Genomic DNA, 114,290 nt, shown 5'->3' with positions numbered 1-114,290 from the left:
TAGCATCCCGGTTCGCCGGGACGGCTAGAATTTGGCCTAGACACCCCCTTTCTCCGGAAGGCACCACCATGAGCAGATTCGGTATGGACTGGACCCTCCACGGAGACGGCAAAACCATCCGGCCGGGCAGCTACGTTGCTCCCGAGGAACGCCTGAGCTGGCCGCGGACCATCAGCATCGGCTCCCAGCACGTGGTGGCCATGTTCGGCGCCACCTTCCTGGTGCCGCTCCTGACCGGCTTTCCGCCGGCCACCACCCTGCTGTTCTCCGGCATCGGAACCATCCTGTTCCTGATCATCACCGCCGGACGGGTCCCCAGCTATCTGGGCTCCAGTTTTGCCTTCATTGCTCCGATCGGAGCTGCCACCAACCAGCACGGTCCCGGCGGAGCCCTGGGCGGCATCATCATGGCGGGCTTTGCCCTGTTCCTGGTCGGACTCGCCGCGCAGCTTGCCGGCACCCGCTGGATCCAGGTCCTGATGCCGCCGGTGGTCACCGGCACCATAGTGGCCCTGATCGGCCTCAACCTGGCCGGTTCGGCGCGGGACAACTTCGAGCGAGGGCCGCTCACGGCCACCGTCACCGTGGTGGTAATCCTGCTGACCACGGTCCTGTTCAAGGGATTCCTGGGCCGGCTGTCGATCCTGGTTGGCGTGGTGGCCGGCTACGTCACGGCCATGCTGCAGGGCGAGGTGGATTTCCAGGCCATCGGCGATGCCGCCTGGATCGGGCTGCCCGAATTCACCGCCCCCACCTTCCACTTCTCGGTTATCGGCCTTTTTGTTCCGGTGGTCCTGGTACTGGTGGCCGAAAACATTGGACACGTGAAATCCGTGGCCGCCATGACCGGCCGCGACCTTGACCCGTACGCGGGCCGGGCACTGATGGCCGACGGCCTGGCCACCATGCTGGCCGGTTCCGGCGGCGGTTCCGCCACCACCACCTACGCAGAGAACATCGGCGTGATGGCGGCCTCCCGCGTGTACTCCACGGCGGCGTACTGGGTGGCCGGCATCGTGGCCATCCTGCTCAGCCTGTTCCCGAAATTCGGGGCCATGATCGCCACGGTGCCCGGCGGTGTGCTGGGCGGTGCCGGCGTCGTCCTCTACGGCATGATCGGCATCCTCGGCGTGCGTATCTGGGTGGACAACCGGGTCAACTTCTCCAACCCGATCAACCTTTCCACCGCCGGCCTGGGCCTGATCATTGCGATCGCGAACTTCACCTGGATAGTGGCAGGGCTGGAATTCGGCGGCATTGCCCTCGGCACCGGCGCCACCCTGATTGCCTACCACGGCATGCAGGCGATCGCCCGCTGGCGGGGGACGGATCCGGACGAGCCGCAGGAGGACGCGGGAGCCAGGCCCAGCCGGCTCGGCTAGGCCGCCGGCCGGCCCCGGATCAGGCTCCTTCCAGTGCCTGGCGCGTAGCCCACGCCACGTACTTTGCCGCCTGCTCCATGGCATCCTGCGGCCGCTGGACCACATCCAGCAGGCTGACGGCCGCAACAATTCCGTACTCCTGCAACTGGTCCGGGGTCAGGGTGATCCGGCCGGCCACGGCCACCACGGGAATGCCGGCATCCCGGGCCCGGGCCGCCACTTCCAGGGGCGCCTTGCCGTAGCGGGACTGTTCATCCAGCGAGCCTTCGCCGGTGAGCACCAGGTCGCAGCGTGTGAGTGCCAGGTCCAGCCCGGTGAACGCGCTGAGCAGTTCGAACCCGGGATTCAGCGACGCCTCGGTGAACGCCAGGAACCCGGACGGGAAGCCGCCCGCCGCACCGGCGCCGGGAATGTCGACGTCGACGCCGGTCGTGAACTTCAGCAGTCCGGCCCAGTTACCCAGGGCATCCTCGAGGACCGCCTGCGCTGCGGAGTCGGCACCCTTCTGGCCGCTGAACACGGCCACCGTACCTTCCGGGCCGAGCAGCGGGTTGGTTACGTCGGCGGCGATCTTCAAGTCCACGCCGGCCAGCCGGGGGTCCAGGCCGGCGGCGTCCAGGGACACGGCCCGCGCCAGGGCCGCTCCCCCGGGCGGCACCGGCGCACCGGCGTCGTCAAGGATCTTCAGGCCCAGGGCCGTCAAGGCGCCGGAGCCTCCGTCCGTCATGGCGGAGCCGCCGATTCCCAGGATGATGGTGCGCGCACCTGCATCCAGTGCCTCCATGATCAGCTGCCCGCTGCCATAGCTGGTGGCCGCTAGTGCGGTCTCGGGGGTGGGGTCCAGCAGGGTCAATCCGCTGGCCCGCGCGGTTTCGATCAGGGCAGTATCTCCGGTGAGTGCCCAGACAGCGGTGATTTCCCGTCCCAGCGGTCCACGGACCCTGGCGGTGCGGGCCTCGGCCCCTGCTATCAGGGCAGCGTCAAGGGTGCCCTCGCCGCCGTCCGCCACCGGCACAGCGGTGACCTCGGCATCCGGGTAGACCGCCAATACGCCTTCACCCATGGCTGCCGCGGCCTCCCCGGCGCTGAGTGATCCTTTGAATTTGTCCGGAGCAATAACTACACGCATGCCCTCATCCTGCCAGTAGGGACGGACAAGACCGTCCAAGTAGTCGTTATCGCCACTGCCCGCGGTCTTTGAGGACGTCCACGAGGATGTCCGAACGGTCCGTAACGATGCCGTCCACGCCGAGGTCCAACAGCCGGTTCATGGTGGGCGCGTCGTTCACGGTCCAGACGTGGACCTGGATTCCGGCGCGGTGGCAGCTGCGGACAAAACCCGGCGTGACCACGGGCACGGGGCCGAAGCGCAGCGGAACCTGGACGCACTGGAAACGGCCCAGCCGGGCGAGGAACGCGGCGGCGCCCAGCGGGCCGAGCAGAAGCAGCGCCGCGGTCAGGGCGCTTCCGGCGGAGCTGGCAGCCGGCCGGCCCAACCGGCGCAGGGCGCGAAGCCGGCGGACGTCGGAGAAGGATGCCACCAGGACCCGGTCATGGGCGGAGTGTTTTTCGATCAGGGCCGCGAGCAGTGCTGCCCCGGCGGCGTCCTTGACGTCTACATTGAGCCGCATCCGGGGCCACTCGGTCAGGAGTTCTTCGAAGGTGGGGATCCGTTCCGCCCCGCCCACCAGCACGTCGTCGAGTTCCTTTCGGGTGAGCTGGCTGATTTTGCCCACCACGCCGCCGGAAATGCGGTCCACGGTTTCGTCGTGGAAGGCCATCAGGATGCCGTCGCGGCTGGTGCGCACATCCGTTTCCAGGTAGCTCATCCCCAGGTCCGCGGCCGCGCGGAACGCCAAGAGCGTGTTTTCGTAGCCGTCGGGGGAAAAGCCGCGGTGCGCCAGCGCGATGGGTGCCGGCGATGATTCCGGGGGCGCCGTCGCCTGGTCGCGGGGGGCCCGGAAATATGGATAAGTTGCCAACACATTCGTACCTTACCAAGCGCCGGACTGTGCCCGGACGGGCCACGCCCGGCCGCACGCGCCTAGACTGGCAGCACCGCGACCGGCAGCAGTTTCTTTCGCCGGCTAGTTCCGTGGAGGTCAGTACCGTGCCTGACAAACGTCCCGTGGGGTCCCGCTTCGGAGCACGCTGGCCGCTCCGGCGCCTGCTGAGAAGTGCCGGCAGCGCTCCCGCCACCCTCACCTTTATTGCCTTGTTCTGGATCCTGGGGGCGTCCACATCCTCCCTCCGCAGCGGCCCGGAAGGGCCGTGGCTGGACTGGGCTGCCGCTTCCGTGAACACCGTGGCCGGTAATCCGGCACCCCTGCTTTTCTGCTGTTTTTGGGCGGGCGGCCCGGCCGGCTACCTCGGCGGCACCCTGTTGGCACTGCTGGCCGGGTTGCCCACCGAGCGACTGCTGGGAACCGGACGGTTCCTGCTGGCCGGGTTCGGCGGTCAAATCGCCGGACTGCTGCTGACCACCGGCTTCGCCTACCTGACCAGCGCCTCCATCGGCGACTGGTCCCGTGCCCTCGTCTCCGAGTCCTTCGTGGGTCCGGTGGCCTTCCTGGCTGCCGCGGGGGCTGCTGCCAGTGCCCGGCTCGGGACCCTGTGGCGACGCCGCCTGCGGGTTCCCCTGTTTGCGTTGCTGATACTGCTGGCACTCTATGGCGGAAGCTTCTCCACCCTGACGGTCCTGGGCGCGGCCGCGGCCGGCGCACTGGCCGGCCCCTATCTGGCGGGCCGCCGGCCGTCGATTCCGCGCAGGCTGGTCAGCAGCCGCCGGGAGGCGCGGGTGCTGGTGGCCCTGGCTGTACTGGCTTCCGCTGTCGGGCCGGTTATCAGCGCACTCAGCAGCCAGGCGGTGGGACCGCTTTCGGTGCTGCAGTATCTCTTTACGGACGTGGAGGTGAGGACCCCGGCCGAGCTGGCCCAGGTGTGCGGTGAAGCAGCGGATTCGGCGCAGTGCATCGCGGCGCGGATCCAACTGCGTGCCGGTCCGGCGGCGTTCTTCCTGGCCATCCTGCCCCTGGTGCTGCTGGCTGTTTTTTCCGACGGCCTGCGGCGCGGGCGCCGGTTCGCGTGGGCCGCCGCGCTGCTGCTGCAGGGCGCCATGACAGTTCTGGCCGCGGTACGGATCGGCCGGCTTTTGGCCGGGAATGAACCGGGCACCCTGGCTCCCGGCACCGGAAATGCGGTTGCACTGGTGCTGCCCATGGCCGTTCCGCTGGCGGTGCTGGTGCTGCTGATCCTCGCCCGCGGGCTCTTCTCCGTAACCGCTCCTGCCGGAACCTACCGGCGGTTAGCGGGCACTTCCGCCCTGGCGGCGGTTTTGCTCGCCGCGCTTTACCTGGGTGCCGGTCTGTTAAACCGGAACGGTTTCTCGCCGGCCGCGACGCCGGCGCTGCTCGCCGCGGATCTCCCCGGACGTTTCCTCCCGGTCCTCGAAGTGACCAGCCGGGCTCCGGGCATTGTGCCGGAGAGCCTGCCGGCGGTCCTGCTGTACGAAGGAGTAGGGGTGGCCTTCTGGGTTCTGGTGTGTGTGCTGCTGCTGCGCTCCTTCCTGGTTCCGCCCTACAGTCCGGCGACCGCTGATGCGGACCGCGCCCGTGTGCTGCTTCGGACCCACGGCGGCAGCACCATGGCCTGGATGACGCTCTGGGCGGGCAACAGCTACTGGTTTTCCCCCAGCGGGAATTCCTATGTGGCCTACCGGATGGATCTGGGGGTGGCGCTGAGCGTCGGAGAACCTGTGGGACCGAGGGATGAGCTGCACAGCTCCGTGGAGGGATTCTCGGCTTTCTGCGCCGCGAACGGCACCACCGCGTGCTTCTACTCCGTGGGCACCCAGGTGCGCGACCTCAGCAGCGGGTTGGGATTTTCCTCGCTGCAGGTGGCTGAGGAAACCGTCCTCCGGCTGGGCTCGCTGGCGTTCAAGGGCAAGAGATTCCAGGACATCCGCACCGCCATGAACCAGGCCCGCAAGCTGGGCATCCGGGCCGAGTGGACCCGCTATCCCACGGCACCGCTGGCCGTGAAGGACCAGGTGTACGCCATTTCGGAGGAGTGGGTGGCGGATAAGGACATGCCGGAGATGGGCTTCACGCTGGGCGGACTGGAAGAAGTGGATGATCCGGAGGTGCGCTGCCTGCTGGCCATCGACGAAGACGGCACCGTGCACGCGGTAACGTCCTGGCTTCCGGTGTACCGCAACGGAGCGGTGGCGGGCTGGACCCTGGATTTTATGCGCCGACGCAGCAACGGCTTCCGGCTGGGGATGGACTTCCTCATCGCTTCCGCTGCACTGTCGCTCCAGGACGAGGGGTTTTCCTTCCTCAGCCTTTCCGGCGCGCCGTTGGCGCGTGCCGACGGGGAGACAGAGGACGACGCCGACGGTCCGCCCGTGATGGACCGGCTCCTGGACCGGCTGGGGGAAACCCTGGAGCCGGTATACGGTTTCCGCTCCCTGCTGGCCTTCAAGGCCAAGTTCGCCCCGGAGTACCGGCCGTTGTTCATGACCTATCGGGACCCGGCGTCCCTGCCCGCCATCGCCAACGCGCTGGCGCGGGCCTACGTTCCGGATCTGTCCCTGGGGCAGGGCCTGTCACTGGCCCGCCGGATCGTGACCCGTACCGCATGAGGACACCCCGGCCGTGATGGGCCTGTCCCTGATTGACGGGATCCTCCCCGCCCTCGCCCTGGCCCTGGGCGCGGCTGCGCTTCTTTGGCTAGGGATTGCCGGGAGGCGGCTGGGCCTGCGCAGGATCCTGGTCTATTTGGTGGTTGCGGCCGCCTGCACGGCACTGCTGTATGTGCTCGCAGAACTTATATTCCATTGGTGGAATGCTTCTCTTCCACGGATGCTCTACCTCTACACCGCCCTGGCCATCCTGGGGCTTCAGCTGGCGGCCGGACTGCTGGCAGTTCCAGGCACCTCGTGGTCCCGCCGGACCGCGGGCGCTGCGGCGGCGTTCGGAATACTGCTGGCGTTGGCCTGCACCGCGAACCTTGCCTACGCCCAATACCCCACCCTCCGTTCCCTCCTGGACCCGCCCTCGGCCACGAATGACCCGCTGCCCCGTCCCGCGGAAACCGGGACCAACCGTCCCGCAGCCTCCGAACGGGACTGGTCGCCGCCGTCGAACCTGCCCGGCGAAGGCCGGGTCTACCGGGCAGAGATCCCCGCGGCAGCCTCGGGATACGCCTCCCACCCTGCACTGATCTACCTCCCGCCCGCCTATCTGGCCGATCCAGGCGCGGTCAGCCTGCCGGTGCTGGTCCTGATCCACGGCCAGCCGGGCTCCCCGAATGACTGGCTGGTCAGCGGCCGCATAGCCGAAATGATGGACGGCTTCGCTGCCCGCCATGCCGGCCTGGCTCCGATTGTCGTCATGCCCGACGCCAGCAATGACTCCAACCCCGACTGGCCGCTGTGCCTGGACACGACCGTAAGCGACTCGGCAACGTACCTGGCCCGGGACCTTCCCGCCTGGGTGCAGCAGAATCTGGGGGCCGGAACGGCCGGAGCACGGCAATGGGCCATCGCGGGGTATTCGTTCGGCGGCACCTGCGCAGTGCAGTTGGCGGCGAACCACCCCGAGTCCTATCCGACATTCCTGGACATCGCCGGCGAAAACGAGCCCACCGACGCCGATGGGCAGCAGGCCCTGCTGGACACGTATTTCGACGGCGACCAGGCCGCCTTCGCAGAACAGAACGCCGTGGACCGGTTTCACCGGATGTCATTTCCCGAACTTGCCGGGATCGTCGTCGTCGGCAGCGAGGACAAGGTGTACGCCCCGGAAGGCAGGCAGGTGTATGAAGCAGCCCGGGCGGCCGGCGCGGACGTGCAGTTCCAGGAGCTTCCGGGCGGACACTCCTGGCAGGTCTGGCGGGCCGGACTGGAGAACAACCTGGACTGGCTCTGCAGGCGGCTTGGCATACTTGATCCATGAGCCCCGTGCCCGCACCTCACCCCTCCCCGGCCGCGAATCGGCTCAGGCAGCTGCTGCATGGAATCAGCCGCGCAACCTCGCCGCATGTGGCCCTGTTGGTGATCCTGGCCGTCGGCCTCCTGCCGGCACTGGCCCTGACCCTGGTGTCCGCAGAGGTCTATGAATCGGTCACCGACGCGGACGGCATTGCCGGCCTGGACCGGCCGGTGCTGGAAACGGCACTGGGACTGCGCACTCCCGCGCTGGATTCCGCAGTCACCGGCTTCACCAACCTTGCCGGGACCATCGGCATGCCCGTCATCGCCGGGCTCGTGGTGCTCGTTATGGGCCTGCGCTGGCGTTCCTGGACACCGCTGATCCTCACCGCGGCCGCAGCCGCCGGTTCACTGCTCATGACGGTCACGGGAAAGGCCTTGATCGGCCGGACCCGGCCCGACCTGGCGGATGCCGTCCCGCCGTACGAATCCTCCGCCTCGTTTCCGAGCGGACACACCCTGAACTCAATCGTCATCGCGGGGATCCTGGCCTACCTGGTGATCCTGCACGTGCACAACCGCTGGGCGAAGGCCTCCGCGCTGCTCGCGGCAGCGGTCTTTACGTTTGCCGTGGGCCTGAGCCGGGTCTACCTCGGCCACCACTGGCTGACGGATGTGCTGGTGGCCTGGACGCTCGGAGCGGCCTGGCTCGCGGTGGTAATTACCGCGCACCAGCTTCTGCGGAGGCTTCCTGAACATCGAGCAGCCGTTCAAGGATCACCGCCACGCCGTCGTCCGTGAAGCCCGGTGCCGTGAAGTCCGCCGCCTCGCGGGCAGCCGGGTGACCACTTGCCATGGCGTAGCCCCGGCCCGCCCAATCCAGCATGGAGATGTCGTTGGGCATGTCGCCGAAAGCTATGGTTTCCTCCGGGTTTATACCCTTCCCCTTGGCGTAGCCGGCCAGCGTAACGGCCTTGTTCAGGCCCGGCAGGGACATTTCCAGCAGCGGCATCCGCGGTGCCGAATGGGTGGTCTCCACCAGTTCGGACACCGCCGGCGCCACCCGGCGCAGGAACTCGTCCGGGGAGATGTCGGCGCCCCGGGCGAGGAATTTTGCCACGCCCGGTGAGCCTGCAAGGGATTCGTGCAGCGGGCCGGGAACTATGCCGCCGAGGAGTTCGACGGATCCGGTGTCCACGAAGCCGTCCTCAAGATGGAGGCCGTCCACCGTCTCCGCCGCGAAACGTGCCCTCGGGAAGAGGTCCCTGATGACCTCCGCGGCGGCGAGCATCTGTTCCAGCGGGAGGAGCCGGGTGGCGAGGACCCGCTCGGCGGCCAGGTCATAGGTGATGGCCCCGTTGGAACAGATCACGGTCCCTGCGTGCCCGATCCGCTCGCGCAGGGGGTCCAGCCAGCGGGGCGGGCGCCCGGTCACGAAGACGACGTCGATGCCCGCAGCCATGCAGGCGCGGAAAGCGTTCACGGTCCGGTCGCTGATGCTGTTGTCCGCACCCACGATGGTGCCGTCCATGTCGCTTGCTATCAGCCGTACCGGCCCCCGCTGTTCCTGCATGCCATCAAGCTTACTTCCGGCCGCGGCGGGTGCCGGAACGGTGCGAATCCTCCCCAACGGGTCTGCCCCGGGGACCCTAGTCCTCCCGGATTTCCGCGGTGCCGATCATCGTGGCCCGCGCCAAGGTGTGGGTGAAGAGCGCAAAGCCGAGGGCAGCCGGGGTGGCCTCCGGCGGGACGTCCAGTTCCTCCGTATCCACGGCGTGGACCACCACGAAGTAGCGGTGCCGTCCGTGTCCTGCGGGCGGGGCGGCGCCCACAAAGCCCGCAAATCCGGCGTCGTTGGCCAGCTGTACGGTGCCGGCGGGCATCTGCCCCGTATTGGCCGCATCGGCGGCGAGGCCCGTGACCGACGCCGGGATATTGAAGGCCGCCCAGTGCCAATAGCCGCTGGCGGTGGGTGCATCGGGGTCGTACATCGTCACGGCAAAGCTGCGGGTCTGCTCAGGGAAGCCGGACCAGGTCAGCTGCGGCGAGGCATCGCCGCCGTCGGCTACGCCCATCTTGCCGCTGTACTGGGCCGGTGCGAACGTGCCTCCGTTCGCGAATTCTTCACTCTCGACGGTGAACTCAGGTACCTGCGGCAGTGCCTCATACGGGTCTCGGCTTTCCACGGACTTCCTTTCGGGTAGTTTGCATTGGTGCCGCGGCGGGCGGCTGGATCAGGGGACTTCGCGGCGGTAGGGCGGATTGGCTCCGGCGCGGGAAACGGTGACGGCTGCTGCGCGTGCGGCGAAGGAGAGCAGCTCCTGCAGTTCGCCGACGCCGATCCGGGCCAGGTCGCTGCGGCGGGCACCGCCGTCGAGCTCCCGGTCCATCAGCCCCACCAGGAGGGCGGACATAAACGAATCCCCGGCGCCCACGGTGTCCACCACGCTGACGGTGGGTGCGGCCACTTCGCATTCTCCCGCCGCGGCCACGGCCCACGGTCCCTTAGATCCCCGGGTGACCACTACCAGCGACGGTCCCGCAGCGAGCCAGCGCCGGGCGGATTCCTCCACGGGTTCGTCCGGGTAGAGCCACTGCAGGTCTTCGTCGGAGGCCTTGACGACGTCGGCCAGTGCCACGAAATTCTCCGCCTGTTCGCGGGCGTAGGAGGCGTCGGTGATGATGGTCGGCCGGCAGTTCGGATCGTAGGTGACAGTGCAGCCGGGACGTGCCTGTTCCACGGCGCGCAGCACGTGGTCCGCGCCGGGCGAGAGCATGGAGGCGATGGAACCGGTGTGCAGCATGGTGGTTCCGTCCAGCAGGGCCGGAAGATCCTCCGCAAGGCCCGGCAGCTGCCACTCCAGGTCAAAGGTGTACCGGGCGCCGCCCGCCGGATCCAGCACGGCCGTGGCCACGCTGGTCGGCCGGTCATCGGCTTCGAAGGCGGTCAGCACGGAGTTTGCCCGAAGATGCTCGGCGATCATGGCACCGTAGGTATCCGAGCCGAAGCGGCCCACGAACTGGACGGGACGGCCCAGCCGCGCCACGCCCACAGCTACGTTCAGCGGGCTGCCGCCGGGGTGTGTTCGCCGCGGCGCCGTATCGCTGACTACTTCATCAACAAGGGCTTCCCCAATAACTGTAAGCACACTGCCAACCTAACAGAGCGGCCTTTGGGTTTCCTTAAACAACAGGTATTCCGGCGGCCTCGCGGACCGCCTTGACGACGGCGTCCCAGGCCGGCGTGCCGGGGGTGATCATCGCGAAGTGGTCACCGGGAATGAGGCGCAGCTGCGCCGCCGTGCCGCTTGCCCGGGCAGCGTCCACCCAGCTGCTGGAGGAACTGAGCGGCACGGTGCTGTCTTCCTCGCCGTGCAGCGCCCAGACCGGAACCTGCAGCGGCAGCGCGCACATGGGGTCCGCCTCCCGGAAACGCCGTGGATTGGAAACAGGCGTGCAGCCAAGGAAGTTCCGCACCGCGCCGTTGCTCAGGCCCAGTGCGTGGGCCTCGGCCAGGTTCAGGACTCCGGAGCAGCTGACGACGCCGGCAGGCAGGACGCGCGGATCAGTCCGCCCCGCGGCGAGCACGGCCAGGTGGCCGCCCGCGGAGTGGCCCAGGAAGACCACGCGGGACAGGTCGACGTCGTGTTCCCGTGCCGCCGGGACCAGCGCGTCGATCCCGGCGCAGATGTCCTCGAACGTTTCCGGCCAGCCGCCGCCCTTGCCGGCCCGCCGGTATTCCAGGTTCCAGGCGGCAAACCCGCGGGCGGCCAGGTCCGCCGCCAGCGGCCGGCCCAGTTCCGCGTCATAGGCTGCGCGCCAGTAGCCGCCGTGGACGATGACCACCACGGCCTGCGCCGCACCGCTTTCCGGAAGGGTCAGTTCGGCGTACTGGTCCGCGTCCGGACCGTAGGAGAGACGCAGTGCAGGCGCTGGCATGACGATCCTTCTGCTCGCGGGGCTTAATCTGATAGGGAGCCTATCGCCGGTGTCGGAGAAACACCGTGCCATAGGCTGGGGGCAGGCAGGGGAAAGGGAAACAGCTTTGAGCGCGTGGGACACACTGGATGAGCGGCTGCGGCCCATAGTCCAGGCCAGTACCGATGAGTACGCCCGGGTCCGGCCCGGATTGGAAGCGGTCACCGCGGAGATGGAAGCGAATCTTCGGGCTGTCTTTGCCGACAGCCCGGTAAAGCCGCTGTTCGTAGCCTCGCGCACCAAGACCGTTGAGTCCTTCCGGGACAAGGCTTCCCGGATGCTGCCCCCGGAGCACCCCGGCGAACTGCCTTCCCTGCTGTTCCCGGATCCGCTGCGCAACCTCACCGACCTCGTGGGCCTGCGCATCATCATGACGCTGCCGCATGAAGTGGATGAAGCGGCCAACCTGATCAAGCGGCAGCGGGCGGAGTTCGACTGCCGCGGCGACCGCGAGAAGGACATTGGCTCCATCGAATCCGGTACGTACGGCTACTCCAGCCGGCACCTGATCCTGCGGACCATCCAGAATGAGACGGTGCGGAAGTACCACAAGCTGCTGGAACCGGACCAGCGGCCCAACGGCAGCTACCTGTTCGAAGTGCAGATCCGTACCGTGCTGGCCCATGCCTGGTCCGAGATAGAGCACGACATCCGGTTCAAGGCCGGCGATCCGCGGGCCTGGAGCCCGTATTTCGACCGGCAGTTCACGGCAACCGCTGCCATGCTGGAGACGGTGGAAACCGCCTTCGCCGAGCTGCACGAACGCTACGAAACCGTCACCGGCTTCTGGGACGAAGAGGGCCAGGGCAGTGCGCCGCTGACTCCGAACCGGATCCGGGACATCTGGATGACCCTGCTCCCGCACGTCAACCGCAAGTCCGGTGACGACTGGGGCTGGGCCGCGGAAATGCTGGCTGCGCACGGCATGAAGACCACCATGGACCTGGCCGGACTACTGCAGGCAGACGCCATCACCAAGGTCCGCGCGGCCCTGGACCACCGCTACTCCCCCGGACCGGACCGGCTGCTCGATGACCTGCTGCTCTGGCGTTTCGGCAAGGAACACATCGACCTCACGGCCGAACCGGAGGACGCACCGGTCAAACCCCGCCGGGAGTCCCTGGGCCGCCGCTACCGGTTGATGCAGCTTTACCGGGCGCGGGAGGCGGAACAGGGGCAGTAGCCTGCCCCCTGGAACCTTGCCCCGGCAGCGCTGCGCCACATAGCTTTGCCTCGTGGTCACTTCTCTTTCCGGGCAGGATGCACGGCGGATCCGGCGCTCCTCGCAGCTGCTGGGCGGTTCGGACCTGTCCCCGGCCGACGTCGTGCGGCGGGCCGTCGCGCTGCAGGGCCAGGACCTGCCCGCGGTGCTGCGGGCCATTGCCGTCCGCTCCCGCCCCGGAACCACTGTCCAGGACGTCCGGAACGCGTTCGACCGCGGCGAATTGGTGCGCGGCTGGCCGATGCGCGGCACCCTGTTCGCCACCACGCCGGAGCATCTGGCGACACTGCTGTCCTTCACCGCGGAACGGATCCGCAGCATGGCTGCCCGGCGCCGGGCCGAGCTGGGGCTTGAGGAGACGGTACTGGCCCGGGGCCGGGACACCCTGCGCGAAGCCCTGGACGATCGGCCGCTGCGACGCTCCGAAGCGCTGGAACTTTGGGAAGCAGCCGGGATCGACACCTCCGACGGCCGCGGCTACCACCTGCTGATGCACCTTTGCGTGGAAGGCCTGGCGCACTGGGGACGGTTTTTCGAGACCGGCACCGAGCAGCTCCTCACCCTCACGGCACCGCGCGCCGTCGACCCCGGCGCGCCGAACGACGGCGACCTGTCCGCGGTGGTCCGCGGCTTCGTGCTCGCCCGGGGTCCGGTCACGGAGAACGATGCGGCGTGGTGGACCAAGCTGCCCAAAACCATGGTGCGTAAGGCTGCAGCCGGAGTGGCGGACCTGGTCCAGGTTGAAGTGGACGGCCGGCCGGCGTGGATCATCGGTGAGCCGGAGATTCCGGAACCTTCCGGCGTGTCACTGGTGCCGGCGTTCGATGAGTGGATCCTCGGTTACGCGGACCGTTCCCTGGTTGCCAGCCCGGCGATGCTGGCGGCAATTGTCCCGGGCGGCAACGGGGTCTTCCGTCCTGCGGTGCTCGACGACGGCGTGGCGGTGGGCACTTGGCGGCTGCCCCGCACCTCCCGGGCCACCCCGGAACCGGTCATCGACCTGGTGGAACGGGTCTCGGCAGCCAAGCGGCGGGCCATTGAGCAGGCGGTCGCAGACTGGCCGCACGGCTGACCTCCGAACCGCCTCAGGCTCAGGCCGACACGCGCCGCACCAGCCGCACCGGCGGCAGGTCAGCTTCCGCCGGCTGCCCGGAACCGTCTGCTCCGCTTCCCCGCAGCTCCTGTGCCGCATCCAGGGAGGCCACCGCCATCCGCGCAAACCGCTCCCCCAAGGACCGGGCATCGACCGACACGGTGGTCAACGGCGGCACTGCCAGCGACGCCAGCGGAATGTCCTCGGCGCCGATCACCGCCAAATCCTTCGGTGCGCTCAGGCCGTGCGCGGCCAGCCCGGCCAGCAGGGCGAAGGCGTGCTCGTCGTCGAACGCGCAGGCCGCGGTCACCGGCTCCGGTCCTGCCCGCCAACGGTCGACGACGCCCGCCGCCTCCCCGGCGTCCAGGGCCAGACGGGCGACGGCGGGCGGCGGAAGCTCAAGCCGGCGGCAGGCGTCCGCAATGGCCGCCAGCCGGACGTCCACCCGCCAGGCATAACCGGACTCCGGGGGCACCGCCACACCGATCCGCCGGTGTCCGGCCGCGGCCAGATGCTGCACCTGGCATGCCCCGATGCCGAGGTCCGGGCCCAGCGGGTCTTCCAGCGCCTGGTGCAGGGAGGCCACCCGGATGCCGATGGCCGCCAGGGCTGCCAGTTCCGGTTCCGGGAGCGGGGTGGTGAGGATCAGCGCTGCCGGAGCCAGCGACTGCACCAGGGACGGCGCTCCGCCCTGTGCCGGCAGCCGGTGCGCCACCAGGCGCAGCCCCTGCCGTTCCACTTCCTCGGAGGCGGCATCGATCAGGATGGCCAGGGCGCGGCCCAGCGGCTCGGGCGGCAGCAGCATCAGCACCAGGTCGCTGCGGCCGCGGCGCAGGGTGCGGGCGGCGGTCGACGGCGCGTAGCCCAGGTCCCGGGCTGCGGCCAGCACGCGTTCCCTTGTCCCGGAGGAGATGCTCTGCCCGGCACGGCCGTTGAGCACGTAGCTAACGGTGGCACGGGAAACGCCGGCCGCCTGCGCAACGTCGTTGGACGTGACCCTGCGGTTCATCCCGTCCCTCTTTCGTCTCGGCTTCACCGACCCGCCGGCAACACCGCGGAAATCAGCCCCTTATCCTCCGGAGATTTCTCCGGTAGTCTGACGATACAGGCAACTTACACGTGTAACCATCGTGGCGAGCTGCCGATACCGGCGGCCGCAGATTACGGCCGCTCCTCCGATCGAAAGGACCGGTTCGTGGCCAATTTGCCCATCACCGCCCAGAACACCGTCCAGCAGTGGCTCGACCACCCCGCCGGCGGTCCCGCCATCCGCGGCATGCTCGCGCAGGCCGGAAGCGACGAGAAGACCCTCGGCCCCGCCCTGACCATGAAGCTGCAGCAGCTGGTTGACCTCAGCCAGGGCAAGTTCCCGCAGGCTGCCGTGGATGAACTCGTGAAGCAGGCCAACGGCGGCGTGATGCCCGAGATCGCCGAAACCGTCCTGCCGACCGTTGAAGGCCGATTCGAAGGCCGCACCATCATCGTCACCGGCGCCGGCTCCGGCATCGGCCGCGCCACCGCCGCCCGCATTGCCCGCGAAGGCGGCCGCGTGATTGCCGTCGACATCGCCGAGGCGAAGATCAAGGAACTCGCCGGAGAACTGGGCGAGGCCATTGTTCCGGTTGCCGGCGACCTGACCGATGCCGCCGCCATCGACCGCATCATGGCCGCTTCCGGCACCAGGATTGACGGCCTGGCCAACGTGGCCGGCATCAATGACGACTTCTCCCCGCTGCACGAGGTCTCCGATGCCATGTGGCAGAAGATCTTCGCGGTCAACGTGGAGGGCCTGATGCGCCTGACCCGCGCCGTGCTGCCGACCATGCTCGAAGCCCGCAAGGGGTCGATTGTGAACATCACCTCCGAAGCCGGGCTGCGCGGCTCCGCTTCGGGCGTGGCGTACACCGCCTCCAAGCATGCCGTCGTAGGCATCACCCGCAGCACCGCGTTTATGTATGCCCGTGAAGGCATACGCGTGAACGCCGTTGCTCCGGGCGGCGTAGCCACCGGCATTCCGATGGGCGGCAAGACCAGCGAGTACGGCGAGGCGCGCCTGTCCCCGGCACGCGTCAACATTCCGGGCCTGGCCTCGGCGGAGGACCTCGCTGCGTCCATCACGTTCCTGCTCAGCGATGACGGCGTGAACATCAACGGCGCCATCCTGCCCTCCGACGGCGGCTGGTCCGCGGTCTAACCTCCGCACGCAGTACGACGGCGGCCGGCACCTTCCCTACGGAAGGTGCCGGCCGCCGTCGTGCGTCCTAAAAAACCCTAGGCGCCGGAGACCGCTGCGGCGAGCTTGTTCAGGGATTCCTCGAGGTCGTCCTTGGACACCATCGGGAAGGAGACCTTCTTCAGGGTCTCCTTGTCCGTGACATGGGACCAGTCATAGGTCAGGGTGACCTCGGTGGAGTCGGCGCCGTCGGCCTGGAGTTCCCAGACCCACTGCCAACCCTTGGGTTCGGTGCCGGCCGGAGCAGTCTGCCAGGCCAGCAGCTTGTTGTGGTCGTACCCGGTGACGTGGTTTTCCGTCTGGTAGTCGCCCATTTTTTCGTTGTGCATGTTCATGGTGAAGACCTGGCCGGAAGCCGTAATGCGGTCGGTCTTCTCGTCCGAAACCACCATGCCGGAGCCGTCCAGCTCGTGGTGGCGCTCGGGGTTGGACAACAGATTGAAGATGTCCGCGGCCGAGGCATCGATGACCCGGGAAACTACAACGCTCGTCTGATCAGTGGTCAATGAACTCTCCTTCGATGGATGGATCGTACTTTTCCACGGCGTGCTGCCCTTTAGGGGCGCCGCCGAAGCCTGTGCGTACCGCGCCTGGCCGGTGGTGCTCAGCCGGGCGTGTCCTGCTCTGCTTCCTGCAGGTTCCAGCCGGTGATGTACGACGGATCCTGCCCTTCGTCGCGGGTGTACTGCCGGGCACGTGCCCGTTCGTCCTGCAAATACTGCCGGAAGGACGCCTGCGTCGATCCCAGCGACGCTACCCGGTCCAGCACGTCGATGGCCAATTGGAACCTGTCGATCTGGTTCAGCATGGCCATGTCGAACGGCGTGGTGGTGGTGCCTTCCTCCTTGTAGCCGCGCACGTGCAGGTTGTCGTGGTTGGTGCGCCGGTAGGTCAGCCGGTGGATGAGCCAGGGATAGCCGTGATAGGCGAAAATCACCGGTTTATCCTGCGTGAACAGGGTGTCGAAATCCCGGTCCGGAAGCCCGTTCGGATGTTCGCGCGGATCCTGCAGCACCATCAGGTCCACCACGTTGACTACCCGGATCCTCAGGTCCGGCAACTGGTCCTTCAGCAGCGCCGCCGCAGCCACGGTTTCCAGCGTGGGTACGTCGCCCGCGCAGGCCATCACGACGTCGGGATCGGTCCGGGTGCCCGGGCCGGCGCCCTCGCTGCCGGCAAAGTCCCAGATCCCGACGCCGCGCTCCACATGCAGCAGCGCCTGTTCCGGATCCAGCCAGACCGGAGCCGGCTGCTTGCCGGAGACCACCACGTTGACCCGGTCCCTGCTGTCCAGGATGTTCCCGGCCACGGCCAGCAGGGTGTTGGCGTCCGGCGGCAGGTAGACCCGGATGACGTCTGCCTTCTTGTTCACCACATGGTCAATGAAGCCGGGGTCCTGGTGCGAGAACCCGTTGTGGTCCTGCTGCCAGACGTGGCTGGAGAGCAGGTAGTTGAGCGAGGCGACCGGTTGGCGCCAGCTTAGCCCGCGGCTGACCTTCAGCCACTTGGCGTGCTGGTTGAACATGGAATCCACAATGTGCACGAAGGCCTCGTAGCAGTTGAACACGCCGTGCCGGCCGGTCAGCAGGTATCCCTCCAGCCACCCTTCGCACAGGTGCTCGCTGAGCACCTCGGCCACGCGTCCGCTGCGGGCCAGGTGTTCGTCGAGCTCGTCAATGCGCTGCTGCCAGGCCTTGTCCGTGACGTCGTAGACGGCCTGCAGCCGGTTGGACGCGGTTTCATCCGGCCCGAAAATCCGGAAGTTAGACGGGTTCTTCCGGATCACTTCGCGCAGGTAGCCACCCAGGTTGTACATCGGGCTTACCCGTTCGGAGCCCGGATGATCGATCTTCACCGCATGGTCCGCGTACTCCGGCAGGTGCAGGTCCTGGAGCAGGCGCCCGCCGTTGGCGTACGGCGTCGCGCTCATCCGCAGGTCCCCTTCCGGAGCCAGCGCGGCAATCCCTGCGGCAAGCCGGCCGTCGGCGTCAAACAGCTCCCCGGGCCGGTAGGACTGCAGCCATTCCTGCAGCTGGGCCAGATGCTCCGGGTTGTCGTGGATCTCGGACAGCGGCACCTGGTGGGCCCGCCAGGTGCCCTCGACCTGGAGTCCGTCGACGACGGCCGGCCCGGTCCAGCCCTTGGGCGAGCGGAAGACAATCATCGGCCAGCGCGGAGCGTGCTGTTCCATCGTGCCGGCACCGGGGATGTCCGGGGTCACCGCAGTCTTTTCGCCGGTCCGGTACGGCGCCTGGATCGCGGTGATTTCCGCCAGGCAGGTCTCCAGTACGGCAGCGAAGTCCTCGTGGGCCTGTCGGACGGCGGCGGGGTCCTCGACCGTCACCACGTAGGGGCGGTAGCCATAGCCCTCGAGCAGTTTCAGCAGCTGTTCCTCGGGCATCCGGGACAGGATGGTGGGGTTGGCGATCTTGTAGCCGTTCAGGTGCAGGATGGGCAGCACCGCTCCGTCCACCGCCGGGTCGAGGAAGCTGTTGGAATGCCAGCTGGCGGCCAGCGGACCGGTTTCGGCCTCGCCGTCGCCGATCACCGTGGCGGCCACCAGGTCCGGGTTGTCGAACACCGCCCCGTAGGCATGGGCCAGGGAATAGCCCAGTTCACCGCCCTCGTGGATGGACCCGGGAGTCTCCGGCGGCGCATGGCTGGGGATTCCACCGGGGTAGGAGAACTGCCGGAACAGGGTGCGCAGCCCTTCCTCGTCCCGGCCCACATGGCTGTAGATCTCCGAGTAGGTGCCCTCCAGCCAGGCATTCGCAACATTGGCAGGGCCGCCGTGCCCGGGCCCGGTAATGAACAGGACGTTGCGTTTCTGCTCGCGGATCAGCCGGTTCAGGTGGGCATAGATGAAGTTCAGTCCGGGTGTGGTCCCCCAGTGCCCCAGCAGCCGCGCCTTGACGTCCGATGTTTCCAGCGGTCGGCGCAGCAGCGGGTTGTCGCGCAGGTAGATCTGGCCGGCAGAGAGATAGTTCGCGGCCCGCCACCACGCGTCCACACCGTCCAGGGCGCTGTCGGGATGCGGTTCGGTGCCGGGAATGCGGGCCGTGGAGGCAGCATTGGTCTCGGTCATCTTGGGGGTCCTTTCCGGTCAGGTATCGGCATGGTGCGCCTAAAGGGTCTCCACCACGACGTCGGACGGTTTCTTATCCGGGCGCAGGCCGCGCCAGACGGGATGGCGCAGTTTTCCGGTGCCGGTGCGTTCGGAGAAGGTCACTTCGCCCACCAGCGCCGGCCGCACCCACTGCGCGTCGGAGGCATCGGCAGAAGGCACATCGTCCAGCGGCGCCGTTTTGCGGGACATTTTCTTCAGGCGCGGACCGATGGTCGCGAGGTCCTTCTCGCTCAGGCCGGACCCCACCCGTCCGATGTATTTCAGGTCCACCCCGTCCGGAATGGCAACCAGGAGGGAACCGACCTTGTTCTGCCGGTTTCCCTGCCCCGGCCGCCAGCCCACCACCACTACCTCCTGGGTCAGCTGGTTCTTCAGCTTCACCCAGTTCTTGGAACGACGGCCGGGGGAATAGGTGCTGCTGCGGCGTTTGGCCATCACGCCTTCCAGCCCCAGTTCCTTGCTGGCTGCCACCGCCTCGTCCATGGACATGTCCAGTGCGGGCGGAACCTGGAGGTGCCCGTCGGGGACGGGCTCCACGGCCTGCTCGAGGATTTCCCGGCGCTGTTCGTAGCTGAGGTCCGCCAGCGAGTTCCCGTCCAGCCAGAGCAGGTCAAAGACCATCAGGTGCACCGGCGTCCGTGCGGCGGCCGCGGCGATTTCCCGCGGCTTGGTCAGGTGCATGCGCGGCTGCAGCAGGCCGAAGTCCGGCCGGCCGGCCTTGTTCAGCGCGACGATTTCGGCGTCCAGTACGGCCCGTTCCCCGTTGAGGTGCGCACTGAGGTCCTGCAGTTCCGGATAAGCGGCGGTCATGTCATTGCCGTTGCGGGAGATCAGCCGGGTGCCTGCCGGCGTCACGGTGACGACGGCGCGCACGCCGTCCCATTTCATCTCGAAGGCCCACTCGTCGTCGTCGTTGATCTCCGCCCGGCTGCCGAGCGTCGCCAGCATCGGCTCGACGGCGGGCACCGAGGCGTCTTCCGCGTCGCGGGCCGCCTTCCCGACGTCGACGGACGAGGTTTTTGCCGGGGCGGCGGCCGTGGCCGGCCGTGTCCGGGCGGCAGCGGCCACGGACTCCGCGGGCGATTCCGGGGCGTCCGCGGGAGCGGCGGCGGACCCGGCCGGCGGAGCTTCCGGCTGTCCCTTTTCGCCCGGCTTCGGCTGGTTCTTCATCAGGTGGATCAGCCAGTTGTTGTTGGCCTTGTCGCCGCCCGAGCCGGTGTGGATCAGTGCGTAGCGCCGGTCGGCTGCCCCTTCCCGAGCCAGGCCGCCGTCGGGCTGGCCGTGCAGCACCGCGATGACTTCCTTGCCGTCCCGCCATTTTTCGCGTTCATATGTGCCGTGATCCCAGATGGTGACGTCCCCGCCGCCATATTCCCCTTTGGGAATATGTCCCTCGAATTTGCCGTATTCCAGCGGATGATCCTCGGTCTGCACGGCCAGGTTGTTCTTTCCGGACGTGGACGGCGGTCCCTTCGGCAGCGCCCAGGACACCAGCACGCCGTCGTGCTCGAGGCGGAAGTCCCAGTGCAGCCGGCGGGCGTGGTGCTCCTGGATGACGAAGCTGTTGCCCTCCGAGGGAGTGGACGCTTCCTCCGGGACGGGTTCCGGCGTCTTCGCGGCGTCCCGCATGCTCCGGTACTTGGTCAGCCGGTCCGCGCCGCCGCCCGCGGACCGGACCCCATCCGATGCCCCGCCGGAGTCCTCCGTGGCCTGCTCCAGCGACTCCTCCTCGAAGGCACCGCTCTCCATTCCAGCCAGCGGATCGGATCCGCGGTGGACGCGGTCCATCACCTGCAGATAATCCAGCTGGGCCAGGTCCGGATCCTCGAGTTCTTTCCAGGTCCGCGGGGCGGCCACCGTGGGGGTGAACCGTCCGCGCAGCGAGTAGGGGCAGATGGTGGTCTTGTTGCCGTTGTTCTGGCTCCAGTCCACCAACACCTTGCCCACGCGCCGTGTCTTTTTCATGTCGCTGACCACCAGATCCGGATGGTCAGCCTCCAGGGCGCGTGCCAGCTCGTGGGCCACCGCATTGATGTCGTCGGAACTCTGGCTGCTGTCCAGGGCCGCGTAGAGGTGGATGCCCTTGGAGCCGCTGGTCACGGGCCGGGCATCCAGGCCCATGTCCGAGAGGATGGCCCGGGCCAGGCGGGCCACTTCGGCGCATTCGGCCAGCCCCGCCCCTTCTCCGGGGTCCAGGTCCAGCACCATCCGGTCCGCATTGCCGATCTTGCCGCGCGGCCCGAACTGCCACTGGGGCACATGGATTTCGAGGGCTGCGGACTGGGCCAGCCAGGTCAGCGTGGCCAGGTCATTCACCAGCGGGTAGGTATTGGTGGAGGTTTTGTGCTCGATCGAGAACCGCTTCACCCAGGAAGGAGCGGAGTCCTCGATGTTCTTCTGGAAGAACACCTGGCCGGGGTGCTCGGGCGTCCCCACTCCGTGCACCCAGCGTTTGCGGGTGGCCGCGCGGTTGCGCGAGTGCGGCAGCATGTACTCGGCCACGGCAGCGTAGTAGGCAATCACATCCGCCTTGGTGGTCTCCGTTTCCGGGTAAAGCACCTTGTCCAGGTTGGTCAGGCGGAGCCGGTGCCCCTCCACACTGACGGTCTCCTGGTTTTTCCCTCCGCCTGTCGCCATGCCCCCTAGTCTTACCGGGATACCGGGCAAATACCAGTATTTCATCAGGGGGCTTATCAATCCCGGGGTATCCGCCGCAGCGAACCGGAAGAGTCTTCGGAGGGTTTCGCCCAGAGCGTCCGGCCGCCCTGACCATCGGCGGCGGCGCGTGTGTATGTTGGGAAAATGACAGAAAGCCAGCACATCCTGGTCACGGGGGCCACCGGCTACATCGGCGGACGGCTTGTCCCGCTGCTGCTTGAAGACGGCCACCGGGTGCGGGTCCTGGCGCGCTCCCCCGAAAAGCTCTCCGATGTGCCCTGGGCGTCCGAGGTCGAAATTGTCCAGGGTGACCTATCGGACCGGGAATCCGCCGCGGCGGCCTTCGCCGGCATCGACACCCTGTACTTCCTCGTGCACTCGATGGCGTCCGGGAAGGGTTTTGGCAGCCAGGAGTCGGAGATTGCCCATTTGGTGGCCGACGCCGCCGCGGAGGCCGGCGTGCAGCGGATCGTGTATCTCGGCGGGCTTCACCCGGAGGAAGGCGAGTTGTCGCCGCACATGAAATCCAGGACCGAGGTGGGCCGGATCCTGCTCGAAGGCGAGGTGCCCGCCATTGTGTACCAGGCCGGCGTCGTCATCGGTTCCGGATCCGCCTCCTTCGAGATGATCCGGCACCTGACGGAAACCCTGCCCGTGATGCCGGCGCCGAGCTGGGTACGGCGAAGCATCGAACCGATTGCGGTGCGGGACGTCCTGCACTACCTGGTGCGGGCCGTAGACATCCCCGCCGGCATGAACCGCACGTTCGACATCGGATCACGGGAGGTCCTGACCTACGCGGAAATCATGAACGGATATGCGGAGGAAGCCGGATTGCCCCGGCGCCGTATCTACGCCCTGCCGCTGCCGGCGCCGCGGCTGGCCGGACACTGGGTGTCCCTGGTGACCCCGATCCCGCGTTCCATGGCGCTGCCGCTGGTGGAATCCCTGCAGCACGACGCCGTCGCCAAGGAACACGACATTGACCAATACCTGCCGCAGCCCGACGGCGGGCTCACGGACTACCACGACGCCGTGAAGCGGGCGCTGGGCAAGGAGAAACGCGGCGAGGTGGAAACCACCTGGGCCAACGCCTCGGCGTCGTCCGATCTGGCCTCCGACCCCCTGCCCAGCGACCCGGACTGGGCGGGCCAGACAGTGTACGTGGACTCGCGGCAGCGCCGCGCGGCCGTGGACCCGGCCGCGGTCTGGCAGGTCATCGAGGGAGTGGGCGGCCGGAACGGCTGGTATTCGCTTCCCATGGCCTGGGCCATCCGCGGGGTCCTCGATAAAACCGTCGGCGGGGCGGGCCTCACCCGCGGCCGGCGGAACCCCACCACACTGTTTACCGGCGACGTGGTGGACTGGTGGCGGGTGGAACTGCTGGAACGCGGCACCCTGCTGCGGCTGCGTGCGGAGATGCGGGTGCCCGGCAAGGCCTGGCTGGAGATGCGTGTGGACCCGGACGGCGAGGGCGGCAGCCTGTACCGGCAGCGGGCCATTTATTTCCCGAAGGGACTGGGCGGCAAGCTCTACTGGTGGCTCATTGCCCCTTTCCACGGCCTGATCTTTCCCTCCATGGCGAAGAACATCACGCGGCAGGCAGCGCGGCTGACAACACCGGCCGCACCCTGAACAGCCGTTTAGGCGGCAATTGGGTAACAGCGTTCGGGAAATCCAAAGAAGCTAATATCATCGGTAGGACAATACGCGCCGGTCGAGCCGGCCCAGCTGCAACTATGCCGGTTCCGTCGTCGTGACGGCTCCCGGCTTGTACTTGAGGGGACTTGGCTGTGCAGGACAAGAAAAGCCGTAAATGGCCAATAGCCGCGGCGGTTGCCGCGGTGCTCGTCATCGGCGGAAGTCTCGGCGCAGCCTTCGCCACCGGCCGGCTGGGCCCTTCGGAAACCGGCTCGTCCCCCGCAGCAGGCGCCTCCGCATCGGCGTCGCCCTCCGTGCAGGCCGCCCCGGTATCCATCACCACCACGCCGGCTGACGGCGCCGTAGGCGTCAACCCCGCCGAGGTTCCCTCCGTCACCGCCACCAATGCAGTGATCAACAAGGTCATCCTGAAGCCCGAAGCGGGCGGTGAGCCCGTGCCCGGCGTGATGTCCGGCGACGGTGCCGTCTGGACCGCTGATGCACCCCTGGCTTTCAACACCAGGTACGGCATGGAAGTGGTGCTCACGGATTCGGCCGGCAAGGAGACCACGCGCAAGCAGGGCTTCGAAACCGTGCTTCCGGCGAATGAAGCCAATGCATTCATGTATCCGCAGAACGCCGCCAGCGTGGGCGTGGGCCAGCCCATCGATATCACCTTCAGTGAACCGGTCACCAACAAAGACGCGGTGGAACAGGCCATCAAGGTCACCAGCACCTCGGGCCAGACCGGCGCCTTTTACTGGATCACGGACAACCGGGTCCGCTACCGGCCGGAAGCCTTCTGGGCCCCCAACAGTGCCATCACCGTGGACATGCAGCTGTTCGGCGTCGACTTCGGCAACGGAATGATCGGCAACTTCAACGAAACCCGGACTTTCAACACGCACAACACCCGCTTGGCCGTGGTGGACAACAACACTAAGACCATGCAGGTGTTCCTGGACGGGCAGCTGGTCCGGACCTTCCCCGTCACCCTCGGCGAACCCACCTGGCCTTCGCCCAGCGGCTACCAGGTTGTCGTCAGCCAGCACGAGAAGCTGCCCTTCCGCGCCGAGAGCATCGGTCTCTCGCCCGGAGACCCGGACTATTACGAGCCGTTCGACGCCTCCTGGGCCAGCCGCCTGACCAACAGCGGTGTCTTTGTCCACCAGGCCCTCGACGGCGCCGTGGGTGCCCTGGGCCGCATCAATGTTTCGCACGGCTGCGTTGGGATGTCCGCCGAGGGCGCCAAGTACTTCTATGACACCTTCGACGCCGGGGACGTGGTGCAGGTGCTGAACACCGAAGCCGGGCCGGTTTCCATCGACGACGGCTACGGCGACTGGAACATCCCCTGGGACCAGTACGCCGGGCAGCCCTAGGCTTCCACGCGCAGGCCCAGCTGGGCCGCGAGCAGCGGAGCCAGCAGCAGGAGCTGTTCTTCGTCCACGGTGAACCCCTTCAGTCCGGCTAATCCGGTGATGCTCCGGAACGCGGATCCGCGCAGGTCTGCATCCACGGCCGTACCGCCGCTTCCCAGCAGCAGGGAGTCGATCCGGCAGTCGCGGAACGCCACCCGGTTCAGCCGCGCGCCGTCCAGGTCCAGTTCCCCGATGATGCAGTTGGAGAACAGCACGTTGGTCAGCGTGCAGCCGCGCAGGTTGAGGAAATCGATCTTGCCGCCCTCCACCCGGACGGAATTCCAGCTTCCGCCGTAAAGCTCAGCGGAACCCAGGCGCGGGTTGGAGATCTCCACGTCCCGGAAGGTGGTCCTGGCCGCCCGGAACACCGGGGCATACAGGTTTTCCAGGGTCGATTCCAGAAACCGTGCAGCGGTGAGGTCGGCGTTGTCCAGGGACACTCCGGTGAGGCTGCATTCGGAGAACACTGCCCCGCGCAGTTCCAAACCGGCGAAGGATTCTCCGGCATAGGCCACCGCTTCCTGGGTGCTGCCTACCGGAACATCGGCACCGTCACTCAGGTCCTGCAGGCGAACCGGCTCGAGGACCGGCGGTTTGGTTCCAGTGCTGCGGGAACGCACCATGCCTAGGCGGAGCGCCGGCCGAAGAGGAAGTAGGCGATGGGGCCGGCGAAGTTGATGCCGCACGCGGCCATCCACCATCCGCGGCTGCCGCGGATCTGCTCCTTCGGTCGCTTCTTCAAATCCCGAAGCGCAGCTCCGGCGAGCAGGAACTGGAGTCCGGTCAGGGCTCCGAGGCCCTTTTTCTGTCCGCTGCTCAGGTCCTTGAGTTTTTTCTTTGCCATCGCCGTGCCTTCCGGTGGGTCGTTCCCGACGACGGTCGCCGTACGGGTCTGAACCCGATTATCCGCTACTGGCCGCTTCCGGGAGCAACCGAGCCGGCCTGGCCAAGCACGGAGTGCCCGCCCAGGCGGTGATAAGTCCGGTTGTGGTAGACCAGCGGTTCCTGCTCCGTGCTGCCGGGGAGGATTTCCAGGACGGTGGCCGCAATCAGGATGGAGCTGCCCACCGGGATCCTGCCGTCGATCCGGCAGCGAAGTGCCACGGGGGCTTCTTCCAGGAGGGGTTCGCCGCCGGGCAGCGTGCGGGTGCGCGTCGAGCCGAACCGGTCCGCGCCCTGCCGGGCGAAAAGTGCGGCGAGTCCGGCATTTTCGGAGCCAAGCAGGTGGACGACGACGGTCTCCGACGCGGCTATTAGACCGGCTGTCCCGTGGGTTGAGGCCAGGGAGAAGGACAGGATCGGCGGCTCCGCCGAAACCGAGGAAACCGAGGAGGCGGTCAGGCCCACGGGGCCGCTGCCGCCGTCGGCCGTAATGATCGCCACGCCCGCCGGATGAGCCCGAAAGGCGTCCTTGAATGCATCCGTTACATTCCGCTCGCACAGAGCCGTATTCCGCGTCATCTCAAGTCCTTCCGCAGACCAACCCATCGAGGGCATCCCTCAACGCTAAAACCTCAACCATAGTTGAGGTCAAATCGGAGGGACTCAGACGTCGAATGCCCGGGCGCCGGTGCCGGTGCCCGAATCGTCGGGATTCACGAACCGGCACTGGGCCAGGGAGAGGCAGCCGCAGCCGATGCAGCCGCCGAGCCGGTCACGAAGTGCCTGGAGGTGGCGGATGCGGGTATTGAGTTCCTGCTGCCAGGCGGCAGAAAGCCGCTGCCAGTCGGCCTGGTCCGGGACCCCGTCCGGAGGCAGTTCGGCGAAAGCCCGGTTGATCACGGCCAACGGAATGCCTGCCTGCTGCGCCGCGCGGATCACGGCCACCCGCCGCAGCACCGACCGGTCATAGCGCCGCTGGTTACCCTGTGTCCGCCGGCTGGAGAGCAGGCCCTGGCGCTCGTAAAAGTGCAGCGCCGATACGCTGACGCCGCTGCGCTCGGCCACCTGCCCCACGGACAGTTCCACCCGCGCGGGCCCGGATCCGGATGTATTCGCTTCCACGGCCTCGCCTTCCCTCACAGCACCCATTATCCGCCCGCTGCCGCCGCCGACTTGCCGGAGGCAAATGTGCGGGCGCGCCGGTCCATGGAACCCCGCACTTAGGATCAAGGCAGTTATATTCGCAGCGCAGGCCACTGAATCCCATATTTTTTATAAAGAGGTAATTGTGAAAGTAGAAATCCGCCACAGCCCGGCATACGCAGTAGCCCGCTGCTTCCTTGAACCCCACGAGGCAATAAAAGTGCAGCCGGGAGCAATGATGGCGCATTCCTTCGGCGTAACGCTCGTGGCAAAGGCTGACGGCGGCTTTATGAAAGGCCTGGGGAAAATGATCGGCGGGGAAAGCTTCCACACCACCGTTTTCACCGCCCCCGCCGAGGGCGGCTGGGTCGATGTCATTTCCGAGTCCGTCGGAGACGTAGTTTCCGTCGGGGTGGATAATGCAACGGGCTTCCGCTTGACGAAGGGAGCGTGGCTGGCGAACGACGGGAACCTCGACGTCGGCCCGGACGCCTCCCTGAACGGCATGTTTGCCGGTTCGGGCCTGGTGGTGCTGAAGGTCAGCGGCCAGGGCAACCTCCTGGTTTCCTCCTACGGCGCATTGGACGTTGTATCCCTGAAAGCAGGGGAAGGCTTCACCCTGGACACGGGGCACCTCGTGGGCTGGGAGTCGAGTATCCAGATGAGGACGCGCAAGGCGGCCGGCATCTTCAACTCGCTGAAGAGCGGCGAAGGCCTGGTGGTTGATCTGCAGGGGCCCGGCGACGTGATTATGCAGACCCGCGTTTTCAGTCCCGTGGCTGCCGTTCCCCGCTGACGCTCCTGCACAGCCTCCCGGGCCGTGCCAAGCCACCCGGATTCCGTCCTTCCCTCCCCTTCGCTGGCGGCCGGGACTGCGGCATGTGAAAGTGTCCCTATCGGGCCGAAACCGCTGCCTTGCGCGGTCGGTGAAGGTGCCGCCGCAACGAAGGAGGCAGCCATGGATCCCGCACCCCTCGGACCACCGGAGAAACCCGGAACGCTGGTTTTCCTGCCGGGCACCGGCCAGCCCAATCCGCAGCTCGCGGACCGGATCCGGGAGCAGATGGCAGCGGTGCCGGGATTGTCCGATTACCGGGTGCTGGCGGTCGACTGGGCCGCCGCCGCACCCGACAATGTCAGCTTTGTCCCGGCATTGCCCCCGCGGTATGTCGCCGACGATCCGCCCGGAGTGACCGATACGTCCTTGGCCCTGGCCCTTTTCGGCATGGACCTGGGAGCGGCTGATCCGCTGAAACAGGCCTCCAGCACCGGTGCCCCGCCGGCGCGCCCTGACGCGGCATTCCTGGGCGAGACGCTGCAGGATCTGGTCCTGGGTGTGCTCACGGAGGCGGGGATCCGGCACCGGATCCGCCTCACCGACGCCGCGGGCAGCTTCTTCGGCAAGGTTGCCTTCTATCTGCGCCACGGTCCGGCTGCCTGTGCCCGCATTGCGGACACCCTGCGCAGCACGGACCAGGACGCACCTGTCGTATTGTTCGGCCACAGCCTCGGCTCCGTGGCAGCTGTCGACCTGCTCAGTTCCCCCGAAGCGGACGGCATCCGCGTGGATTTGCTGGTGACCGTGGGCTCGCAGGCGCCGTGGTTCTACCTCCTCGATGCCCTCGCCTATCTCGGTCCAGTCCGCGGCGGTTCAGGGCCCGCAGTCCCCTGGTTGAATTTCTGGGACGAGCGCGACCTGATCTCCTTCTGCGCCGAACGCGTGTTTGCCGGCCGGGAGGTGAACGTGACCGACAGCGAAGTGGACTCCGGCAAACCCTTTCCCGAATCCCATACCGCCTATTTTTCCGATCCGCGTGTGTACCGGCAGCTGTGGGAGCATCTGCGGGAGGCACGCGCAGACAAACCCGGCTCTGGCAACGGAACCGGAATCTAGTGTTCACTGGACTACATGAGAGCGATCTGGAAAGGCGCCATTGCGTTTGGGCTGGTCAACGTGCCGGTCAAGGTTTATGCCGCCACCGAGGACCACGACGTCAGCCTTCACCAGGTGCATGGCAAAGACGGCGGGCGCATCCGCTACCAGCGCCGCTGCGAGATCTGCGGCGAGGTGGTGGAATACAAGGACATCGCAAAGGCGTACGACGACGGCGAGCAGACGGTGGTCCTTACCGACGAGGATCTGGCCTCCCTTCCCGTGGAGAAAAGCCGGGAAATCGACGTCGTGGAATTCGTGCCCAGCGAGCAGGTGGATCCCATCCTGTTTGACCGGACGTACTATCTGGAGCCGGACTCCAAATCGACGAAGTCCTACGTGCTGCTGCGCCGCACCCTTGAGGACACCGACCGCACGGCTATCGTCCAGTTCTCGCTCCGGCAGAAGAGCCGGCTGGGTGCCCTGCGCGTACGCGGTGACGTGCTGACCCTCCAGACCCTGCTGTGGGAGGACGAGGTCCGGGAGGCCACCTTCCCCTCCCTCGACGAAAAGGTGCGGATTTCCGCCAAGGAGCTGGAGATGTCCTCGGCCCTCGTGGATTCCTTCAGCGGGGACTTCGATCCTTCCGAATTCACCGACGATTACCAAGAGCAGCTCAAAACCCTGATCGATGCCAAGCTCGAACAGGGAGAATCGCTCGACACGGAGGAGACCTTCGGCGGAGAATCCGAGGAGGACGAGGGCGGCAAGGTCCTGGACCTCATGGAGGCGCTGCGGCGGAGCGTAGAGAAGAACCGCGATAAAAAGAGCGGCACCGACAGTAAAAGCACCAAAGAGGACGGCACCAAGAAGGCTCCCGCCAAAACCGCGAACTCCAAAGGCACCAAAAGCACAGCCAAAACCCGGAAAGGCGCCTGACCGCTATGGCATCTCGCAATTTCTTCACGGACCGGTTCGGCCGGCAGACTGTTTTCAAGGTGCCCAACGGGCCGCTCATCGGCTGGGGCCTGTTTGGCGTGGCGTCCATGATGGCACTGACGCCCAGGAACGCCGGGCTGCTTAAGACCCTCAGCAAAGGCTGCCTGATGGTCTGGGCCCTTGGGGAGACCTTCCGAGGTGACAGCGGCTTCCGGCGCAGCATCGGTGCCGCCACCCTGCTGCACCAGGTCGCCGGCCCGGCAGACCGGGAAGCTGAAGCCGGCACGCCGAAAATGTCCGTCAGCAGCCGGCAGCAGCACTAGTCCGCTCGGGGCCGGCCGTACGGGATGGTCCCTACTGGCGGTATCCCTCGACTTCACCCACGGGCCGTTCCTGCGCCTCATCCGGGTTCTGCCCGGCGTCGGCCTTGGCCCGCCGCTGGCGGAGAAGGTCCCAGTACTGGTCCAGCTGTTCCTCCACCCGCCTGAGTTCCGCGGCGTGTTTCTCGGGTTCCGCACCCGGATCCGTCTCCCGCAGGGACTGCTCCTGCGCTACGAGTTCCTGGATCCGGTGCTGGATTTCCTGTTCGTCCATGGCTCCAACGCTAACCGGGGCGGGCGGCGGATTCCAGCATCGGACGCGGCAGCCCGGCTAGTTGGGAACTGATCCTTCACCGGGGTTCGGGTTGCTGCGGTACGAGCTCGGTTCGCTCTCACGTCCCAGGAAGATACCCAGCAGGATCATCACCACTGCCAGCACTGCGTGCAGCCAATTGTCCGCCGTGTTGAAGGGAACGAAGTTGGCGTCCGACTCCAGCGGGATGAGCAGCCCGTAAATGAAGAGCAGGGCGTAGAGGATGCCTCCTCCCAGCAAATAGAGCTTGGCCGAGGAGTGCTTTCGCGCCAGGGCCAGCCCGGCGAAGCCCAGCAGCATGTGGACCACGTTGTGGAGCACCGAGACCTGGAATATGCCCAGAAGTGCGGCTTCGGATGCGTAACCCGAGAAGTAAAGCTGGCTGTAATTGATGGTGGCCCCGGGAATGAACCCCAGGACTCCGATAAGCAGGAAAACAATCCCGAATGCAATTGCGGCTTTCTGCGCATTGGTCCTGCGCGCCGAGAGACCGCCGCTGGAACCGTAGCTGGGGTATGCCATGATGACTCCTCTGCTCCGCAGCACCGGAGAACCGGACCGGGAGGATTCGGTGATCAGGGCTTTAAACTGTTGCACAATTGGGGCAAGGTGGGAAGCATGCTGACTTTCCAGGACCATGAGGGGGTACCAGATGGGGTTTGCGCCTAAAACGGCAATAGTCACGGGGTCTGATTCCGGCATAGGACGCGCCGCCGCCGTAGCACTGGCCAAGGCGGGAATGGATGTGGGCATCACCTGGCATTCGGATGAACAGGGTGCCATGGACACTGCTGAGGAGGTCCGTTCGCACGGCCGCACCGCCGTCGTGGCCCATCTGGACACCACCGATCTCCCAGGGTGCGCGGACGTGGTGGATTCCCTGGCGGAGAAGCTGGGCGGCCTGGACGTGTTCGTCAACAACTCGGGGACCGGGGACGGGCAGAAGTTCCTGGAGCTGGGCCATGACGCCTGGCGCACCACCCTGGACACCAACCTCAGCGGGGCTTTTGTCTGCCTGCAGCGGGCAGCTCAGCGCATGGTCGCGGCCGGCAACGGCGGCCGGCTGATCGCCGTCACCAGCGTCCACGAACTCCAGCCGCGAGTGGGCGCCGCGGCGTACACCGCCTCCAAGCACGGGCTCGGCGGGCTGATCAAGACCATCGCCCTGGAGCTGGGCAGCTACGGGATCACGGCCAATTCGGTGGCGCCCGGGGAAATCGCCACACCCATGACGGGGCAGACGGACTCCGACCCGCAGGCCGAGGACCGCCCCGGCATTCCGCTGGGCCGGCCCGGCTATGCCACCGAGATTGCCGACGTCGTGGCCTTCCTGGCTTCACCGGCGTCGTCCTACGTCACGGGGGCCTCCTGGGCCGTCGACGGCGGCATGCTCCAGATGGGACCGCAGGGCGGCTCCCACATCACTTCGTCAGCTTGGCGGGAAGGATAACTTGAAATCTCTATGGCTCGATACCGCGCCCGTTATACCCTCTGATCCCTTCGACCCCGGGGCGTCCTACGACACCGTGGTGGTCGGCGCCGGACTCACCGGCCTCACCACGGCAGCCCTGCTGGCACGCAGCGGACAGCGCGTGGCCATCCTGGAAGCACGCACGGTAGGTGCGGTCGCTACCGGCAACACCACGGCCAAGGTTTCCCTCCTGCAGGGAACACAGCTGTCCAGCATCACGTCGCATCATAACGCGGAGACTGCCCGCCAGTATGTGGAAGCCAACCGGCAGGGACAAAGCTGGCTGCTGCGATTCTGCGACGAAAACGGGATTGGCTACGAGGTCCGGGACGCGTACACCTACGCCACCACCGAGCAGGGACTCAAGAGCCTGCGGAAGGAACACGAGGCAGCCAAGGAGGCAGGGCTCGACGTCGAGTTCACCACGGAGACCGAGCTTCCCTTTGAAACCACGGGCGCCCTGCGGCTTCGCGACCAGGCGCAGATCCAGCCGATGACTGTGCTTGCCGGCCTGGCCAAGGATTACCGCGCCCACGGCGGCACCCTGATCGAGGGCGTCCGGGTGACCGGCGCGCGCCACGAGGAGGGTGCCGGCATCAAGGTCGGAACCAGCCAGGGCGAGGTCACGGCGCGGCACCTGGTGCTGGCCACCGGCATCCCGATCCTTGACCGCGGCGGCTACTTTGCCGTCCTGAAACCCGAGCGTTCCTACGCAGTGGCCCTGCCGGTGACGGGAACGGTTCCGCAGGGCATGTACCTCTCCGTCGATTCGCCCACCCGCTCCCTGCGGACCGCGGAGGCAGACGGTATTTCCTACCTGCTCGCCGGGGGCAACGGGCACACGGTCGGGCGGAAAAAGCACACCCAGGAACTGGTGGACGATCTGGTGGACTGGACCGAGGAGAACTTCGCGGTGGGAAGCGCGGCCAGCTATGCCTGGTCGGCGCAGGATTACTCGCCGGCACGCAGCCTGCCCTACGTCGGGCAGTTGCCGCTGATGGGATCCAACATCTATGTAGCCACCGGTTACAACAAGTGGGGCATGACCAATGCCGTCGCGGCGTCTCTGGCCCTGAGCGCGGAGATTCTCGGCGGAGAGAACCCGTGGGCGCGCGAGCTGTACAAGCCCCGGGTGGCCCCGCTGGATGCCGCGTCCACCCTGCGTGACAACGCCGAGGTGGGGCTCTCCATGCTCACCGGCTGGGCCGCCGGACTGGTCAACAGCACCGACACGGCCCCGCCGGAGGGGCAGGGTGTGGTGTCCCGGGAGAACGGCAAGCCGGTGGGTACCTGCACCGTCGCCGGCGAGACCAGCCGGGTGTCGGCCGTGTGCCCGCACCTCAAGGGGGTCTTGAACTGGAACGACGCCGAACAGTCCTGGGATTGTCCGCTGCACGGCTCCCGGTTCACGGCCAAGGGAACGCTGCTGGAAGGTCCCGCGGTTAAGAACCTCGATCCCGCCTGATCTCCGGACCCGGTTTTAACCAAAGACTGCGGATGCCTTGCAGGCATCCGCAGTCTTTGCTTAACCAGCCGGGCGGCTAGAGGCCGGCCCGGGGTCCGCCGGATTCCGGGTCATCCATCGCCGGATCCGCGTCCGGGGCTGCCGCCAGCCGCGATGTGTCGGTGGAGGTAGGTCCTACGGGAGCCGTGCCGGCCGCGCCGGTGGCGGCATTACCGGGAGCGTCAACATTTCCCCGCCACGAACCCGTTTCCGATCCGCGGCTTTCAATGAATTCCTTGAAACGAGCGAGGTCGGCCTTGACCTGCCGGTCATCGGCGCCGACCACGGACCCCAGCTTCTCAACGATGTTTTCGGGATCCCAGTCCAGTTGGACGGTCACCCGGGTCTCGGCGTCGCCCAGGCGGTGGAACGTTACGACGCCGGCATGGGACTTTCCGTCCGTACTCTTCCAGGCGACCCGCTCATCCGGGTGCTGCTCGGTGATTTCCGTGTCGAATTCCCGCTCGACGCCGGCCACCTTGGTCACCCAGTGTGTGGTGGTGTCCGAAAGCTGGGTAATGGAGAGAACGCCGCCCATGAAGTGGGGGAAGGACTCGAACTGGGTCCACTGGTTGTAAGCGGTGGTAACCGGTACTGATACGTCGATTGACTCTTCTACGGTGGTCATGCTGTCCCTCCGGTAGTACGAATCCTGCCTTGGCCGGGCCGTTTCTCACAGGCCCCGTTTTCCTCACCGTACACAGGACGACAAGTCACTTCAACTGGAAGTAAGGTTGCTTATATTAGCTGTCCCGGGAACCGGTCCATTCTGTTCCGAGCTGCGTCCCGGGGTTAGGCTGGGGAACAATCCACCTGCCGGCGGCGCTGTGCACTGCAGTGTCCGGACTTTTTCCGGCAGGTGAGTCCAGTACTCATTTTTCGTCAATATCTGGAGGAAACATGAAGGCATCTGAAGAGCTGACCACCAACCTGCAGGCCGTCCTGGTGGACATGATCGAACTGCACCTGCAGGGCAAGCAGGCCCACTGGAACGTAGTAGGTAAGAACTTCCGGGACCTGCACCTGCAGCTTGACGAGATCATTGACGACGCGCGCATCTTCGCGGATGAACTGGCCGAGCGCATGCGTGCCCTCCGCGCCGTTCCGGACGGCCGAAGCGTGGCAGTGGCCAACGGCACCAGCCTGCCGCCGTTCCCCGCCGGACTGGTTGACACCAGCGATACCGTGACGCACGTGGTCGCCATGCTCGAGGCCGTCGTCAAGACCATGCGCGACGTGCACGACCAGGTGGACGAAGAGGATCCGACCACTGCGGACATCCTGCACGGCTTTATTGCCAAGCTGGAGCAGTACGCCTGGATGGTGGATGCCGAGAACATTTCCGCCACGGCAGAGGTAGTCACACCCGAAGACAGCAACCTGAAACCGACCCGCTAGGACTCCGGCTTCCGGGCCGGCGTATCCCTTTTCCAGGGGTGCGCCGGCCTTTGCCGTCCCCCGCACTGCCGGCATTCAGCTGCGCCCAGTGGCTCGGCTAACCCGCGATCGCCTGCCGTACTTCTTCCAGTAGATCCATCATGTGCGCCAGCGCGGCAGCGCCGTCGCCGGCGGCGACGGCGTCCGCCACCAGCACATGCCCCCGGAGGGCAGCCTCGCTCGGGTTCGCCGGCATCATGCCCTGCCGGGTGCGGCCGGTAAGCACTTCGGCAACCACGTCCTGAAGCGAGGCGAACATGTCGTTGCCGCTGGAACGCAGCAGCAACGTATGGAATTCAATATCGGCCTGCAGGAACTCATCCAGCTCCCCCGCTTCGCCGAGCCTTCGAAGCTCCGCGGCCAGCTCCACCATCCGGTCCCGCTCAGCTGGTGCCGCGTGACTGGCTGCGGCCGCCGCGGCTACCGGCTCCACCCCCACCCGCAGTTCGGTCAGGGTGCGGAACTGCTCCGCCCGGCCCGGCCCGGCCAGGCGCCACTTGATGATCCGCGGATCGAACACATTCCACAGCTGGGGTTCCTGCACCACAATGCCGACCCGGCGCTTGGAATACACCAGGTTCATGGACTCGAGGATCCGCATGCAGTCGCGGACCACGGTTCGAGAAACTCCGAACTCCTGCTGCAGCCCGTCAAGCGTGAGCCGGTCCCCCGGGGCAAGCACACCGGAGGTTATGTCCTGGCCCAGGACCTCGATGATCCGGGCGTTCAGGACCGCGGCCGGCGGGCCGGCATGTTCGTTCATATCCGCATCTTTCCAGCTACGTTCCTTTGTATATTCCCTAGAATGCATATGAGTGGGGGCGCCTAATCGGCGGGGATACCGCTGAGACCGGCCACCCGCCCCCTGCTTCAGCCTAGCCTCCGAGGCCCGCCTTTGATCAGCCGCCAACGGTGCCCCGATTCATCCGGTCCCGCTCCATCAGTTGGTGATACCTTTGTGCTCAGAAGTTCGGGTCAGCAAACCGGTCCGAACCCGCGACAACGGCGTCCCAAGGAGATTTCAATGTCCCAAACTGCACAGCACCTCGTCATCATGGGTGTTGCCGGATCGGGCAAAACCACCATCGCCAACCTGCTTTCCAAACGGCTCGGATGGATCGCCGCAGAGGCTGATGAGTTCCATCCGGCCGTTAATATTGCCAAGATGTCCGCCGGCGTCCCCCTGGACGACGACGACCGTTGGCCGTGGCTCTACGCCATCCGCGACTGGATGGGTGTCCAGGCGGAAAACGGCCGGTGCACCATCGTCACTTGTTCCGCGTTGAAACGCACGTACCGGAACGTCCTTGCGCAGGCAACCGGGGACGTTACGTTCGTCCACCTGGACGGGAGCAGCGAGGTGCTTGCCGAACGCATGAAAACCCGAAGCGGACATTTCATGCCGCCGTCCCTGCTTCCCTCGCAGTTGAGCACGTTGGAGCCGCTTTCACTGGACGAGGCCGGTATCCGGATTGAAATAACGGATTCTCCTGCGGAAATCGTGGAGGCCATTCTTAGGCACCTGGGATTCACAGTTGCCTAAGCACCTGCGCCCTCGGCCCAAGGTGAACGAAGGCCCGAAGAAACCGTGGAAAAATAGGTAGCTTCAATAAACTCTTTTGGCGCCTGCACCGCCCTCTGGAAGGACTTTTCAACCATGATGGGTGGCCACCATGCCGCTAGCGGCGCTGCGGCCTGGGTTGCCGTCGCCTCCACCGCTCCCCACGCCTTCGGCTGGTATCCGGTGACGCCGCTCGGCGTCGTCACCGGTGCCCTGTTGACCGCCGGCGCTGCCCTGCTGCCCGATCTCGACCATCACAGCGGGACCATTGCCCATTCCCTTCCCCCGCTCACCAAAATCCTTGCCCGCTTTACGGAGGCCGTCAGCGGCGGCCACCGGCGCGGCACGCATTCCCTGCTCGGGCTGGCGGTCTTCGTGGCGCTGGCGACAGCACTGGGCAAAGTGACCACCGAGGTGCCGGTCTTCGGATCAGTGGCGGTGGGCGCGGGGATCCTGTCCGTCCTGCTGATGGGATTTGCCTTCAAGGCGCTGAAAATCGCCGGCGGACCGGTTCGCAGCTGGTTCCTCGCCCTGGTTTTCTCGGGGTTCATTGCCGTCTATGCCCCGGAAAACAATGACTGGCTGCCGGTGGCGGTGGGCCTGGGCGTGGCAGTGCATATTGTCGGCGACCTCCTCACCCACCAGGGCGTAATGATCCTGTGGCCGCTGCGGATCAAACGCCCGCGGTCCCTGGTCCGATTCCCTGTTGTCAGTAAGCTCTGGCGGAGCAGCGGCTGCTTCTCGCTGCCCCTGATCGGCGCGGCCGGCTCATGGCGGGAATGGGCCCTGATGGTGCCCGTGACCATTTACGCGATTTACGGCGTCACCGTGGACGGCATGACGGCGCTGACCGGCTGGTCCCCCTATACCTAGCCCTTCCGGGGACGGGAGCACACCCGGGCGGGACTAAAGTTGAAGTGTGGAACTGGCTCTTTTTGCTGTAGTGGGTGTTGCCGTCATTGTGACGGTTGCTGCCTTTTCCAAACGCCTCGGGATAGCTGCACCGCTGATCCTGGTGGTGGTGGGGCTGGCGCTTTCCTACACGCCGGGCGTGCCGGAGTTCTCCGTTCCGCACGAATGGATCCTGATGGGGGTGCTGCCCCCATTGCTCTATGCCGCCGCGGTGAACGTCCCCGTGGTGGACTTCCGGCGCAACATCGGTGCCATTTCCTCGTTGTCCGTCTTCCTCGTCCTGTTTTCGGCTTTTGCCACGGGGCTCCTCCTTTACCTGCTGCTGCCGGACCTGAACTTCGCCGCCGCGGTGGCACTGGGCGCCGTCGTCAGTCCGCCCGACGCCGTCGCTGCCACTTCGATCGGAAAGAAGCTGGGTCTGCCGCCGCGCCTGGTCACGGTGCTCGAAGGCGAGGGGCTGGTCAATGATGCCACCGCCCTGGTGCTGCTGCGCTCCGCCGTCGCCGCCTCCGCCGGGGGCCTGTCGAGCATCTGGGCCGGCATCGGTGACTTCGGTTTCGCGGTCGTCGTTGCCGTTCTTGTCGGCCTGCTGGTAGGCGCGGCCACGGTCTATGTCCGATCGAAACTCTCCGATCCGGTCCTGGATACGGCAATCTCCTTTGTGGTTCCCTTTATTGCCTTCATTCCGGCGGAGGAAGCCGGGGCCTCGGGGGTCCTCGCCGTGGTCGTGGCCGGGCTGTACACCGGGCACCGCAGTGCCTCAGCGCTGACGGCGCAGGCCCGGATCAATGACAGCATCAACTGGCGGACCATCCAGTTCCTATTGGAAAACGGCGTTTTCCTCCTAATGGGACTCGAACTGCGGCATCTGGTGGAGAACATCGACGCCAGCCTCCTTCCGGTCCTCGATGCCGTACTGATCGGCCTGGCAACCACCGTGCTGCTGATCCTGCTGCGCTTCGCCTGGGTTACTCCGCTGATCTACCTGCTGCGGCTGAAGGTCCGTCACCAGGAACGGCGGACCAAGCGGTTCCGGCTGGGCCTGGACCGGATCAAGGCTGGCGGGCTGAACGACGATCGGCAGCGCAGGCGGCATCGGCGGGCCGAGCTGCTCTACCTCCGCCGCCGGGCCGACGTCGAGCAACTCGGCCGCGAGGGTTTGGGCTGGCGCGGCGGCATGGTGATCTCCTGGTCCGGTATGCGGGGCGTGGTGACCCTGGCCGCGGCCCAGTCCCTGCCGGAGCAGACCCCGTACCACGAGCAGCTGGTGCTGATCGCTTTCACGGTGGCCGTGGCAACCCTGCTGCTGCAGGGCGTCACCCTGCCGTGGCTGATCCGCCTCCTGGGGGTTCAGGGCCGGGATGTGGCATCGGACCAGAGGGAGCTGGCCAAGCTGCTGGACGAGCTCAGCGGTGCCGGGCTCAGCGTTCTGGAGCAGCCTGCGCAATGCCCGGGCGTACGCCGGGAGGTGGACCCGGATGTCGTCGAAAGGGTCCGCCAGAGCACCTTCCTCCGCAGCGAACTGGCCTGGGAACGGGTACGTGCACTCGGGGAAAATGAGGATCCGACGCCGCAGCTCCAATACCGCGTACTGCGCCGCGCCGTCGTCGAGGCCGAACGGGACCAGTTGCTGCTGGCCCGCCGTGAGGGACGCTATGCGTCCCGAACCCTTTCGGAGGCGCAGCGGCTGCTGGACCTGGAGGAATCCCGCCTCCGCCCGCGGCTGGGGGAACGCTAGCGGCGGTGTTCCCAGGCGCTGGACGGCGGTCTGGGCACCGCCGCCTCCGCGTTAGTCCTGGTGAAGCTGGAGGTAGTTGCCGCAGCCGTCGTCGAAAACCGCCTGGGCGCCCGTCGAATCAAGGGTGGGTTCACCGAGGAACTGGACGCCGAGCCCCGATAACCGCTCATACTCCGCCTGCACATCCGGTACGCCAAGCACCAGCACGGGCAGCTGCTCCCGGTACAGCCCCGTCCGGTACGCTTCGGCAACCGGGTTGTCGCTGGGTTCGAGCAGCAGCCCCGGACCACCCGGATCTTCAGGCGAACAGACAATGAACAGGTTGTACTCCGGCATGGCCATCAAGGGTTCCAGGCCAAGGGTACCCGTGTAGAACTCGTAGGCACGTTCCGGGTCGACCACATGGATGCCGCTCATTTTGATCCGCATCTGCGAAAGGGTACCTCCGGCCCCGGCCGGTGTCAGCAGTGCCGGATCAGCTGTGGAATCAACGGTGCTTCAACGGCTGCGGCGCGGTTTGCCGTTCTTGCCTGCGCCTTTTCCCTTGCCTGCGGGACGCCCGCCGGATTTTGCCGCGGACTTTGCCGCGGGCTTGGCCGCGCTCCGGGCCTGGCGCTCCTTGGTCCGCTTCTTGGCCGAGGACTTCTGTTCAGCCTGGATGGAGGGCTGGCGGGAGCTGTTCGCGGTCCGTCCCCGCACCACCCCGATGAACTCTTCGATGTCCGGCTCGTCCCGGTCCTGCAACCAGGCAATTCCGATCCGTGTTGCCGGAACACCGTTCACGGGCCGCGCTGCAACGTCCTTCCGGGAGTGCAGGCGGGCTACGGACATGGGGAGGATCACAACACCGCTGCCGGCGGCAGCCACCTCAAGGGCGACGGCGGCCCCGCCCATCTCGTCAATGTCCAGGATCGTCTCGCCGTCGAGATCGGCGAGGTCGACGGCGTCGAAGGCCGCCAGCGGGTGCTCCTTTGAGGCAGCGGCCACCGGCTGCTCTTCGTACAGCGGAATCACGTTCACGCCGTCCGGGCGCGCGAAACCTTCGGCGGGAATACGGATAAACGCCAGGTCCGCCCGGTTGGAGGCAAGTTCCTCCAGCGCTGCGGGCTCCTCACACTGGAACGTCCTCAGTTCCTGGTCCTGCCGTTCACGCCAGCGGGTGATCCATTTGCCCGGCGTCACGCCCGGTACATAGGCCACGGTCAGCGGCCGCGACGTCGCCCCCTGCAGGGATGCTGATGTGTCTGTGGGCATCAAAACACCTTAGCCCACCGGGAGGTGGCGCGGCGGGCGGATACCCTTGGAATATGACCACCGAGAAATCTCCCCAATCCATGAAGCCTGCCACGGCAGCCAAGAAGCTGGGCATCTATCTGCCCGCAGCGCCGCAGGATTTCCAGGACGGTCCTATTTCGCGGGCCCAATTCGACGAACTGCAGTCCAATCCGCCTGAGTGGCTCACCGAGCTGCGCCGCACCGGCCCGCATCCGCGCCCCGTCGTGGCGCAGAAGCTCAACGTCTCGATCGGCGGTTTGACCCGCGCCGGCGTGACCGAGGCCCTGACCACCGAGGAAATCAAGGCGCTGCTTGCCGAGCCTCCGGCCTGGCTGGTTGAGGAACGTGCGAGCTTTGCTGCCGTCCGTGCGGAAGCCCAGCGGGTAAAGGAAGCCGAAGCCAAGAAGGCGGAACGCGCCTAGGAGCTTCGGCTCGCCGGATTCGCAATACGCACATAAGGGAGGGGCTGCGCAGCTGCTGCGCGGCCCCTCCCTTTGTCCGTCTCCCCTGCTCCGGGGGATGACCACCCGGGACGCAAAAAAGAATGACCCCGGCCGTTTGGCCGGGGTCATTCTTTTCTATGTGCGCGAGGGGGGATTTGAACCCCCACGCCCTTTCGGACACTGGCACCTGAAGCCAGCGCGTCTGCCGTTCCGCCACTCGCGCATAAATGGTTTCCCGCGGCAACGCTGTGCGGACAATCTCACACGATCCAAGCGGATCCTGTCTGTGATCATTCGTTGCGTTTCCTCGGGAACAGCAGAATCAAGCATACCGGCATTTTGGCCAAACACCTAAACGGCCGCCGAGGCAACCAGAAAACCGCGCTGTTGCAAGGAATCGACGGCTGTTCCCCCGGCCGCTCAGGGGACCGGTGTGAAGCGGCAACCGGCTTGGCACATCGGCCGCGCCGGAACGCGGGGCGCCGGGACGGCGGTAAGACAATTATCTGCCGTCACCAGTACTATCGAAGTGGACGTATGTACCTGTGCCCTGCCGGAACCGGTCCCGAACCAGTCCCGGCGGACGATTCCGCCCGCACCCCGGTGCCCGGGCAGGTACTGCAGACGAGGCAATTCACTGGACAGGACACGGAAGGAGACGAACTTGGGCATACTCGACAATGTCGAACGCGGCATCGAAAAGATTGTTCGTGGTGCTTTCGCGTCCGGTTCGTCCGGCCGTGTTGAACCGCTGGAGCTTGCCATCGCACTCCGCAAGGAACTGGATCAGCATTCCATGGTCCTGGGCCAGGGCCGGACGCTGGCACCGAATGTCTTTACTGTGCGGCTATCCACCTCGGACTTCACCCAGGCACAGAAGTGGGGCGCACCCCTGGCTGAAGAGCTCTGCGACGTGGTTATTAAGCATGCACGCAGCCAGTCCTACACACTTCAGGGCCCGGTACGGGTTTCGTTTACCCGCGATTCCTCCCTTAAGGCAGGGGTACTTGAAGTGGATTCATCCACTGAAAAGTCCCCCTCGGCCCAAGCCCGGATGCCCTCTCCTCCTGCACCCCGGCAGGGACCATCGGCTCGTATGCAGCCCGTCCTGGACGTTGACGGCCAGCGCTACACCCTCAACGCCCCCTCAGTGGTTCTGGGACGCTCCTCCGAAGCCGACATCCTCGTGGACGACACCGGTGTTTCACGCCGCCATCTGGAGATCCGTACCGAGAACGGTGCCAGCCGTGCCATCGATCTGGGGTCCACCAACGGCAGCTTCGTCAACGGCCAGAAAGTTCAAGGTGAAGCAGTGCTTACCGACGGATCCACAATCACCATGGGACGCACCCGAATCGTCTTTCGGCTGCTGCCTGTCCGGACCGGGGGACGTTAGTGCTCAGCGAATTAACTGAAACACTCCTGCGCTACGGCTTCCTGATCCTGCTGTGGATCATGGTGGTCAGCGTAGTCGGCGCCATCCGGCGCGACCTCGCCGTGGGCAGCCGCAACCGGACCGGCACCCCGACGGCCCGCCAGATCCGTAAAGACCCAAACCTTGAACAGCGTGCGCCGGCCCCCGGCAAGGTCACGCCCAGGGAACTCGTAGTGACGGAAGGCCCGCTGCGCGGCACCACACTCGACCTTGCCGCCAGCCCCATCCTGCTTGGAAGGGCACAGGAAGCAACCCTCGTCCTGGAGGACGACTACGCCTCCGGCCGCCATGCCCGCCTCTTCCCCCAGGGCAGCCGCTGGTTCGTTGAGGACCTTGGTTCAACCAACGGAACCTATCTCGGCGGAAGCCAACTTACCCGGGCGTTGCCCGTCGAACCCGGTGTGCCGATTCGCATCGGTAAGACGGTCATCGAATTGAGGCCCTGACAGTGGCCCTGGTCCTCAGATATGCAGCACGCTCCGACGTTGGAATGGTTCGTTTCAAGAATGACGATTCCGCCTACGTCGGCCGCTACCTCGCCGTCGTCGCCGACGGCATGGGCGGTCATGCCGGCGGCAACGTCGCCTCGGCCTCCACCGTGCTCGATCTGGTCCACTTGGACAGCAGCGTCCACGAGGATGAACCCCTGACCGTCCTTGCCGATGAAATCCAAGCGGCGAATTCGCTTCTGTCCGAGTTGGTGACCACCAGCCCCCAGCTCTCCGGCATGGGAACCACCGTCACTGCGCTGCTGCTGCATGAGCAGCGCCTGGCACTTGCGCATATCGGCGACTCCCGCGCCTACCGGCTCAAAGACGGCCGGTTCGAACAGATCAGCATCGACCACACCTTCGTGCAGCGGCTTATCGATGAAGGGCGCCTGCAACCCGAAGAAGCCGAAGTACATCCGCATAAGAACGTCCTCATGCGCGTGCTCGGTGACGTTGATGCCAGCCCCGAACTGGACCTGGCCACTTTCGACGTCGAGCCCGGCGAACGCTGGCTGCTGTGTTCGGACGGCCTTACTGCCGTCCTGCGCGACTCCGATATCGAGGGCGTTCTCCGCAGCACCTCGGACCTGCAGGAGTGCGTGGATACCCTGGTTGAACTCACCCTGGCCGGCGGTTCTCCGGACAACGTGACAGTGGCAGTCATCGAAATAGACGAGGACCCCGACGCCGGCTCCGCACCGGCAACCGCTCCGCTCTCCGAATTGACCGCCCGGGACAATGCGTACCGCCCGACGGCTGCGGTAGCCGCGGCGCCGCCCGTGACCGAGGACGAGACTGGACCCCGCACGGAGAATACCGCTGCCCGCGACGACGCCGACGACGCCGAAAGTGAGCGCGAACGCGCCCAGCTGATCCGCCAGGATCTGGCCTCCCGGCCGCACGTATTGGTCGGCGCGGCTTCCCTTGCCACCGAGACCGGTGAAATTCCGATCGTCACGAAGCGGTCCGCCGAGCGGCGCGCTGCCCGCATGCTGACCCACAAGGCGGAATCCGAGCAGCAGGGAGAGCAGGAGACCGGGGATTCGCCCCGTACCGGTTGGAAGCGCTGGCTGCTGCCGGCATTCCTGACCGTGGTTGCGCTGCTGCTCGCCGTCGTCGTGTGGCTCGGCTACACCTGGACGCAGACCCGCTACTACGTGGGCTCCTATGAAAACCGGGTCGCCATCTACAACGGTGTCTCCCAGACCATCGGACCTATCCAGCTCTCGCATGTCACCGACGTCTCCGACATTCCGGTGGACAGCCTCTCCGAATATCACCGGAACCGGGTGGAGGACACCCTTCCTGCCCGGGATCTTGAGCATGCCGGAGAGATAGTCAGCGAATTGCGGGACACCGCCAAGGCGGTCCTGTGTCCGCCGGTAAACACCGATTCCCCGACTGCTGCGCCTTCACCGGGTGCGACTGCTGCGCCCGAAACCGACCAGAACAGTGCCTGCGGAGGTGAGCAGTAATGTCGGATGTCCTCACCGTGCCTAAACCGCGCCGGAACATCGAAGCCCTCCTCCTCCTCGTTGCGCTCCTGGTCGGAGTGGGAGCCAACATGATTGTCGGCCTCGACGAAGACCGTGCCTTCGACTCCGATTTCTGGGTCCAGGGCGGGACGCTCATGGCCCTGGTAATCATCTTCCACCTCGTGCTGCGCTTCCGTGCCAAATATGCCGATCCGGTAATACTTCCCATTGTGACTGCCCTTAACGGCATCGGGCTGGCCATGATCCACCGCCTGGATATCACCAACGGCGATGATGCAGCTGACCGGCAGCTGTTGTGGAGCACAGTGGCCGTGGCGGCCGGAATCGCCGTGCTGTTCATCATCAAGGACCACCGGATCCTGCGCCGCTACACCTATATCTCGTTGATCGTCAGCGCGATTCTGTTGCTCCTTCCGCTGATGCCGGCACCCGTGGGCCGCGAGATCAACGGCGCCCGGATCTGGATCAACGTTGGCATCGGAACCTTCCAGCCCGGCGAGATCGCCAAGATCACCCTGGCCATATTCTTCGCCGGGTATCTATCCACCAACCGTGACCTCATCCTGCTCGCGGGACGGAAGGTCGGGCCGCTGCAGTTCCCGCGCATGCGGGACCTGGGCCCCATGCTCGTGGCTTGGCTCGTCAGCATCGGCGTGCTGGTCTTCCAGCGGGACCTTGGCTCGTCCATCCTCTTCTTCGGCCTGTTCATGGCCATGATCTATGTCGCCACCAGCCGCGTGAGCTGGGTACTGATCGGCGTGGGCCTGCTCGCGGCGGGCGGATTCGTCGCCCTCCAATTGTTCAGCCACCTGCAGGCGCGCATCCACGGCTGGCTCAACGCCTTTGATCCCGAGGTCTACAACGGGGCCGGCGGCAGCTACCAGGTAGTGCAAGGGCTCTTCGGCCTGGCCAGCGGTGGGCTTGTCGGTACCGGTTTGGGACAGGGCCGCCCGGATCTGGTGACCTTTGCGAACAGCGATATGATTATTGCCGCCCTCGGCGAGGAACTGGGCCTGATCGGCATCTTCGCGATCGTGCTGATGTTTGTGCTGCTGGTATCCCGCGGATTCCGTGCCGCCCTGGGTACCAAGGACGGTTTCGGGAAGCTCCTGGCATGCGGGTTGTCCTTCATCATTGCCTTGCAGTGCTTCGTGGTGATCGGAGGCGTTACGCGCCTGATCCCGTTGACCGGATTGACCACCCCGTTCATGTCGGCAGGCGGATCATCGTTGCTGGCCAACTGGATCATCGTGGCGCTCCTGCTCATGATTTCCGACGCTGCCCGCCGGCCCACGCCTACCGGCCCGCTGGCCACCGATATGGTCCCCGCCATGTCCGATTCCCGGTCCGGCGCTCCTGCCCGTACCCGGCGTTCCCCTAAGGGAGGAGACGAATGAACCAGGCTATCCGTAACAGCTGGGTAGTGGCCCTGGCAATGTTCGTGCTCATTCTCGGTTCGCTGACCTACGTGCAGTTCTTCGCCGCTGAGAAGCTCAACACCAACCCGAACAACAATCGGGCCCTTTACCGTGATTTCGGCGAACCCCGCGGCTCCATCCTTGTGGACGGCAAGGCGATCGCCGAGTCCGTTCCCTCGGACGACCAGTTCAATTACCAGCGGGTCTACAACAGCCCGGAGCTGTATTCGCATCTGACCGGGTATTTCAACCTGAACAACACCACGCAGCTGGAAATGACCATGAACGACGAGCTGTCCGGCAACAGCTCCCAACAGTTCAACGACAAGCTGGTCCAGCTCTTCTCCGGTGCCCAGAGCCAGGGTGCTTCGGTGGAACTGACCATCGATCCGGAACTCCAGCAGCTGGCCTACGACCTTATTCCCGACGGTCAGAAGGGATCCATCGTCGTGATGGACCCGAAGACGGGCGATATCCTCGCCATGGTCTCCAAGCCCACATATGACACCAATCTCCTGGCCGGCCATGACACTGCGGTGCTGGGTGCCAACATGGAGGCCCTGACCTCCCAGCCGGGACTGTCGCCCTATACAAATCCGGCCACGCAGTCCCTGCTGGCCCCCGGGTCCGTCTTCAAACTCGTGGACACGGCAGCAGCCTTGGAGTCTGGAAAATACGACGCCGAATCCGTGATCCCGAATCCGCCGGAACTCCCGCTGCCCGGAACCAACATCTCCCTTCCGAACTTCACCACGGGCGCCTGCTCGGCCCGGTCCGAGGCAGACTTCGCCTTTGCCCTCGCCTGGTCCTGCAATACCGTCTTCGCCCAGGTGGCACTGGATCTGGGGCAGGACAACATCGCAGCGCAGGCCAAGAAGTTCGGTTTCGATACCTCCCTCCAGATCCCCAACGAGGTTGTGGCCAGCCATTTCCCCGAGAACGAGGACGAGGCGCAACTGGCCCTCGCCTCGATCGGACAGGGAAGCGTGACCGCCACCCCGCTGGAGGTCGCCATGATTTCCGCAGCCATCGCCAACGACGGCGTGCAGATGACCCCCAACCTGATCCGCAGCGTCCGCGCTCCCGATTTGTCCGTGATCGATGAACCGAAGCCCACTGAATTGAATACTTCCGTCAGCCCCGACACAGCCCGCCAGCTCACCGAGTGGATGGTCGGCGTCGTAGACAACGGCTCGGCCAAATCTGCCCAGGTCCCCGGATTCAAGGTGGCCGGCAAGACCGGCACGGCCCAGGTGGACGGCCGGGGAGACAATGCCTGGTTCACCGGCTTCGCGCCGGCCGACGATCCGCAGGTGGCCATTTCCGTTGTTATGGAAGACGTGGACCTGGCCACCGGTGCCCAATTGACCACTCCAAGCGCGCAGAAACTCCTAGAGGCGGTGTTGAATAAGTGAGGCCTACATCGGGTATCACCTTAGGCGGCAGGTTCCAGCTGACCGACCGTATTGCCATTGGCGGTATGGGCGAGGTCTGGAAGGCACGGGACCTTGTCCTGGGCCGCATTGTTGCCATCAAAATCCTCAAGGAGGAGTACACCGGGGATCCGGGCTTCCTTAACCGTTTCCGGGCGGAGGCCCGGCACACCGCACTGCTCAACCATCCCGGCATTGCCAATGTCTTCGACTACGGCGAAGAGGACGGTTCGGCGTACCTGGTCATGGAACTTGTTCCGGGCCAGCCGCTGTCCAGCATCATCGAGCGCGACAAGGTGCTCTCGCCCGACCGGACGCTGTCCATCATCGGCCAGGTCGCCACTGCGCTTGCCGTAGCCCACAACCAGGGCCTGGTGCACCGCGACGTGAAGCCGGGCAACCTGCTCATCATGCCCGACGGCAAGGTCAAGATCACCGACTTCGGGATCGCCCGACTGGCCGACCAGGTGCCGTTGACCGCCACCGGTCAGGTCATGGGCACTGCCCAGTATCTGGCTCCGGAGCAGGCCACCGGACAGCAGGCGACGGGTTCCAGCGACATCTACGCGCTTGGTGTCATTGGCTACGAACTCCTTGCCGGCCGCCGTCCCTTCTCCGGTGAATCCCAAATCGCGATTGCCCTGGCACAGGTCAACGACACGCCTCCGCCGCTGCCGGAAACCATTCCGGAACCGGTGCGTGCCCTGATTATGTCCATGCTGGCGAAGGACCCGGCGGACCGTCCGGCCGACGCCGAGTCGCTTGCCCTTGCTGTCGCCGCCATCCGCCGCGGAGACATCCATGCAGCGCAGGAAGCCGTCCCCGGCATGCTGCTCTTCGGATCCTCCACCGGCGCGGTTACGGCCCCGGTGCCCACCACCGGTACGTCAGCCACCCGCGTGGTGGACACCGCACCTTCGACGTCGGCACTGCCCACGGTCGCCGGCGCGTCCGTGGCCGATGCCCGCACGGGTGAGCTTGCCGCGTCCCGTGATTGGACCGACGAAGACGATGTCGATTACGACGACGGCGCCCCGGGGGACGTCGAAGAGGAAAAGCGCCGCAGCCCCTGGACGATCCCGCTGATCGCCTTGCTCGTGCTCATTCTGGCCGGCGTCGTGGCGTTCTTCGTGCTCACCGGCTCCGAGGGAGACGAGGACCCGGCCCCCGCCGCGAGTTCGTCAGCCACCAGCTCGCGCAGCCCCTCGCCTTCCAAGACCACAGCGAGTGCAACCCCGTCCGAAACGCCCGACGAAATCCGCATCGATTCGGCCACCTACGAGGGCCGGCCCGTAAACGATGTCTACTCCGAGCTGATTGCCCTGGGCCTTCAGGTGGAACGCCTGCCGGTCTCGGACGCGACCATCCCGGAAGGTTCCGTCATTGAGGTCAATCCCTCCGGAACGTTGAGCCGCGGGGATGCCGTGACCATTATCTACTCCTCGGGCCCGGAACTTGTTTCCGTCCCTGCCCTGACAGGACAGCCTGAGGCGGCGGCACGCCAGCGCATCGTCGATGCCGGCCTGATGCCGGTCAACGGCGGCACCCAGCAGTCCGATGCCACCCCGGGCACCGTCGTGGGGGTCAATCCCACCGAAGGCGCTACCGTGGCGCGGGGCTCTTCCGTCACCTACTACATCGCAGAAGCCGCCCCTTCAGCTCCGGCACCGGCTCCGCCCACCTCGACTCCTTCCGCCCCGGCGGCTGGGAACGGCGCCGGGACTGGATCCAATCCGGATACCGGTACCAGCCTGAATCAGCCCGGCGGCGCCAGCATGACCGGCCCTACAGGCAGCAGCTAAGAGACCATGAGCGCAGAATTCCTTCGAGGGCAGCCCACCCTCAACACTGATAACGTCCTGAACGGGCGGTACGAGGTGGGTGAACTGATCGGACGCGGCGGAATGGCCGACGTCTACCTTGGGCGGGATATACGCCTGGGCCGGACCGTGGCTATCAAGGTGCTGCGGCCGGACCTGGCCCGTGATCCGCTGTTCCAGTCACGCTTCCGGCGCGAAGCACGAGCCGTGGCGGGGCTGAACCACCCCTCCGTTGTGTCCGTATATGACACGGGCGACCAGGAGTCCGCCTCGCCGCGGGACGACGTGCGGCTGCCCTACATCGTGATGGAATACGTTCCGGGCCGGACCCTGCGCGACCTGCTCAAGGCAGACGAGCTCACCATCGAGAAGTCCATTGACTATTCCCTCGGAGTCCTCGCCGCCCTGGATTACAGCCACCGCTCCGGGATCGTCCACCGCGACATCAAGCCGGCCAACGTTATGGTGACCGCCGACGGCGGGGTAAAGGTCATGGACTTCGGCATCGCACGTGCCATGGCGGATTCAGCCGCAACCATGACGCAGACCCAGGCCGTAGTCGGTACCGCACAGTATCTGTCCCCCGAGCAGGCCCGCGGCGAAACCGTGGATGCCCGCAGCGACCTCTACTCCACGGCATGCCTGCTGTTCGAGCTGCTTACCGGCCGGCCTCCGTTCATCGGTGAAAGCCCCGTCTCCGTGGCCTACCAGCACGTCCGCGAACAGCCCGTCACGGCCAGCAGCCTGAACCCCGAAATTCCAGCCGCCCTCGATGACGTCTTGAAGCGCGGGCTGGCCAAGGACCGCGACCACCGTTATCAGACCGCCCGGGATTTCCGGGAAGCACTGCTTTCGGCGCGCGACGGCGGACCCGTCACCGCTGCAACGCAGGCAATCTCCGTGGCACGGCCGGCGGACCCCGCCACCGTTGCCATGACCCCTGCTCCCGAGGACGAACCCCGGACACGGGCCATGGCCAAAGTGCTCGCCGGCGGATCTCTCCTTTCGGACGATGACCATCCCCGGACGGAAGACCACCCGGTCCTTCCCATCGGATCCACCGGCGACCGCGACCCCCAGCAAAAGGCCCGCCGGCGGGCCTGGATCACAGTCTTCAGCATTCTTGTGGTCCTGGTCCTCGCCGTCGGCGGATTTGTCGGATGGAACATGATCAATGCCAAACCCGCCGCACCCGTAACGGCAGCCGTACCCCAGGTCGAGGGCAAATCCCAGACCGATGCCATGAACGCCATTATCAGCGCGGGCTTCCAACCACCCCGGATCAGCGAGGAATACAGCGACAGCGTGGCCGAGGACCTGGCCATTCGCACCACTCCGGCGGGTGGCGCTGAGGTCGTCAAGGATGAGAGCATCACGCTCTACATCTCCAAGGGGCCTTCCAGCATGGTCATCCCGCAGGACCTGGTGGGAATGACGGAATCGGGTGCCCGCGACGAGCTTCGCGGGCTCGGCCTCAAGGGCGGGGCCACGATCGGGGGCAACAGCTCCACCATGGAGTCGGGACGAGTCCTCGGCACCGACCCTGCTATCGGCGAGACCGTCCCGGCAGACAGCGAAGTCGACATTGTGGTGTCCACCGGACGGGTAACCGTTCCGAATCTCGAGGGGATGCCTTGGGAGCAGGCCCAGGAGAAACTACTCGATCCGGCGCTCCTCCTGACTCCCAAACGAACGGAAGTCGAATCCGCCGATGCGGCACCCGGCACGGTCATCGCGCAGAGTATTCCCGGCGGCACGGACGTGGCCCCCGGAACTTCCGTGGTCCTGTCGGTTGCCAAGGCGCCGGCTCCGGAACCGACGCCTGCTCCGACAGCCTCGCCGTCCAGCACACCCGCCACCCCGCCGGGACGGCGCTAGGCGCGGACGGAAGTCCCGGCCTGCGCTGAGCTCGAAATGAGCGGACTCAGCGTGGCCGCGTGGGCCGCCGCTCCAGTCAGTCCGGCTGACTCCAGCCAGTTACCCAGCATCCGGTAGCCGCCCTCGGTGAGGACGGACTCGGGGTGGAACTGCACGCCGGACAGCGGTGCTGCCGCATGCTGCAGACCCATGATGATTCCGCTGGCCGTTCGCGCCGTCACCCGCAGCTCGGCGGGAATGCTGTCGTTGACAGCCGCCAGCGAGTGGTATCGAGTGGCGGTCAGCGGACTGGGCAGACCCGCAAACACATCCTCGCCGCCGTGTTCCACGAGCGAGGTCTTCCCGTGCATCAATTCAGGCGCGTGCGTCACCGTGCCGCCGTACGCTTCCGCCAGCGCCTGGTGGCCCAGGCAGATGCCGAGCATCGGCGTTGCAGTAGCTCCGCACCAGCGGATCAGGTCTACCGACACACCCGCCTCGCCCGGCGTGCCCGGGCCCGGGGAAACCAGCACTCCGTTGTGGCGGGCAGCCAGCTCAATCGCGGACTCCACACTCAGGTCATCATTGCGGATCACCGTGGTCTCCGCCCCGAGTTCCTGCAGATAGCCCACCAGGGTATAGACAAAGCTGTCATAGTTGTCGACCACCAGGATCCGGGTGCTCATGGTGCTAGGAACCGCCAATCGTTGAATCCGTCAGTGAGGGAAGAAGGCTGGTCTCGGCAAGCCAGGGGAAGACATACTCCATCAGGGCCAGCACGGCCGCGGCAATCAGCACCGCGGAGAGCAGAATCCGGAACCACAACGGTCCGGGAAGGTGCCGAAACAACCATCCATACATTTTAGCGACCTCCGGATGCATTGGCGGCAACAACGTCTGCGATAGCCGGCGGGGGACCGGCGGACAGAGGCTGCCAGGAGTCCAGCCGGGCGTAGGCGATGATGCGCTCCTGGGAGCCGAAACGCGGGTTGCAGCTGGTCAGGGTAAGGAACCGTTCGCTGGGGATCGCTGCGGGCTCTGTCGGGACGGCTGCGATCACATCGACCCGGTCGGGCAGCACTATCTGGGTATTGCGGTAGACGTAGTCGTAGTAACCGTCCGACGTCTGAACGTAGATGTGGTCTCCGGGTACGAGGGTGTGGATGGGATCCAGGGCCTTGCCGTGGGTCTGCCGATGGCCTGCAACGGCGAAGTTCCCAACCGCCCCGGGCATCGCGGTATCCGGATAGTGGCCCAGCCCCAGGCGGTCCAGCACGGCCGTCCCGACACCGCTGGTCACCGGAGCGGCATAATCCGCCCCGAAGCGGGGAACATAGACGACGGCGAATGTCTCGCCTTCCTCAGTTGGCGGGTCCAGGACCACCGGATCTCCGTAATCCTGGGGCGAGGAAGCCGGCGGCGGAACTGCGGGGAGGTCGAAGTCCTCGAACAACCCGTCGATGGCCTCCTGCTGGGCCCGGTTTGAGTCAATGTTGGTCCACCAGAGCTGCCAGGCGACAAACAGCGCCAGGACGATTCCCAGCGTGATCAGGAGCTCTCCGGCTACCTGGACCACCATCCGGCCCTTTCCTCCCGTACGGCGCGGGGAAGCACTACGCCGACGTCGGTGCTGCGTGGTGGTAACGGATGGCTCGGCCAACGCTCTCCTTTTGGCTGGTACCGGTATTTCACGGCCTCAGGGAACCCGGGACAGCTTGGCCGCGGAATTCGCTAGGATAATCAGAATAGGGATGACCCTAACAGGTCCGCGCATTGAAGGAGACTTCTCGTGCTCGGGATCTGGTCGTCCCGGCCCATGACTACAACCACCGGCGTCTGCAGAGCCGGTTCCGCTAGGAGGATCCGTGCCTGAGTCCAAATCCCGCAAGAAGCCTTCCCGCCCCGCAACCCCCGCACAGACTGCGTCAGTGCCCAAGGAAAACCCTGTTTGGTACAAGCCGGTCATGTTCGGCCTGATGATCCTCGGTCTGCTGTGGATCATCACGTACTACATCACCCAGGGCGAGTACCCGGTACCGGCTTTCGGTGCCAGCAACATCCTGGTGGGCTTTGGCATCGCGATTGTGGGCTTCCTGATGACGACGCGCTGGCGCTGACGTTCCGGCGTTCGTACCTCGGGCTTCCCGGTGCCGTTTTGGCGCCGGGAAGCCTTTTTCTTTGCCCTGACGACCGCTATCCCCGGTTTTCCACGTTGTTCACAGGTTGTGCACGGAGTTATCCACAGGTGTGGGAAACTCTGTGGGTTACTTCGACAACTTCCTTGCAAATAAAGGGAAGGAGGTTATCCACACCTGTGGAATTACATGTGTGTAACTCCGTTCAGCCTATGGATAACCCTGTGGATCAGCGGCCGGGCACGAAAATTACAACGATGTAGGTTATTAACACTGTGGGTATCCCTGTGGATAACTTTCGGGTGCCCGGAGCTCCCCGGGGGCTTCGTCCCGGCACCCCGGGCTAAACGGGTAGACACGCCGCAGAGATCGGCGGGCGTTAAACATCTGTGCCCGCCGTCAGTGACGGCGGGCACGCAAGTCGATGTCTTATCCCGGGGACTACCCGGGGATAATCTGCGCCGGAGGTTGCCAAAGCACACCCGCGACCACGAGTACCAGCACCACTCCCGCAAGCCCGGCAAACTGAATGGCTGTGCGGTGCTTTCCCCTGGGTGTATAGGCCAGGATGGCCGCGCAGGCTGCACCCGTGATCAGTCCGCCCACATGGGCCTGCCAGGCGATCCCCGGGACCACGAATCCAAGGACCAGGTTCACCGCCAGCAGGATCAGCAGCGAACGCAGCTCGCCCTGCCGCTGCCGGATCACCACGAACAGGGCGCCGAAGAGGCCGAACACGGCACCGGAGGCGCCCACCACGGCCACACCGGGATCCGCCAGGTACATCACGCCCACAGAGCCGCCCAAGGCGGAGATCAGGTACAGCAGGGCAAACCTGACGCGGCCGAACAAGGGCTCCAGGCTGCGGCCCAGGAACCAGAGGGCGTAGAGATTGAAGGCAATGTGGATGGGGCTGCCCTGGGAATGCAGGAACGCTGACGTCAGCAGGCGCCACGGCTGATAATCGGTCAGCACGGGTGCGTAGAAGAAAGTGCGCGTAAATTCCGGCAGCAGCAGCTGCAGCACGTAGGCCACAGCGCACACCGCCATGATGGTGATGGTCACTACCGGTTTTCCGCCCGGGGCGACGCGCCCGCCGAAGGGAGTCCGGTAGGCAGGCTGGGTCTTGCGCTGCTGGTTGAAGCAGTCCACGCACTGGACGCCTACTGCAGCGTTCTGCTGGCACTCGGGGCAGGCAGGGCGCCCGCAGCGCTGGCAGCGGATGTAGCTGACCCGGTCCGGATGGCGGGGACACACGGGCACCTGAGAAGCCGGCACCTCGGCCGGCACACCATATGACATTGCTGGGACTCCCGGATTGACGAAAAGCCCCGGCCGAGAATTCGGCCGGGGCACTTCGAACAGGCTAGAGCTGTTCGACGGTAATGCTGTTGATAACCACGTCTTCGGCCGGCTTGTCGCGTCCGTCGGTGGAAACCGCGTTGAGCTGGTCAACGAGTGCACGTGACTCGTCGTCGGCAACCTCACCGAAGATGGTGTGCTTGCCCTGCAGCCAGGTGGTGGGCACAGAGGTGATGAAGAACTGCGAGCCGTTGGTGCCCCGGCCCATCTGGACACCTGCGTTGGCCATCGCCAGCTTGTACGGCGCGGAGAAGTCGAGATCGGGGTTGATCTCGTCGTCGAACTGGTAGCCCGGTCCGCCGGTGCCGCGGCCCAGGGGGTCCCCGCCCTGGATCATGAAGTCCTTGATGATGCGGTGGAAGATGGTTCCGTCGTAGAGCGGACGGGTGGTCTTCTCACCGGTCGCCGGATCGGTCCACTCGATTTCGCCGGTGGCCAGGCCAACGAAGTTCTTGACCGTCTTGGGGGCGTGGTTTCCGAACAGGTTGACACGGATGTCGCCCATGGAAGTGTGGATGGTTGCTTTTGCTGTAGGAATAGCAGTCATAAGGACATTGTTCCACGGCACTTCCGTGTGTGGGCGGAAACGGCCTGGTTCAGCGCACAGTGAAAACCGCGCCCTGTCAGGGCCCTTGATAGCAGAGACCCGCAGGAACACGTAGGCTAAGGCTGAAACGACAACTATCCCGGGAGGTAGTTTTGAAGAAGGACCGCATCACCCATGATCTCGAAGCCAATGTTGCAGCAGGCATCGTGACTGCCCGCGACTGGGCAACACCCAAGGTCGACGCAGCCAAGGGCTGGGCCGTTCCGCGGATTGAAAAGGGGATCGAGACCGCATCCCCGAAGATCCAGGACGGCATCAAGCGCGCTGCTGATGAAATCGCCCAGGGCGTAGCCACCGTCACGCCCCGCATCCAGGGCGGGCTCGAGAAGGTTGGGCCGCGCATCAGCCACGCCGTGGATGAAGCCGCTCCGCGGATCCAGAACACCCTGGACCGTGCCACCCCGGCACTGAACACGGCCAAGGACCGGGTTGTGGATGATTACATTCCCGCCCTGTCCACGCGCATCGGGGTTGCCGCAGACAGCGTTTCGCGCAGCCTGACGGCCGCCAACGTACCCGTGCAGACGGCCGTTGCGAAGGTCACGGGCAACAAGAAGGCACTGAAGCGGGCACAGAAGGCGGCCGCGCAGGCTGCCAAGGAAGCCCGCAAGAGCCAGAAGGGCGGCGGCAAGGGCTGGCTGGTCTTCGGCATCATTGCAGCGGCAGTAACGGCCGGCGTGGCCGCCTGGCGCGCTTCCCGCCCGGTCGAGGATCCGTGGAAGACACCGGCCCCCAAGCCTGCCGCCGGTACCGGCGCAGCGCCCAAGCCGGCTACTACCACCCCGGCAACGGCTCCTGCCAGCACCGGTGCTTCGTCCACCGCTGCGGCTAAGCCGGCCGAGGCCGCCACACCCGTCGTTGAGGTGCCCAAGCCGACGCCGGCAGCCAAGCCCGCCGCGAAGACCACGGACGCTGCTGCGCCCGCTCCGTCCGAAACCTCGGAGACTGTAGCCAGCATCAAGGAAGCAGCCGAGCGCGCTGCGGCCCGTTCCGGCGAGAAGGCCTCCGATGCGGGCAAGCACAGCAAGGAAACCGCAGGAGACGCCAAGGGAGCTGCAAAGCCCTCCGGCGCCCATTCGGAGAACAACACCGGCAAGTAGCAGAACCGGCTCGGGCATCGGCTAGGACCGGTCCCGGGACGAGTACAGAGAAGGAGGGCTCCGCCATAGGCGGAGCCCTCCTTCTTTGCTTCCCCGCCTAGAGCTGGTCCCCGCCCAGGGCCGGCGGGGCGGGAGGTGCCGGACGGGCATTTGCCCCGGTTCGTCGGCGGAGCCTGCCCTGGCCGGCCACAACCACCGTCAGTCCGACCAAAATCAGTGCCAGCCCCGCGTAAGTACCGGCGGGAAGCTGTTCGTGGAGGAAGACGGCCGCCAGGATGGCCGCTCCCGGGATCTCCAGCAGGATGATCATTGACACGACCAACGGACTGATCACGGCCAGCAGGTGATTAAACACGGTATGGCCCAGGATCTGAGCCACCACGGTTACTCCGAGGATCCCTATCCAGGCCGCCGGCGGGAAGCCGACGATAGGCTGCCGGAAGGCTGCGCACAGGGCCAGCAGGAGCACCGCGCAGGCGCCGTAGCAGAGGGTTGTATAGGTGCCCGTAGACATGGATTCCCGGGCCTTCCCGCCGGCAATCGTGTACACGCCCGCCAGGGCGCCTCCGGCCACGGCGAGTACGTCGCCGATGAGGGCCTCCCGGGACAGACCCAGATCGAACCCGGAAATCACCAGCACGCCTGCAAATGCGGCTGCGAGTCCCGCGAGGACCACGGGCGGAACCCGGATGCCCCTCAGCACATTGAACAACGCGATCCAGCCTGCCTGCAGGCATACCAGCGCCGTGGCAGCCGCAACAGACGTCAATTGCAGCGACGTGATGAAGCAGGCGAAGTGCAGCGCCAGCGCCACAGCGGCAATAGCGGTCCACTTGTAGTCCCGGGCAGTGAGCTGTCCGAATTCCCGACGCCGGCCCAACACCGCCGGTGTACCCATCAGCACCGCGCCGATGGCATTGCGCCAGAAAGCGATGGCCAGGGCTGGAGCCGCGGTAGCGGCCATAATGGGCCCGGAGGCGGAGACGCCCAGCACTCCTACCACCGCGAGGAAAATATTCACAGGCCAACACTAGTGCAGGAACCGCGCTGCCCCGGCGCCGCGGCGGGGAGGGATCCCGGCGCTGAGGCGGGCATTCCTGACGGGTTAAACGCAGAAGGTCCCCGCTCCTAAGAGCGGGGACCTTCTGTATTCGGTGGAGGCACGGGGACTCGAACCCCGAACCCCCTGCTTGCAAAGCAGGTGCGCTACCAATTGCGCCATGCCCCCGAAATGAGAACTTATCCAGTATAACCTACTGTTGCCTCAGGTTATGACCGGAAAGCTATTTGGTTTTAGTCGACCTTGTCGGTCGATTCCTTCCAAACGGCCTTCTCAGCGGCAGTTTCCTGCCACTTCTTGAAAGCAAAGACTCCCGCAGCCGCAGCTGCCGTTACTGCCAGCAACTTCTTCACGGAATCCTCCTTGCCGTTGTGGTCCACCTTTTGCAAGGTGTTCCGTGGGCGTACCAGGACTTGAACCTGGGACCTCTTCGTTATCAGCGAAGCGCTCTAACCGCCTGAGCTATACGCCCCGAACCTCTTCGGGCCGAGATATGACTTTACCGTACCTTCGGCCCGGCGCCAAATCGAGTGGTTTTCCGGTTCCGGAGGCGCTGTTTGAGCTCCTCCGGAACCGGAAAACGCTAGTCGTCCGTCAGTGTCACGCCAATGCCGCCCACCAGGGTGGAGGCGATGTTGTACAACACGGCCGCGAGCATCGACAGTGCCGTCAGCAGCAGGACGTTCACCACTGCGATGATGGTCGCAAAGGAAACCACCTGTCCCAGCGAGGCAAAGTCACGGAGGTCGAAACCGCCGGACTCGCTGCCGGCAATCTCGCCCAGCAGGGTGTTGACGCGGTCAAAGATCCCGGTCAGGTCCAGTACGGTCCACAGCACGATGGCAGCCACCACGGTGACGACGCCGAGTGCCACCGAAAGCAGGAATGCCATCTTCAGGACGGACCAGGGGTCAATCTTGCTGACCAGTAGCCGGGCCTTCCGGGCCTTGGCCTTGGGCGCCGGCTTCACCAGCGGCTGGCGGTTACCCGAGGTGCTCTGACCCCCTCCAGGACGCTGGGCGGGGCGGGCGGGGGTTTTCACCCGCGGCCCGCCGCCCGAGGACGACCTGGGGCTTGGGTTGGTCGAGCTCACTCGCTACCTCCATCTTGTGCTGACTGTGCATCGGGCGCAGCCGTTTCGTCTGTAGACAACGGTACTTCATCGCCTGCGGGCTCCACAGGTTCCGAACCGGCCGCTGCCGGAGCCGCCGCAGTTCCGTCCGCCGCTTCGGCGTCCTCTTCGATGGCGAGGTCGCGCTCGGAGTTCCGGGCAACGGCGATGATCCGGTCATTTTTGTCCGGCTTGGCGAAGATAACGCCCATCGTGTCCCGTCCCTTGGACGGCACGCCGGTGACGGAGGAACGGACTACCTTGCCGCCCTGCATGACCACCAGTACTTCGTCCTCTTCCTGGACCACCATGGCGCCGACCAGGTGGCCGCGTTCCTCAGCGAGCTTGCCGACCTTGATGCCGAGGCCGCCGCGGCCCTGGACACGGTATTCGTCCGAGCTCGTGCGCTTGGCGTAGCCGCCTTCGGTCACTGTGAAGACAAACGAATCCTCGGTGACGACGTCGGCCGCCAGGAGTTCGTCGTCTTCCCGGAACTTCATGCCGGTAACGCCGGACGTGGCCCGTCCCATCGGGCGCAGGGCGTCGTCGGTGGCGGTGAAGCGCAGCGACTGGCCCATGCGGGAGACGAGCATCAGGTCATCCGTTTCGGAAACCAGCTGGGCCGAGACCAGTTCGTCGCCGTCGCGCAGGTTGATGGCGATGACGCCGGCGGACCGGTTGGTGTCGTAATCCGCCAGCCGGGTCTTCTTGACCAGTCCGCGCTTGGTGGCAAGCACCAGGTACGGAGCGGCGTCGTAGTCCGGCAGCGCCAGGACCTGGGCGATGTGCTCTTCGGGCTGGAAGGCCAGGAGGTTGGCCACGTGCTGGCCCTTGGCATCCCGGCCTGCTTCGGTCAGTTCATAGGCCTTGGCCCGGTAGACCCGGCCCAGGTTGGTGAAGAACAGCAGCCAGTGGTGCGTGGTGGTGACGAAGAAGTGCTCGACGACGTCGTCCCCGCGCAGCTGGGCGCCCTTGATGCCCTTGCCGCCGCGGGCCTGCTGACGGTAGTTGTCGCTGCGGGTGCGCTTGACGTAGCCGCCGCGGGTGATGGTGACCACCATTTCCTCTTCGGGAATGAGGTCTTCCATGCTCATGTCGCCGTCATAGCCCATGAGGATGTGCGTGCGCCGGTCATCGCCGTACTTGTCGGCGATTTCCTGCAGTTCCTCGCTGACAATCTGCCGCTGGCGCTCGTCGGAGGCCAGGATGACGTTGTACTCGGCGATTTCCGCTTCGAGCTTGGCATGCTGGTCCTGGATCTTCTGGCGTTCCAGGGCAGCGAGGCGGCGCAGCTGCATGTCCAGGATGGCCTGGGACTGGATCTCGTCGATTTCCAGCAGGCCCATCAGGCCGTTCCGGGCGTCCTCAACGGTGGAGGAGCGGCGGATCAGCGCAATGACCTCGTCCAGGGCGTCCAGGGCCTTGAGCAGGCCGCGCAGGATGTGTGCGGCTTCCTCGGCCTTGCGCAGCCGGTACCGGGTGCGGCGGACAATGACTTCGAGCTGGTGGGTGACCCAGTGCCGGATGAACGCGTCCAGGCTCAGGGTGCGGGGTACGCCGTCCACGATGGCCAGCATGTTGGCACCGAAGTTGTCCTGCAGCTGGGTGTGCTTGTACAGGTTGTTCAGGACCACCTTGGCAACGGCGTCGCGCTTGAGCACAATCACCAGGCGCTGGCCGGTGCGGCCGGAGGTTTCGTCGCGCATATCGGCGATGCCGGTGATCTTGCCGTCCTTGACCAGTTCGGCGATCTTGACTGCCAGGTTGTCCGGGTTGGCCTGGTAAGGCAGCTCGGTGACCACCAGGCAGGTGCGGCCCTGGAGTTCCTCGACATTGACCACGGCACGCATGGTGATGGAGCCGCGGCCGGTGCGGTAGGCATCCTCGATGCCCTTGTGCCCAAGAATCTGGGCGCCGGTCGGGAAGTCGGGGCCCTTGACCCGGCGGATCAGCTCTTCGAGCAGCTCATCATTCGGGGCATCGGGGTTCTGCAGGTACCACTGGACGCCGTCGACAACTTCCCGCAGGTTGTGCGGCGGGATGTTGGTGGCCATGCCCACGGCAATGCCGGAGGAACCGTTGACCAGCAGGTTCGGGAACCGGGAGGGCAGGATGGTCGGTTCCTGGTTGCGGCCGTCATAGTTGTCCTGGAAATCGACGGTTTCCTCGTCGATGTCGCGGACCATCTCCATGGCCAGCGGAGCCATCTTGGTTTCCGTGTAACGGGGGGCTGCGGCGCCGTCGTTACCCGGGGAACCGAAGTTGCCCTGGCCCAGGGCCAGCGGGTAGCGCATGGTCCAGTCCTGGATCAGGCGGACCAGGGCGTCGTAGATCGCCGAGTCACCGTGCGGGTGGTACTGGCCCATTACCTCGCCGACCACGCGGGCGCACTTGTTGAAGGAGCGGTCCGGGCGGTAGCCGCCGTCGAACATTGCGTACAGCACGCGGCGGTGCACGGGCTTCAAGCCGTCCCGCACATCGGGAAGGGCGCGTCCCACAATGACCGCCATGGCGTAGTCAAGGTAGGAGCGCTGCATCTCGGTCTGCAGGTCGATCTGCTCAACCCGGTCTGTCAGTGCGGTCCCGGCGAGGGGAGTCTCTTCCCCGGTTACCTCGGGAGTCTCATCACTCATAGTTCTGCTTCCGTTTCTAAGTCGCTAAAGTCCATGCTCTCCGGCAGCCAGTCGCCGGCACTGAATCCGCTAGATGTCCAGGAAGCGCACGTCCTTGGCGTTCTGCTGGATGAAGCTGCGGCGGGACTCGACGTCTTCGCCCATCAGCACGGAGAAGACCTGGTCCACGGCCGCCGCGTCATCCATGGTGACCTGCAGCAGCGTGCGGTGGTCGGGGTCCATGGTGGTGTCCCAGAGTTCGGTGTAGTCCATCTCGCCCAGGCCCTTGTAGCGCTGGATGCCGTTGTCCTTCGGCAGGCGCTGGTTGTTGGCCAGGCCGCGGGCGATGACTTCGTCCCGCTCCCGGTCGCTGTAGACATAGTCGTGGGCGTGGTTGGACCATTTGATCCGGTACAGCGGCGGCTGGGCCAGGTACACGTAGCCGTTTTCAATCAACGGACGCATGTAGCGGAAGAGCAGCGTCAGCAGCAGGGTGGTGATGTGCTGGCCGTCGACGTCGGCATCGGCCATCAGCACGATCTTGTGGTACCGGGCCTTCTCGACGTCGAAGTCCTCGCCGATGCCCGCACCGAATGCGGTGATCATGGCCTGGACTTCGGCGTTGCTGAGGGCGCGGTCCAATCGGGCACGTTCCACGTTCAGAATCTTGCCGCGCAGCGGCAGGATGGCCTGTGTTTCGGGGTTGCGGCCGCGGACTGCCGAACCGCCTGCGGAGTCGCCCTCCACAATGTAGATTTCCGACTTCGACGGATCCTTGGAGGAGCAGTCCTTCAGCTTGCCGGGCATGCCGCCGGATTCCAGCAGGCCCTTGCGGCGCGTGGATTCACGGGCCTTGCGGGCCGCGAGGCGGGCCTGGGAGGCCTGGATGGACTTGCGGATGACGTCGCGGGCCGGGCCCGGGTTGCGCTCGAGCCAGTCACCGAGCTGGTCGGTGACCACCCGCTGGACAAAGCCCTTGACCTCGGAGTTGCCCAGCTTGGTCTTCGTCTGGCCTTCGAACTGCGGTTCGGCGAGCTTAACCGAGATAACGGCGGTCAGCCCTTCGCGGATGTCATCGCCGGTGAGGTTGTCATCCTTTTCCTTGATGATGTTCTTCTCACGGGCGTACCGGTTGATCAGGGACGTCATGGCGGCACGGAAGCCTTCTTCGTGCGTTCCACCCTCATGCGTGTTGATCGTGTTGGCGTAGGTGTGGACGCTCTCGGAGTAGGCGGTGGTCCACTGCATGGCCATTTCCACGGCCATCTTCTTGTCCGAGTCCTCGGTTTCGAAGGCGATCACATCATCGTGGACAACTTCGACCTTCTTCGCGGAGTTCAGGTACTTGACGTAGTCCAGCAGCCCGTCCGCGTAGAGGTAGTCCACCGTGCGGTGCTTCGGAGCCGCATCCTCGTCAGTGGCCTCGGCGATTTCCTCGGTTTCCTCTTCCAGCGTCCGCTCATCCGTGAGCCGGATGCGCAGGCCCTTGTTCAGGAAGGCCATCTGCTGGAAGCGGGCACGCAGGGTTTCGAAGTCGAACTCGGTGGTCTCGAAGATGTCCGGATCCGGGTAGAACGTCTGGGTAGTGCCGGTTTCGCTGGTTTCTTCGCCCTGGCGCAGTTCGCCGACGGGGTGGCCGCCGTTCGCGAAGCTCTGCTTCCAGACAAACCCCTGCCGGCGTACTTCAGTTTCCACCCGTTCGGAGAGCGCATTGACCACGGAGATACCAACGCCGTGAAGGCCGCCGGACACTGCGTAACCGCCGCCGCCGAACTTGCCGCCGGCGTGCAGGATGGTCATAACAACCTGGACGGTGGGGATGCCTTCGGTGGGGTGCATGTCCACGGGAATGCCGCGGCCGTTGTCCGTGACGCGCACGCCGCCGTCGGCCTGCAGGACCACCTCGATGTGGTCGCAGTAGCCGGCCAGAGCCTCATCGACGGAGTTATCGACCACTTCGTACACCAGGTGGTGCAGGCCGCGGGGGCCCGTGGAACCGATGTACATGCCCGGGCGCTTTCGGACTGCCTCAAGGCCTTCCAGAACCGTGATTTCATTCGCGCCGTATTCCACGGGGGTGGCCTTTTCCGGCACTGCGTGGTCCTCTGGTGTTACCTCTGAGTTGTCCATCTCATTGTCGTTAGCCACAGGTGCTGTCGACTCCTCTTGTGTTCGTCAGAATTGAAGCCTCCCCAGCGGACAGGCATCTCCACTCTCAATTCTACCGCGCCGCAAGGGGCAAACCTGTCCAAAACACCCTCTGGCAGGCCACTAATGATGCTTTGAAGCGAATTGGAGCCGCCCGGATAGGGGCGGATACCAGCAAGGGGGTTCTCCGGCCCCTAACCGGCTCCTGTACGGGCGGGATTTTCGGTCCCTGCCGCACCGAGGCTCCGGATGCCAGGCTGTCCGGCTTACCCGTAGGTATCCCGGGGGCCCCGCCCCTTGACGCTGCGCAGACCCTTGCGCCAGTTGGGCGCCGCCGGACCGATGACCTCGATCTTGGTGACGACGCCGGAACCGAGTTCAGCGTCGAACCGGGCAATCAGGGTGTCTCTGAGGAGCCGGAGCTGGGTGGCCCAGGCCGTCGAGTCACACCGAACCTGCACCGTGGTGTCCTGGAACGACTCCGGCTTGCAGTGGGCGCTGACCTCGCTTCCCACCAGCTCCTCCCAGCGGGAAATCACCGATCCGACGGCGACGGGAGAGTTCCAGCCGCGTTCATTCACGAACCGGGTGAAGACATTGCCCAGGCCCTGCGGATCCCGCCCGACATACTCTCCGGGAACAAAGGGCGCCTGCCTGCCTCGGCCGGTCTTGCGACGGGTGGCCGGGGTGCGTTGATTCCCGCGGGCAAGGGCTGCCTGGCGCATGCGGTTCAATTGCTCCCGCGCCGCATCGGGCCGTTCCCCGGGATCCTCGCCGGGGGGAACGGGATCAGGAGACGGGCACACTGACGCCTCCCGGGATCACGTTGATGACCCGCCCTGCCAGTGATTCCGGAATGTCGTCGCCAACAGCCGCAGTCACCAGCACCTGCTCGGCTCCAGCGACAATTCCGGCGAGCCGCTGCCGGCGCTGCACATCCAGCTCCGCAAACACGTCGTCCAGGATCAGGATCGGCCCGGCACCGGGGGTGGGATCGTCGCTGGTCAGCAGGTAGTACGACCCCAGGCGAAGGGACAGTGCGAAGGACCAGGTTTCCCCGTGGGAGGCGTACCCCTTGGCTGGTGCCTTTCCGAGGATCAGCTCCAGTTCGTCCCGGTGCGGACCCACCAGGGAAATCCCGCGGTCCAGCTCGCGCCGGCGGTTGGCGGCGAATGCCTGCAGGAACCGCTCGGTGAGTTCCGGCACCGTCAAGGAATACAACTCGTCCGGATCCTGGGAACCCTCCACGGCGCCGTCGTCGTTGACGGTTCCCTGCAGTGTGGACCGATAGACCGCCCGGGCAGCCTTTGAACCGTCGGTGAGGTCTCGATATGCCGCCTGCAGGTGCGGCTGCAGGCGTTGGAGCGCCTCGAGCCGAGCGGCCACAAGCTCGGCGCCGGCTACAGCCATGTGCTGGTCCCAGACGTCCAGTGTTGCCTCGTGGGCAGAGGTGAAGCGACCTGCGGCCCGTGCTGATTTCAGCAGGGCGTTCCGCTGCTTCAGCACGCGGTCATAGTCCGAGCGGGTTGCCGCATGGCGCGGTACCAAGGAAACAATCAACTCATCCAGGAAACGCCGGCGGCTGCCGGGATCACCCTTGACCAGCGCCAGGTCTTCAGGTGCGAAGAGCACTGTCCGGCACAAGCCCAGGATGTCCCGGGCCCGGACCGGGTTGGCACGGTTGATGCGGGCCCGGTTGCCGCGGCCGGGGTTCAGTTCCAGCTCCACGCCGGTGGCCTGGGAACCGCGCACCAGACGGGCCCTGATCAGCGCCTGGTCGGCGTCGAAATTCACCAAGGGGGCATCAGTGCTTACCCGGTGTGAAGACAGTGTGGCCAGATAGCCGATTGCCTCGACAATATTGGTTTTACCCGTGCCGTTGGGACCGACAAACACCGTGACGCCCGGCTCGAGCCGGATGTCCAGCTGCGGATAGCTGCGGTAACCGGTAAGGGACAGGTGGTCAACGTACATGGGTTCCTGGTCCTTTCCTGTCCGTCGAGCCTGCCGCCGACCCTTCCGGCAGCGGATCCGCCGCCGCTCGGCATGCCTTTGTCAAATTGTGTTACATCGGCATTGTTACGACGATTTTTTTGCGCCGTCCTCCGCCGCTGCCGGATCGAAATGCAGCTGGTCCGGCGGCCAGGCGGCGGCGTCCTACTGGTTCGGCAGGCGAACCGGCATCAGCAGGTAACGGTAATCTGCCTGGTCGTCCCCGTTGAGTTCTTCCTGGGCCGAAATCACGGCCGGTTTGGGCGGCGTCGTGAAGGAGAAGCGGACGTACTTGCTCGGGAACGCGCCCAGGCCTTCGCTTAGGTAATGCGGGTTGAAGGCAACCGTGATGTCGTCGCCTACGAGTGCCGCTTCCAGTGCTTCCGATGCCTGGGCGTCTTCGCCGGTGCCGGCATCCAGGGAGAGCTGACCGTCCGTGAAGGCAAGGCGGACAGGAGTGTTGCGTTCGGCAACCAGGGACACACGGCGTACGGCTTCGACCAGTGCGGAGGTCTCTACAGTGGCGTGAATCGGCGTGTTTTCGGGGAACAGGGAACGGATTTTGGGGTAATCGCCGTCAACCAGAAGCGACGTGGTGCGCCGTCCGCCGCTTTCAAAACCAATGAGTTCGCTGTCATCCGACAGGGCGATGTTGAGGTCGCCTGCCCCGCCAAGGGTCTTGGCCACCTCGTTGAGCGTCTTGGCTTTCACCAGTGCACTGGTGGAAATCCCCGGAGTTGCGGGCTTCCAGGACAATTCGCGCAGGGCCAGGCGGTACCGGTCGGTTGCCAGGAAGGTGATGAGGTCATCTTCGATTTCCATGCGTACACCGGTGAGGATGGGCAGGGTGTCATCGCGGCTGGCGGCAATGATGACCTGGGAGACGGCTTGGGCGAAGGCATCGCCGTCGACGACGCCGCTCACCTCGGGCAGTGCCGGCAGTTCCGGGTATTCGGCTTCAGGCATGGTTGCCAGGTTGAACCGGCTGTTGCGGCAGGTCAGCGTGACCTTGGCCCCGTCAGTCTCCACTTCCACCGGAGCAGACGGAAGGCTGCGGCAGATCTCGGCCAACAGGCGGCCGGAGACCAGGATGGTTCCTTCTTCGCTCACATCGGCGGGAATCTGGAGGCGCGCGGAAATCTCGTAATCGAAGCTGGCAAGACTCAGCGAACCGTTTTCAGCCTTGATAAGCAGCCCCGAAAGGACCGGAACGGGCGGGCGCGGGGACAGGGAACGTGCTGTCCACGTGACGGCCTCGGCCAGGACATCCCGCTCAACTCGAAACTTCACTGAAGGGTGCCGCCTTTCGCAACGTACTTCTCAGTACAACTGATCTTGTCTTGAACTCGTCTTGAGCTGTGTGTAAATCGCGGAAGCATCCGTGGACCGGTCCAGTCCGTGCAGATCCCAAGGATGTAGCCATGGACGGACCGTACTCGTTTACATGCGAATGACAACCATACTCTGTGACAGCTTAGCCCCGTCCGCCGGTGTGCTGCACCGGGTTCTGTCCGGCCAGGGGAACGGATGGGGACCGTTCGAGGTGGTGGCCCCTCTCGTCAGAGAGGTTTTTTTGGTGGTCATCTCGGAGGGTTTGAAGTGTGCCGGAAGCATAGTTGTTATTTGGTGGAACCGAATTTCTTAAGATCCGTAGTGTTAATAACTCCTGTGGATACTGTGGATAACCCCCCGCACCGGGGCGTCCCAGCTGTTTAAGCCTGTTGATAACCTGTGGACTCGCTGCAGCGTCCGAGTCCGGGCCTGTTGGAAACTTTTTTAGGATTCCGCGTATCCACAGGGAAGTGTGCGTAACCACGGGTTGTCCACCGGGTTATCCACACCCTTGTCCACAAATGTTAATTTTGGGCCCCTGCGGGGCCCTGCCGTCCTACTGGCTCAGGCCTCGCGCTGCTGCTGTTTGATCCTGTTGGTCAGTTCGGTGACCTGGTTGTAGATGGCCCGGCGTTCGGCCATCAGCTCGCGGATTTTCCGGTCCGCGTGGATCACAGTGGTGTGGTCGCGGCCGCCAAGTTCCTGGCCGATCTTCGGCAGGGACATATCGGTCAGCTCGCGGCACAGGTACATGGCGATCTGCCGTGCGGTGACCAGGGTCCGGGTCCGGGACTTGCTGCAGAGTTCCTCAAGGCTGATCTGGAAATAGGCTGCCGTCTGCCCAAGGATGGATGCGGCAGTGATTTCCTGGGCGCCGTCGTCGGTAATCAGGTCCTTCAGGACGATTTCGGCCAGGCCCACGTCTACCTGCTGCCGGTTCAGGCTGGCGAAGGCGGTCACGCGGATCAGTGCGCCTTCAAGCTCCCGGATGTTGGTGGAGATCTTGGACGCGATGTATTCCAGGACGTCATCCGGAGCGCTCAGGCTGTCGCCGATGGCCTTCTTCCGCAGGATGGCGATACGGGTTTCAAGTTCCGGCGGCTGCACATCCGTCAACAGGCCCCACTCAAACCGCGACCGCATCCGTTCCTCGAAACCGGAAAGCTGCTTGGGCGGCAGGTCGGAGGTGATCACAACCTGCTTGTTGTGGTTGTGGAGGGCATTGAAGGTGTGGAAGAACTCTTCCTGGGTGGCGTCCTTGTTGGCCAGGAACTGAATGTCATCAATCAGCAGGATGTCCACGTTGCGGTACAGCTGTTTGAAGCTGGCGCCTTCGTCATAGCGGATGGAGTTGATGAAGTCGTTCGTGAACTCTTCCGAATTCACGTAGCGGACGCGGATCCCGGTGTACAAGTGACGTGCATAATGCCCGATGGCGTGAAGGAGGTGGGTCTTGCCCAACCCGGAGTCCCCATAGATGAACAAGGGGTTGTAGGCCTTCGCCGGCGCTTCGGCCACGGCTACCGCCGCTGCATGGGCAAACCGGTTGGACGAACCGATAACGAAGGTCTCGAAGACGTACTTGGGGTTGAGGCGGCCGAATTCCTGGCTGGTGCTCGGCGGCGTCGGGGAAGGAGCACCGCTTTCGCCGGAGGGTACGGGGCTGGGGGCCGCCGGCTGCTCTTCGGGTTCCGGTTCGGCTTCAGCCACGGGAGTGAGGTCCGAGTCGATGACGAACGCACACTGGATATCGGCCTGGAAAACGCCGCGCAGGACTTCATCGAGGATGTTCTTCAGCTGCGTCTGCAGCACTTCACGGGTCAGTTCGTTGGGAACGGCTACCAGAAGGGTCGTACCGATCAGGCCTTGGGCCTGCGCAAGCACCACGAATCCACGCTGTCGGGGAGTGACCCTGTCATCGGTCTCCAGAGTCCGAATGACCTTGCGCCAAGAGCTGCCAACATCGTTGATTTCGTCCGTACCCACAAAAACCTCTCATGACGCCCTGCGGCTGTCTAAGAAAACTCGGGATCCCGGTGGGGATCCCGGCACTTCATCCACAGAGTTATGCACAGATAGTGGATAAAGTACCCGTCGCCAAGCCTAGAGGATGATTTCCCTTGGTGGTAGCTGGAAATCCGCCTGCACAAGGGCCTGTTGGCTCTCTCACAGGACCTATGGACGCAGGATACCCACAGCAGTTGTCCACAGCTGTTGAAAAATCTGGGTGCACAACCGGATGTGCGGACTATCCACAGGGTATCCACAGTCCGTTGCGGGCTGTGGATTACTCCGGGGCTGAGCCCGGTTTGACTGGTGCCCCCGTCTCACCTAACGTTGAGTAGTCCTTTGTGTCTGCTATCTGTACTCACACATGCCCTGCAGGGGTTCTGGAAATCAGGGTCCAGGTCCGGGCGAGTACAGACAGACACATGAAAAAAGCGCCGCTTGTTCTTCCCCCTTGTCGCAACAAGTGCCGGCGCGACTCAAGATTGTCTTGGAGTAACTACCGTGAGCAAGCGGACTTTTCAGCCGAATAACCGCCGTCGTGCCAAGAAGCACGGCTTCCGCCTTCGCATGCGTACCCGTGCCGGCCGTGCCATCCTTTCCGCACGCCGTGGCAAGGGCCGTACCGAACTGTCGGCCTAAATAACCTCAAAGTTTGTCGATGCTGCCTCTTAGCAGCTTTACTCCGGATTCCAGGTGGTCATAATGCTGGCCGTGCGGAACCGGGTAAGGGCATCGGCAGATTTTTCTCGTACTGTACGTTCCGGTGCCCGCAGTGGGCGCCGGAACGTAGTGCTATATGCGCTTCCTACGGGTGACCAGCCGAGCCGCATAGGCTTCATAGTGGCCAAATCCGTCGGGAACGCGGTGACACGCAACCTCGTTAAGAGAAGACTGAGGGAAGCGGCAGCGCAGAGCCTCGCTCTTCACCCCACCGGGTTTGACGTGGTGGTGCGGGCCCTGCCTGCTTCCGCGTCGGCGTCGTGGCCGGTACTGAGTGCCGACTACCACAGCGCTTTGAACGCCTGCATAGCCAAACTTTCGCAGCTTTAGACATGCCAGGTGAGGAAGGATGAGCCAGCGATGAGGGACTCCGGATCTATTCCGTTGAGGGCCTTGATTGTTGTTGCCCGTTTTTTATGGAACCTCCCGCGCATGCTCCTCATCGGCCTGCTGATGGCGTACCGGAAGACCGTTTCCCCCCTCTACGGGCAGGTCTGCCGATTTTTCCCATCGTGTTCCGCCTATGCCCTCGAAGCAGTCACCGTCCACGGAGCCGTCAAGGGTTCCTGGCTGGCTTTCCGACGGCTTATCCGCTGCCATCCTTGGAACGGCGGCGGCGTGGACCACGTACCTGATGGACACCGGATTTGGGACTCAAAGAAGGTCCCGAGGATCATTGTGCTGAATCACCCCGTGATTCCAGCTGACGAAGACAGCCGCTCGGCGGCCTGAGGAGAGTAAATGGGTTTCTTCGAGACGATACTGTTCCCCTTTAAGTGGGTAGTGTCATGGATCATGTGGGTCTTCCACGAGGGCTTCGTTTTCCTCGGGATGGATGCCGCATCCGGGTGGACCTGGACGTTGTCCATCATCGGCTTGGTGATCGTGATCCGTGCCGCGTTGATTCCGGTCTTCGTCAAGCAGATCAAGGCGCAGCGCGGTATGCAGTCCCTGCAGCCGGACCTGCGCAAGCTGCAGCAGAAGTACAAGGGCAAGACCGACCAGCTTTCGCGTCAGGCAATGACGCAGGAGCAGATGGCCCTGTACAAGAAGCACGGCACCAACCCGTTTGCTGCCTGCCTGCCCATGCTCGTACAGATGCCGTTCTTCTTTGCCCTGTTCCAGGTGCTGAACGGGATCTCCACCTCGAATGCCGAGGGCAAGGGCCAGGGCGCGCTGTCGCACAGCGCCATCCAGCAGTTTGACGAGGCCACCATCTTCGGTGCCCCGCTGTCCTCCTCGCTCCTGCACGGTTTCGGCGACGAAGGCCACTTCTCGGTTGTAGTGCTCTCGATCATCATGATCCTGGCGATGACCGCTTCGCAGTTCATTACGCAGAAGCAGATCATGTCCAAGAACATGTCCGAAGAGGCACTTGCCAGCCCGTTCATGCGCCAGCAGAAGATGATGCTCTACGTACTGCCCATCGTCTTCGGCGTCGGCGGCATCAACTTCCCCATCGGTGTGCTCATCTACTGGACCACCACCAACCTGTGGACCATGGGACAGCAGTTCTTCGTCATCCGGCGGATGCCTACCCCCGGCTCGCCGGCGTCAAAGGCCCTCGCCGAGCGCCGTGCCCGCAAGGGCCTGCCGATGGCGCCGCTCCTCGGAGAGAAGAAGGGCGAGGCACCGGTCGAGGTCCCCGCGGCACCCAAGGGCCAGCGCGTCCAGCCCGCGCGGAAGAACAGGAAAAGGAAATGAGCACTGAGCACATTGACGACCCCGTAGTTCCCCTGGAAGAAGCCGAGGAACCTGTTCAGCCGCGCACCGGGAGGCTCGAGGAAGAAGGCGACGTAGCCGCCGACTACCTGGAAGAGCTCCTGGATATCGCCGACATCGACGGGGATATCGACATTGAGGTCCGAAACGGCCGGACGTATATCTCCGTAGTGTCCGAGGAAGGCGACGACGCCGCTCTTCAGGCACTCGTGGGACGCGATGGCGAAGTGCTTGAGGCATTGCAGGAACTCACGCGGCTGTCGGTGCTGACAGCAACGGAAAACCGCTCCCGCTTGGTCCTGGACATCGTTGGCTACCGTGAAGAACGCGGCGGCCAGCTGCAGTCCATAGCTGAGGACGCAGCCAAGCGTGCCAAGGAAACCGGGCAGGAAGTGGCGCTCGTTCCCATGAGCGCCTATGAGCGCAAGATTGTTCACGACGCCGTGGCCGAGCTTGGCCTGGTCAGTGAATCCGAGGGTGAAGGCGCGGACCGCCACATCGTCGTTTCCCTGCCTGCTTCCTAGTTATCCCCGCCCGGCAGTGCAGACAAGGAATATGAAGTAAGTGGTTGAAACAACTCCCGCAGAACTGGACGCCGCCCGGAAGATCTTCGGTGACCGCCTGGATCTGGCGCAAAGATACGTAGAGCACCTCGCGACGTCGGGCATGGAACGGGGACTCCTCGGCCCGCGGGAAGTTCCGCGGCTATGGAGCAGGCACGTCCTGAACTGCGCCGTGGTGGCCGAGCTGATCCCTGCGAATGCCGCCGTAGCGGATGTCGGCAGCGGTGCCGGGCTGCCCGGCTTGTGCCTGGCCATTGCCCGGCCTGACCTGTCCATGACGCTCATAGAGCCCCTTGAACGGCGGGTCATATGGCTGAACGAAGTCGTTACGGATCTTGGACTCGACAATGTCCGCGTAATCCGCGGCCGTGCCGAACAGGTAGTCGACGAGGTAAATGTGGATGTGGCCACCGCCCGGGCCGTTTCGGCCCTCGGCGGATTGGCCGGACTGACAGTACCCCTGCTGCACGGCAGGGGGCAGGTGCTGGCCATCAAGGGCCGCAGCGCTGAAGAAGAAGTGCAGAAAGCCGCGAAAGCAATCCGCAAGCTGGGCGGACGGGATACCGCAGTGCTGACCGTAGGGGCGGATGTACTTGAAGAACCCACCACGGTGGTACGCATCTCCGTAGGGTGAGAAGCCCGACACCTCAGCTTTCATGCACACACCCATGCCGGTCCCGGGGAATGGCCGCGAAGCGGATAGTCTAGATGAACTAATGCCTTAACGCTTTATGTTGGAAAGTGAGCATGACCAGGTGAGTGCGCGTGATTCTGCCGCAAAACGAATTCCTCCCTTCGCCGCACTCGGTTCTGCCCTGTCCGCCTCATTCGGTAGAAAGCAACCCCAATTGGTTGTGGACAAGCCGGCCGCCGTTTCACGTGAAACGGTGCCGGCCGAGCCGCTGGAACCCGCCAAGCAGCAGGAACCCGCCAAGCCGCTGGAACCCGCCAAGACTGAAAGCAGTGCCGCACTCGTGCAGGCCCCCCGAGCTATCGAAGGTGGTGTATCCGAAGAAGCCGCTGCTGTGGCGACCTCGGAAGACGTTATGGATTTGATGGACGAGAGCACCCCGCTGGCGCGGGAACTGGCTAGTGAAAACCGGCGTCGGGAGAAGCTCCGCGGACGCGTTCTGCCGCGGCCTCCCCAGACGCGCATCATGACGGTGAGCAACCAGAAGGGCGGGGTGGGGAAAACGACCACCACGGTCAACCTTGCTGCTGCTCTGGCGACTGCCGGCCAGAACGTCCTGGTTATCGACATCGATCCGCAGGGAAACGCATCAACGGCCCTGGGGATCGACCACCGTGCTGACGTGGAGAGCATCTACGACGTGCTGATTGATGACCTGCCGCTGGCAAATGTGGTTGCGCAGTGCCCGGACATCAGTAACCTCATCTGCGCACCGGCCACGATCCACCTCGCCGGGGCGGAGATCGAACTGGTATCCCTGGTTGCGCGTGAACAGCGTTTGAGCCGCGCCATTAACGTCTACGCGGCCGAACGGGAAAAGCAGGGCCTGGAGCGCCTGGATTACATATTCATCGACTGCCCGCCGAGCCTTGGCCTCCTCACCGTCAATGCCTTTGTCGCGGCAAGGGAAGTCCTGATCCCAATCCAGTGCGAGTACTACGCGCTCGAGGGCCTCAGCCAGCTGCTGAAGAACATTGAAATGATCCAGAAGCATTTGAACGCCGATCTGGTTGTCTCCACCATTCTGCTGACCATGTACGACGGTAGAACGAACCTTGCCGCACAGGTCGCCGCCGAGGTGCGCGAGCACTTCCCGGAGCAGGTCCTGCGCGCCGTCGTGCCGCGCTCCGTGCGCGTTTCGGAGGCTCCCAGCTACCAGCAGACGGTCATGACCTATGACCCGTCTTCAACGGGTGCGCTGTCCTATTTGGAAGCAGCAGCCGAGATAGCCCAGCGCGCCTAGTGACACCCCGGCGGGGTTCGGCTGCCAGCTTGGCTCCGCGCCATAGAATACTCTCACAATCAATCCGTGCCGCTTGAAGTGCGGGCATAAGGGAAGGACTTACCCATGGCCGAGAAGCGTCGGGGTTTAGGCCGCGGTCTGGGAGCTTTGATTCCTAGCAGTGCGGAACCTGCGGAGACAGAAAACTCGAGCCAGGGAACCGTTACTCAGGGACGTCCGGCTGATTTGTTCTTCGCCGCAGCCGATGAGTCCCGCTCACAGTTCGGTGGTACGGGTCCGCGTAAGGGTGCCGGGATCAATAAGGAAGCGCTTCGCGGTCCGGCAAAGAAGTCGACAACGCGCAGCTCTGCGGCCCGTTCGGGAGTCCGTACCGACAAAGGTGTGGAGCCGGAAGTGCCCAGCCCTGTCCCCGCTGCCAAACCCGATGACGCCACGTCTGTAGGGACGGACGCTGGGACCACCCCGGATTCAACTCCGGATTCCGCCCCGGCTTCCGGAAGCAAGGGCGCCAAGCGGGCTTCCAAGGCCTCTCAGGGGGCTGTGGAGGTGGCGGCGACGGCCAAGGATCCCGAAAGTCCTGAGAGCGCCGCAGAAGACCTGCAGTCGGCACCTGCTTCGCTGCCGGTCCCCGCGGAGGCCGCCCCGGAAGCGTCGAAGCAGGCAGCTGCTGCCCCGGTGGAAGCGGATGTTTCCCGTGAAACATCGACCCCGGATTACAGTGGTGAGGATGGCCTGGTCCAGGTTCCCGGTGCGACGTTCGCCGAGCTTCCCATTGATTCCATCCACCCGAACCGTAAGCAGCCGCGGTCCGTCTTCGATGAAGACGACATGGCCGAACTGGTGCATTCCATTAGGGAAATCGGCGTGCTGCAGCCGATTGTTGTTCGCCCCTCGCTCGAGGAGGATGCGGAACACCCCTATGAGCTTGTTATGGGTGAACGTCGCTGGCGTGCATCACGCGAAGCTGGACTATCCTCGGTGCCGGCTATCATCCGCTCCACACAGGATGTCGATCTCCTCCGTGACGCCCTCCTGGAGAACCTGCACCGGAGCCAGCTGAACCCGTTGGAAGAAGCGGCGGCTTACCAGCAGCTTCTGGACGACTTCGGCTGCTCGCACGAAGAACTCGCAGACCGCATCGGACGCTCGCGGCCGCAGGTAACCAACACCTTGCGGTTGATGAAGCTTCCGCCGTTGGTTCAGCGCCGGCTGGCGGCTGGAGTTCTGTCAGCGGGGCATGCACGCGCGTTGCTCGGGCTGGGTGACCCGGCGGAGATGGAAAAGCTGGCCCAGAGGATCGTGGCGGAGGGCCTTTCCGTTCGTGCCACCGAAGAGATCGTGTCGCTGGCCGACGGCCTGCGGAAGCCGGCGAAGACTTCCAAGCCGAAGATCGGCGCACGCCACGAACGGCTGGACTACCTGGCAACGTCTTTGGCTGACCGCCTGGACACGAACGTCAAGATCACCCTTGGAGCACGCAAGGGCAAGGTCAGCATCGAATTCGCTAGCGTGGATGACCTGAATCGAATTATGGGCGTACTCTCCACACCCGGAGAGTAGCTCAAAGCTCGGCGAGGTTCCCGAAGGGTCGGTGTTTCACGTGAAACACCGGCCCTTTCGGCTTTCCGGGCGCACCTGGATGGGTAGGTGCGGGATAACCAGCGGCGCGAAGGCTTGCCGCAGGAATACACCCACAACCGTGGGCCACCTGAGCAAACCAACAAAGGGCCGGATGATCGGGACCCCCGACGCTGTCGGCTGTAACCTGCACCAGGTGCGTGAGGCGTAAACCCGTTGCCTGTGCGGCCTGTCCGCCCCGGAGCTGTCCGTACCGGGTAGCGAAACAAGACGGCATGCCCCTCCTGTCGTATTCCGCGCGCCGTCCTACAGTCTGGGCTTACGTGTTTCACGTGAAACACGTAAGACTCGTTCAGGTGTCCTCACTCCGGGTGCCTGCTCGCTGACGTGATTACCGCACTCGTTGCCGCTCGGACCGAGTGAGTCGACGTTTCACGTGAAACCTATCTCCCGCTGCGTCGGTACGTCCGGTATCCGGACCCTGCAACTACTTTTGCGCCGCGGGTCGTCCGGGGTATCCTCTCGTAGTTGAATGCCGGTCCGGTTGTAGGTAAGGAGCTGGATGGAGTCGTATGGAGCCAAACCGCGAGTATCGCAGGAACCAGGCTGCGCCTATTTGCTGGGCGTAGTCGGCGGTCGATTTGCGTAGTTAGGTGCTGCAACTCTCTACGTAAGTTGGGGGTCACTGAGCTCAGTTTGGAGGTTCGTCGCAACGGCACCCAATGGTTCGGTTGATTATCAGAGCGGCTGGCCCCGGGTAATGTGCAGTTTTGGCTCCAAAACTCTCCGCGGGCCACCCTCAGGTCGGCATAGCTTCCGCGTTTGGCAGACTTCTTGCTGGGCCGGACGGGTCTATAAGCCGGAGCAGCTATACAGCAGGCGGTGTTTCACGTGAAACGATGCCTTGGCTGCAGCCAGCGCCCGGTACTGCAGTCGACTAAAAGCCATTCGTCCACTGACCGGGTCGAATCAGGCCGTGCGGTCGGCTTCGGTAGCAGGGTGGACGCCGCGCGCAATGGTAGTTTGCACGGTCCTTGCAGAGCTGCAATGTCTATGCAATCGGCCTCCTTACAGGTCCAGGCAGAAGGGTTACCACCTCTCCGCCGCCAGAACTGACGTCCCGGACGTCCAGTCGGTAAGCGGATAGGAAACGCAATCAGCGCTTTGCCTGCCAAACACGCGTATAGGGCGTCGGTCATGCACCGGGCATGGGAGCTTGGCATGACGTGCCATAGGGCGTATGCCCGTGGCGCCGAATAGAGGATAGGGGCGGGGTTTCACGTGAAACATTGTAGAAGGCGGCCAACCACGACGTGTGGCTAGCCATGCAGATGACATGGCCAACCGCCGTACACGGTAGAGCGCGGCCGGATTGGGGCCTGCAAGGCGGCTCTCTGTGCACCCCGTCGCAGCAAAGGCTGCGTATGAATTCTTAGAACTGGGGTCAGCGCCTGGCGGTGTTTCACGTGAAACTGGGGCGTCCGAGTCCCTACAAAGGAACCCCACCCTAGGCTGTTTTGCCTGGGAAGGCGAGGCTTGGGTGCTAGGAACCGTACTCTCTGGAGCGGCTTTAGGCGCGGCCTGGGATGGCAGGGCTGTCTTCGGCGGGTTACCCCGAGCACCGACCGGCTCTCTGCCGGCCGGCCTGCCCGCCCTGCCTGCTCGCCCTGCCGGGCCTCCTGCCCGCCCTGCCTGCCCGCCCTGCCCGCCCGCCCTGCCGGGTCATAAGCACGCTATGGGCGGCTGCCGGCAAACCAGTATCCAATGCCCATCTTCCCTTTGCCGTGCATCAGGAAGTCGTCCATGGGGCGGAGAATGCCATCAAGCTACCTGCACAAGCTACCGCCGATGCCGGCTCCCGTTTCGGTTCTCCGATATGCGGTTAGGTGCGCGTTGCCTCGTTTTCGTTCGGGGAGTCCCATGACCTATCGTCCGCAACTAGACGATATCTCCCCCCCACGCTGCCTAAAAAACGTGCCGATCTCCGGTGGAAACAACTACACACTGCTGCTTCAGAGAACATCTAAGCGAAGGCAAGAAGGGAATCGAACCACGAACAATGGTGGCAGCGGATGTGTGGCGGGTCCCTGGAGTCGGGTCCGTGGCGTTTCCAAGCCCTGCCCAGGTGGAAGCGCCGCAGCGGATATCGCCGCCTGGTGGGGTAAACGTGGCCCTTGGCGTATGTCTAGCTGTTGCTGTCCCAACACCAGGGGTATGCCTTGATAGAGGCGGATTGTGTGCAGGGCTGTCGAGTAGGGCCTTGTCTGGGAAGCGAAGCGAAGTGAAATGAAGTGCGGTGAAGGGCAGTGCACTGCTGTGAACGGCAGTGCAGAGCAGTGCACTGCTGGGCAGGGAGGCTGGGGGCAGGGGGGGCAGGGAAGGGAGGGGCCTTACTTGTCTTGCGCAGCCACGCTCGTGCCGACGATTGCCTACCGCTCGTGGCCCTGCCCAGCGTCCGGCAGCCGCGCTGCGGCTCGGCTTCAGCCGGCCCGTGACGTGTCTGGTGCAGTGAGGGAGCCCTCCCGGAGCCTGAGGATGTTATTCATCCACCCTGATCGATCACGTCCATTCATTACCGTCGGGCGGATCGAACGAATACTGAGTAGCTGTGCTGCTGCTGGATCCTGGGGGAAGAGAGCAGCAGGCTGGGCTCGAGAATCATTATGCTTTCACCCTCGGCCCCAACGCTCAGTATTGAGCTCCCGGCACCCGGCCCCGGTGCACCGCACTCAGCCCACCAGCACCAAGCAGCGCACCGCACACGCAGACCAGGTCCGCCCTCGGCGTCGTGTTTCACGTGAAACGCGACGCCGAACTTGTACTCGGCGTCAGCGTCGGAGGAACATGTGAAGGCTTACGGGGCGGAAGGCGTGGCCGATGCCGGCTGTTCATCGGGTAGCTTCCGCATGCTCCGCAGGGGTGACAAGGTGACCGGCAGGAAGGCCACACAGGCCGCCGCCGCAGCGATCCACAGTGCCGTCTCAGCTCCGAATAGCTGTCCAAGTAGGCCCCCCATCAGCGCGCCGACGGGCTGGGTTCCCCAGACCAGGAAACGCATGGTGGCGTTCATGCGGCCTAGCAGGCGGTCCGGAGTCAGTCTTTGCCGGAAGCTCACCTGCGTGACGTTGTAGACGACCATGCCGAAGCTAGCCACAGCAAGTCCAGCCGCGCCTAGCCAAACCGACCATTCGCCCCCGGCCGCAGGCATCAGGAGCGCAAAGGGAGCCGTCGCCGCCACAGACCAACAAATGGCGGGTCCTTCACCGAGCCACAGGGTCAGTCGACGGGTAGCCAGGGCGCCGGCAAGGCCGCCCACCCCGAGGACCGAAAAGACTATGCCGATTTGGTGCGCGCCCAGGCCGACTTCTCTAGGAAGGAAGAACACCAGCATCGCCATGTAGGCCGCGAAAGCCAGGTTGAACAGTCCTGTGGACCCGGCAATCGCCCGCAGCAAGGGGTTGCCCAGGACGAAACGCAGGCCCTCTGCGATGTCCGTGCCCAGCCGGGATCCCGGTACCGGCTCCGGCTTGGGCTGACGGTGCCGCATGCGCCCAACTAATAGTGCGGACAACCCCATCGCAATGGCATCCAGGGCGAGGGCAACGGGTGCCGTCAGCCAGGCGATCAGCTGGCCGGCTGCGACCGGACCAGCGAGTTGGGCAACCGAGTGCACCGTTTCCAACTTGGCATTTCCTTCAACCAAATGGTCACGCCCGACAAGGCGCGGCAGAAAGCTCTGGTAAGCGACGTCAAAGAAGACGCTGAACACGCCGATGAGCAGCGCCACGACGTAGAGCTGCCAGACTGTCAACACCCCGAGCCACCAGGCGAGCGGAACAGTGAGCAGGACCGCTGCCCGAATCAGGTCCGACGAGACGAGCACGTGGCGGTACCGCATCCGATCGACCCAGACTCCGGCGGGCAAGCCAATCAACAGGAACGCAGCGGTGCTCAGGGCCGAAAGCAGCCCCACTTCGAATTCACTGGCAGTCAGCGTCACCACCGCCACGAGTGGCAAGGCGAGACTGGATACCTGCTGCCCAAGTTGGCTCAAGGAGGTGGAATAGAAAAGGAATCGGAAGTCACGGTCCCGCAGGACGCCGCCAGGAACCGTGGCTGCGCCGCCGTCTTCAGTCGTCATGCGGTTGACTCTGGTCAATCGATTGATATTTGTCAATAGCCCTCTGGTATTCTGCACACATGACAGACGAGAGCGGTCAGGTCCCTCGGCGGTCAGCGAGTGAGGAAGAGGCGAAGGCCCTTGCCTCGGCAATGCGTATCCGCATTTTGCGGCTCTGCATGAAAGAGCAGCTGACCAACAAGGAAATTGCAACCATGCTCGCCGCCAACCCGGCAACGGTGCTCTATCACGTCCGCAAGCTGGTCTCGGCAGGCTTCCTCGAACCCCAAGAGGCGCGGTCCGGACCGAGTGGCGCATATGAGATCCCCTACCGTGCCACGGGGAAGTCGTGGCGGTTGAATCTCGACGGCCGGGATCTGCGCTTGCGGGGCGCAATGATCGGTGCGTTCGTGTCCGAGGTGGGACAGCTCCCTGCATCGGATCAGGTCGGAATCTCCCGGTTGGGTGTACGCCTCACGGAAGAAGGACATGCCCGGCTCCTCGAACGTGTGCAGGACCTGCTGGATGAGTTCGAAGCCGAAGAACCTCCTGAGGGCAGCACCCATTACTCGGTTTTTATGGCCATCCATCCTGATCGGCACCCGGAGCAGAATCCGGAAAGAGGAGGTGAGGGCAACCCTTGAGGGTTTAGGCGGGTCATATCGGACGAAGACGCCGGGCTGCGAAGCGGCAGGAAACGCGTTGTTTCACGTGAAACGGGTCAGACGATTGACTGCAGGCGCTCGATTGCGTCGATAAAGGGTTGCAGCGGCGGGGTGAAATAAATCGCGCCGGCAAGTCCGCCGCTCCGCAGTGTCGCCCCGATGTGCACCGGAGGTACGAGGCGGCGCTCCACGATCGCGGCAGCGTCCATACCCCAAGGGACCCCGCGCCCGCCCAGTGCCGGAATCCGCATCGTCGGGTGCTCCGACGATGCAACCGCGTACAGGGAGCTCGTCAGTTCCATCATTTGCGCCGGAGTCCCGACGGAGACCGGACTCAGGGCCGGAGCCGCCGCCGCAGCGGCGCCCCCCAGCCCCAGCGTTTCCATAATCAAGCTGTCACCACCGCTGTACCCCAGATCGGCGGGCGTCCAGGGCGCCATGATTCTTCCGGGAAACCCGGAGATCGGCGGTAGGGGTGCGCGGAACCACTGGCCCGGCAAGCCGGAAACCCTGACTGCGAACTCCTTCTCGTTCATAGCCATGGCCGTGACGATTGAGCTCCCTGGAACTGAGTCTGCTCTGTCCGCAATAACCTTTGCGGCTGCCATCGCGACGTGCAGGAAATGGAATTCCGCTGTGTCGAGGTAGGCCAGCAACGCAGGGGTCTCCGGGGCATTGCCCCGGAGGTGGACGAGGCGTTCCAGGACGGCGTTCCGGAACAGCAGCCCGGCAGCAGTCTGCCTGCCGTGCAGTTCGTCGCCCATGGCCAGCGCCTGGGCCATGATCGGCAGGAGCGGTATAGGAGATGCCCGGAGGATACGAGCCAGGGCCGGCGCCCTCGGTCCCTGATGCGGGCCAGGTTGGCGTTGACTGCTGGTCCCTGGGAGCCGAATGTGAGAGCCCGTGTGCCCGCGCCTTCATTCATCCTGCATGTAGCGGTGCGCCCGGACAGGCGGTCCTGTACAACCAGTACGGGCATGGAGGCGGAACAAACGCCCGTAAGCGAACCTACGGCACCGTACTCGTGGCAGGAGGCCAGCCGGATCGCGCCGGAGCGGAGCAAGCCGTCAGCCTCTGCCGGAGAGGCCGCAAGTCCTTCGAATACAGCCGCACCGACAACCGCCAAGCGTTGGCAACCCGTGTAATCCTGCCACCGCATCAGCGGACCCGAGACGAGGATGATGTCCTTGGCCATGCCCGGAACCGCCTCCAGGGCCGGGAGAACGTCGATCAACTCGGGCTCCGCGGAAAGCATTGCCGCGACAGCTGCTTCGTTGGCAGAGAGTCAGAAAGCATCCCTTGTCGTCGTCACATTATTTCCGTCGCCATGGCATTCCCCGGACCGTCATGCCAGAAGCATGGCATACGGCACGGTACGTTGGTGCGATGAACGAGGGAGCCCTGCACAGTGTCCCCGGCGCCGTCGCCCGGGCCTACAACCTTGTTTCCCAGGCCTACGCGGAGCTGATCCCCACTGCCGGCAGGGAGGGAGACCCGGAGGACGAGCAGGACTTGGCCATGGTGCGCAGGTTCGCCGGTTCACTGCCGTCCGGGGCAGCCGTCCTGGACGCGGGGTGCGGAGCCGGCCGAATGATTACCTATCTCGACACCCTGGCGCCGCTGGCCATCGAAGGGTGCGATATTTCCGCAGGCATGGTCCGTCAGGCCCGGAAGGCACATCCGCATCGGAGATTCGAGGTCACGGCGATGTCCTCGTTGCCCTACGGCGACGGGTCATTTCAGGGGGTGCTGGCCTGGTACTCGATTATCCATACCCCGCCTTCAGGGCTGCCGGCGGTTTTCGCCGAGTTTCGACGGATCCTGCGTCCCGGCGGCCGGCTCTTGTTGGGTTTTCAGGCAGGAACGGGTTCCCGTCGAATACCGACGGCCTACGGACATGCCGTGGAACTCACGGGCTACCTCCACGACATCCCGGAAACCGCCGCGCTGCTGGAGGGCGAAGATTTCCAGGTTGATGAACACCTGCTCCGCTCCCCGACAGCTGCGGAACGCTATGCGCAGGGGTTCATCAGCGCCGGGAAAAGCGGCAGAACGGCCTAGAGGCCGGAAACCCGCCTGGTAGCCGGCTCTTCCGTCGGGTTGAACTTGAGGACGTCGTCCAAAGCCAGGGTGCCCGTGGGCTGGTCCTCCTCCTCGAGGAGGTACAGGCGCTGGATGCCAATCACGATTGAATCGGCAACCGTCTGGCGGAAAACCGGATCGGCGAGGCGCTCGGCGTCGTGCGCATTGCTGAGGTAGCCCAGATCGAGACCCACGGAGGGTACACCGGGCACCTTGAGCGTGTCCCAGGTCCGGGCATGCACGCCCAGATTGTCCAAGTCGGTACGGGCACCCAGTTCCTTCAAAAGCAGGACCGCGGCCCGGTGGCCGATGGGGGAGCGTGCCTCACCGGTACCGGGTAGGCCCCAGTAGTAGGCTGCCATCCCCGAGGCGGCCTGCTGGTCCAGCCAGTCACAGTGGATATCCAGGTTCAGGCTGGGCACGTTCCGCCGAGACCCCGATTCGGTGGCCGCACCGCTTTGCTGCGGAACCAGCCGGGCACCGAACTCACGCAGGATGCGTTCCACACGCCCGGCGATGTCCGTGGTGACCAGCAGCTCGGTCAGCGGATCCCCGCTGAGCCGCTCGACGCCGTGCGGAGACACCAGCCGCGCACGGCCGATGTTCACGGAGATAACACGTCCGCGCAGGGCCGCGGTGGATCGGTCCAGCCGTTCGTAGTCGCGCAGGGCGAACGCCTGGCTGGGCGAGATGGCGCGGTTCACGCGGGACATGGAACGCATGGTGTCGGCGTCGCACACACCGGTGCCCGGCAGCCCGAGGTTCTGCTGCAGCTCGGCCACGGCGTAGCGGGTACGCACCCCGAAACTGCCGTCGATGTGGCCGTAGTAGAACCCCAGGTGGGACAGGTGGCGCTGGAGTTCGGCGACGTCGTCGCCCCGCAGCTGCCCGCCCTCAACATAGTTCAGCGTCCGGTCGCCAAAGCGGAACTGCGCTTCGGACAAGGCCCGCTGGGTGTCCGGACCGGCAACGCCGTCGACAATCAGGCCTCGGCTCTGCTGGAACGCGCGGACCGCCGCGTCAACGTGGTCATCGAAAATGGTCGGATCGTTTACCGCGTCCGGTGCCAGGTAGGACAGGGTGACGCCGGCGCGCAGCAGCGCTTCACGAAGCGCCACCACACGCCGGCTGGCATCCAGCCTCCGCAGGCTTTCACCATGCACACTCATTGCTGTTTACTTCAGGAAGGCCGCGAATTCCTGCTCCAGGACCTGCTTCGGCTTTGCGCCGATGGAAGTCGCCGCAACCTCACCGCCCTGGAACACGTACACCGCCGGGATGGAGGTGATGCCGTACTGAGCGGCGATCGCGGGGTTTTCATCCACGTTCACCTTCACAACGTCCACCTTGTCGCTGTACTGGGCGGCAATGTCGTCGAGGATGGGGGACAGCATGCGGCACGGGCCGCACCATTCAGCCCAGAAGTCCACGATTACGGGCTTGTCCGCGGTCAGGACATCGGTACCGAAAGAAGCATCGGTTACTGCTTTTGCACTGCTCATTTTTGCTCTCCTAAGCGAGGAACGGAATTAGAGGGCTGCGTGTTCGGAAACAGCCTCGGACGGCGGGGTGGGGACCTCCGCCGCGGTGGGGACGGAATCGCCCAGATCGGCGAGGTAGTGTTCGACGTCGACGGCGGCCACACAGCCGGAGCCCGACGCGGTGATGGCCTGCCGGTAGGTCGGATCGATGACGTCGCCGGCCGCGAAGACGCCCGGAAGGGACGTCTTGGAGGTGCGTCCGAGGACCGCGATGGTGCCCTCCTCGGTCAGTTCAAGCTGGCCGCGGACCAGGTCCACCCGGGGGTCGTTGCCGATGGCCACGAACACACCCGTGACGGCAAGCTCGGATTCGGAACCGTCCTTGGTGCTGCGCAGCACGAGGCCGGTGACCTTGTCCTCGCCGCGGATGGCGGCTACTTCAGAATCCCAGGCGAAGCGGATCTTCTCGTGGGAAAGGGCCCGCTCCTGCATGATCTTGGAGGCCCGCAGGCTGTCGCGGCGGTGCACCACGGTTACCGAAGAAGCGAACTTGGTCAGGAACAGTGCTTCCTCCAAAGCGGAGTCGCCGCCGCCGATGACGGCGATGTCCTGGCCCTTGAAGAAGAAGCCGTCGCAGGTAGCACACCAGCTGACACCGCGGCCGGAAAGGCGCTTCTCGTCCGGCAGTCCCAGTTCACGGTAGGCGGACCCGGTGGAGATGATGACTGCGCGGGCGCGGAAGGTCTCGCCCGTGCCGATCGTCACCGTTTTGATGTCGCCGGTCAGGTCCACCTCGGTGACGTCCTCGAAAAGGATTTCGGTGCCGAAACGGGCGGCCTGCTTTTCGAAGTTGGCCATCAGGTCCGGCCCCATGACGCCTTCGGGGAAGCCGGGGAAGTTCTCCACATCGGTGGTGTTCATGAGCTCCCCACCGGCGGTGACGGAGCTCGCAATCAGGAGCGGCTTCAGATTGGCACGTGCCGCGTAAACGGCTGCCGTGTATCCGGAAGGGCCGGAACCGACGATGATGACCTCGCGGACGTCGCCGGCAGCAGCGGCGCCGTCTGTGGCAACGGAGTTTGCGGTGCTCACTGGGGGGTGTTCCTCTTCCTTGTTGAACTACAGTGTCGAACTAAAAATACGGACCGATCCGAAAGGACCGGTTCATAAGTGGATCACCCGGCACAACGGATACCGGGTCCAGCTTATTCCGGCAGCCCGGCGCTGGACATGCTCATCACAGCCGGACGGCCGGTCCGGAGCGTAGTAGTCAGGACACGCCGATTTCGGCGATCCTGAGTCCCCACGGGTAAGCAGCCTGGACCCCGTTAAGCCGGGGCAGCTGCGTGAAGTTGACGATCACGTAGCGGGCAGTGGCAGCCTGGCCATCCGTCTTCGGCACCGGAATGCTGGTGGTGGGACCGGTAAAGCCGCTCTGGGCAACCGACGTCGCACCCTCCAGGTCCGGAGTGTCGTTGAGCATTACGGAGAAGCTGCCGCCCGTGCCGTTCAGCTGGGTGATGTTGACCTCGTTGACCGCCGAATCCGCACCCAGGTCCACCACCAAGGCCAAGCTGGGGGCGAGCCCGCCGAACGTGTCACTGGCGTAGACGTAGCTGGACCAGTACGAGGACGGGTTGCCGTCGATGATCTGCGGCAGCGCGCCGTCGTTGGCCGAATCAAGCTGCGGATTGCCTGGAACCAGACGTGTGATGCCTGCAATCTCCGGTGCCGGTGCAGGTGCGGCGGCGTCCGCGCTCGGGGCGGCCTGTGCAGCCTCCTGCGTGGGGGCGGTGGATGCACCGGCTTCCGGGTCGGATCCGAAGATATCGCCCATTTTGCCCAGCTGGGAAACCGCCAGCACCACTGCGAGGACAAGCACGAGGCTCAGGACCGCTCCGATAAGCACGCGGCCGGACTTGCGGTTCGGCTTCTCCTCGGCGCTGTCCTCTTCGTAGTCGTCGTCCGGATCGCCGTACCCGTAGCCGTCATCGTCGTAACCGCCTGCCGCCAGGGCGGACTTGGGGAAGGTCGACGCAGAGCGGGAGTTCCGTTCCGGAACCGGTGCCGACTGGGGCTCGTCATCTTCCCACTTGGTGACCTTTGCCGGCCGGGCTTCTGCGGCGGACTGCTTGGGCCGGGTAGTGGGAGCCGGGGGAACGTTGGCACCGCCGGTGGCGGCCTCTGCCGGAGCGTCGGCGGCCTCGCCGAACTGAAGATCGCGCTCCGCCGCAGCGGCCCCGGCTCCGGTTCCGGCAGCAGCCCCGGCTCCGGCAGCAGCAGCGTTGCGTCCGAACCGGGGGAGCTTGGGCTTGTGCGACCCGGAGAGCAGCGGCTTGCGCGGCTCGCGCTCCTCATGTTCGACGTAGCGGTCTTCTTCGACGGTTTCCGGTTCGCGGGAACGGGGCATGCCGAAGATTTCCGAGCCCAGGGTGTCGGTGAAGAAAGGCTCGACGTAGGGGGCATCGCGCTCAATCACGAGATCCAGGAGATCCGCCGCGCTGGCGGTATTCGTGATCAGGTACGTGCGGCCGTCGCTGACGCCCAAATCCAGCACCTGGACATTGCCATGGCGTTCACCGGTGGCGATTTCGCGGGCGCTTGCCGAGACCTGGCTGGCATTCATGGGGGCGGCTACGAGGATGCTGACGGAACGGTTCAGGACCTGGTCCACACCATCGAGCACCATGTCCTGCTCAGCTGAAGCGAGTACAAGGGCTGTCACCTTGTAACGTCCGCCCAGCACTGAACCGACGTCTACGGACTGTGGCACGTGTTCCTCCCATGAAAACGGCAATAAGACTGCGTCAGGCTTATCTGACATTGCGTACTCGGATGTTCGTTCACGGACACGGAACACGGCCGGCTGCCGCAGTCCTGAACTGCCTGCTTTGTTCCCATGCTACCCGTGCCGAAAGCAGAATGCCGGAAGCGGCACTTTAGGGAGTCCGCCGGAGTTTGGCAAGGAGCGGTGCCAGGAACGCGTCCAGCTCGGAGACCTTCAGAACCCGCAGCATGAAGTAGTACGCCACGGCCATCAGGGAGCCGCAGACCACCAGGACCACTGTGGCGGAAGGCACCGACTGCCAGGCGAAGCCGTCGGCCGAGTACCCGCCCAGCAGGGCCAAGGCGGCCGAACCGACGGCGCCGGCGGCCAAAGCGGCAACCACGAGCCGGACATGGACGTCGAAGACCCGGGCTCCGCCGTAATCGCCGAGGCTGCGGCGGAGGAAAATATGGCTGAGGACGACGGCCGCGACGTTGCCCAGGGAATAGGCAATTGCCAGGGCGAAGATGATCTGGTCCGCCGGCAGGGCGGCCGCCCCCAGGGCAAGCGCAATGCCGAAGGCCGACAGGATCAGCTGCATAACAAGCGGGGTTTTCGCGTCCTCGTTGGCATAGAAGGCACGGTTCATCAGGAAGGTGGCACTGAGGAAGGGCGCGGTGATGGCCAGCAGCACCAGCACCTGGGCCTGCAGCGCGGCGGAAACATTCGATCCGCCGCTGAACCAGATGCTGATCGGTCCGGCCAGGACAATCAGCACCGCAGAGCAAAAGACAGTGGCCACCCCGATGGCCCGGAGCCCCTGCGAAAGGGTCTCCCGGACGCCGTCGTAGTTTTTCTCCGCATAGGCGTGGGACATCTGGTTGAAGAGCACCGTGGCGAGGGACAACGTGATGACCGAGTGCGGAATGATGTACAGCATCGACGCCGTTTCCAGGTTCATCTGCCCGGCAATCTCACGGCCCATGGCTTGGTATTCGGGCCGCGCTTCCGAGGCGATCGTGGCCACGGCCGTGTAGACCAGGTAAGCGCCGTTGCCCACGAGCATGGTGATGATCGTCCACTTGGCCACCTTCCCGGTTTCCCTCAGGCCCACCCCGCGAAGCCCGAACGAGGGACGCAGCCCCAGGCCCAGGCGGCGCAGCGGGACCAGCAGGACCACTGCCTGCATCACAATGCCGAGGGTGGTGCTGCCGGCCAGGATGAGGGTGGCCTGCGAAGTCCAGTTCTCCGGCGAGAACGACGACGTCTCCTCCCTGCCGATGAACGTAATGAAGACGAGCAGGCCGGCGATCGCGATGATGTTGTTGACCACGGGCGCCCACATATAGGCGCCGAACCTGCCGTTGGCGTTGAGGATCTGCCCGATCACCGCATAGGCGCCGTAGAAGAAGATCTGCGGGAAAAGCCAGTAGGCGAAGGTGGTCGCCAGCGTCAGCTGGTCCGGGCCCAGCGACAGGACCGTGGACAGGATCACGGGTGCCGCGAGCGTGGCCACGAGGGCTATGCCGGCGAGCACGAGGAGACAGAGCGTGAGGATCCGGGAAACGTACTCGGCGCCCCGGTCAGGCCGCTTGCTCGCCTTGATGATCTGCGGAACCAGCACTGCGTTGAAGACACCGCCGGCCACCATCAGGTAGATAAAGTTCGGCAGCACGTTCGCTGAGCTGAAGATATCGGTGACCAGTCCGGTGCTGCCGATGGCGATTGCCAACAGGGCGGTGCGGACCAGTCCAAGGACACGGGAAACCAGGGTTCCCGATGCCATCACAACACTCGAACGCGTAGTACTGGGGGCTATGTTCTTTTCGGCCATCGTGACCCTATGTTCTCACCTCCGGTACGGATTGCCTCAAACGGCGCTGCGCACCGGGGGAGTCACAGGTAGCGGGGGAGGATCTCGCGGGCGAGGTCCGCGATGCGGCGCTCGTTGGGGAAGGAGAGCCTCCGGCCGAGCTCCGCCAGCGGAACCCAGGCGACGTCCACAGCTTCGTGGTCCGGATCGTTCTCGATGGTCAGGTGCCCGCCGCAGGCTTCCAGGAGGAAGTGGTGGACCGTCTTATGCACCCGGTGCCCGCTGACCGTAAACCAGTAATCGATGCTGCCCAGCGCCGTCAGGATGCGGCCGTCGATGCCCGTTTCCTCCGCAATTTCGCGGATGGCAGCAGCCTGGCTGTCTTCGTCGTTTTCCGGGTGGCCCTTCGGCAGGCACCATTCCAGCCGGCCGCCGCGGTTCAGGCGGGCAATAATCGCCACGTGCAACTGCTCCGTTGAGGTGTCGACCACAATCCCGCCGGCAGAAACCTCCTCCACCGTTGGGAGGGGGGCATGTACCGAATGCGCACCGGCGCCACCCATTGACGCAGTCAACGGGGTCCGCTTGGGCGCGCTCGGTACGGGATGGGCCATACTCCCACTGTAACGATCTTTGCCGGGGGATGATGACTGTTATGCGGGCTGCCGGAGAGGAAGCGGGAACCCTCGGCGTGTCCGCGCTCCGGCTCCCACCCCTTGTCGGCCTTCACCGTTTTATCTGGCAGGCTTAAAGCACTATGGTGCACCTTTTTGATAGTTCGGCCTTGAAGTCCCCGTTACCCGAGGTGATCCCGGAACTCGGGGCGCGTTTCGAGGATGCCGGGTACGAGCTTTCGCTCGTAGGCGGTCCCGTCCGCGACCTGTTCCTGGGCAGGGTTTCCCCGGACCTGGATTTCACCACCAACGCGCGCCCGGACGACATCATCCGGGTGATCAAGGGCTGGGCCGACACTTACTGGGAGATCGGCCGGGAGTTCGGCACCATCGGAATGCGCAAGGACGGCTTCCAGGTGGAGGTCACCACCTACCGTGCCGATGCCTATGATCCCGACTCCCGCAAGCCCTCCGTGGCTTTCGGCGACAAGCTTGAAGACGATCTGTACCGCCGCGACTTCACCATGAACGCAATGGCGCTGCGGCTGCCGTCGATGGAACTGGTGGATCCCTTTGGCGGAGCCCGCGACCTGCATGCCGGTATGGTGCGTACCCCCGGTGCGCCGTCGACGTCGTTCTCCGACGATCCGCTGCGCATGATGCGGGCCGCACGGTTCGCCTCCCAGCTGGGCGTGGAGGTGGCGCCGGACGTTTTTGAAGCGATGCGGGACATGGCCGGGCGGATCGAAATCATCTCCGCCGAACGGGTCCGGGACGAATTGACCAAGCTGATCTGCGGCAAGGCGCCGTGGACCGGCGTGAACCTGCTCGTGGAGAGCGGCCTGGCCGACCACGTGCTGCCCGAGGTCTCGGCACTGCGCCTCGAGATTGACGAGCACCACCGGCACAAGGACGTGTACCAGCACTCGCTGACGGTCCTCCGCCAGGCGTGCGAACTGGAAACCGACAGCGACGGTCCGGTGCCGGCACCGGATTTCGTGCTGCGCTTCGCGGCCCTGATGCACGACGTCGGAAAACCCTCCACCCGCCGTTTTGAGTCAACCGGATCCGTGAGCTTCCTGCACCACGACGCCGTCGGCGCCAAGCTGACCGCGAAGCGGATGAAGGCCCTGCGGTTCGACAATGACACCATCAAGGCCGTGGCCCGGCTGGTGGAACTGCACATGCGCTTCTACGGCTACGGCGATGCAGGCTGGACCGACTCGGCAGTGCGCCGCTACGTCAACGACGCCGGTCCGCTGCTGCAGCGGCTGCACCGGCTCACGCGCTCCGATGTCACCACCCGCAACCGCCGCAAGGCCGAACGGCTGGCTTTCGCCTACGACGATTTGGAGCAGCGCATTGCTGTCCTGGCCGAGCAGGAAGAGCTGGCCGCGATCCGTCCGGACCTGGACGGCGAACAGATCATGGCCCTGCTGCAGATCCGTCCCGGGCCGGTGGTGGGCCGCGCGTACCGGTTCCTGCTGGAGGAACGGATGGAAAACGGTCCGCGGAGCGAGGCCGAAACAGCGCAGCTGCTCCGCGCCTGGTGGGCGGAACAGCCGGAGAACCCGATTGCTGCCGCTGGCACAGCACCTGATACAACGGAAAAGGAACCCCAGCGGGAACCGGAAGTATCAGGTACGAATGTGAAGGACAGCGAAAAATGAGCAACGGGGAAAACTTCGGACCGGCAGTTCCGGACCTGACTCCGTCCGGAACCCGGCTGCCCCGCCTCTGGCTGCTGCGCCACGGGGAAACCGAATGGTCCCGGGAAGGCAACTACACCGGCCTGACGGATATCCCCCTTACGGCCGAGGGGGAAGCCCAGGCTGAGGCCGCGCGGGCCAAGATCGGTCCGGTGACCTTTGACCGGGTACTGACCTCTCCGCTGATCCGTGCCCGCCGCACCGCCGAACTGGTGGGTTACCCCGACGCCGAGGTGGTTCCGCACGCCCACGAGTGGGACTACGGCGACAACGAGGGCCGCAACAGCCGGCAGGTCCGCGCCGAGAATCCCGGGTACCTGATCTGGAAGGACGGCGTGCCCAACGGGGAGACCCTGGCACAGGTTGCCGCACGGGCCGACCTCATCATCTCCTCCGTGCAGGCCGGCTGCGGCACCGAAATGGACCGCGACCCCGAGGCGACGCCGGTGGAGAAGGTCCTGCTCGTGGCGCACGGCCATTTCCTCCGTATCCTGGCGGCCCGCTGGCTCGGCCTTGCCCCGGAGATGGGCCGGCACTTTGCGCTCAGCACCGCAGCGGTCTGCACCCTCGGTTGGGACAAACACACGCCCGCCGTTGTCGGCTGGAACCTCTAGTACCGCGATACGGCCCTGCCCGCACGACCCTGGAATAAAAGTTTTTTAGGGAATTTTGTGAAAGTGCTTGGCAGGGCCACGAACTCTGTTGTACCTTTCTTTTGCGGGCACATTAATTGTCCGCAATAGACCGAACTGGATTCCCTGCTTATGTAGCTGCTTCTGCAGCCACGCCAGGCTCCAGTACCCCGGGTACCGCGAACAGGAGGTGGAGATTGATGAACACTAATGGAATTCACATCGTAGTTACCGGTGGCAACACCGGCGGCAATCTCCGGCCGTCCTTCCGGAATCCGCAGGTACCGCCTTCGGTCCTCCCCGGTCGGCCCTATGCCGCTTCCCGGTTTACCGTGACTGCCAGCTGGTCGGCCGTTTCAGCGTAAACGCTGCCGGCCCGGCAAGCCGTCCACGCCACCGGGGCAAGCACCGCGCACTTCCGTCCGACTCCACACCCGCTCTTTGGGCACCCCTCGTTTCCAGGGGAAGTTGGCGGAACCCGTGTATCGGGTGTGTGCGGAACCGCAGCCGGAATTCCCCTTTGAAAGACATTGCCGCGTCATGGTCGGGTATTTACCGCAAATCGCCTTGACGTCGCTTTAACGTCCTTTATTGGTTTCCTGCGTCATTTCGACGTCCTTTTATCCGCTTATTCTTTTGCGCCCTTTTTTGCGCCTCCCCGTCGGAGCTTCCAATGCCTGAATTGCCCCTGCCCAATACCACTCTGCCCAAAACCAACCAACCCGGCCCACGGCCCGGACTTCCGGACCGGCTGCCCTATGACGCCGCCGGCAGCGACGAGCCGCTGCTGCCCCGTGCCCGGCCTCCGGAACAGGCCGCTCCTGTCCTGCGACGCGCAGCCAAGGGGGTGTACACAATGCTCAAGCGCCTGCGGAGCTCCTTTCTCCGTTCCAATGCCGTCCACCATGCCCGGATGGACGCGGCCCTGAAAGGCGAACAGGGTCACCTGCTGATGCACTACTTCAATTCCGTCAAGTAATCGAAGTACCCGCCCGGACCTGGTCAACCGTCACTGCCCGGCGCCTCCCTTGGGGTGCCGGGCAGTGCCGTGCCCGGCGTCCGGAGGCGAGGGGACGGACGTGTTCTGGCTGACAGGAAACAAAGCTCGAGCCCGTGGCGTTATAAAGTCGATAGAGAAGATAACGGTCAGGAAGGGAGCGAAGTGCCCCAGGTCAAGCGTGTGGCCATGCTCTCCCTTCATACCTCCCCGCTTGAACAGCCCGGGTCCGGTGATGCCGGCGGCATGAACGTCTACGTCCGGTCCGTCGCCCTCGAACTGGCACGCGCAGGTACTGAGGTGGAGATCTTCACCCGGGCGACCGACCCGCTGCAGACCGCCGACGTTGCCCTGGCCCCCGGGGTGAAGGTTCGCCACGTGGTTGCCGGTCCCGTCCGCAAGGTGGCCAAGGAACAGTTGCCGTACCTGGATCTGGCCGGCGCGGTGGCAGAAGCGCAGCCGTTCCTGCTGGACGGCGGTTTCGACGTTGTCCACTCCCACTACTGGGTTTCAGGCGCCGCAGGACTATCCGTGGCGCAGCAGTGGGACCTTCCGCTGGTCCACACCATGCACACCATGGCTCGGGTCAAGAACCTGCAGGGGCAGCCCGGCGAGGCGCTCGAGCCGCAGATCCGGATCGACGGCGAGGAGCAGATAGTCCGCGGCGCCACCCGGTTGATAGCCAATACCAGCACCGAGGCAGCCGAACTGGAAACGCTCTACGGAGCCGATCCGGAGTCTGTGGACGTGGTGGCGCCGGGCGTGGACCTGAATGTGTTTTCACCACGCGGCAGGCCCGGAGTGCAGGCCGGAATGGGCTTCCTCCCCGGGGTCTTCCATGTGGTCTTTGCCGGCCGGATCCAGCGCATGAAGGGCCCTCAGATCCTGGTGGAGGCCGCCGCCGAGCTGCGCCGCCGCCGGCCGGACATTCCCCTGCGCGTAAGCATCCTCGGCGCCGGCAGCGGCTCCTCCGTGCTTGACCTGGCACCGCTGGTCCGCCGGCTGGGACTGCAGGACACGGTGTCCCTGCGCCCGCCGGTCGAGCCGCACCAGCTCGCTGCCTGGTTCCGGTCCGCCGACGTTGTGGCCGTGCCTTCCTTCAGCGAATCATTCGGCCTGGTTGCCCTCGAGGCCCAGGCCTGCGGCACCCCTGTCCTCGCCGCCAACGTGGGCGGGCTGCCCAAGGCCGTGCGCAACGGCAGCAGCGGCGTTCTCGTTGACGGCCACGCCCCGGGCCGGTGGGCCGCCGAACTGGAGGCACTCTACGACGGCACCGACCGCCGTCGTGCGCTCGGAGAAGGCGCGGCCGCCCATGCCCAGGCGTTCGGCTGGCGCCGGACAGCCATGCTGACGGCGGAAAGCTACCGCGAGGCAGCGGACCAGTTCGCCAGCCGTTCCGTGCGCAAGTAGGCCGAAGCAGCCCCCGCGGGCCGGCACTGCTGGTAGCTTGGCTTCCATCCAGCGACCAGCAGCCGTCCAGCGAATCCGTTGACGGCACAGCGGAAGGAACGCAGAACATGCGTATCAGTGCCGATATGCCCTCGGACCTCGAAATTTCCCGGGCGGCCCGCCTGCTGCCGATCACGGAGATTGCCCGCGCCGCGTCGATTCCCGACGCCGCCCTGGAATCCTACGGACGGTACAAGGCGAAAATCGACCCGGCGCTCCTGCGGGAGGATTCGGTCCGCGGCCGGGTGGTCCTGGTGACGGCCATGAGCCCCACGCCTGCCGGTGAAGGCAAATCAACTGTGACGGTGGGTCTGGCGGACGCCCTGCACCGGGCCGGGGAAAACGTGATGATTGCCCTGCGTGAGCCGTCCATGGGTCCGGTTCTCGGTATGAAGGGAGGCGCCACCGGCGGCGGCTACTCGCAGGTGGTGCCCATGGAGGACATTAACCTGCATTTCACCGGCGATTTCCACGCCATTACCTCGGCGAACAATGCACTGGCCGCACTGCTGGACAACCACATCTTCCAAGGCAACCAGCTGGGCCTGGATCCGCGGCGCATCACCATCAAACGCGTCCTGGACATGAATGACCGCGCCCTGCGCGACGTCGTCATCGGCCTCGGCGGACCGGCCCAGGGCGTGCCGCGGCAGGACGGCTTCGACATCACCGTGGCCTCGGAGGTGATGGCTGTTTTCTGCCTCGCCCGGAACCTGGCGGACCTCACGGAACGCCTGTCCCGGATCACCGTCGGCTACACCTACGACCGGCGGCCCGTCACCGTTGCCGATCTCGGCGCGCAGGGCGCCATGACGCTGCTGCTGCGCGACGCACTGAAACCGAACCTGGTGCAGACCCTGGCCGGTACCCCGGCCCTCGTCCACGGCGGGCCGTTCGCCAACATCGCGCACGGCTGCAATTCGGTCATTGCCACGTCCGCTGCCCTCCGCCTGGCCGACCTCGTTGTGACGGAAGCCGGGTTCGGGGCGGACCTCGGGGCGGAGAAGTACCTGGACATCAAGTCCCGGGTGGCGGATGTCGCCCCGGACGCAATAGTGGTGGTGGCCACCGTCCGTGCCCTGAAGATGCACGGGGGCGTGCCCAAGACCGGCCTGGCGGCGGAGAACCTTCCTGCACTGCGGGCCGGCGTCGTCAACCTGCACCGGCACCTGGAGAACGTCCGCCGGTTCGGGATCAACCCCGTGGTGGCGGTCAACCGCTTCAGCACCGATACGGATGCCGAACTGCGCTGGCTGATGGACTGGTGCGCCGAGCAGGGCGTCAGCGCCGCGGTGGCCGAGGTGTGGGCGCACGGCGGCGGCGGAACGGGCGGCGATGACCTTGCTGCGGCGGTGCTCCGGGCCCTGGAGCGACCGGCGGACTTCCGGTTCCTCTATCGGGACGAGCTGCCGGTGGAGCAGAAGATCCGGGCCGTGGCCCGGGAGATTTACGGTGCCGCCGACGTCGAATTTGCCCCGGCCGCGCTGCGCCGGCTGGAGGAGATTGCGGCGCGGGGACTGGAGCACCTGCCGGTCTGCATGGCCAAAACGCCGTACTCCTTCTCCGACGACCCCGCGGCCCTGGGCGCGCCGTCGGGCTTCACCCTGCACGTGCGGGATCTGTCCATCAAGACCGGGGCCGGCTTCGTGGTGGCCCTGACCGGGGCGGTCATGACCATGCCGGGATTGCCCAGGGAACCTGCGGCGCTGCGCATGGGTGTCGCCGCGGACGGGACGCCGAGCGGACTTATCTAGGATTCAGGTTCGGGGCCCGGGGGAGGACCGGGCACGGCAAGGCCCCCGGTCCCGGAGCGTTCCGGGGACGGGGGCCTTGTGCTGCCGGGGTCCTAGCGCTCGACCTCGCCGCGGATGAACTGCTCTACCTTTTCCTTGGCGAGGTCATCGTTGTACTGCTCCGGCGGCGACTTCATGAAGTAGCTCGAGGCCGAGAGGATGGGCCCGCCGACGCCGCGGTCCAGGGCGATCTTGGCGGCACGCACGGCATCGATGATGACGCCGGCGGAGTTGGGGGAGTCCCAGACCTCCAGCTTGTACTCCAGGGACACCGGAGCGTCGCCGAAGTTGCGTCCCTCGAGGCGGACGAAGGCCCATTTGCGGTCATCGAGCCACGCGACGTAGTCCGACGGGCCGATGTGGACGTCGTCGGCCTTCAGGTGGGCCGAGGTATTGGAGGTGACGGCCTGCGTCTTGGAAATCTTCTTGGATTCCAGGCGCTCGCGTTCGAGCATGTTCTTGAAGTCCATGTTGCCGCCGACATTCAGCTGGTACGTGCGGTCCAGGATAACGCCGCGGTCCTCGAACAGCTTGGCCATGACGCGGTGCGTGATGGTGGCGCCGATCTGGCTCTTGATGTCGTCGCCGACAATCGGCACGCCGGCGGCGGTGAACTTATCCGCCCACTCCTTGGTGCCGGCAATGAAGACGGGCAGCGCGTTGACGAAGGCGACACCGGCGTCGATGGCGCACTGGGCGTAGAACTTCGCAGCCTGCTCGGAACCGACCGGCAGGTAGCAGACCATAACGTCCACCGCGTTGTCCCGAAGGGCGGCAACAATGTCCACCGGCGACGCATCGGATTCGGTGATGGTTTCCCGGTAGTACTTGCCCAGCCCGTCGAGGGTGTGCCCGCGCTGCACGGTGATGCCGGTCTGCGGGACGTCGGCGATCTTGATGGTGTTGTTCTCGCTTGCGCCGATCGCATCAGCCAGGTCAAGGCCGACTTTCTTGCTGTCGACGTCGAACGCGGCAACGAACTGCACGTCATTGACGTGGTATTCGCCGAACTTCACGTGCATCAGGCCAGGGACGGTTTCGTTGGGATCGGCGCTTCGGTAGTACTGGACACCCTGCACCAGCGAAGCTGCGCAGTTTCCAACACCGACAATTGCCACCCGGATGGGGTTCTCGGACACGGTTCTCCTTTGAAGAAAAATGTTGAACGCTGCGCCCCCGGCGCAGACAACCTCCACAGTCTACGTGCTTGGCATCACATCTTCGGTTTGGGTCCGGACCGCCGGGTCATCAAGGGGCATTTTCCCTCGTTACCCCGTCCGTTTCCCCGGTTCCCCGCCGGGACCGAAGCGGTGGTTCGCTAGTGGATACTGGACCCATGCAGCCCAACTCCCGGCGCGGCCCGCAGCGCATTGCGGCGCCCTCCCGCAACGATCCGTTCCTGAGGAAGTTCGCGGAAGGCATCGGCGGCCCCATGGGCCGCCACGCCGCCCCGGGCATGGTCTCGCCCGGATTCTTCACCGTGGAACGGGTGCTGGTCCTGTTCACGATCGTCTCCGCGCTGCTGGCCGTCCTGGTTAAGACTCCCTGCCGTGCGGGCGGTTGGGGCACTCCGGACCAGTTTTACTCCGCCTGCTATTCGGACTGGCCGGAGCTCTTCCGTACCCGGGGGATAGGCGACGGCGTTTTCCCGTTCCTGACGGAGGGCACCCTTTTTGAGTATCCGGTCCTCCTGGGACTCCTGGCCGGTGCCACCGCACTGGTGGTTCCCGGCGAAGGCGGCACGGCCCTGAGGTCGCTGCAGTATTTCGACGTCAACGCGCTCCTGGCCACGGGGGCCTGGATTGCCACGGTCATAGCAACCATGCGCCTGGCCGGGCGGCGGCCATGGGACGCAGCCATGGTGGCCGTCGCCCCGGCGGCGATCCTGTCGGTGTTCATCAACTGGGACATTTTCGCAGTGATGCTGGCCACGGCCGGCATGCTGGCTTTTGCCCGGAACCGTCCGGTGGCAGCAGGAGTGCTGATCGGGCTGGGCGCCGCATTGAAGCTTTATCCCGTGCTGATTCTCGGCGCCGTGCTGGTGCTCGCGCTGCGGACGCTCCGCCTGCGGCCGGCGGTGCTGACCTTCACGGCTGCGGCAGCAACCTGGCTGGCCATCAACCTGCCGTTCCTGCTCCGCGATTACGAGTCCTGGCGCTTCTTCCTCACGTTCACCGCGGAGCGCCCGGCGGGCTACTCGTCGATCTGGTTCGCCTGGAACCTGACCGTGGAGCGGGCCGGCGGAACCGGCGTCGGACCCGAATTCATCAATCTGTGGGCTTACCTGCTGTTTGCGCTGGCGTGCCTTGGAATCGCCGTGCTGGCGCTGCGCTGCGGGCGCCGGCCGCGGCTGGCGCAGCTGGTTTTCCTGATTGTGGCGGCATTCGTCCTCACCAACAAGGTGTACTCGCCGCAGTTTGTCCTCTGGCTCATTCCCCTGGTCGCCCTGGCCCGGCCGAGGTGGCTCGACTTCCTGATCTGGCAGTTCTTCGAAGTGATGCACTGGTGGGCTATCTGGATGTACCTCGCGAAAGAGACCTCCGGCGGAGCGGCCGAGAACAACCTCGATTCGCCCTACTATGTGCTGGCGGTGCTGGGCCACGTGCTGGCCACGCTCTATCTGATGTACCGGGTGGTGTCCGACATCCTGGAGCCCGACGGCGACCCCGTGCGCCGGCACGGCGTCGACGATCCGCAGGGCGGACCGTTCAACGGCGCCCCCGACCGCTGGGCCCTGCGGCGGCGAAGGCCGGTATCCTTGGAAACGCATGCGGCCCCGGCGAAAGAAGCACAGTGACCCCCGTTCCATACCGTTCCGAGCAGCTCAGCCACGAGGAGTTCGAGGCGCTCGCCGCCGCGCACCCCGATGTGGTGATCCCGCTGGAGCAGACCCCCTATTGGGCGGATTTTGAGCGGAAGCTTGGCCGCAGCCCCTACGGCATCTGGGCCTATTACGACGGCGGCACCCTGGTTGCCACCGCCAGTTACCTCCGCTCCGAACGGCGGCTGCGGCCGTCCCTGGTGGTCGTTAACGGCCCCACCTGGTTCACCACGCGCACGCACAACGCCGAGGCCCGGCTCGTTTCCACCGTGCAGGAACAGTTCCGGGCCGATCCCGCCGTGGACCCGCTGTACATCCGGATGCAGATCGCGCATCCGCAGCCACCCGTCACCGGTCCACTGGAACACGGCTGGTACGAACGGGAAATCGTCGTCGACCTGACTCCGGATACGGACGAAATCTTCGCGTCTTTCCGTTCCAACGCGCGGAACCTGATCCGCAAGGCGGAGAAGCTGGGCGTCAAGGTCCAGACCATCGAGCGCGCACGCTGGGCGGAGGTGTTCCGCACCGAACTCTTCCCCATCATGCAGGAAACCGCTTCGCGGGACGGCTTCTCGAGTTTCGAGTCCTCCTTCTACGAAACCCTGCTCACCGAACTCGGTGACCATCTGCGCCTCATGGTGGCCTACATGGACGGACAGGCCGTGTCCTGGCTGATCACCACCGAGTACCGCGGCTATTCCGTCTACTACTTCGCGGCGAGCTCGCACAGCGCACGCAAGACCAACGCGCCCTACCTGCTGCTCTGGGAGGCCTTCAAGGTCCTCAAGGAAGCGGGCAACACGGCGTGCGGGCTGACCGGGATCGTCAGCGACAACTACCCGAGCCTGATTAACGTCACCACGTTCAAGCGGAACTTCTCCAAGACCGTGGTCACCATCCCCACTACCTATGACGTTCCCCTCCATCCGCTGCGGTACGCTCTGGTGGCAAACGCCCTGAAGCTGCGGCGCGAGGCGCCCGCGAAGCTGCGCAGCCTGCCGGCTTCTGCCAAGGGTCTTGCCGGCCGGATCCCCGGACGGAAGGGCGAAAAGGCGGCCTAATGAGCGATGTCAGTGTAGTCGGGGCCGGTCCCAACGGACTCGCGGCGGCGGTCATCATGGCCCGCGCCGGCCTCAAGGTCGAGGTGTTCGAAACCCAGTCCACGGTGGGCGGCGGCAGCCGCACCAAGGAACTGATGGCACCCGGCCACCTGCACGACATCTGCTCCGCAGTGCACCCCATGGCCCTGGCCTCTCCGTTCTTCCGCAGCTTCGGACTGGACCGGCGGATTGACCTGGTGGTGCCGGAGATTTCCTACGCCTCACCGCTCGACGGCGGACGCGCCGCACTGGCGTATCGGGACCTGGACCGGACGGTGGAGGGACTCGGAAGGGACGGTGCCGCCTACCGACGGCTGATGGAGCCATTGGTCCGGCGCAGCGAAGCAGTCACTGAACTGCTGATGGGTTCCCTCCTGAGCGTCCCCCGGGATCCGATTGCGCTGGCGTGCTTCGGCCTGGCCGCCCTGGACCAGGGCACGCCCCTGTGGAACCGGCGGTTCGTGGAGGACGCTGCACCGGCGCTGCTCTCCGGCGTAGCGGCGCATCCGGTGGGGAAAATGCCGTCCCTACCCTCCGCCGGAGGCGGTTTGATGCTCGGGACGCTCGCCCATTCAGTCGGCTGGCCCATCCCGGTAGGCGGTTCCCAGGCCATCGCCGAGGCGATGGCCGACGATCTGCGGGCGCACGGCGGCAGGATCTCCACCGGCCACCGCATCACCTCCCTGGACGAGGTGGCCGGCTCCCGGGCCGTCATCCTCGATGTCTCCCCTTCGGTGCTGCTGGAGCTGGGCGGGGACCGCCTGCCGCCGCGCTATGCGCGGGCGCTGGAACGCTTCCGCTACGGCAATGCCGCCTGCAAGGTGGACTTCATCCTCTCCGGTCCGGTCCCTTGGGCGAATCCGGAAATGGCCCGTACCGGCACCGCCCACCTGGGCGGCACCCGGGCGGAACTGGCCGCAGCGGAGGCCGACGTCGCCGCCGGCCGGCACCCGGCCCGCCCCTACGTCCTGTTGTCCCAGCCCAGCGGCTTCGATCCCACCCGGGCCCCGGCGGGCCGTTCCGTGCTGTGGTCCTACTGCCATGTGCCCGCCGGATCCACGGTGGACATGACGGAAGCGGTCACGGCGCAGATCGAGCGTTTCGCGCCGGGCTTCCGGGATGTGATTGTCGATTCGCGGGTGACGACGGCGGCGGATTTGGCCCGGTACAACGCCAACTATGTGGGCGGGGACTTCGGCGGCGGGGCAGTGACGCTGGCCCAGATGCTGATTCGGCCGGTCCTGTCCCCGAAGCCGTGGCGTACGGCGCTTCCCGGTGTCTACCTCAGTTCGGCCTCCACCCCGCCGGGGCCGGGCGTCCACGGGATGGGCGGCCTGCATGCTGCGAAGCTGGCACTGGAGGACGTGTTCGGGCTGCCGATGCCCTCACTGGAACCTGCGCAGGGAGCCCGCTAGGGACCTCCGCCTCCCGGTTATCCGGGGTTCCTCGGCACCCCGATTCCAGCCCTGCCGTGATTGTGACCCATGCCATAAAGCCTTGTATGTTATCCGGTACCGGCACCGTAGCCGGGTACTTGAACTGGGGGACAAGTCATGGGGGACAGACAAATGGATAGCCACGGTCCGGTTGTTGGCGCACAGGGGAACCAGGGGGCTCCGCCGCCGCCCGGTCCGGGCGCCGAGCAGCAACAACCACAGCAGCCGTACCAGCCCAATCCCCCTGCTCCGCAGGCACCGGGACCGCAGGGGCAATGGCCCCAGGCGGCTCCTCCGCCACCCGGGGGACCCGGACTGCCGGGACAGGCATCGAAGCAGCCGAACCCGAAGCGGCGTAAAGGCCTGATCATTGCTGGCAGCGTTGCGGCTGGATTGCTGGTGATTCTGGGCGTCGGAGGGTTCTTCGGCTACAAACACCTCAGCGAGACGACTTACAGCCCCCGGGTGCAGGCAGAGGAATACCTCCAGGCACTCGTCGACGCGGACGTTGAACGCGCCATGGAAATGGCTCCTGCCACCGGGGATGAGCTGGACTACTCGTTGATGACGAACGAAATTTACTCGAAGGCCACCGACAGGATCAGCGGATTCGAAGTGACCGATGTGGTGGTCAACGACGGCACCGCTGACGTGACCGTGGACGTCAAACAGGGGGACGACACCCAGGCCATGAAGCTGGAACTGTCAGAGAACGGCACGGAGGCAGTGTTTTTCAAGAAGTGGAAGCTGGACGCCCCGCTGGGCTCCTGGTCGCTGCGCTACACGCTGGATGAGGATGCCTCCGAACCTGCCGTAAACGGCGTCAGCGTGGAAATGCCCGAGGACGGCAGGAAGCTGGCCGTGCTGCCGGGCGAGTACACCTTCAATGCACCTACCGGAACGAAGTTCGTCAGCTACGGCGGGGACGAGAAAATGTCCGTCCGCCTGGACGGCCAGGAATCATTGATGGGGGTCGCATTCATCCCGGAGATCACGGACGCGGCGCGCGAGGAGATCAAGGCCCAGACAAAGGCGCACATGGAAAGCTGCCTGAAGCTGACGGAACTGCAGCCCAAGGGCTGCCCCAACCAAGCGGACGGCGAGGATCCCAACAACTTCCGCAACATCAAATGGAGCATGGCCAAGGAACCCGCTTACGAGTCGATTGAGGGGGACCCGTCATTCCCGTTCTCGGTGGAGCTAGTAAACGGGCAGTTCACCCTGGATGCGGAAATGAAGGAGGGTGACGAGTGGCGGGCCATGAAGGGAACTGTTGAGCTCTACTCGCTGCCCGCCATGGTGGACATCCAGGGCGAAACGATCACCATGACTTTCGCCGACTAGCAGCAGGCGGCCCCGCCGGATCCGGCGGGGCCGTAATTGTTACCTCCGTCATAAAACCCGATAAGTTATCGAGTGCCGGCCGCGCAGCCGGGTACTTGAACCGGGGGAACAAGTCATGGCGGACCAGAATGTCGATTACTACGGGCCGGGGGCGGGGGCAGGGGTGTACCCAGCCTCGCCGCCGCCGGGTGCGGGCAGTGAAGACCGGCAGCAGTGGCCAAAACAGCAGTGGCCGCCGCCGCCCGGACAGAACGGCATGCAGGGACAGGAACCGCCCAAAGCCGACCCGTCGCAGCGCAACACCCTGTTGATCGCCGCCGGCGTTACCGTCGCCGTGCTGGCGGCATTGGTTGCAGGAGGCTACTTCGCTTTCAGGCACTTCAACGAGACCGTGTACGGCCCGCAGGTGCTGGCTGAAGAGTATCTTCAGGCAATTGTCGACGGTGACGTGGAACGGGCCATCGGCATGGGTCCCGACCTTGACTGGGAGGACTACTCCCTGATGACCAACGAGGTGTACACCGAGGCGGAAAACACAATCACCGGCTTTGAAGTGACCGATGTGGTGGTCACCGACGGCCAGGCTGACGTGAGCGTGGACATCGAACAGGGCGGCGACAGCCATGCCGTAACACTGGATCTGCGCACCGCCGGCAGCGAAGCGTTGTTCTTTCGGAAATGGAAGCTGAATATCGGCCTGGGGAGCACCCAGGTGCACTACATCCTGCGGGGAGACGCCACTGCCGTCGCTGTCAACGGGGTGGACATCCCAGGCCAGGACATGGAGGCGCTCCGCAGAAGCACGGTGTTTAATTTCCTGCCCGGCGACTACATCCTGGGTGCCGCTACCGGCAGCCCTTATTCCGGCTATCCGGACCGGGTGGTGAGCGCGCGCCTGAACCCGGACGGCGCTGCGGCTGTACGGGCGGGAACCGTCGACCTGAAGCCGCAGGTCACGGAAGCCGGCCGCGGGGAAATCGAGGCCGGGCTAACGGCGCACCTCGAAAAGTGCATGAAGGCGACTGAACTGATGCCGAAGGGCTGCCCGAACCAGTGGACGGCCGAGGATCCGGATAGTTACCGGAACATCTCCTGGAGCATGAAGACTCCGCCCACCCTCGACCCCATCGAAAGCGATCCCACGGGACCGTTCTCGGTGCGGGCCGTGGACGGGGAATTCATCCTGGACGCCGAAGTGAATCGGGGCGGTTCGTGGCAACCGGAGCGGGAGAGCTACCAGCTTTACTGGATGTACGCCGAAGTGGAGATCAACGGCGAGGAACTCTCCCTCACCTTCGCTGACTGACAGCACTCCGGCTCCGGACGAAAAGCGGCCCTATTCGACCGTCAGCTCACCCATCCGGGACCATTCTTCGCCCTCAATGACGGTGTTGATGATCTTCGGGGTTTCCACCAGCGCCGGGACCATGTCCTTCATGGCCTGCTGGAAGTGGTCGCTCTGGACGTGGGCGGCCGCGGCATCGTCCTTGAACGCCTCCACGAGGACAAACTCGTTGGGGTTTTCCAGGCTCCGGGACCAGTCGAACCAGAGGTTCCCCGGCTCGGCCCGGGTGGCTTCGGTGAAGCCGGCGGTCAGTTCCGGCCAGCGCTCGGTCCACTCGGGCTTGACGAGGAACTTGACGGTTATGAAGATCATTTCAGTCCTGCTTTCGCTGATTCTCGGGGTTTTCATCGTATGCCCCGACGGCGGCACCGGGCCACCGGAGGGAGGGACGGAAGGATGGGAAGATGGGTACGTGGCGCACCTCGACGTATCCAACATTGACTATTTCCTCTCCGACGGACGGCAGCTGCTCAACGGCGTCAGCTTCAAGGTCGGCGACGGGCACAAGACCGCTCTGATCGGCCCCAACGGCACCGGAAAAACCACCCTGCTCCGAATCATCGCCGGTGACCTGATGCCGGACGAGGGCACGGTTTCCCGGTCCGGGAACATGGGCATCATGCGCCAGTTCGTCGGGCAGGTCCGGGATGACAGCACGGTCCGCGACCTGCTCGTCTCGGCCGCGCCGCCGGCACTTGCTGCCGCTGCCCGCGAAGTGGACGCCGCCGAGCTGGCCATGATGGAGCACGACGACGAGCCCACCCAGATGCGCTACGCCACCGCCATCACCGAATGGGGCGACGTCGGCGGGTACGAGCAGGAGACCGTCTGGGACGAGGTGACCATGGCGGCGCTCGGGCTGCCCTTCGACCGGGCGCAGTACCGCAAGGCCGCCACCCTTTCCGGCGGCGAGCAGAAGCGGCTGGTCCTGGAAGCGCTTTTCGCCGGCCCCGACGAGCTCCTGCTCCTGGATGAACCGGACAACTACCTCGACGTGCCCGGCAAACGCTGGCTCGAAGGAAAACTCGCCGCCTCCAAGAAGTCCGTGCTGTTCGTCAGCCACGACCGGGAGCTGCTGGACAACGCCGCCACCCGCATCGTGACCCTGGAGCCGGGCATCAACGGCGCCTCCGCATGGATCCACGGCGGCGCATTCGGCAGCTACGTCAAGGCCAGGGAAGACCGCAACGCCCGGTTCGAGGAACTGCGCCGGCGGTGGGACGAGGAGCATCTCAAGCTCAAGGAACTCGTCAACATGTACAAGAACAAGGCCGCGTTCCGCTCCGACATGGCCAACCGCTATCACGCCGCCCAGACCCGGCTGGCCAAGTTCCTGGAAGCCGGGCCGCCGGAGGCCCTGCCGGTGGAACAGAACGTCAAGATGCGGCTGCGCGGCGGCCGCACGGCCAAGCGCGCCGTCGTCGCCGAGAAGCTGGAACTGACCGGCCTGATGAAACCGTTCAGTACCGAGATCTGGTTCGGCGACCGGGTGGGGGTGCTCGGCTCCAACGGCTCCGGAAAATCCCACTTCCTGCGCCTGCTGGCCCTGGGCGGCAGCGATCCGGACCGGGAACACGAGCCGGTGTCGGAGGTGGAGCTCGCCCCGGTGCCGCATGCCGGCTCGGTGAAGCTGGGTGCCCGCATCCGGCCCGGGTTCTTCGCCCAGACCATGATGCGCCCGGACCTGGCCGAACGGACCCTGCTGGACATCCTGCACCGCGGCGACGAACACCGGTCCGGGCTGGGCCGCGAAGCAGCCGCGGGCGCCCTGGACCGCTACGGGCTGGCCTCGTCTTCGGAGCAGAAGTTCGAGTCGCTCTCCGGCGGCCAGCAGGCGAGGATGCAGATCCTGCTCCTGGAGCTGTCCGGCGCCACCCTGCTCCTGCTGGATGAGCCCACCGACAACCTGGACCTGCACTCGGCCGAGGCGCTGGAAAAGGCCATTGACGCGTTCGAGGGGACCGTCCTGGCGGTCACCCACGACCGCTGGTTTGCCCGCAGCTTCGACCGGTTCCTGGTGTTCGGCTCCGACGGCAGGGTCTACGAGTCCGAGACGCCGGTCTGGGACGAGAAACGCGTGGAGCGCGTGCGGTAGGGGACAATACTGGCGTGAACGAAAACAGTGCGCAGCCCCTGAATGATGCCGCCCTCCGCCATGAAACCGGAGTGAATAAGGCACTCATCGCCGTCTTCGTGATCTTCGGGCTCAACGGCTTGGTGTTTGCCAGCTGGGCAGCCCGCATTCCGGCCGCCGCAGAGGATTTGGGGATCGGTGCCGCCGGTGTTGGCCTGCTCCTGCTGTTCTCGGCCATCGGATCCGTGGCCGCGCTGCCGCTGGCCGGTTCGGTGGCGCAGCGCATCGGCACCGCAGGCACCGTGCGCGCCGGTGGAATTACGACGTCGATAGCCTCCCTCGTCATCGCCGCCGGACTCAGCCTGGGGTCGATTCCGCTGACCGGCGCCGGTCTGCTGGTCTTCGGCGTCGGCATTGCCGGCTGGGATGTCGCCATGAACCTGGAGGGGGCCGACGTCGAACGCCGGGTGGGCCGGACGGTGATGCCCAAGTTCCACGGCGCCTTCAGCGCCGGGGCGTTTGTGGGTGCCATGATCGGTGCGCTGCTCTCCTGGGCGGGAATCTCGCTGTCCCTGCATCTGCTGGGCATCCTGACGGTGGTCTGCGTGGCGGTGCTGATCGTGCCGCGGAACTTCCTCCAGTTGCCGCACGCATCTGCAGGCCACGGCGCCGACGCGACGGCTAAACCCTCCCGGTTCGGTGCCTGGCGGGAGGGCAGGACGCTGCTGATCGGCGTCGTCGTCATGGGCGCAGCCCTCACCGAAGGTGCGGCAAATGACTGGGTTGCCAAGGCGACCGTGGACGGACTGGGCACCAGTGAGTCCGCCGGCGCCGTGATGTTCGGCGTCTTCGTGGCAGCCATGACCCTTACCCGCTGGTTCGGTGCCCGGCTGATCGACCGGATGGGCCGCGTACCGGCGCTGCGGGTGTGCATGAGCGCCTCCCTGGCCGGACTGCTGCTCTTCGTTTTCGCCCCGAACCTCGGTCTCGCCGCCCTCGGCGCCGTGCTGTGGGGCATCGGTGCGGCCCTGGGCTTCCCGATGGGCATGTCTGCCGCGGGGGAAGATCCGGTCCATGCCGCGGGCCGGGTATCGGTGGTGTCCACCATCGGCTACATGGCCTTCTTCGTCGGACCGCCGGTGCTGGGTTTCCTGGGCGAACACTGGGGCATACGCAACGCCCTGCTGGTGGTGGGCGCAGCCATGCTGGTTTCCATTGCTTTTGCTCCGGCCGCCGCCGAGCAGAAGGCCGAGTCTGAACCCGCCTAAAGCTGCGGACCGTTTCTGTCCGCAAAGCACGGGCGCGGGGGCCCTTCCCGGTCCTACCCTCGACCCATGTCCTTTTCACCACAGTCCACGCCGTTGATTTCCGCCGAGGGGCTGACCAAGGTCTACTCCTCGAAATCCGGTCCCGTGCATGCCCTGGACGGACTGGATATCACTGTCCCTGAAGGAACGGTGACCGCTTTGCTGGGCCCCAACGGGGCCGGGAAAACGACTGCCGTCAAGGTCCTCACCACCCTGATCCGGCCCGATTCGGGCACAGCCGTCATTGACGGCATAGACGTTCTCTCCAACCCCAAAGAAGTACGCCGGGTCATTGGAGTGTCCGGCCAGTACTCCGCCGTGGACGAAAACCTCACCGGTATCGAAAACCTGGACATGGTGGGGCATCTGTACCACCTGCCTGCCCGGCGCGCGAAGGAACGGGCGATCGAACTTATCGACATGTTCGAGCTTTCCGACGCCGGCAACCGGCCGGTCAAGGGCTATTCCGGCGGCATGCGCCGCCGCCTGGATCTCGCCGGCGCGCTGGTGAACCAACCCCGGGTCCTGTTCCTGGACGAACCGACAACGGGGCTGGATCCGCGGTCCCGGATCGCGCTGTGGGGCGTCATCACCGACCTCGTGGCCCGGGGAACCACCCTGCTGCTGACCACCCAGTACCTGGAGGAAGCGGACCAGCTGGCAGACAAGGTGGCCGTGATCGATGAGGGGAAGGTTATCGCCGAGGGGACCTCGGATGACCTGAAGGCACAGATAGGCGGGCACCGAGTGGCGGTGGCCCTGCACCGCCAGGAGGACGCTGACGCAGCGCTGACCATCCTGGGCCGGCACGGTTCGGGCGATCCGCACGTTTCCGGCGACGGCCGGACCCTGGAGGTCGCCGTCGTCGACGGTCCCGCAGCGCTCCAGCGCATCCTGTCCGAGCTGGAGGCCGGCGGCATCGAACTGCACGACGCCGGCATCCGCCGCCCCACCCTGGACGACGTCTTCCTGCAGCTCACCGGCAAGCCGACCGCAGAGGACAGCGAAACGGAGAAAGAGGAGGCACGCCGATGAGCGCGGCAGTATCCGCAACCGGCATCCGAACCGGCACCCCCAGTCTTCCGGCACGGTGGGCAGGGGACGGGTGGACCGTCACCAAACGGAACCTGATCAAGATCAAGCGGTCCCCGGACATGATCATCTTCGCGGTGCTGCAGCCGATCATGTTCGTGCTGCTGTTCAGCCAGGTCTACGGCGGGTCCATTGCCGTTGCGGGGACGGATTACACCCAGTTCCTGATGGCGGGCATCTTCGCCCAAACCGTGGTGTTCGGGTCCACGTTCTCCGGCTCCGCCATGGCGCAGGACCTGAAGGAGGGGATCATTGACCGCTTCCGGACCCTGCCGATGAGCCCGTCCGCGGTGCTGATCGGCAGGACCAACGCCGACCTGGCGCTCAACGGGATCTCCATGCTCATCATGATGGGTACCGGCCTGCTGGTGGGCTGGCGGGTGAACTCCACGCCCGGCCGGTTCGCGGCCGCCATCGCCCTGCTGCTGCTGTTCTCCTACGCCTTCAGCTGGGTCATGGCCCTGCTCGGTATGTCGGTGCGTTCACCGGAGACAATCAACAACGCGTCCTTTATGATCCTGTTTCCGATCACCTTTATCTCCAACGCATTCGTGCAGAGTTCCACCCTCCCCGGCCCGCTGGAGGCTTTTGCGGACTGGAACCCGGTCTCGGCACTCGTGCAGGCCGTGCGCGAACTGTTCGGCAACCTCGGCACCGCCCCGGTGCCGGACACCTGGCCGATGCAGAACGCCGTTGCCACGGTGGTGATCGGCGCGGTCGTGATGCTCGTCGTCTTCGTCCCGCTGGCGGTACGGAAGTTTGAGTCGATCAGCTCCCGGTAGCGGGGCGGAGCCCTTCGGAAACGAGGATCAACCATGATTGAGGCCCGCAGCCTCGCCAAGGTCTTCGGCGGCAAGACTGCCGTCGACGGCATCTCCTTCGATGTCCAGCCCGGCAAGGTCACCGGCTTCCTCGGCCCGAACGGGGCCGGCAAGTCGACCACCATGCGCATGATCATGGGGCTCGACCATCCAACCGCCGGCAGTGTGGAGGTCAACGGACGGCCCTACGCCGACCATAAGGCGCCCCTGCGGGAGGTCGGTGCGCTCCTGGAGGCAAAGGCGGTCCACCCTAAGCGGACGGCATACAACCATCTGCGGGCGCTCGCCGCCAGCCACGGCATTCCCAGGGAACGCATCACCGAGGTCATCGAACTGACGGGCCTCGGAGCGGCGGCCAACAAACGCGTGGGCGGTTTCTCCATGGGGATGGGCCAGCGGCTGGGAATCGCCGCGGCGTTGCTGGGAGACCCCCGCACGCTTATCTTCGACGAGCCGGTCAACGGACTGGACCCGGAAGGCGTGCAGTGGGTCCGGCATCTTGCCAGGGGCCTGGCCGCGGAGGGCCGCACGGTGTTCATTTCCTCGCACTTGATGAGCGAAATGGCAGTGACCGCCGACCACCTGATCGTGATCGGCCGCGGCAGGATCCTGGCGGACGCACCCATGGACCAGGTCCTCGCCGGCAGCGGGCGTGAACGCACCCTGGTGCGCGCGGACGACGTCGATGCCCTGGCGGCCGCAATAGGTTCTGACGGCGTGGAAATACGCCGGCCGGCACCGGGCCAGCTCGAAATCCTCGGGCTGTCCGCCCGCGGGATTGCCGAAGCCGCGCTGTCACGGCGGATCCTGGTCACGGAGCTGACCCCGCTGCAGGCATCCCTGGAGGACGCCTATATGGAGTTGACCCGAGGAGAGGTCGAGTACCAATCCCGGGACATCGGGCAGGGTCGGGGAAACCCCTAGTCATCCCTAAGGGGGACCCCTGATTCATCCCTTGGACCGGTCCCGTTGCGGCGCCGGCCCTCTATGGTGGAGGTAGCCCCCCAGCTTTTGCTTCCCAACGTGAGGATCACCCATGATCGAGGCATCCGGCCTCTCCAAGCGCTACGGCGGAAAAACAGCCGTCGATAATGTTTCCTTTACTGTCCAGCCGGGCAAAGTCACCGGCTTCCTGGGCCCGAACGGGGCCGGTAAATCCACCACCATGCGCATGATCGTGGGCCTGGACCGGCCCACCGCCGGCAAGGTTCTGGTCAACGGCAAGCCCTACGCCCAGCACAAGGCGCCGCTTCGCGAGGTGGGAGCGCTGCTGGATGCGAAGGCCGTGCACACCAAGCGCAGCGCGTACAACCATCTGCGGGCGATGGCAGCCACCCACGGTATTTCAACCAAGCGGATCAACGAGGTCATTGAACTCACCGGCCTCTCTCCGGTGGCGAAAAAGCGGGTGGGCGGCTTCTCCCTGGGCATGGGCCAGCGGCTGGGCATCGCGGTGGCGCTGCTGGGGGATCCGCACACGGTCATCCTGGACGAACCTGTCAACGGCCTGGATCCCGAGGGAGTGCTCTGGGTGCGGCACCTGGCCCGCGGGCTGGCATCGGAGGGGCGTACGGTCTTCCTTTCCTCGCACCTCATGAGCGAAATGGCACAGACCGCAGATCACCTCATCGTGATCGGCCGCGGCAGGATCATCGCCGACGCCCCCATCAGCGAAATCATCGCCGGAGAGGACAAGGTCCGCACGCTTGTCCGCACGGACAGCCCGCGGGAGCTGTTGCTTGCCCTGAACCGCCCCGGGGTTGCCGGTGTGGAGAAGGAAGGCGGGCTGCTGGAGATCACCGGCGCCGATCCGCGCCTGATCGCCGAAACGGCACTGGAACGCCGGATCCTGGTGTACGAACTGACACCCCAGCAGGTGTCCCTCGAGGACGCCTACATGGAACTGACACGCGACGACGTCGAATACCGGTCTCAGGACCTGCCGCAGGACCTTGTTCCTGCGGGCGCTGCCTCCGGGAAGGGGAACTAGCACCGTGAGTACTGCTACATCAACTAACAAGCACGGCGCGCCCGCCCCGACCGGCTCCGGTGTCAACTTCGGCCGGGTCCTCAAATCCGAGTGGATCAAGGTCAACACCGTACCTTCCACCGTCATCCTGCTGGCCATCACGGTTGTGGTGATGGTCGGCCTGGCCGCCCTGGCGGCCTGGCAGGTGGTGGCCGTGCTGGACATGATCAGCTCGGCGAGCACCCCCGAAGAAGCCATGGCGTTCGGCGATCCGAAGATATACACCGATCTGGTGCCTGAAATACCCGCCAGCGGCCTGTTCTTCGGCCAGCTGCTGATCGCTTCGCTGGGCGTGGTGCTGATCGCCTCGGAGTGGGGCACCGGCATGATCCGCTCCACGTTCAGCGCGGTCCCGAAGCGGATCCCCGCACTGCTGGCCAAGGCCCTGGTCATTGCCGTGATCTCCTTCGTCATCGGCGCCGGCGCCGCCTTCATTTCCTTCCTGGTGGCACAGCCAATCCTGGACAGCGGGGACCTCAGCCTGTCGCTGGATGACAACGGCGTTCTCGCCAGCATCCTGAACACCGGTACCTGCCTGGCCCTGATCGCCGTGTTCTCGATGGCGATCGGCACGCTGCTGCGCAACACCGCCGGGGGAGTGGTCACCGCCATCGGCATCATCTTCGTACTGCCGCTGGTGGTTCAGATTGTGCAGGGAATCGCCGACTGGATCCCCGACGCCGCGCGGTTCCTGCCGAGCAACGCCGGCACCCAGCTGGTCACCGCCGGGGCCACCGCCGAAGGGGCCCTGACCCAGCTGCAGGGCGGCCTGGTGTTGGCGGCCTGGGCCGTGGTCCTGCTCATTGCTGCCCTGATCGTCACCAAGCGCCGCGACGTCTAAGGGAAACCCGGACTTCGGTGAAGGCGGCGGCGGAAGAACGGCCGCCCCCGCCTTCACCGGACATCACCTCCACAACCCCCGGCAATGGTCTTGCCGGGGGTTCTTTACGTCCCGGAAGGCCGATGGTTACGCCGGGGCGGCGGGCTCTGGTTGAATCGGAGCATGTCTGACGCATTGGCCCACATAAATGACCTCGGCGCGTTTGTCAGCGCCTCACCCTCCAGCTTCCACGCGGCGCGTGAAGGCGCGCGCCGCCTGGCGGAGGCAGGGTTCACGGAAGTACTCGAGACCGGGGATTTCCCGCGCTCGTCCGGAAAATTCTTTGTGGTGCGCGACGGCGCATTCATCGCCTGGGTCACGCCTGAGGCCGCCGGCCCCGCCACCGGGTTCTCGATCTTCGGTACCCACACCGATTCCCCGTCCTTCAAGCTCAAGCCCCGGCCCACCACCGGACGGCTCGGCTGGCTGCAGGCCGGCGTCGAAGTCTACGGCGGCCCGCTGCTGAACTCCTGGCTGGACCGGGAGCTGCAGCTTGCCGGACGGATGGTCACCCTGGCCGGCGAGGAGCGGCTCGTGGAGACCGGCCCGCTGATGCGCTTTCCGCAGCTGGCCATCCACCTGGACCGGGCCGTGAATGAGGGCTTGAAGCTGGATAAACAACAGCACATGAACCCGGTCTGGGGACTGGGGGACCCGTCCACCTCCGACCTCGTGGCTCTGCTGGCGGCCAAGGCCGGCCTGGCGCCGGAGGAGATCGGCGGCTACGACATCGTTGCCGCCGACACCCAGGCACCGCAGGTTTTCGGCGCCGAGGGGGAGTTCTTCGCCTCCGGGCGGCTGGACAACCTTTCCTCTGTCCACGCCGGCGTCGTCGCACTTATCGCGGCCGACGTCGCGCCCACCGCACCGGTTGCCGTCCTCGCGGCGTTCGACCATGAAGAGGTGGGCAGCGGCAGCCGGTCCGGCGCTGCCTGCCCGTTCCTCGAAGATGTACTGCTGCGGATCGGTGACGGACTCGGCGCGACGACGGCGGACCGTGCCCGCGCGATGGCCGCCTCCTTCTGTATTTCCGCGGATGTCGGCCACGCCGTCCACCCCAACTACGCGGAGCGGCATGATCCCGCCAACCACCCGGTGCTCAACGGCGGGCCGCTGCTGAAGATCAACGCCAACCAGCGTTACACCACCGACGCCCCCGGCATGGCCCGCTGGGCGAGCCTCTGTGCGGCCGCCGAGGTGCCGTACCAGGAATTCGTTTCCCACAACTCCGTCCCCTGCGGCTCCACCATTGGACCCCTGACCGCAACCCGGCTCGGCATCCGGACCGTGGATGTCGGGATTCCCGTACTCTCCATGCACTCGGCCCGGGAAATGGCAGGCGTGCAGGACCCCCGGCGCCTGGCCGCAGTGGCACAGTTGTTCTTCGCGGCGGGGGCGGCCTGACCCGGACGGAAGGGTCGGCGGATCCCGGCGTGTCAATCCCGTCCCGGGAAATCGGATAGGATAAGAAAGTCTGTGCTGTCGGCTTCGGCCGGCAGATTCCCCCCGCTGCGGATCAGCTGCATGCCGAGGGGAGACAACGCAAAAGAACCTCCTGTTACGGAAATGCCGTGACCGTATAGCCCAAAGGAGGTGGGTTCACAAATGCGTGCTTATGAACTGATGGTAATCATCGACCCCGAGGTCGAAGAGCGTACCGTCGAGCCTTCGCTCGACAAGTTCCTCAATGTTGTCCGCAACGATGGTGGAACCATCGACAAGGTAGACATCTGGGGCCGTCGTCGACTGGCCTACGAAATCCAGAAAAAGACTGAAGGCATCTACGCGGTGGTTAACTTCACCGGTACGCCTGCAGCAGCAGCCGAGCTTGATCGCCAGCTGAGCCTCAATGAGACCATCATGCGCACCAAGATCATCCGCCCGGAAGAGCAGAAGATCTCGAAGAAGGATGCCAAGAAGGCCGCTAAGGACGCTGCAAAGGTTTCCGCAGAATAATTTCGGCAACCCGTACTGATATCAGGAGGCTTTCATGGCAGGCGAGACAACAATCACCGTCGTCGGTAACCTAACCAACGACCCGGAACTGCGGTTCACTCCGTCCGGTTCGGCAGTGGCGAACTTCACCATTGCCTCGACCCCGCGGACCTTCGACCGTCAGTCCAACGAGTGGAAGGACGGCGAAACGCTGTTCCTCCGCGCGTCTGTCTGGCGTGAAGCTGCTGAAAACGTCGCCGAGTCCCTCACCAAGGGAACCCGCGTAGTTTGCCAGGGCCGCCTGAAGTCGCGTTCGTACGAAACCAAAGAAGGCGAAAAGCGCACCGTAATGGAGCTTGAGGTCGACGAAATCGGCCCCTCGCTGCGTTATGCCTCTGCCAAGGTCACCCGCACCCAGCGCTCCGGCGGTGGCGGTGGCGGCTTCGGCGGCAACAACGGCGGCGGTGGCGGTGGCGGCTTCGGCGGCAACTCCAACTCCGGTTGGGGCGGCGGCCAGCAGCAGCCCGCGCAGTCCGCACCGGCTGACGATCCCTGGGGCGCCCCTGCGGGCGGCAACTCCGGTGGATGGGGCAGCGGCCCGGATTCGAACGATCCGCCCTTCTAAACCTCTTCATCCGAAGAGCGGCGACCCCCATTCGGGAGAAGCGGCCCTTCACCCGGCGCCTTCGGGCGCCATCCTCAGACGGCAACCGCCGTCGAGCCCATCCCGTGGAAAATGTATCCACGGGCTCCACTAGACATAAGGAGCTCCACGATGGCTAAGGCTGAACTTCGCAAGCCCAAACCAAAGTCCAATCCCTTGAAGGCCGCTGACATCACTGTCATCGACTACAAGGACGTAGCATTGCTGCGCAAGTTCATTTCCGACCGCGGAAAGATCCGCGCTCGTCGCGTAACTGGCGTCACCGTGCAGGAACAGCGCAAGATCGCCCAGGCAATCAAGAATGCCCGCGAAGTTGCTCTCCTGCCTTACTCCGGCGCTGGCCGCGGCTAAAGGAAAGGAACCTAACTCATGGCAAAGCTCATTCTGACCCACGAAGTAACCGGTCTCGGCGCTGCCGGCGACGTCATCGAGGTTAAGGACGGTTACGCACGTAACTACCTCCTGCCCCGCGGCTTCGCTCTGACCTGGACCAAGGGTGGCGAGAAGCAGGTTGAGTCCATCAAGGCTGCCCGCGCTGCCCGCGAGCACGCTTCCCTGGAAGATGCTCAGAAGCAGGCTGCTGCTCTCTCCGCCAAGCCGGTCAAGCTGACCGTCAAGGCCGGCGAGTCCGGACGCCTCTTCGGTACCGTCAAGCCCGGCGACGTTGCCGCTGCTGTCGAAGCCGCCGGTCTCGGCGCCATCGACAAGCGCAAGGTTGAACTCCCGACGCACATCAAGTCGGTTGGTTCCTTCCAGGCCAACGTCCGCCTGCACAACGATGTTGCAGCTGTCATCGACCTCGAGGTCGTTGCAGGCTAACGTCTGACGCAGACACCAAAGCACCCTCCTGCCTTCGGGCCGGGGGGTGCTTTTTTGTGCGGGG

At 65.2% G+C, this 114,290-nt stretch carries 104 protein-coding genes, 3 tRNA genes and 2 pseudogenes; 61 read left to right on the top strand and 48 right to left on the bottom strand.

Annotation, left to right across the window (positions count from 1 at the left end; translation table 11 throughout):
* The first annotated feature begins 68 nt into the window (after window positions 1–68).
* Window positions 69–1,382, top strand: a complete 1,314-nt coding sequence (locus NNX35_RS05945) for a uracil-xanthine permease family protein (protein ID WP_255765566.1) — start codon at window positions 69–71, stop codon at window positions 1,380–1,382.
* Between the two features lie 19 nt (window positions 1,383–1,401).
* On the opposite strand, the gene NNX35_RS05940 is transcribed toward NNX35_RS05945, so the two are convergent.
* A complete protein-coding gene (locus NNX35_RS05940) occupies window positions 1,402–2,511 on the bottom strand; it encodes a glycerate kinase (protein WP_255867235.1) in 1,110 nt (369 codons plus the stop codon).
* A gap of 46 nt (window positions 2,512–2,557) precedes the next feature.
* Window positions 2,558–3,367, bottom strand: a complete 810-nt coding sequence (locus NNX35_RS05935) for a glycerophosphodiester phosphodiesterase family protein (protein ID WP_370646964.1) — start codon at window positions 3,365–3,367, stop codon at window positions 2,558–2,560.
* Window positions 3,368–3,492: 125 nt separating this feature from the next.
* Between NNX35_RS05935 and NNX35_RS16160 the strand changes: the two genes are divergently transcribed.
* Genes NNX35_RS16160 through NNX35_RS05920 form a run of 3 tightly spaced genes read left to right on the top strand, consistent with a single transcriptional unit; the run spans window position 3,493 to window position 8,115 of the window.
* On the top strand, window positions 3,493–6,024 hold the full coding sequence (locus tag NNX35_RS16160; RefSeq protein ID WP_255867233.1) for a DUF2156 domain-containing protein: 2,532 nt from the start codon (window positions 3,493–3,495) through the stop codon (window positions 6,022–6,024).
* Window positions 6,025–6,040: 16 nt separating this feature from the next.
* Window positions 6,041–7,339: an alpha/beta hydrolase family protein gene (locus NNX35_RS05925; protein ID WP_255867325.1), complete on the top strand. Its 1,299-nt coding sequence runs from the start codon at window positions 6,041–6,043 to the stop codon at window positions 7,337–7,339.
* Window positions 7,336–8,115, top strand: a complete 780-nt coding sequence (locus NNX35_RS05920; RefSeq protein ID WP_255867232.1) for a phosphatase PAP2 family protein — start codon at window positions 7,336–7,338, stop codon at window positions 8,113–8,115. Before NNX35_RS05925 ends, NNX35_RS05920 begins: the two co-directional genes overlap by 4 nt.
* Here NNX35_RS05920 and NNX35_RS05915 read toward each other — a convergent pair.
* The 4 genes from NNX35_RS05915 to NNX35_RS05900 form a co-directional block, all read right to left on the bottom strand.
* Window positions 8,036–8,887, bottom strand: a complete 852-nt coding sequence (locus tag NNX35_RS05915) for an HAD family hydrolase (RefSeq protein WP_255867231.1) — start codon at window positions 8,885–8,887, stop codon at window positions 8,036–8,038. The genes NNX35_RS05920 and NNX35_RS05915 overlap by 80 nt on opposite strands.
* A 76-nt stretch (window positions 8,888–8,963) precedes the next feature.
* Window positions 8,964–9,500, bottom strand: coding sequence for a YbhB/YbcL family Raf kinase inhibitor-like protein (locus NNX35_RS05910; RefSeq protein ID WP_255867230.1), 537 nt, complete (start codon window positions 9,498–9,500; stop codon window positions 8,964–8,966).
* A 48-nt stretch (window positions 9,501–9,548) separates the two neighbouring features.
* Complete coding sequence (locus tag NNX35_RS05905) at window positions 9,549–10,463, bottom strand: carbohydrate kinase (RefSeq protein ID WP_255867229.1); 915 nt, start codon at window positions 10,461–10,463, stop codon at window positions 9,549–9,551.
* A gap of 34 nt (window positions 10,464–10,497) precedes the next feature.
* Entirely contained in the window at window positions 10,498–11,253 is a 756-nt protein-coding gene (locus NNX35_RS05900; protein WP_255867228.1) for a S9 family peptidase, read from the bottom strand.
* A 106-nt stretch (window positions 11,254–11,359) separates the two neighbouring features.
* On the opposite strand from NNX35_RS05900, the gene NNX35_RS05895 reads away from it, so the two are divergent.
* On the top strand, window positions 11,360–12,475 hold the full coding sequence (locus tag NNX35_RS05895) for a GTP pyrophosphokinase family protein (RefSeq protein ID WP_255765558.1): 1,116 nt from the start codon (window positions 11,360–11,362) through the stop codon (window positions 12,473–12,475).
* Window positions 12,476–12,527: 52 nt separating this feature from the next.
* Window positions 12,528–13,586: a winged helix DNA-binding domain-containing protein gene (locus tag NNX35_RS05890; RefSeq protein ID WP_255867227.1), complete on the top strand. Its 1,059-nt coding sequence runs from the start codon at window positions 12,528–12,530 to the stop codon at window positions 13,584–13,586.
* A gap of 19 nt (window positions 13,587–13,605) precedes the next feature.
* Here NNX35_RS05890 and NNX35_RS05885 read toward each other — a convergent pair whose 3' ends face one another.
* Window positions 13,606–14,616, bottom strand: a complete 1,011-nt coding sequence (locus tag NNX35_RS05885; protein WP_255862193.1) for a LacI family DNA-binding transcriptional regulator — start codon at window positions 14,614–14,616, stop codon at window positions 13,606–13,608.
* A gap of 186 nt (window positions 14,617–14,802) precedes the next feature.
* Between NNX35_RS05885 and NNX35_RS05880 the strand changes: the two genes are divergently transcribed.
* Window positions 14,803–15,801 carry an SDR family NAD(P)-dependent oxidoreductase gene (locus NNX35_RS05880; RefSeq protein ID WP_370646963.1) on the top strand — a complete coding sequence of 333 codons (999 nt, stop codon included), beginning with the start codon at window positions 14,803–14,805 and terminating at the stop codon, window positions 15,799–15,801.
* A 77-nt stretch (window positions 15,802–15,878) separates the two neighbouring features.
* On the opposite strand, the gene NNX35_RS05875 is transcribed toward NNX35_RS05880, so the two are convergent.
* The 3 genes from NNX35_RS05875 to NNX35_RS05865 all read right to left on the bottom strand — a co-directional run bounded on the left by NNX35_RS05875 (window position 15,879) and on the right by NNX35_RS05865 (window position 21,604).
* Window positions 15,879–16,346 carry an SRPBCC family protein gene (locus NNX35_RS05875; RefSeq protein WP_255765553.1) on the bottom strand — a complete coding sequence of 156 codons (468 nt, stop codon included), beginning with the start codon at window positions 16,344–16,346 and terminating at the stop codon, window positions 15,879–15,881.
* Window positions 16,347–16,444: 98 nt separating this feature from the next.
* Entirely contained in the window at window positions 16,445–18,925 is a 2,481-nt protein-coding gene (locus NNX35_RS05870; RefSeq protein WP_255867226.1) for a phosphoketolase, read from the bottom strand.
* Window positions 18,926–18,964: 39 nt separating this feature from the next.
* A complete protein-coding gene (locus tag NNX35_RS05865; RefSeq protein WP_255867225.1) occupies window positions 18,965–21,604 on the bottom strand; it encodes an ATP-dependent DNA ligase in 2,640 nt (879 codons plus the stop codon).
* A gap of 165 nt (window positions 21,605–21,769) precedes the next feature.
* Between NNX35_RS05865 and NNX35_RS05860 the strand changes: the two genes are divergently transcribed.
* Both NNX35_RS05860 and NNX35_RS05855 read left to right on the top strand, forming a co-directional pair.
* Window positions 21,770–23,260, top strand: coding sequence for an SDR family oxidoreductase (locus NNX35_RS05860; RefSeq protein ID WP_255867223.1), 1,491 nt, complete (start codon window positions 21,770–21,772; stop codon window positions 23,258–23,260).
* A 158-nt stretch (window positions 23,261–23,418) separates the two neighbouring features.
* Window positions 23,419–24,648, top strand: a complete 1,230-nt coding sequence (locus NNX35_RS05855; protein ID WP_255867222.1) for an Ig-like domain-containing protein — start codon at window positions 23,419–23,421, stop codon at window positions 24,646–24,648.
* Here the strand turns inward: NNX35_RS05855 and NNX35_RS05850 are convergent.
* The 4 genes from NNX35_RS05850 to soxR all read right to left on the bottom strand — a co-directional run bounded on the left by NNX35_RS05850 (window position 24,645) and on the right by soxR (window position 26,691).
* Window positions 24,645–25,310 carry a pentapeptide repeat-containing protein gene (locus NNX35_RS05850; RefSeq protein WP_370646962.1) on the bottom strand — a complete coding sequence of 222 codons (666 nt, stop codon included), beginning with the start codon at window positions 25,308–25,310 and terminating at the stop codon, window positions 24,645–24,647. The genes NNX35_RS05855 and NNX35_RS05850 overlap by 4 nt on opposite strands.
* A gap of 2 nt (window positions 25,311–25,312) precedes the next feature.
* Window positions 25,313–25,531 (bottom strand): hypothetical protein, encoded by a 219-nt coding sequence (locus NNX35_RS05845; protein WP_255765547.1) that lies wholly within the window; start codon window positions 25,529–25,531, stop codon window positions 25,313–25,315.
* Window positions 25,532–25,596: 65 nt separating this feature from the next.
* Window positions 25,597–26,148 carry a flavin reductase family protein gene (locus NNX35_RS05840; protein ID WP_255867220.1) on the bottom strand — a complete coding sequence of 184 codons (552 nt, stop codon included), beginning with the start codon at window positions 26,146–26,148 and terminating at the stop codon, window positions 25,597–25,599.
* An 84-nt stretch (window positions 26,149–26,232) separates the two neighbouring features.
* Window positions 26,233–26,691, bottom strand: a complete 459-nt coding sequence (soxR, locus tag NNX35_RS05835) for a redox-sensitive transcriptional activator SoxR (protein ID WP_255862201.1) — start codon at window positions 26,689–26,691, stop codon at window positions 26,233–26,235.
* A 166-nt stretch (window positions 26,692–26,857) separates the two neighbouring features.
* Between soxR and NNX35_RS05830 the strand changes: the two genes are divergently transcribed.
* The 4 genes from NNX35_RS05830 to NNX35_RS05815 all read left to right on the top strand — a co-directional run bounded on the left by NNX35_RS05830 (window position 26,858) and on the right by NNX35_RS05815 (window position 29,847).
* Window positions 26,858–27,508: a TIGR00266 family protein gene (locus tag NNX35_RS05830; protein WP_255765544.1), complete on the top strand. Its 651-nt coding sequence runs from the start codon at window positions 26,858–26,860 to the stop codon at window positions 27,506–27,508.
* Between the two features lie 162 nt (window positions 27,509–27,670).
* Complete coding sequence (locus NNX35_RS05825) at window positions 27,671–28,606, top strand: thioesterase domain-containing protein (RefSeq protein ID WP_255862202.1); 936 nt, start codon at window positions 27,671–27,673, stop codon at window positions 28,604–28,606.
* 15 nt (window positions 28,607–28,621) lie between these two features.
* Window positions 28,622–29,524 carry a Ku protein gene (locus NNX35_RS05820; protein ID WP_255765542.1) on the top strand — a complete coding sequence of 301 codons (903 nt, stop codon included), beginning with the start codon at window positions 28,622–28,624 and terminating at the stop codon, window positions 29,522–29,524.
* A gap of 5 nt (window positions 29,525–29,529) precedes the next feature.
* Window positions 29,530–29,847, top strand: a complete 318-nt coding sequence (locus NNX35_RS05815) for a hypothetical protein (protein WP_255765541.1) — start codon at window positions 29,530–29,532, stop codon at window positions 29,845–29,847.
* A gap of 31 nt (window positions 29,848–29,878) precedes the next feature.
* On the opposite strand, the gene NNX35_RS05810 is transcribed toward NNX35_RS05815, so the two are convergent.
* A complete protein-coding gene (locus tag NNX35_RS05810) occupies window positions 29,879–30,118 on the bottom strand; it encodes a DUF2630 family protein (protein WP_255765540.1) in 240 nt (79 codons plus the stop codon).
* A 57-nt stretch (window positions 30,119–30,175) separates the two neighbouring features.
* Window positions 30,176–30,679 carry a DUF4383 domain-containing protein gene (locus NNX35_RS05805; protein WP_255867219.1) on the bottom strand — a complete coding sequence of 168 codons (504 nt, stop codon included), beginning with the start codon at window positions 30,677–30,679 and terminating at the stop codon, window positions 30,176–30,178.
* Between the two features lie 130 nt (window positions 30,680–30,809).
* Between NNX35_RS05805 and NNX35_RS05800 the strand changes: the two genes are divergently transcribed.
* The gene (locus NNX35_RS05800; RefSeq protein ID WP_255867218.1) at window positions 30,810–31,607 is read left to right on the top strand and encodes an SDR family oxidoreductase; all 798 of its coding nucleotides are present in this window, start codon (window positions 30,810–30,812) and stop codon (window positions 31,605–31,607) included.
* Window position 31,608: 1 nt separating this feature from the next.
* Window positions 31,609–33,093, top strand: coding sequence for an FAD-dependent oxidoreductase (locus NNX35_RS05795; RefSeq protein WP_255765537.1), 1,485 nt, complete (start codon window positions 31,609–31,611; stop codon window positions 33,091–33,093).
* Between the two features lie 223 nt (window positions 33,094–33,316).
* On the opposite strand, the pseudogene NNX35_RS05790 reads toward NNX35_RS05795, so the two are convergent.
* Window positions 33,317–33,760: pseudogene (locus NNX35_RS05790) on the bottom strand (SRPBCC family protein); the annotation flags it as partial.
* 272 nt (window positions 33,761–34,032) lie between these two features.
* Between NNX35_RS05790 and NNX35_RS05785 the strand changes: the two are divergent.
* Window positions 34,033–34,530: a Dps family protein gene (locus tag NNX35_RS05785; protein WP_255765536.1), complete on the top strand. Its 498-nt coding sequence runs from the start codon at window positions 34,033–34,035 to the stop codon at window positions 34,528–34,530.
* Between the two features lie 97 nt (window positions 34,531–34,627).
* Here the strand turns inward: NNX35_RS05785 and NNX35_RS05780 are convergent, their stop codons facing one another.
* Complete coding sequence (locus NNX35_RS05780; RefSeq protein WP_255765535.1) at window positions 34,628–35,332, bottom strand: FadR/GntR family transcriptional regulator; 705 nt, start codon at window positions 35,330–35,332, stop codon at window positions 34,628–34,630.
* Window positions 35,333–35,593: 261 nt separating this feature from the next.
* Between NNX35_RS05780 and NNX35_RS05775 the strand changes: the two genes are divergently transcribed.
* From NNX35_RS05775 to NNX35_RS05765, 3 genes are all read left to right on the top strand, one after another.
* Window positions 35,594–36,112, top strand: coding sequence for a gluconokinase (locus NNX35_RS05775; RefSeq protein ID WP_255765534.1), 519 nt, complete (start codon window positions 35,594–35,596; stop codon window positions 36,110–36,112).
* A 114-nt stretch (window positions 36,113–36,226) separates the two neighbouring features.
* Window positions 36,227–37,003, top strand: a complete 777-nt coding sequence (locus NNX35_RS05770; protein WP_255765533.1) for a metal-dependent hydrolase — start codon at window positions 36,227–36,229, stop codon at window positions 37,001–37,003.
* Between the two features lie 46 nt (window positions 37,004–37,049).
* Window positions 37,050–38,780 carry a sodium:proton antiporter gene (locus NNX35_RS05765; protein ID WP_255765532.1) on the top strand — a complete coding sequence of 577 codons (1,731 nt, stop codon included), beginning with the start codon at window positions 37,050–37,052 and terminating at the stop codon, window positions 38,778–38,780.
* 51 nt (window positions 38,781–38,831) lie between these two features.
* Here NNX35_RS05765 and NNX35_RS05760 read toward each other — a convergent pair whose 3' ends face one another.
* Window positions 38,832–39,209: a VOC family protein gene (locus tag NNX35_RS05760; RefSeq protein WP_227920447.1), complete on the bottom strand. Its 378-nt coding sequence runs from the start codon at window positions 39,207–39,209 to the stop codon at window positions 38,832–38,834.
* A 69-nt stretch (window positions 39,210–39,278) separates the two neighbouring features.
* Window positions 39,279–40,034 carry a LysR family transcriptional regulator substrate-binding protein gene (locus tag NNX35_RS05755; protein WP_255765531.1) on the bottom strand — a complete coding sequence of 252 codons (756 nt, stop codon included), beginning with the start codon at window positions 40,032–40,034 and terminating at the stop codon, window positions 39,279–39,281.
* An 80-nt stretch (window positions 40,035–40,114) separates the two neighbouring features.
* Here NNX35_RS05755 and NNX35_RS05750 point away from each other — a divergent pair, with 80 nt between their 5' ends.
* Window positions 40,115–40,477: a DUF5997 family protein gene (locus tag NNX35_RS05750; protein WP_255765744.1), complete on the top strand. Its 363-nt coding sequence runs from the start codon at window positions 40,115–40,117 to the stop codon at window positions 40,475–40,477.
* 161 nt (window positions 40,478–40,638) lie between these two features.
* Here the strand turns inward: NNX35_RS05750 and NNX35_RS05745 are convergent.
* Window positions 40,639–40,721, bottom strand: a tRNA-Leu gene (locus NNX35_RS05745).
* 441 nt (window positions 40,722–41,162) lie between these two features.
* Between NNX35_RS05745 and NNX35_RS05740 the strand changes: the two genes are divergently transcribed.
* The 7 genes from NNX35_RS05740 to pknB are packed head-to-tail and all read left to right on the top strand — an operon-like array spanning window position 41,163 to window position 50,469.
* Window positions 41,163–41,894, top strand: coding sequence for a DUF3662 and FHA domain-containing protein (locus NNX35_RS05740; RefSeq protein ID WP_255765530.1), 732 nt, complete (start codon window positions 41,163–41,165; stop codon window positions 41,892–41,894).
* A 59-nt stretch (window positions 41,895–41,953) separates the two neighbouring features.
* The gene (locus tag NNX35_RS05735; protein WP_227932940.1) at window positions 41,954–42,379 is read left to right on the top strand and encodes an FHA domain-containing protein; all 426 of its coding nucleotides are present in this window, start codon (window positions 41,954–41,956) and stop codon (window positions 42,377–42,379) included.
* Between the two features lie 44 nt (window positions 42,380–42,423).
* Window positions 42,424–43,899, top strand: coding sequence for a PP2C family serine/threonine-protein phosphatase (locus NNX35_RS05730; protein ID WP_255867216.1), 1,476 nt, complete (start codon window positions 42,424–42,426; stop codon window positions 43,897–43,899).
* The gene (locus NNX35_RS05725) at window positions 43,899–45,317 is read left to right on the top strand and encodes an FtsW/RodA/SpoVE family cell cycle protein (protein ID WP_255765528.1); all 1,419 of its coding nucleotides are present in this window, start codon (window positions 43,899–43,901) and stop codon (window positions 45,315–45,317) included. Before NNX35_RS05730 ends, NNX35_RS05725 begins: the two co-directional genes overlap by 1 nt.
* Window positions 45,314–46,753, top strand: a complete 1,440-nt coding sequence (locus NNX35_RS05720; protein WP_255867215.1) for a penicillin-binding protein 2 — start codon at window positions 45,314–45,316, stop codon at window positions 46,751–46,753. Before NNX35_RS05725 ends, NNX35_RS05720 begins: the two co-directional genes overlap by 4 nt.
* On the top strand, window positions 46,750–48,573 hold the full coding sequence (locus NNX35_RS05715; protein WP_255862211.1) for a protein kinase: 1,824 nt from the start codon (window positions 46,750–46,752) through the stop codon (window positions 48,571–48,573). The genes NNX35_RS05720 and NNX35_RS05715 overlap by 4 nt, the downstream gene beginning before the upstream one ends.
* 6 nt (window positions 48,574–48,579) lie before the next feature.
* Window positions 48,580–50,469 carry a Stk1 family PASTA domain-containing Ser/Thr kinase gene (pknB, locus tag NNX35_RS05710; protein WP_255867214.1) on the top strand — a complete coding sequence of 630 codons (1,890 nt, stop codon included), beginning with the start codon at window positions 48,580–48,582 and terminating at the stop codon, window positions 50,467–50,469.
* Here the strand turns inward: pknB and NNX35_RS05705 are convergent.
* Genes NNX35_RS05705 through NNX35_RS05695 form a run of 3 tightly spaced genes read right to left on the bottom strand, consistent with a single transcriptional unit; the run spans window position 50,466 to window position 52,027 of the window.
* Window positions 50,466–51,134: an aminodeoxychorismate/anthranilate synthase component II gene (locus tag NNX35_RS05705; RefSeq protein WP_255867323.1), complete on the bottom strand. Its 669-nt coding sequence runs from the start codon at window positions 51,132–51,134 to the stop codon at window positions 50,466–50,468. The two genes, pknB and NNX35_RS05705, sit on opposite strands and share 4 nt — an antisense overlap.
* Window positions 51,135–51,138: 4 nt before the next feature.
* Window positions 51,139–51,309, bottom strand: coding sequence for a hypothetical protein (locus tag NNX35_RS05700; protein WP_255765524.1), 171 nt, complete (start codon window positions 51,307–51,309; stop codon window positions 51,139–51,141).
* Between the two features lies 1 nt (window position 51,310).
* Window positions 51,311–52,027 (bottom strand): class E sortase, encoded by a 717-nt coding sequence (locus NNX35_RS05695; RefSeq protein ID WP_255867213.1) that lies wholly within the window; start codon window positions 52,025–52,027, stop codon window positions 51,311–51,313.
* A gap of 286 nt (window positions 52,028–52,313) precedes the next feature.
* Here NNX35_RS05695 and NNX35_RS05690 point away from each other — a divergent pair, with 286 nt between their 5' ends.
* Window positions 52,314–52,565, top strand: a complete 252-nt coding sequence (locus NNX35_RS05690; RefSeq protein WP_227920413.1) for a cell division protein CrgA — start codon at window positions 52,314–52,316, stop codon at window positions 52,563–52,565.
* A gap of 459 nt (window positions 52,566–53,024) precedes the next feature.
* Here the strand turns inward: NNX35_RS05690 and NNX35_RS05685 are convergent, their stop codons facing one another.
* Complete coding sequence (locus NNX35_RS05685; protein WP_255765522.1) at window positions 53,025–53,885, bottom strand: rhomboid family intramembrane serine protease; 861 nt, start codon at window positions 53,883–53,885, stop codon at window positions 53,025–53,027.
* Between the two features lie 64 nt (window positions 53,886–53,949).
* On the bottom strand, window positions 53,950–54,492 hold the full coding sequence (locus NNX35_RS05680; protein ID WP_229951279.1) for a peptidylprolyl isomerase: 543 nt from the start codon (window positions 54,490–54,492) through the stop codon (window positions 53,950–53,952).
* 152 nt (window positions 54,493–54,644) lie between these two features.
* Between NNX35_RS05680 and NNX35_RS05675 the strand changes: the two genes are divergently transcribed.
* Entirely contained in the window at window positions 54,645–55,652 is a 1,008-nt protein-coding gene (locus NNX35_RS05675; RefSeq protein WP_255867211.1) for a hypothetical protein, read from the top strand.
* Window positions 55,653–55,749: 97 nt separating this feature from the next.
* On the opposite strand, the gene NNX35_RS05670 is transcribed toward NNX35_RS05675, so the two are convergent.
* The 11 genes from NNX35_RS05670 to dnaA form a co-directional block, all read right to left on the bottom strand.
* The gene (locus NNX35_RS05670) at window positions 55,750–56,673 is read right to left on the bottom strand and encodes a DMT family transporter (RefSeq protein ID WP_255765520.1); all 924 of its coding nucleotides are present in this window, start codon (window positions 56,671–56,673) and stop codon (window positions 55,750–55,752) included.
* 134 nt (window positions 56,674–56,807) lie between these two features.
* Window positions 56,808–56,880, bottom strand: a tRNA-Ala gene (locus NNX35_RS05665).
* A 65-nt stretch (window positions 56,881–56,945) separates the two neighbouring features.
* Complete coding sequence (locus NNX35_RS05660) at window positions 56,946–57,065, bottom strand: DLW-39 family protein (protein ID WP_227920402.1); 120 nt, start codon at window positions 57,063–57,065, stop codon at window positions 56,946–56,948.
* A 45-nt stretch (window positions 57,066–57,110) separates the two neighbouring features.
* Window positions 57,111–57,184, bottom strand: a tRNA-Ile gene (locus tag NNX35_RS05655).
* A gap of 111 nt (window positions 57,185–57,295) precedes the next feature.
* Window positions 57,296–57,805, bottom strand: coding sequence for a DUF3566 domain-containing protein (locus NNX35_RS05650; protein ID WP_229951273.1), 510 nt, complete (start codon window positions 57,803–57,805; stop codon window positions 57,296–57,298).
* The gene (gene gyrA, locus NNX35_RS05645; RefSeq protein ID WP_255765519.1) at window positions 57,802–60,456 is read right to left on the bottom strand and encodes a DNA gyrase subunit A; all 2,655 of its coding nucleotides are present in this window, start codon (window positions 60,454–60,456) and stop codon (window positions 57,802–57,804) included. Before gyrA ends, NNX35_RS05650 begins: the two co-directional genes overlap by 4 nt.
* Before the next feature lie 69 nt (window positions 60,457–60,525).
* Window positions 60,526–62,583, bottom strand: coding sequence for a DNA topoisomerase (ATP-hydrolyzing) subunit B (gyrB, locus tag NNX35_RS05640; RefSeq protein WP_370646960.1), 2,058 nt, complete (start codon window positions 62,581–62,583; stop codon window positions 60,526–60,528).
* 266 nt (window positions 62,584–62,849) lie between these two features.
* On the bottom strand, window positions 62,850–63,308 hold the full coding sequence (locus NNX35_RS05635; RefSeq protein ID WP_308219713.1) for a DciA family protein: 459 nt from the start codon (window positions 63,306–63,308) through the stop codon (window positions 62,850–62,852).
* Window positions 63,309–63,372: 64 nt separating this feature from the next.
* Window positions 63,373–64,557: a DNA replication/repair protein RecF gene (recF, locus tag NNX35_RS05630; protein ID WP_255867210.1), complete on the bottom strand. Its 1,185-nt coding sequence runs from the start codon at window positions 64,555–64,557 to the stop codon at window positions 63,373–63,375.
* 183 nt (window positions 64,558–64,740) lie between these two features.
* A complete protein-coding gene (gene dnaN / locus NNX35_RS05625) occupies window positions 64,741–65,865 on the bottom strand; it encodes a DNA polymerase III subunit beta (protein WP_227920390.1) in 1,125 nt (374 codons plus the stop codon).
* Window positions 65,866–66,471: 606 nt separating this feature from the next.
* Complete coding sequence (gene dnaA / locus NNX35_RS05620) at window positions 66,472–67,893, bottom strand: chromosomal replication initiator protein DnaA (RefSeq protein WP_146359770.1); 1,422 nt, start codon at window positions 67,891–67,893, stop codon at window positions 66,472–66,474.
* 525 nt (window positions 67,894–68,418) lie between these two features.
* On the opposite strand from dnaA, the gene rpmH reads away from it, so the two are divergent.
* From rpmH to NNX35_RS05580, 8 genes are all read left to right on the top strand, one after another.
* Complete coding sequence (rpmH, locus tag NNX35_RS05615) at window positions 68,419–68,556, top strand: 50S ribosomal protein L34 (protein ID WP_022892375.1); 138 nt, start codon at window positions 68,419–68,421, stop codon at window positions 68,554–68,556.
* A gap of 63 nt (window positions 68,557–68,619) precedes the next feature.
* Window positions 68,620–68,967: a ribonuclease P protein component gene (gene rnpA, locus NNX35_RS05610; protein WP_227920389.1), complete on the top strand. Its 348-nt coding sequence runs from the start codon at window positions 68,620–68,622 to the stop codon at window positions 68,965–68,967.
* Window positions 68,968–68,997: 30 nt separating this feature from the next.
* The gene (gene yidD / locus NNX35_RS05605; protein WP_255765516.1) at window positions 68,998–69,369 is read left to right on the top strand and encodes a membrane protein insertion efficiency factor YidD; all 372 of its coding nucleotides are present in this window, start codon (window positions 68,998–69,000) and stop codon (window positions 69,367–69,369) included.
* Window positions 69,370–69,378: 9 nt separating this feature from the next.
* Window positions 69,379–70,341 carry a membrane protein insertase YidC gene (gene yidC, locus NNX35_RS05600; protein WP_255867209.1) on the top strand — a complete coding sequence of 321 codons (963 nt, stop codon included), beginning with the start codon at window positions 69,379–69,381 and terminating at the stop codon, window positions 70,339–70,341.
* A complete protein-coding gene (locus tag NNX35_RS05595) occupies window positions 70,338–70,883 on the top strand; it encodes a R3H domain-containing nucleic acid-binding protein (RefSeq protein ID WP_255867208.1) in 546 nt (181 codons plus the stop codon). Before yidC ends, NNX35_RS05595 begins: the two co-directional genes overlap by 4 nt.
* Window positions 70,884–70,923: 40 nt before the next feature.
* Window positions 70,924–71,556 (top strand): 16S rRNA (guanine(527)-N(7))-methyltransferase RsmG, encoded by a 633-nt coding sequence (gene rsmG / locus NNX35_RS05590; RefSeq protein WP_255862217.1) that lies wholly within the window; start codon window positions 70,924–70,926, stop codon window positions 71,554–71,556.
* A 412-nt stretch (window positions 71,557–71,968) separates the two neighbouring features.
* Window positions 71,969–72,856: a ParA family protein gene (locus NNX35_RS05585; RefSeq protein ID WP_370646978.1), complete on the top strand. Its 888-nt coding sequence runs from the start codon at window positions 71,969–71,971 to the stop codon at window positions 72,854–72,856.
* Between the two features lie 393 nt (window positions 72,857–73,249).
* Window positions 73,250–74,416 carry a ParB/RepB/Spo0J family partition protein gene (locus NNX35_RS05580; RefSeq protein WP_370646959.1) on the top strand — a complete coding sequence of 389 codons (1,167 nt, stop codon included), beginning with the start codon at window positions 73,250–73,252 and terminating at the stop codon, window positions 74,414–74,416.
* A gap of 2,872 nt (window positions 74,417–77,288) precedes the next feature.
* Here the strand turns inward: NNX35_RS05580 and NNX35_RS05575 are convergent.
* Window positions 77,289–78,575, bottom strand: a complete 1,287-nt coding sequence (locus tag NNX35_RS05575; RefSeq protein ID WP_255867205.1) for an MFS transporter — start codon at window positions 78,573–78,575, stop codon at window positions 77,289–77,291.
* A 59-nt stretch (window positions 78,576–78,634) separates the two neighbouring features.
* Between NNX35_RS05575 and NNX35_RS05570 the strand changes: the two genes are divergently transcribed.
* On the top strand, window positions 78,635–79,198 hold the full coding sequence (locus NNX35_RS05570; RefSeq protein ID WP_255867204.1) for a winged helix-turn-helix domain-containing protein: 564 nt from the start codon (window positions 78,635–78,637) through the stop codon (window positions 79,196–79,198).
* Window positions 79,199–79,275: 77 nt separating this feature from the next.
* On the opposite strand, the gene NNX35_RS05565 is transcribed toward NNX35_RS05570, so the two are convergent.
* Window positions 79,276–80,046 (bottom strand): DUF1116 domain-containing protein, encoded by a 771-nt coding sequence (locus NNX35_RS05565; RefSeq protein WP_255867322.1) that lies wholly within the window; start codon window positions 80,044–80,046, stop codon window positions 79,276–79,278.
* Window positions 80,047–80,072: 26 nt separating this feature from the next.
* Window positions 80,073–80,378, bottom strand: a pseudogene (locus NNX35_RS16155) (DUF1116 domain-containing protein); the annotation flags it as partial.
* Window positions 80,379–80,605: 227 nt separating this feature from the next.
* Between NNX35_RS16155 and NNX35_RS05560 the strand changes: the two are divergent.
* A complete protein-coding gene (locus NNX35_RS05560) occupies window positions 80,606–81,280 on the top strand; it encodes a class I SAM-dependent methyltransferase (RefSeq protein WP_255867203.1) in 675 nt (224 codons plus the stop codon).
* Here the strand turns inward: NNX35_RS05560 and NNX35_RS05555 are convergent.
* The 6 genes from NNX35_RS05555 to NNX35_RS05530 all read right to left on the bottom strand — a co-directional run bounded on the left by NNX35_RS05555 (window position 81,277) and on the right by NNX35_RS05530 (window position 87,976).
* Window positions 81,277–82,470 (bottom strand): peptidoglycan-binding protein, encoded by a 1,194-nt coding sequence (locus NNX35_RS05555; RefSeq protein WP_255765507.1) that lies wholly within the window; start codon window positions 82,468–82,470, stop codon window positions 81,277–81,279. The genes NNX35_RS05560 and NNX35_RS05555 overlap by 4 nt on opposite strands.
* 6 nt (window positions 82,471–82,476) lie before the next feature.
* The gene (gene trxA / locus NNX35_RS05550; RefSeq protein ID WP_229951243.1) at window positions 82,477–82,803 is read right to left on the bottom strand and encodes a thioredoxin; all 327 of its coding nucleotides are present in this window, start codon (window positions 82,801–82,803) and stop codon (window positions 82,477–82,479) included.
* A 27-nt stretch (window positions 82,804–82,830) separates the two neighbouring features.
* Entirely contained in the window at window positions 82,831–83,874 is a 1,044-nt protein-coding gene (gene trxB / locus NNX35_RS05545) for a thioredoxin-disulfide reductase (protein WP_255862223.1), read from the bottom strand.
* 178 nt (window positions 83,875–84,052) lie between these two features.
* Entirely contained in the window at window positions 84,053–85,555 is a 1,503-nt protein-coding gene (locus NNX35_RS05540) for an ABC transporter substrate-binding protein (RefSeq protein ID WP_255765505.1), read from the bottom strand.
* Window positions 85,556–85,721: 166 nt separating this feature from the next.
* Complete coding sequence (gene murJ, locus NNX35_RS05535; protein WP_255765504.1) at window positions 85,722–87,335, bottom strand: murein biosynthesis integral membrane protein MurJ; 1,614 nt, start codon at window positions 87,333–87,335, stop codon at window positions 85,722–85,724.
* A 110-nt stretch (window positions 87,336–87,445) separates the two neighbouring features.
* Window positions 87,446–87,976, bottom strand: a complete 531-nt coding sequence (locus NNX35_RS05530; protein ID WP_255765503.1) for an NUDIX hydrolase — start codon at window positions 87,974–87,976, stop codon at window positions 87,446–87,448.
* Between the two features lie 143 nt (window positions 87,977–88,119).
* Here NNX35_RS05530 and NNX35_RS05525 point away from each other — a divergent pair, with 143 nt between their 5' ends.
* The 5 genes from NNX35_RS05525 (at window position 88,120) to NNX35_RS05505 (ending at window position 94,517) form a co-directional block, all read left to right on the top strand.
* On the top strand, window positions 88,120–89,646 hold the full coding sequence (locus tag NNX35_RS05525; protein WP_255862224.1) for a CCA tRNA nucleotidyltransferase: 1,527 nt from the start codon (window positions 88,120–88,122) through the stop codon (window positions 89,644–89,646).
* Window positions 89,643–90,299 (top strand): histidine phosphatase family protein, encoded by a 657-nt coding sequence (locus NNX35_RS05520; protein ID WP_255765501.1) that lies wholly within the window; start codon window positions 89,643–89,645, stop codon window positions 90,297–90,299. The genes NNX35_RS05525 and NNX35_RS05520 overlap by 4 nt, the downstream gene beginning before the upstream one ends.
* 691 nt (window positions 90,300–90,990) lie before the next feature.
* A complete protein-coding gene (locus NNX35_RS05515) occupies window positions 90,991–91,296 on the top strand; it encodes a hypothetical protein (RefSeq protein ID WP_255862225.1) in 306 nt (101 codons plus the stop codon).
* Window positions 91,297–91,479: 183 nt separating this feature from the next.
* The gene (gene mshA, locus NNX35_RS05510; protein ID WP_255862226.1) at window positions 91,480–92,724 is read left to right on the top strand and encodes a D-inositol-3-phosphate glycosyltransferase; all 1,245 of its coding nucleotides are present in this window, start codon (window positions 91,480–91,482) and stop codon (window positions 92,722–92,724) included.
* Window positions 92,725–92,831: 107 nt separating this feature from the next.
* On the top strand, window positions 92,832–94,517 hold the full coding sequence (locus NNX35_RS05505; protein WP_255765498.1) for a formate--tetrahydrofolate ligase: 1,686 nt from the start codon (window positions 92,832–92,834) through the stop codon (window positions 94,515–94,517).
* Between the two features lie 92 nt (window positions 94,518–94,609).
* Here NNX35_RS05505 and NNX35_RS05500 read toward each other — a convergent pair whose 3' ends face one another.
* Complete coding sequence (locus NNX35_RS05500; protein WP_255765497.1) at window positions 94,610–95,695, bottom strand: inositol-3-phosphate synthase; 1,086 nt, start codon at window positions 95,693–95,695, stop codon at window positions 94,610–94,612.
* Window positions 95,696–95,892: 197 nt separating this feature from the next.
* Between NNX35_RS05500 and NNX35_RS05495 the strand changes: the two genes are divergently transcribed.
* The 5 genes from NNX35_RS05495 (at window position 95,893) to NNX35_RS05475 (ending at window position 102,566) form a co-directional block, all read left to right on the top strand.
* Window positions 95,893–97,353 carry a glycosyltransferase family 87 protein gene (locus NNX35_RS05495; protein ID WP_255867202.1) on the top strand — a complete coding sequence of 487 codons (1,461 nt, stop codon included), beginning with the start codon at window positions 95,893–95,895 and terminating at the stop codon, window positions 97,351–97,353.
* Entirely contained in the window at window positions 97,350–98,441 is a 1,092-nt protein-coding gene (locus NNX35_RS05490; RefSeq protein ID WP_255765495.1) for a peptidoglycan bridge formation glycyltransferase FemA/FemB family protein, read from the top strand. Before NNX35_RS05495 ends, NNX35_RS05490 begins: the two co-directional genes overlap by 4 nt.
* On the top strand, window positions 98,441–99,895 hold the full coding sequence (locus NNX35_RS05485) for an NAD(P)/FAD-dependent oxidoreductase (RefSeq protein ID WP_255867201.1): 1,455 nt from the start codon (window positions 98,441–98,443) through the stop codon (window positions 99,893–99,895). The genes NNX35_RS05490 and NNX35_RS05485 overlap by 1 nt, the downstream gene beginning before the upstream one ends.
* Before the next feature lie 420 nt (window positions 99,896–100,315).
* On the top strand, window positions 100,316–101,260 hold the full coding sequence (locus NNX35_RS05480) for a hypothetical protein (protein ID WP_255867199.1): 945 nt from the start codon (window positions 100,316–100,318) through the stop codon (window positions 101,258–101,260).
* 115 nt (window positions 101,261–101,375) lie between these two features.
* On the top strand, window positions 101,376–102,566 hold the full coding sequence (locus tag NNX35_RS05475) for a hypothetical protein (protein WP_255867198.1): 1,191 nt from the start codon (window positions 101,376–101,378) through the stop codon (window positions 102,564–102,566).
* Window positions 102,567–102,596: 30 nt separating this feature from the next.
* Here the strand turns inward: NNX35_RS05475 and NNX35_RS05470 are convergent, their stop codons facing one another.
* Window positions 102,597–102,917 (bottom strand): putative quinol monooxygenase, encoded by a 321-nt coding sequence (locus NNX35_RS05470; protein ID WP_227920318.1) that lies wholly within the window; start codon window positions 102,915–102,917, stop codon window positions 102,597–102,599.
* A gap of 100 nt (window positions 102,918–103,017) precedes the next feature.
* Between NNX35_RS05470 and NNX35_RS05465 the strand changes: the two genes are divergently transcribed.
* The 12 genes from NNX35_RS05465 to rplI all read left to right on the top strand — a co-directional run bounded on the left by NNX35_RS05465 (window position 103,018) and on the right by rplI (window position 114,226).
* Window positions 103,018–104,700 carry an ATP-binding cassette domain-containing protein gene (locus NNX35_RS05465; protein ID WP_255867321.1) on the top strand — a complete coding sequence of 561 codons (1,683 nt, stop codon included), beginning with the start codon at window positions 103,018–103,020 and terminating at the stop codon, window positions 104,698–104,700.
* 14 nt (window positions 104,701–104,714) lie between these two features.
* A complete protein-coding gene (locus NNX35_RS05460; protein WP_370646958.1) occupies window positions 104,715–105,947 on the top strand; it encodes an MFS transporter in 1,233 nt (410 codons plus the stop codon).
* Between the two features lie 66 nt (window positions 105,948–106,013).
* Window positions 106,014–107,021 (top strand): ATP-binding cassette domain-containing protein, encoded by a 1,008-nt coding sequence (locus NNX35_RS05455; protein ID WP_255867197.1) that lies wholly within the window; start codon window positions 106,014–106,016, stop codon window positions 107,019–107,021.
* Window positions 107,018–107,860, top strand: a complete 843-nt coding sequence (locus tag NNX35_RS05450) for an ABC transporter permease (protein WP_255867196.1) — start codon at window positions 107,018–107,020, stop codon at window positions 107,858–107,860. The genes NNX35_RS05455 and NNX35_RS05450 overlap by 4 nt, the downstream gene beginning before the upstream one ends.
* Before the next feature lie 33 nt (window positions 107,861–107,893).
* On the top strand, window positions 107,894–108,823 hold the full coding sequence (locus NNX35_RS05445; RefSeq protein ID WP_255765489.1) for an ABC transporter ATP-binding protein: 930 nt from the start codon (window positions 107,894–107,896) through the stop codon (window positions 108,821–108,823).
* 112 nt (window positions 108,824–108,935) lie between these two features.
* Window positions 108,936–109,889, top strand: a complete 954-nt coding sequence (locus NNX35_RS05440; RefSeq protein ID WP_255867195.1) for an ABC transporter ATP-binding protein — start codon at window positions 108,936–108,938, stop codon at window positions 109,887–109,889.
* Between the two features lie 4 nt (window positions 109,890–109,893).
* On the top strand, window positions 109,894–110,769 hold the full coding sequence (locus NNX35_RS05435; protein WP_255765487.1) for an ABC transporter permease subunit: 876 nt from the start codon (window positions 109,894–109,896) through the stop codon (window positions 110,767–110,769).
* Between the two features lie 162 nt (window positions 110,770–110,931).
* The gene (locus tag NNX35_RS05430) at window positions 110,932–112,212 is read left to right on the top strand and encodes a M18 family aminopeptidase (RefSeq protein ID WP_255867194.1); all 1,281 of its coding nucleotides are present in this window, start codon (window positions 110,932–110,934) and stop codon (window positions 112,210–112,212) included.
* A 201-nt stretch (window positions 112,213–112,413) separates the two neighbouring features.
* Window positions 112,414–112,764, top strand: a complete 351-nt coding sequence (gene rpsF / locus NNX35_RS05425; RefSeq protein WP_227920298.1) for a 30S ribosomal protein S6 — start codon at window positions 112,414–112,416, stop codon at window positions 112,762–112,764.
* A gap of 34 nt (window positions 112,765–112,798) precedes the next feature.
* Entirely contained in the window at window positions 112,799–113,368 is a 570-nt protein-coding gene (locus NNX35_RS05420; RefSeq protein WP_255765485.1) for a single-stranded DNA-binding protein, read from the top strand.
* A 150-nt stretch (window positions 113,369–113,518) separates the two neighbouring features.
* Window positions 113,519–113,758 carry a 30S ribosomal protein S18 gene (gene rpsR / locus NNX35_RS05415; protein ID WP_003800144.1) on the top strand — a complete coding sequence of 80 codons (240 nt, stop codon included), beginning with the start codon at window positions 113,519–113,521 and terminating at the stop codon, window positions 113,756–113,758.
* Between the two features lie 18 nt (window positions 113,759–113,776).
* Window positions 113,777–114,226 carry a 50S ribosomal protein L9 gene (gene rplI / locus NNX35_RS05410; protein WP_146359901.1) on the top strand — a complete coding sequence of 150 codons (450 nt, stop codon included), beginning with the start codon at window positions 113,777–113,779 and terminating at the stop codon, window positions 114,224–114,226.
* Window positions 114,227–114,290 lie beyond the last annotated feature (64 nt).

This window comes from Arthrobacter sp. zg-Y844 (assembly GCF_024385465.1).
Taxonomy (GTDB): domain Bacteria; phylum Actinomycetota; class Actinomycetes; order Actinomycetales; family Micrococcaceae; genus Arthrobacter_B.
This window is presented reverse-complemented; position numbering and strand designations above follow the sequence as displayed.

What these genes read in the sequence shown, in the direction of transcription:
- NNX35_RS05945 (WP_255765566.1), top strand. Translation starts at nt 69, where the DNA reads ATGAGCAGATTCGGTATGGACTGGACCCTCCACGGAGACGGCAAAACC.
- NNX35_RS05940 (WP_255867235.1), bottom strand. Translation starts at nt 2,511, where the DNA reads ATGCGTGTAGTTATTGCTCCGGACAAATTCAAAGGATCACTCAGCGCC.
- NNX35_RS05925 (WP_255867325.1), top strand. Translation starts at nt 6,041, where the DNA reads ATGGGCCTGTCCCTGATTGACGGGATCCTCCCCGCCCTCGCCCTGGCC.
- NNX35_RS05920 (WP_255867232.1), top strand. Translation starts at nt 7,336, where the DNA reads ATGAGCCCCGTGCCCGCACCTCACCCCTCCCCGGCCGCGAATCGGCTC.
- NNX35_RS05915 (WP_255867231.1), bottom strand. Translation starts at nt 8,887, where the DNA reads ATGCAGGAACAGCGGGGGCCGGTACGGCTGATAGCAAGCGACATGGAC.
- NNX35_RS05900 (WP_255867228.1), bottom strand. Translation starts at nt 11,253, where the DNA reads ATGCCAGCGCCTGCACTGCGTCTCTCCTACGGTCCGGACGCGGACCAG.
- NNX35_RS05885 (WP_255862193.1), bottom strand. Translation starts at nt 14,616, where the DNA reads ATGAACCGCAGGGTCACGTCCAACGACGTTGCGCAGGCGGCCGGCGTT.
- NNX35_RS05870 (WP_255867226.1), bottom strand. Translation starts at nt 18,925, where the DNA reads ATGACCGAGACCAATGCTGCCTCCACGGCCCGCATTCCCGGCACCGAA.
- NNX35_RS05865 (WP_255867225.1), bottom strand. Translation starts at nt 21,604, where the DNA reads ATGGCGACAGGCGGAGGGAAAAACCAGGAGACCGTCAGTGTGGAGGGG.
- NNX35_RS05860 (WP_255867223.1), top strand. Translation starts at nt 21,770, where the DNA reads ATGACAGAAAGCCAGCACATCCTGGTCACGGGGGCCACCGGCTACATC.
- NNX35_RS05850 (WP_370646962.1), bottom strand. Translation starts at nt 25,310, where the DNA reads ATGGTGCGTTCCCGCAGCACTGGAACCAAACCGCCGGTCCTCGAGCCG.
- NNX35_RS05845 (WP_255765547.1), bottom strand. Translation starts at nt 25,531, where the DNA reads ATGGCAAAGAAAAAACTCAAGGACCTGAGCAGCGGACAGAAAAAGGGC.
- NNX35_RS05840 (WP_255867220.1), bottom strand. Translation starts at nt 26,148, where the DNA reads ATGACGCGGAATACGGCTCTGTGCGAGCGGAATGTAACGGATGCATTC.
- NNX35_RS05825 (WP_255862202.1), top strand. Translation starts at nt 27,671, where the DNA reads ATGGATCCCGCACCCCTCGGACCACCGGAGAAACCCGGAACGCTGGTT.
- NNX35_RS05820 (WP_255765542.1), top strand. Translation starts at nt 28,622, where the DNA reads ATGAGAGCGATCTGGAAAGGCGCCATTGCGTTTGGGCTGGTCAACGTG.
- NNX35_RS05815 (WP_255765541.1), top strand. Translation starts at nt 29,530, where the DNA reads ATGGCATCTCGCAATTTCTTCACGGACCGGTTCGGCCGGCAGACTGTT.
- NNX35_RS05810 (WP_255765540.1), bottom strand. Translation starts at nt 30,118, where the DNA reads ATGGACGAACAGGAAATCCAGCACCGGATCCAGGAACTCGTAGCGCAG.
- NNX35_RS05805 (WP_255867219.1), bottom strand. Translation starts at nt 30,679, where the DNA reads ATGGCATACCCCAGCTACGGTTCCAGCGGCGGTCTCTCGGCGCGCAGG.
- NNX35_RS05800 (WP_255867218.1), top strand. Translation starts at nt 30,810, where the DNA reads ATGGGGTTTGCGCCTAAAACGGCAATAGTCACGGGGTCTGATTCCGGC.
- NNX35_RS05785 (WP_255765536.1), top strand. Translation starts at nt 34,033, where the DNA reads ATGAAGGCATCTGAAGAGCTGACCACCAACCTGCAGGCCGTCCTGGTG.
- NNX35_RS05780 (WP_255765535.1), bottom strand. Translation starts at nt 35,332, where the DNA reads ATGAACGAACATGCCGGCCCGCCGGCCGCGGTCCTGAACGCCCGGATC.
- NNX35_RS05775 (WP_255765534.1), top strand. Translation starts at nt 35,594, where the DNA reads ATGTCCCAAACTGCACAGCACCTCGTCATCATGGGTGTTGCCGGATCG.
- NNX35_RS05770 (WP_255765533.1), top strand. Translation starts at nt 36,227, where the DNA reads ATGATGGGTGGCCACCATGCCGCTAGCGGCGCTGCGGCCTGGGTTGCC.
- NNX35_RS05760 (WP_227920447.1), bottom strand. Translation starts at nt 39,209, where the DNA reads ATGCGGATCAAAATGAGCGGCATCCATGTGGTCGACCCGGAACGTGCC.
- NNX35_RS05755 (WP_255765531.1), bottom strand. Translation starts at nt 40,034, where the DNA reads ATGCCCACAGACACATCAGCATCCCTGCAGGGGGCGACGTCGCGGCCG.
- NNX35_RS05750 (WP_255765744.1), top strand. Translation starts at nt 40,115, where the DNA reads ATGAAGCCTGCCACGGCAGCCAAGAAGCTGGGCATCTATCTGCCCGCA.
- NNX35_RS05735 (WP_227932940.1), top strand. Translation starts at nt 41,954, where the DNA reads ATGGTGGTCAGCGTAGTCGGCGCCATCCGGCGCGACCTCGCCGTGGGC.
- NNX35_RS05730 (WP_255867216.1), top strand. Translation starts at nt 42,424, where the DNA reads ATGGTTCGTTTCAAGAATGACGATTCCGCCTACGTCGGCCGCTACCTC.
- NNX35_RS05725 (WP_255765528.1), top strand. Translation starts at nt 43,899, where the DNA reads ATGTCGGATGTCCTCACCGTGCCTAAACCGCGCCGGAACATCGAAGCC.
- NNX35_RS05720 (WP_255867215.1), top strand. Translation starts at nt 45,314, where the DNA reads ATGAACCAGGCTATCCGTAACAGCTGGGTAGTGGCCCTGGCAATGTTC.
- pknB (WP_255867214.1), top strand. Translation starts at nt 48,580, where the DNA reads ATGAGCGCAGAATTCCTTCGAGGGCAGCCCACCCTCAACACTGATAAC.
- NNX35_RS05705 (WP_255867323.1), bottom strand. Translation starts at nt 51,134, where the DNA reads ATGAGCACCCGGATCCTGGTGGTCGACAACTATGACAGCTTTGTCTAT.
- NNX35_RS05700 (WP_255765524.1), bottom strand. Translation starts at nt 51,309, where the DNA reads ATGTATGGATGGTTGTTTCGGCACCTTCCCGGACCGTTGTGGTTCCGG.
- NNX35_RS05695 (WP_255867213.1), bottom strand. Translation starts at nt 52,027, where the DNA reads ATGGTGGTCCAGGTAGCCGGAGAGCTCCTGATCACGCTGGGAATCGTC.
- NNX35_RS05685 (WP_255765522.1), bottom strand. Translation starts at nt 53,885, where the DNA reads ATGTCATATGGTGTGCCGGCCGAGGTGCCGGCTTCTCAGGTGCCCGTG.
- NNX35_RS05680 (WP_229951279.1), bottom strand. Translation starts at nt 54,492, where the DNA reads ATGACTGCTATTCCTACAGCAAAAGCAACCATCCACACTTCCATGGGC.
- gyrA (WP_255765519.1), bottom strand. Translation starts at nt 60,456, where the DNA reads ATGAGTGATGAGACTCCCGAGGTAACCGGGGAAGAGACTCCCCTCGCC.
- NNX35_RS05635 (WP_308219713.1), bottom strand. Translation starts at nt 63,308, where the DNA reads ATGCGCCAGGCAGCCCTTGCCCGCGGGAATCAACGCACCCCGGCCACC.
- recF (WP_255867210.1), bottom strand. Translation starts at nt 64,557, where the DNA reads ATGTACGTTGACCACCTGTCCCTTACCGGTTACCGCAGCTATCCGCAG.
- rnpA (WP_227920389.1), top strand. Translation starts at nt 68,620, where the DNA reads ATGCTGGCCGTGCGGAACCGGGTAAGGGCATCGGCAGATTTTTCTCGT.
- yidD (WP_255765516.1), top strand. Translation starts at nt 68,998, where the DNA reads ATGAGGGACTCCGGATCTATTCCGTTGAGGGCCTTGATTGTTGTTGCC.
- yidC (WP_255867209.1), top strand. Translation starts at nt 69,379, where the DNA reads ATGGGTTTCTTCGAGACGATACTGTTCCCCTTTAAGTGGGTAGTGTCA.
- NNX35_RS05595 (WP_255867208.1), top strand. Translation starts at nt 70,338, where the DNA reads ATGAGCACTGAGCACATTGACGACCCCGTAGTTCCCCTGGAAGAAGCC.
- NNX35_RS05585 (WP_370646978.1), top strand. Translation starts at nt 71,969, where the DNA reads ATGGATTTGATGGACGAGAGCACCCCGCTGGCGCGGGAACTGGCTAGT.
- NNX35_RS05575 (WP_255867205.1), bottom strand. Translation starts at nt 78,575, where the DNA reads ATGACGACTGAAGACGGCGGCGCAGCCACGGTTCCTGGCGGCGTCCTG.
- NNX35_RS05570 (WP_255867204.1), top strand. Translation starts at nt 78,635, where the DNA reads ATGACAGACGAGAGCGGTCAGGTCCCTCGGCGGTCAGCGAGTGAGGAA.
- NNX35_RS05560 (WP_255867203.1), top strand. Translation starts at nt 80,606, where the DNA reads ATGAACGAGGGAGCCCTGCACAGTGTCCCCGGCGCCGTCGCCCGGGCC.
- NNX35_RS05555 (WP_255765507.1), bottom strand. Translation starts at nt 82,470, where the DNA reads ATGAGTGTGCATGGTGAAAGCCTGCGGAGGCTGGATGCCAGCCGGCGT.
- trxA (WP_229951243.1), bottom strand. Translation starts at nt 82,803, where the DNA reads ATGAGCAGTGCAAAAGCAGTAACCGATGCTTCTTTCGGTACCGATGTC.
- murJ (WP_255765504.1), bottom strand. Translation starts at nt 87,335, where the DNA reads ATGGCATCGGGAACCCTGGTTTCCCGTGTCCTTGGACTGGTCCGCACC.
- NNX35_RS05530 (WP_255765503.1), bottom strand. Translation starts at nt 87,976, where the DNA reads ATGGCCCATCCCGTACCGAGCGCGCCCAAGCGGACCCCGTTGACTGCG.
- NNX35_RS05525 (WP_255862224.1), top strand. Translation starts at nt 88,120, where the DNA reads ATGGTGCACCTTTTTGATAGTTCGGCCTTGAAGTCCCCGTTACCCGAG.
- NNX35_RS05520 (WP_255765501.1), top strand. Translation starts at nt 89,643, where the DNA reads ATGAGCAACGGGGAAAACTTCGGACCGGCAGTTCCGGACCTGACTCCG.
- NNX35_RS05515 (WP_255862225.1), top strand. Translation starts at nt 90,991, where the DNA reads ATGCCTGAATTGCCCCTGCCCAATACCACTCTGCCCAAAACCAACCAA.
- NNX35_RS05505 (WP_255765498.1), top strand. Translation starts at nt 92,832, where the DNA reads ATGCGTATCAGTGCCGATATGCCCTCGGACCTCGAAATTTCCCGGGCG.
- NNX35_RS05495 (WP_255867202.1), top strand. Translation starts at nt 95,893, where the DNA reads ATGCAGCCCAACTCCCGGCGCGGCCCGCAGCGCATTGCGGCGCCCTCC.
- NNX35_RS05485 (WP_255867201.1), top strand. Translation starts at nt 98,441, where the DNA reads ATGAGCGATGTCAGTGTAGTCGGGGCCGGTCCCAACGGACTCGCGGCG.
- NNX35_RS05475 (WP_255867198.1), top strand. Translation starts at nt 101,376, where the DNA reads ATGGCGGACCAGAATGTCGATTACTACGGGCCGGGGGCGGGGGCAGGG.
- NNX35_RS05470 (WP_227920318.1), bottom strand. Translation starts at nt 102,917, where the DNA reads ATGATCTTCATAACCGTCAAGTTCCTCGTCAAGCCCGAGTGGACCGAG.
- NNX35_RS05455 (WP_255867197.1), top strand. Translation starts at nt 106,014, where the DNA reads ATGTCCTTTTCACCACAGTCCACGCCGTTGATTTCCGCCGAGGGGCTG.
- NNX35_RS05450 (WP_255867196.1), top strand. Translation starts at nt 107,018, where the DNA reads ATGAGCGCGGCAGTATCCGCAACCGGCATCCGAACCGGCACCCCCAGT.
- NNX35_RS05445 (WP_255765489.1), top strand. Translation starts at nt 107,894, where the DNA reads ATGATTGAGGCCCGCAGCCTCGCCAAGGTCTTCGGCGGCAAGACTGCC.
- NNX35_RS05440 (WP_255867195.1), top strand. Translation starts at nt 108,936, where the DNA reads ATGATCGAGGCATCCGGCCTCTCCAAGCGCTACGGCGGAAAAACAGCC.
- NNX35_RS05430 (WP_255867194.1), top strand. Translation starts at nt 110,932, where the DNA reads ATGTCTGACGCATTGGCCCACATAAATGACCTCGGCGCGTTTGTCAGC.
- rpsF (WP_227920298.1), top strand. Translation starts at nt 112,414, where the DNA reads ATGCGTGCTTATGAACTGATGGTAATCATCGACCCCGAGGTCGAAGAG.
- NNX35_RS05420 (WP_255765485.1), top strand. Translation starts at nt 112,799, where the DNA reads ATGGCAGGCGAGACAACAATCACCGTCGTCGGTAACCTAACCAACGAC.
- rpsR (WP_003800144.1), top strand. Translation starts at nt 113,519, where the DNA reads ATGGCTAAGGCTGAACTTCGCAAGCCCAAACCAAAGTCCAATCCCTTG.
- rplI (WP_146359901.1), top strand. Translation starts at nt 113,777, where the DNA reads ATGGCAAAGCTCATTCTGACCCACGAAGTAACCGGTCTCGGCGCTGCC.